82 protein-coding genes, 1 pseudogene and 1 riboswitch (2 of these 84 cut by a window edge) are annotated in these 115,343 nt (G+C 69.1%); of the genes and pseudogenes, 40 read left to right on the top strand and 43 right to left on the bottom strand.

Features of this window, described 5'->3' with window-relative positions; genetic code table 11:
* Positions 1-961, top strand: the end of a protein-coding gene (locus FBZ88_RS16330) for a TonB-dependent receptor (protein WP_145618274.1). Its footprint begins 1,391 nt before the window's first position; only the last 961 of its 2,352 coding nucleotides appear in the window; its start codon lies off the left edge, out of view; it ends in the stop codon at positions 959-961.
* A gap of 68 nt (positions 962-1,029) precedes the next feature.
* Positions 1,030-2,160 carry a metallophosphoesterase family protein gene (locus FBZ88_RS16325; protein ID WP_186464438.1) on the top strand — a complete coding sequence of 377 codons (1,131 nt, stop codon included), beginning with the start codon at positions 1,030-1,032 and terminating at the stop codon, positions 2,158-2,160.
* A 7-nt stretch (positions 2,161-2,167) separates the two neighbouring features.
* On the opposite strand, the gene FBZ88_RS31355 is transcribed toward FBZ88_RS16325, so the two are convergent.
* Entirely contained in the window at positions 2,168-10,705 is an 8,538-nt protein-coding gene (locus tag FBZ88_RS31355; protein ID WP_145618272.1) for a tetratricopeptide repeat protein, read from the bottom strand.
* Positions 10,706-10,952: 247 nt separating this feature from the next.
* Between FBZ88_RS31355 and pseB the strand changes: the two genes are divergently transcribed.
* Complete coding sequence (pseB, locus tag FBZ88_RS16315) at positions 10,953-11,975, top strand: UDP-N-acetylglucosamine 4,6-dehydratase (inverting) (RefSeq protein WP_088873920.1); 1,023 nt, start codon at positions 10,953-10,955, stop codon at positions 11,973-11,975.
* Positions 11,975-13,219, top strand: a complete 1,245-nt coding sequence (pseC, locus tag FBZ88_RS16310; RefSeq protein WP_145618271.1) for a UDP-4-amino-4,6-dideoxy-N-acetyl-beta-L-altrosamine transaminase — start codon at positions 11,975-11,977, stop codon at positions 13,217-13,219. The genes pseB and pseC overlap by 1 nt, the downstream gene beginning before the upstream one ends.
* Before the next feature lie 45 nt (positions 13,220-13,264).
* Here pseC and FBZ88_RS16305 read toward each other — a convergent pair whose 3' ends face one another.
* The 7 genes from FBZ88_RS16305 to FBZ88_RS16275 form a co-directional block, all read right to left on the bottom strand.
* A complete protein-coding gene (locus tag FBZ88_RS16305; RefSeq protein ID WP_145618270.1) occupies positions 13,265-14,506 on the bottom strand; it encodes a tetratricopeptide repeat protein in 1,242 nt (413 codons plus the stop codon).
* A gap of 68 nt (positions 14,507-14,574) precedes the next feature.
* Positions 14,575-14,961: a response regulator gene (locus FBZ88_RS16300; RefSeq protein ID WP_088873923.1), complete on the bottom strand. Its 387-nt coding sequence runs from the start codon at positions 14,959-14,961 to the stop codon at positions 14,575-14,577.
* Between the two features lie 25 nt (positions 14,962-14,986).
* Positions 14,987-19,264, bottom strand: a complete 4,278-nt coding sequence (locus FBZ88_RS16295; protein WP_145618268.1) for a response regulator — start codon at positions 19,262-19,264, stop codon at positions 14,987-14,989.
* A gap of 135 nt (positions 19,265-19,399) precedes the next feature.
* Positions 19,400-21,565, bottom strand: a complete 2,166-nt coding sequence (locus FBZ88_RS16290; RefSeq protein ID WP_211102689.1) for a prolyl oligopeptidase family serine peptidase — start codon at positions 21,563-21,565, stop codon at positions 19,400-19,402.
* A gap of 118 nt (positions 21,566-21,683) precedes the next feature.
* Entirely contained in the window at positions 21,684-23,813 is a 2,130-nt protein-coding gene (locus tag FBZ88_RS16285) for a prolyl oligopeptidase family serine peptidase (RefSeq protein WP_145618266.1), read from the bottom strand.
* 136 nt (positions 23,814-23,949) lie between these two features.
* Positions 23,950-24,564 (bottom strand): helix-turn-helix domain-containing protein, encoded by a 615-nt coding sequence (locus FBZ88_RS16280; protein WP_145618265.1) that lies wholly within the window; start codon positions 24,562-24,564, stop codon positions 23,950-23,952.
* A gap of 261 nt (positions 24,565-24,825) precedes the next feature.
* On the bottom strand, positions 24,826-27,351 hold the full coding sequence (locus FBZ88_RS16275) for a methyl-accepting chemotaxis protein (RefSeq protein WP_145618264.1): 2,526 nt from the start codon (positions 27,349-27,351) through the stop codon (positions 24,826-24,828).
* A 229-nt stretch (positions 27,352-27,580) separates the two neighbouring features.
* Between FBZ88_RS16275 and FBZ88_RS16270 the strand changes: the two genes are divergently transcribed.
* Positions 27,581-28,102 (top strand): hypothetical protein, encoded by a 522-nt coding sequence (locus tag FBZ88_RS16270; protein WP_145618263.1) that lies wholly within the window; start codon positions 27,581-27,583, stop codon positions 28,100-28,102.
* Positions 28,103-28,141: 39 nt separating this feature from the next.
* Here FBZ88_RS16270 and FBZ88_RS16265 read toward each other — a convergent pair whose 3' ends face one another.
* The 3 genes from FBZ88_RS16265 to FBZ88_RS16255 all read right to left on the bottom strand — a co-directional run bounded on the left by FBZ88_RS16265 (position 28,142) and on the right by FBZ88_RS16255 (position 30,310).
* Complete coding sequence (locus FBZ88_RS16265) at positions 28,142-29,323, bottom strand: GGDEF domain-containing protein (RefSeq protein ID WP_186464436.1); 1,182 nt, start codon at positions 29,321-29,323, stop codon at positions 28,142-28,144.
* Positions 29,324-29,454: 131 nt separating this feature from the next.
* Positions 29,455-29,652: a hypothetical protein gene (locus FBZ88_RS16260; protein WP_145618261.1), complete on the bottom strand. Its 198-nt coding sequence runs from the start codon at positions 29,650-29,652 to the stop codon at positions 29,455-29,457.
* Positions 29,653-29,683: 31 nt separating this feature from the next.
* Positions 29,684-30,310: a PadR family transcriptional regulator gene (locus tag FBZ88_RS16255; protein WP_145618260.1), complete on the bottom strand. Its 627-nt coding sequence runs from the start codon at positions 30,308-30,310 to the stop codon at positions 29,684-29,686.
* 162 nt (positions 30,311-30,472) lie between these two features.
* Between FBZ88_RS16255 and FBZ88_RS16250 the strand changes: the two genes are divergently transcribed.
* The 5 genes from FBZ88_RS16250 to FBZ88_RS16230 all read left to right on the top strand — a co-directional run bounded on the left by FBZ88_RS16250 (position 30,473) and on the right by FBZ88_RS16230 (position 34,207).
* A complete protein-coding gene (locus FBZ88_RS16250; protein WP_145618259.1) occupies positions 30,473-31,249 on the top strand; it encodes an SDR family NAD(P)-dependent oxidoreductase in 777 nt (258 codons plus the stop codon).
* Entirely contained in the window at positions 31,246-31,641 is a 396-nt protein-coding gene (locus FBZ88_RS16245; protein ID WP_211102688.1) for a Rieske 2Fe-2S domain-containing protein, read from the top strand. Before FBZ88_RS16250 ends, FBZ88_RS16245 begins: the two co-directional genes overlap by 4 nt.
* Positions 31,641-32,597 (top strand): RHO alpha subunit C-terminal catalytic domain-containing protein, encoded by a 957-nt coding sequence (locus tag FBZ88_RS16240; protein WP_145618258.1) that lies wholly within the window; start codon positions 31,641-31,643, stop codon positions 32,595-32,597. The genes FBZ88_RS16245 and FBZ88_RS16240 overlap by 1 nt, the downstream gene beginning before the upstream one ends.
* Positions 32,594-33,154 (top strand): GNAT family N-acetyltransferase, encoded by a 561-nt coding sequence (locus tag FBZ88_RS16235; protein WP_145618257.1) that lies wholly within the window; start codon positions 32,594-32,596, stop codon positions 33,152-33,154. Before FBZ88_RS16240 ends, FBZ88_RS16235 begins: the two co-directional genes overlap by 4 nt.
* 81 nt (positions 33,155-33,235) lie before the next feature.
* Positions 33,236-34,207, top strand: coding sequence for a rhamnan synthesis F family protein (locus tag FBZ88_RS16230; protein WP_145618256.1), 972 nt, complete (start codon positions 33,236-33,238; stop codon positions 34,205-34,207).
* Between the two features lie 30 nt (positions 34,208-34,237).
* On the opposite strand, the gene FBZ88_RS16225 is transcribed toward FBZ88_RS16230, so the two are convergent.
* The 6 genes from FBZ88_RS16225 to FBZ88_RS16200 all read right to left on the bottom strand — a co-directional run bounded on the left by FBZ88_RS16225 (position 34,238) and on the right by FBZ88_RS16200 (position 40,353).
* Positions 34,238-35,920 carry a methyl-accepting chemotaxis protein gene (locus FBZ88_RS16225; RefSeq protein ID WP_145618255.1) on the bottom strand — a complete coding sequence of 561 codons (1,683 nt, stop codon included), beginning with the start codon at positions 35,918-35,920 and terminating at the stop codon, positions 34,238-34,240.
* Between the two features lie 183 nt (positions 35,921-36,103).
* Complete coding sequence (locus FBZ88_RS16220) at positions 36,104-36,664, bottom strand: TetR/AcrR family transcriptional regulator (RefSeq protein ID WP_145618254.1); 561 nt, start codon at positions 36,662-36,664, stop codon at positions 36,104-36,106.
* A gap of 3 nt (positions 36,665-36,667) precedes the next feature.
* A complete protein-coding gene (locus FBZ88_RS16215; protein WP_145618253.1) occupies positions 36,668-37,132 on the bottom strand; it encodes a nuclear transport factor 2 family protein in 465 nt (154 codons plus the stop codon).
* 119 nt (positions 37,133-37,251) lie between these two features.
* Positions 37,252-37,935, bottom strand: coding sequence for a 3,4-dihydroxy-2-butanone-4-phosphate synthase (gene ribB / locus FBZ88_RS16210; RefSeq protein ID WP_246138694.1), 684 nt, complete (start codon positions 37,933-37,935; stop codon positions 37,252-37,254).
* A gap of 158 nt (positions 37,936-38,093) precedes the next feature.
* Positions 38,094-38,249, bottom strand: a riboswitch (FMN riboswitch).
* A gap of 95 nt (positions 38,250-38,344) precedes the next feature.
* Positions 38,345-39,265 carry a heme-dependent oxidative N-demethylase family protein gene (locus tag FBZ88_RS16205; RefSeq protein WP_246138693.1) on the bottom strand — a complete coding sequence of 307 codons (921 nt, stop codon included), beginning with the start codon at positions 39,263-39,265 and terminating at the stop codon, positions 38,345-38,347.
* Between the two features lie 5 nt (positions 39,266-39,270).
* Positions 39,271-40,353, bottom strand: coding sequence for a 3-oxoacyl-ACP synthase III family protein (locus FBZ88_RS16200; RefSeq protein WP_145618252.1), 1,083 nt, complete (start codon positions 40,351-40,353; stop codon positions 39,271-39,273).
* Positions 40,354-40,428: 75 nt separating this feature from the next.
* Between FBZ88_RS16200 and pseG the strand changes: the two genes are divergently transcribed.
* From pseG to FBZ88_RS31580, 4 genes and pseudogenes are all read left to right on the top strand, one after another.
* On the top strand, positions 40,429-41,490 hold the full coding sequence (gene pseG, locus FBZ88_RS16195; RefSeq protein ID WP_145618251.1) for a UDP-2,4-diacetamido-2,4,6-trideoxy-beta-L-altropyranose hydrolase: 1,062 nt from the start codon (positions 40,429-40,431) through the stop codon (positions 41,488-41,490).
* A 19-nt stretch (positions 41,491-41,509) separates the two neighbouring features.
* Entirely contained in the window at positions 41,510-45,601 is a 4,092-nt protein-coding gene (locus tag FBZ88_RS16190) for a DEAD/DEAH box helicase (RefSeq protein ID WP_145618250.1), read from the top strand.
* 27 nt (positions 45,602-45,628) lie between these two features.
* On the top strand, positions 45,629-45,811 hold the full coding sequence (locus FBZ88_RS16185; protein ID WP_145618249.1) for a CopG family transcriptional regulator: 183 nt from the start codon (positions 45,629-45,631) through the stop codon (positions 45,809-45,811).
* Positions 45,812-45,846: 35 nt separating this feature from the next.
* Positions 45,847-46,081, top strand: a pseudogene (locus tag FBZ88_RS31580) (type II toxin-antitoxin system RelE/ParE family toxin).
* Positions 46,082-46,088: 7 nt separating this feature from the next.
* Here FBZ88_RS31580 and FBZ88_RS16175 read toward each other — a convergent pair.
* The 8 genes from FBZ88_RS16175 to pseI form a co-directional block, all read right to left on the bottom strand.
* Positions 46,089-46,322: a hypothetical protein gene (locus FBZ88_RS16175; protein ID WP_088873943.1), complete on the bottom strand. Its 234-nt coding sequence runs from the start codon at positions 46,320-46,322 to the stop codon at positions 46,089-46,091.
* Between the two features lie 69 nt (positions 46,323-46,391).
* Positions 46,392-47,711: an amidohydrolase family protein gene (locus FBZ88_RS16170; RefSeq protein WP_211102687.1), complete on the bottom strand. Its 1,320-nt coding sequence runs from the start codon at positions 47,709-47,711 to the stop codon at positions 46,392-46,394.
* Positions 47,708-49,237, bottom strand: coding sequence for an amidohydrolase (locus tag FBZ88_RS16165; protein ID WP_186464435.1), 1,530 nt, complete (start codon positions 49,235-49,237; stop codon positions 47,708-47,710). The genes FBZ88_RS16170 and FBZ88_RS16165 overlap by 4 nt, the downstream gene beginning before the upstream one ends.
* A gap of 257 nt (positions 49,238-49,494) precedes the next feature.
* Positions 49,495-49,761, bottom strand: coding sequence for an acyl carrier protein (locus FBZ88_RS16160; RefSeq protein WP_145618248.1), 267 nt, complete (start codon positions 49,759-49,761; stop codon positions 49,495-49,497).
* A complete protein-coding gene (locus FBZ88_RS16155; protein WP_145618247.1) occupies positions 49,758-50,594 on the bottom strand; it encodes an alpha/beta fold hydrolase in 837 nt (278 codons plus the stop codon). The genes FBZ88_RS16160 and FBZ88_RS16155 overlap by 4 nt, the downstream gene beginning before the upstream one ends.
* Positions 50,595-50,597: 3 nt before the next feature.
* Complete coding sequence (locus tag FBZ88_RS16150; RefSeq protein ID WP_145618246.1) at positions 50,598-50,831, bottom strand: phosphopantetheine-binding protein; 234 nt, start codon at positions 50,829-50,831, stop codon at positions 50,598-50,600.
* 14 nt (positions 50,832-50,845) lie between these two features.
* Complete coding sequence (locus FBZ88_RS16145) at positions 50,846-51,610, bottom strand: cytidylyltransferase domain-containing protein (RefSeq protein ID WP_211102686.1); 765 nt, start codon at positions 51,608-51,610, stop codon at positions 50,846-50,848.
* Positions 51,607-52,659, bottom strand: a complete 1,053-nt coding sequence (gene pseI / locus FBZ88_RS16140) for a pseudaminic acid synthase (RefSeq protein WP_145618245.1) — start codon at positions 52,657-52,659, stop codon at positions 51,607-51,609. Before pseI ends, FBZ88_RS16145 begins: the two co-directional genes overlap by 4 nt.
* Positions 52,660-52,855: 196 nt before the next feature.
* Here pseI and FBZ88_RS16135 point away from each other — a divergent pair, with 196 nt between their 5' ends.
* Positions 52,856-53,518: a hypothetical protein gene (locus FBZ88_RS16135; RefSeq protein ID WP_145618244.1), complete on the top strand. Its 663-nt coding sequence runs from the start codon at positions 52,856-52,858 to the stop codon at positions 53,516-53,518.
* A 127-nt stretch (positions 53,519-53,645) separates the two neighbouring features.
* Positions 53,646-54,455, top strand: coding sequence for a HEAT repeat domain-containing protein (locus FBZ88_RS16130; RefSeq protein ID WP_145618243.1), 810 nt, complete (start codon positions 53,646-53,648; stop codon positions 54,453-54,455).
* Here FBZ88_RS16130 and FBZ88_RS16125 read toward each other — a convergent pair.
* From FBZ88_RS16125 to FBZ88_RS16115, 3 genes are all read right to left on the bottom strand, one after another.
* Positions 54,452-55,447: a KpsF/GutQ family sugar-phosphate isomerase gene (locus FBZ88_RS16125; protein ID WP_145618242.1), complete on the bottom strand. Its 996-nt coding sequence runs from the start codon at positions 55,445-55,447 to the stop codon at positions 54,452-54,454. The two genes, FBZ88_RS16130 and FBZ88_RS16125, sit on opposite strands and share 4 nt — an antisense overlap.
* Positions 55,448-55,606: 159 nt before the next feature.
* Positions 55,607-57,751: an O-linked N-acetylglucosamine transferase, SPINDLY family protein gene (locus FBZ88_RS16120; protein WP_145618241.1), complete on the bottom strand. Its 2,145-nt coding sequence runs from the start codon at positions 57,749-57,751 to the stop codon at positions 55,607-55,609.
* Positions 57,685-59,172, bottom strand: coding sequence for a tetratricopeptide repeat protein (locus FBZ88_RS16115; RefSeq protein WP_145618240.1), 1,488 nt, complete (start codon positions 59,170-59,172; stop codon positions 57,685-57,687). The genes FBZ88_RS16120 and FBZ88_RS16115 overlap by 67 nt, the downstream gene beginning before the upstream one ends.
* Positions 59,173-59,255: 83 nt before the next feature.
* On the opposite strand from FBZ88_RS16115, the gene FBZ88_RS16110 reads away from it, so the two are divergent.
* Entirely contained in the window at positions 59,256-60,374 is a 1,119-nt protein-coding gene (locus FBZ88_RS16110; RefSeq protein WP_145618239.1) for an aromatic ring-hydroxylating oxygenase subunit alpha, read from the top strand.
* Here FBZ88_RS16110 and FBZ88_RS16105 read toward each other — a convergent pair.
* The 3 genes from FBZ88_RS16105 to FBZ88_RS31350 form a co-directional block, all read right to left on the bottom strand.
* Entirely contained in the window at positions 60,371-62,083 is a 1,713-nt protein-coding gene (locus tag FBZ88_RS16105; RefSeq protein ID WP_145618238.1) for a DUF885 domain-containing protein, read from the bottom strand. The two genes, FBZ88_RS16110 and FBZ88_RS16105, sit on opposite strands and share 4 nt — an antisense overlap.
* Positions 62,084-62,180: 97 nt before the next feature.
* A complete protein-coding gene (locus tag FBZ88_RS16100) occupies positions 62,181-63,302 on the bottom strand; it encodes a glycosyltransferase (RefSeq protein ID WP_186464434.1) in 1,122 nt (373 codons plus the stop codon).
* A 262-nt stretch (positions 63,303-63,564) separates the two neighbouring features.
* Positions 63,565-64,218: an RT0821/Lpp0805 family surface protein gene (locus FBZ88_RS31350; protein ID WP_145618236.1), complete on the bottom strand. Its 654-nt coding sequence runs from the start codon at positions 64,216-64,218 to the stop codon at positions 63,565-63,567.
* Between the two features lie 341 nt (positions 64,219-64,559).
* Here FBZ88_RS31350 and FBZ88_RS16090 point away from each other — a divergent pair, with 341 nt between their 5' ends.
* From FBZ88_RS16090 to FBZ88_RS16080, 3 genes are all read left to right on the top strand, one after another.
* A complete protein-coding gene (locus tag FBZ88_RS16090) occupies positions 64,560-64,778 on the top strand; it encodes a hypothetical protein (RefSeq protein ID WP_040845900.1) in 219 nt (72 codons plus the stop codon).
* A gap of 445 nt (positions 64,779-65,223) precedes the next feature.
* Positions 65,224-67,323, top strand: coding sequence for a methyl-accepting chemotaxis protein (locus FBZ88_RS16085; RefSeq protein WP_186464433.1), 2,100 nt, complete (start codon positions 65,224-65,226; stop codon positions 67,321-67,323).
* 11 nt (positions 67,324-67,334) lie between these two features.
* Positions 67,335-68,306, top strand: a complete 972-nt coding sequence (locus FBZ88_RS16080) for a BMP family lipoprotein (protein WP_145618234.1) — start codon at positions 67,335-67,337, stop codon at positions 68,304-68,306.
* Positions 68,307-68,517: 211 nt separating this feature from the next.
* Here the strand turns inward: FBZ88_RS16080 and FBZ88_RS16075 are convergent, their stop codons facing one another.
* Entirely contained in the window at positions 68,518-69,255 is a 738-nt protein-coding gene (locus FBZ88_RS16075) for a 2OG-Fe(II) oxygenase (protein ID WP_145618233.1), read from the bottom strand.
* Positions 69,255-70,328, bottom strand: a complete 1,074-nt coding sequence (ada, locus tag FBZ88_RS16070) for a bifunctional DNA-binding transcriptional regulator/O6-methylguanine-DNA methyltransferase Ada (protein ID WP_145618232.1) — start codon at positions 70,326-70,328, stop codon at positions 69,255-69,257. Before ada ends, FBZ88_RS16075 begins: the two co-directional genes overlap by 1 nt.
* Before the next feature lie 209 nt (positions 70,329-70,537).
* Between ada and FBZ88_RS16065 the strand changes: the two genes are divergently transcribed.
* Together FBZ88_RS16065 and FBZ88_RS16060 are read left to right on the top strand one after the other, a co-directional pair.
* A complete protein-coding gene (locus FBZ88_RS16065; protein ID WP_145608854.1) occupies positions 70,538-70,804 on the top strand; it encodes a metal-sensing transcriptional repressor in 267 nt (88 codons plus the stop codon).
* A 110-nt stretch (positions 70,805-70,914) separates the two neighbouring features.
* Positions 70,915-72,075: a hypothetical protein gene (locus FBZ88_RS16060; RefSeq protein ID WP_145618231.1), complete on the top strand. Its 1,161-nt coding sequence runs from the start codon at positions 70,915-70,917 to the stop codon at positions 72,073-72,075.
* A gap of 190 nt (positions 72,076-72,265) precedes the next feature.
* Here the strand turns inward: FBZ88_RS16060 and FBZ88_RS16055 are convergent, their stop codons facing one another.
* Both FBZ88_RS16055 and repA read right to left on the bottom strand, forming a co-directional pair.
* Positions 72,266-73,264, bottom strand: coding sequence for a ParB/RepB/Spo0J family partition protein (locus FBZ88_RS16055; protein WP_145618230.1), 999 nt, complete (start codon positions 73,262-73,264; stop codon positions 72,266-72,268).
* A complete protein-coding gene (gene repA / locus FBZ88_RS16050) occupies positions 73,261-74,517 on the bottom strand; it encodes a plasmid partitioning protein RepA (RefSeq protein ID WP_145618229.1) in 1,257 nt (418 codons plus the stop codon). The genes FBZ88_RS16055 and repA overlap by 4 nt, the downstream gene beginning before the upstream one ends.
* A gap of 1,145 nt (positions 74,518-75,662) precedes the next feature.
* Here repA and FBZ88_RS16045 point away from each other — a divergent pair.
* The 10 genes from FBZ88_RS16045 to FBZ88_RS16000 all read left to right on the top strand — a co-directional run bounded on the left by FBZ88_RS16045 (position 75,663) and on the right by FBZ88_RS16000 (position 90,189).
* The gene (locus FBZ88_RS16045) at positions 75,663-76,616 is read left to right on the top strand and encodes a replication initiator protein A (RefSeq protein ID WP_246138691.1); all 954 of its coding nucleotides are present in this window, start codon (positions 75,663-75,665) and stop codon (positions 76,614-76,616) included.
* Positions 76,617-76,741: 125 nt separating this feature from the next.
* Positions 76,742-78,853: a S46 family peptidase gene (locus FBZ88_RS16040; RefSeq protein ID WP_145618228.1), complete on the top strand. Its 2,112-nt coding sequence runs from the start codon at positions 76,742-76,744 to the stop codon at positions 78,851-78,853.
* Positions 78,854-79,086: 233 nt separating this feature from the next.
* The gene (locus FBZ88_RS16035) at positions 79,087-79,536 is read left to right on the top strand and encodes a hypothetical protein (RefSeq protein ID WP_138918639.1); all 450 of its coding nucleotides are present in this window, start codon (positions 79,087-79,089) and stop codon (positions 79,534-79,536) included.
* 296 nt (positions 79,537-79,832) lie between these two features.
* The gene (locus tag FBZ88_RS16030) at positions 79,833-81,827 is read left to right on the top strand and encodes a S46 family peptidase (protein ID WP_246138690.1); all 1,995 of its coding nucleotides are present in this window, start codon (positions 79,833-79,835) and stop codon (positions 81,825-81,827) included.
* A gap of 358 nt (positions 81,828-82,185) precedes the next feature.
* Entirely contained in the window at positions 82,186-83,250 is a 1,065-nt protein-coding gene (locus FBZ88_RS16025; protein WP_145618226.1) for an HlyD family secretion protein, read from the top strand.
* A 10-nt stretch (positions 83,251-83,260) separates the two neighbouring features.
* On the top strand, positions 83,261-84,868 hold the full coding sequence (locus FBZ88_RS16020; protein WP_211102685.1) for a DHA2 family efflux MFS transporter permease subunit: 1,608 nt from the start codon (positions 83,261-83,263) through the stop codon (positions 84,866-84,868).
* 5 nt (positions 84,869-84,873) lie between these two features.
* Complete coding sequence (locus tag FBZ88_RS16015) at positions 84,874-86,376, top strand: efflux transporter outer membrane subunit (protein WP_145618225.1); 1,503 nt, start codon at positions 84,874-84,876, stop codon at positions 86,374-86,376.
* A 37-nt stretch (positions 86,377-86,413) separates the two neighbouring features.
* Positions 86,414-87,055: a TetR/AcrR family transcriptional regulator gene (locus FBZ88_RS16010; RefSeq protein ID WP_186464432.1), complete on the top strand. Its 642-nt coding sequence runs from the start codon at positions 86,414-86,416 to the stop codon at positions 87,053-87,055.
* 255 nt (positions 87,056-87,310) lie between these two features.
* Positions 87,311-88,822: an efflux transporter outer membrane subunit gene (locus FBZ88_RS16005; protein WP_145618223.1), complete on the top strand. Its 1,512-nt coding sequence runs from the start codon at positions 87,311-87,313 to the stop codon at positions 88,820-88,822.
* Positions 88,823-88,989: 167 nt separating this feature from the next.
* Positions 88,990-90,189 carry an acyltransferase family protein gene (locus FBZ88_RS16000; RefSeq protein WP_186464431.1) on the top strand — a complete coding sequence of 400 codons (1,200 nt, stop codon included), beginning with the start codon at positions 88,990-88,992 and terminating at the stop codon, positions 90,187-90,189.
* Positions 90,190-90,208: 19 nt separating this feature from the next.
* Here the strand turns inward: FBZ88_RS16000 and FBZ88_RS15995 are convergent, their stop codons facing one another.
* Both FBZ88_RS15995 and FBZ88_RS15990 read right to left on the bottom strand, forming a co-directional pair.
* Positions 90,209-91,576, bottom strand: a complete 1,368-nt coding sequence (locus FBZ88_RS15995) for a sensor histidine kinase (protein WP_145618221.1) — start codon at positions 91,574-91,576, stop codon at positions 90,209-90,211.
* Positions 91,577-91,604: 28 nt separating this feature from the next.
* The gene (locus FBZ88_RS15990) at positions 91,605-92,276 is read right to left on the bottom strand and encodes a response regulator transcription factor (RefSeq protein WP_145618220.1); all 672 of its coding nucleotides are present in this window, start codon (positions 92,274-92,276) and stop codon (positions 91,605-91,607) included.
* Between the two features lie 194 nt (positions 92,277-92,470).
* Here FBZ88_RS15990 and FBZ88_RS15985 point away from each other — a divergent pair, with 194 nt between their 5' ends.
* A complete protein-coding gene (locus FBZ88_RS15985; protein WP_145618219.1) occupies positions 92,471-93,466 on the top strand; it encodes an FkbM family methyltransferase in 996 nt (331 codons plus the stop codon).
* A gap of 85 nt (positions 93,467-93,551) precedes the next feature.
* Here the strand turns inward: FBZ88_RS15985 and FBZ88_RS15980 are convergent, their stop codons facing one another.
* From FBZ88_RS15980 to FBZ88_RS15970, 3 genes are read right to left on the bottom strand one after another with little or no spacing between them, the layout of a single operon-like run.
* Positions 93,552-96,662: an efflux RND transporter permease subunit gene (locus tag FBZ88_RS15980; protein WP_145618218.1), complete on the bottom strand. Its 3,111-nt coding sequence runs from the start codon at positions 96,660-96,662 to the stop codon at positions 93,552-93,554.
* 19 nt (positions 96,663-96,681) lie between these two features.
* Positions 96,682-99,894 carry an efflux RND transporter permease subunit gene (locus tag FBZ88_RS15975; RefSeq protein ID WP_145618217.1) on the bottom strand — a complete coding sequence of 1,071 codons (3,213 nt, stop codon included), beginning with the start codon at positions 99,892-99,894 and terminating at the stop codon, positions 96,682-96,684.
* Positions 99,891-101,348: an efflux RND transporter periplasmic adaptor subunit gene (locus tag FBZ88_RS15970; RefSeq protein WP_145618216.1), complete on the bottom strand. Its 1,458-nt coding sequence runs from the start codon at positions 101,346-101,348 to the stop codon at positions 99,891-99,893. Before FBZ88_RS15970 ends, FBZ88_RS15975 begins: the two co-directional genes overlap by 4 nt.
* 718 nt (positions 101,349-102,066) lie before the next feature.
* On the opposite strand from FBZ88_RS15970, the gene FBZ88_RS15965 reads away from it, so the two are divergent.
* The 7 genes from FBZ88_RS15965 (at position 102,067) to FBZ88_RS15935 (ending at position 111,187) form a co-directional block, all read left to right on the top strand.
* Positions 102,067-102,312 carry a hypothetical protein gene (locus FBZ88_RS15965; protein ID WP_145618215.1) on the top strand — a complete coding sequence of 82 codons (246 nt, stop codon included), beginning with the start codon at positions 102,067-102,069 and terminating at the stop codon, positions 102,310-102,312.
* Positions 102,313-102,387: 75 nt separating this feature from the next.
* Positions 102,388-104,142, top strand: a complete 1,755-nt coding sequence (locus FBZ88_RS15960) for an ABC transporter permease (RefSeq protein WP_326486335.1) — start codon at positions 102,388-102,390, stop codon at positions 104,140-104,142.
* 19 nt (positions 104,143-104,161) lie between these two features.
* A complete protein-coding gene (locus FBZ88_RS15955; RefSeq protein WP_246138689.1) occupies positions 104,162-105,583 on the top strand; it encodes an ABC transporter ATP-binding protein in 1,422 nt (473 codons plus the stop codon).
* A 210-nt stretch (positions 105,584-105,793) separates the two neighbouring features.
* Positions 105,794-107,998: a prolyl oligopeptidase family serine peptidase gene (locus tag FBZ88_RS15950; protein WP_246138688.1), complete on the top strand. Its 2,205-nt coding sequence runs from the start codon at positions 105,794-105,796 to the stop codon at positions 107,996-107,998.
* Positions 107,999-108,106: 108 nt separating this feature from the next.
* Entirely contained in the window at positions 108,107-109,399 is a 1,293-nt protein-coding gene (locus FBZ88_RS15945; RefSeq protein WP_246138687.1) for an AMP-binding protein, read from the top strand.
* The gene (locus tag FBZ88_RS15940) at positions 109,396-110,139 is read left to right on the top strand and encodes an SDR family NAD(P)-dependent oxidoreductase (protein WP_186464430.1); all 744 of its coding nucleotides are present in this window, start codon (positions 109,396-109,398) and stop codon (positions 110,137-110,139) included. Before FBZ88_RS15945 ends, FBZ88_RS15940 begins: the two co-directional genes overlap by 4 nt.
* A gap of 13 nt (positions 110,140-110,152) precedes the next feature.
* The gene (locus FBZ88_RS15935; protein WP_145618214.1) at positions 110,153-111,187 is read left to right on the top strand and encodes a ketoacyl-ACP synthase III; all 1,035 of its coding nucleotides are present in this window, start codon (positions 110,153-110,155) and stop codon (positions 111,185-111,187) included.
* Positions 111,188-111,358: 171 nt separating this feature from the next.
* Here FBZ88_RS15935 and FBZ88_RS15930 read toward each other — a convergent pair whose 3' ends face one another.
* The 3 genes from FBZ88_RS15930 to FBZ88_RS15920 form a co-directional block, all read right to left on the bottom strand.
* Complete coding sequence (locus tag FBZ88_RS15930; RefSeq protein ID WP_145608873.1) at positions 111,359-111,811, bottom strand: flagellar biosynthesis repressor FlbT; 453 nt, start codon at positions 111,809-111,811, stop codon at positions 111,359-111,361.
* A gap of 262 nt (positions 111,812-112,073) precedes the next feature.
* Complete coding sequence (locus FBZ88_RS15925; RefSeq protein WP_145618213.1) at positions 112,074-113,930, bottom strand: flagellin N-terminal helical domain-containing protein; 1,857 nt, start codon at positions 113,928-113,930, stop codon at positions 112,074-112,076.
* A gap of 199 nt (positions 113,931-114,129) precedes the next feature.
* Positions 114,130-115,343: the 3' portion of a tetratricopeptide repeat protein gene (locus FBZ88_RS15920; RefSeq protein WP_186464429.1), read on the bottom strand. Its footprint extends 733 nt past the window's final position; only the last 1,214 of its 1,947 coding nucleotides appear in the window; its start codon lies beyond the right edge, outside the window; it ends in the stop codon at positions 114,130-114,132.

The raw sequence follows: 115,343 nt of genomic DNA, 5'->3' as shown, positions 1-115,343 counted from the left end.
CCTGACGACCCCGGTGGTGAAGAACGTCTCCAACGTCAAGACGCTGGAGGACAGCTCGTGGTTCCAATACCAGCTGTTCGCCGATTTTGAGCTGCGCCCCATCGAGCGGCTGACCATCACCCCGGGCGTCAAGTACGTGAACTTCGACCGCACCGTGGACGCCGCCATGGAGAACAGCGGCGTAACCAACTTCACCCGCGGGCCGCTGCACGGTGACAATGTCTATGACAAGACGCTGAAGTTCCTGACGGCCAACTACAAGATCACGCCGGAGGTGGCGGTTTACGCCCAGTACGCCACCGGCTTCCTGATCCCGTCCCTGTCCACGCTGTATGTGAACAACCTGGACCTGAATGCCCTGAAGCCGCAGGAAACCACCAACTACCAGTTGGGCGCGGTGTGGAGCCGCGACAATGTCACGGTCGACGCCGACATCTACAGGATCGACGTCACCAACCTGTCGGTCGCCGACCCCACCGGCCAGTTCTACGTCAACGCCGGCAATGCCCGGTACAGCGGCGTGGAAGGCCAGGCGGCCTACAGCTTCGACAACGGCGTGACCTTCTTCGTCAACGGTTCGATCAACGCGGCCAAGGACCTGACGGCGCACCAGGGCTTGACCAAGGTGCCGAAGTGGACGGACGCCGTCGGCGTGCTGTTCAACCAGGGCCCCTGGCAGATGACGCTGAGCCGCAAGCAGGTGGGCCGCCAGGTCGTAGCCTACAACGGCAACACCGCCACCACCACCGCCGACGGCACCTTCCTGGCGCCGGGCCAGGCGTGGGAGATCCCGGAGTACACCACCACCGACGCCTCGATCTCCTACGATTTCGGCATGGTGCGGCTGAAGCTGGCGGCCTTCAACCTGGCCAACGACCGGGCCATCACCACCTATGGCGGCGGCCTTTACACCTTCCAGGCCGGGCGCCAGATCCAGGGCACCATCCAGGTCAAGTACTGAGCCTGGGCGCAACCGTCAGGGGCGGCCGTCAGGGGCCGCCCCATTTCCCATCTTCGCAGGATATGCCCATGATCCGCCCCGCCCTGCTGCTGGCTTTCGCTGGCGCCTGCCTGTCCGCCGCCCTGCCCGCCCGGGCGGCGCCCACCGACGATCCGGTGGTCTTCCACTTCGCCACGGTGGGCGACAGCCGCCAGGATCCGGAGGACCCGCGCCTGACCGTGCATGACGCTCCGTTCCTGCAGGCGACGCGGCAGCTGGCCCGCATCAGTCGCGAGGTGCAGGCGGCCCACGCCCAGGCCTTCATCTTCCTGGGTGACATGGTCATGGGCTACACCCCCGACCGGCCGCTGCTGGACCGCGAATACGCCTATTGGCGCGGCATGATGGCCCCGCTGATGGAGACGGGCACCTACGTCCTGCCGGTGGCCGGCAACCATGAGACGGAAAGCAAGGTCAAGCAGCCCAACGGCAAGACCCTGAAGCTGGCCAACACCGCCAACGAGGACGCCTGGCGGGCGAACATGGGCGACCTGGTGCTGGACGCCCCGCTGTGGCAGCGCCTGACGGGCATGCCCGCCACCCATTGGTCGGTGGACAACACGCCGGCCATCGGCACCGATCGCATCACCAGCGACCAGCGCCAGCTGACCTACAGCTTCGACACCGGCCCGGTGCACATCGCCGTCATCAACACCGATCCCAGCGGCGCCGACGGCACGGCACCCGTCGCCTGGCTGGAGGCCGACCTGACGGCGGCCGAGGCGCGCGGCGCCACCCACATCTACATCTTCGGCCACAAGATGGCCTACAACTACGACTTCCCCGTTCCGAAGGACAAGGTGGGCAAGGCCGAGAAGGAAACCGGCCTGGAAACAGGCGGCGAGGCCATGCGGGACACCTTCTGGCAGATCGTGGAACGCCACCACGCGACATATTTCTGCGGGCATGAGCACATCTTCCACGCCTGGCAGCCGACCAAGGCGCAGGGTGGGCAGGCCTGGCAGGTGATCATCGGGTCGGGCGGGTCGCCCCTGGCGGCGGTCAAGGCAGGCGGCACGGGGGAGATGGACCGCCTGTACGCCTGGGCGGAAGTCTGGGCCTATCGCAGCGGCCGCACCCACGTCGCCATCCATGGCTTCGACGATGGCGACGCCCCCAGCCGCACCCTGCAGGAATGGGACATTCCCGCCGCACGCTGACCCGGGTTTATTGCATCAACCGCTGGAGCTGCATGGCCATGGCCTCCAGCGCGAGTTGGGGTTCCAGCTGGTATTTCTCCAGCGCGAACAGCCGGTGCGAGGGGAACCAGGGACGCACCGGCGTGCCCAGGGTCGTCCAGTCGCGCGAGGCGAAGCGCCAGCAGGGGGTGCCCACTGCCCCCGCCATCTCCCCCACCGCGGTGGCAGCGCCGATCACCAGGTCGCAGGCCGCCGTCAGCGCGGCGGCCGTTTCCAGATCGTCGCGCAGGTCGGCATCGGCGAAGCGATGGACCGTCAGGCCATGGTCGCGCTCCAGCGCCGCGATCTCCTCCGCCGCCGGCTGATAGTGCAGGCTGACCGCCGTGACCCCCGGCAGGGACAGGATGGACCGCCACTGCGCCAGCGTGGAATAGGCCCGTGAGCGTTCGGTGCTGAGCTGGCCGGACCGCCAGGCGATCCCCACCACCAGGGCCGGTCCCGAAGCCAGTTCCGCCAACCGGTCCCGCCAGTGGGCCACCCGCACGGGATCGGGCAGCAGATAGCCTGCCGCCGTCCCATCGCGGGCGAAATTCGCCAGCGTTGGCGCCAGAAGGGCCGCCAGGTCGCCCGCAGCCGCCACGAAGTCGGCGCCCGCCGGCTCCAGCGCGGCCGCCCCCTGCCGGCGCGGCCGGGACAGGAAGCGCAGGGTGGGGAAGCTACGCTCCAGCAGACCGGCCAGGCGCGGATCGCACTCCACCAGCACGGCTGTGGCCCCTTGGTCAGCCGCCCGCGCGGCCAGGGCTGAATAGAGGCTGGCGAACAGCAGTTCGTCCCCCAGTCCCTGTTCATGCCACACCCGCAGGGTGCGGCCCGCCAGGCTCTCCCCGCGCCAGGCCGGGCGGTCGAAGCGGGGCGCCGTCCCTTTATCTTCGGCTGCGAAGCGCCAGGCATAGCCCTGCCAACCCCGGTCCAGGGTGCCCAGCTGCAAATCGACCAGGCCCCGGTTGAAGCGCGCCGTGGCCAAGGCCGGATCCAGCTCGATGGCGCGGGCGTAGCTGTCGCCGGCGGCGGCATAGCGGCCGGCATCGTTCAGGCAGCGCCCCCGGTTGTTCCATGCCGTCGCCTGGTCGGGCGCCAGGGCCACGGCGCGCTCCAGCCAAGGCGGTCCGGCGAAGATGTCGCCCGCCCGGCGCAGGGCCTCGCCCAGGCCGCACAGGGCGTCGATGACCACGGGATCCTGCGTGTCCGGCACCTCCCGCGGCAATAGGGTGCCGCCCAGCGCCCGGCGGAAGGCGTCGATGGCCGCCGCCGGGCGATCCAGCGCCAGCAGGGCCGTGCCCAGGTTGGACGCGGCCGCCGTCAGGTCCGGCGCCAACTGCAGGGCCCGTTCCTGGCAGGCCGCCGCCTCCGCCGCGCGCCCCTGGGCCAGCAGGGCGTTGCCTAGATTGGTCAGGACATCCGGCCGGTCCGGCTCCGCGTCCAGGGCCAGGCGGTAATGGCCCTCGGCCTCCGCCGCGCGGCCCAGGGTCTGCAGCACGTTGCCCAGGTTGGACTGGGCGGCGGCATAGCCGGGCGCCACTTCGACCGCGCGGCGCAGGAAGGGCAGGCCCGCCTCCGCCCGGCCCAGCTGCGCCAGGGCCAAGCCCAGGAGGTGCAGGGCCACCGGCTGGTCCGGCTGGCGGTCCAGCACGGCGCGATAGGACGCCAGGGCGCCAGCGGCGTCGCCGGCCTGATGGCGCGCGGCAGCGGCGGCCAGCAGGCCGTCCACATCGGAAGATGGCGGTTGCGAGGGGGCGGGCGCCCCGCCGCGCAGCCGATCCACGGCGGCAGCCACCGTCGGCACCACATCGGCGGCGCGACCGTCAGCCGGGGCCGGCACCACCGCCATGGCGGCGAACCAGGGCCGCACGGCGGTGCCCAGCATGGACCAGTCCATGCGCGTGCCCACCCGCCAGACCGGCACCCCCAAGGCGCCCGCCAGTTCCCCGACGGAGGTGGGGGCGGTGACCACCAGATCCAGGCAGGAGGTCAGGGCGCCCGCCGCCTCCAGATCCTGGCGCAGGTCGGTGTCGGCCCAGCGGTGCAGGGTGACACCCAGGGCGGCCTCCACCGCCCGCACCTCCTCCTCGACCGCGCCATATTGCAGCATCACCGGGATGACGCCTGGCAGGCGCAGCAGGGGCGCCCAGTCGGCCAGTCGGGTATAGGCACTGTCGCGGTCCAGGTCGCGCACCATGCTTTGCCAGCACAGGCCCACGCGCAGGCCTGGCCCCAGCGCATCCACCCGCGCCCGCCAGGCGGCCAGGCGCGCCGGATCGGGCACCAGGTAGGCCTGCCCCGTGAAGGCGCCCAGGTCGCCGCGCAGCACCTGGGGCAGGCTGCCGGCAGGGATGTGCAGGTCGGCGCCGGCGGCAGCGGCGGTGATGAAGTCCGGCGCCACCGTCACCCGGTCACTCCCCGGGGCTATGAAGGCGCGGGTGAAATAGCCGGCCAGCCGGGCATCGCATTCCAGGACGAAGCTGGCCTCGGGATGGGCGGCGATCAGGTCACGGTACAGGCTGGCGAACAGCAGCTCGTCACCCAGGCCCTGCTCCCGCCACACCAGCAGGCGGCGCCGGCCCAGCGCCTCCCCCTGCCAGCGGGGCTGGGGAAAGCGGCGGTCGGGCAGGGCCTGGCCGGCGTCGAAGCGGGCCTGGTAGCCGGACCAGCCGGCCGGCAGCCGCCCTTCGGCCAGGTCCAGGATGGCCAGATTGTAGCGCGCGGCCGCGAAATCCGGCCGCAGGGCAAGGGCCCGCTGGAAGCCCGCCCGGGCCCGGCCCTGGGTCTGGTGAATGGCGTCCCGCGTGGGCCCGCGTTCCCCCAGCCAGGTCAAGGCCAGGTTGTTGGCGGCCTCGACATAGGTGGGATCCAGGGCCAGGGCCCGTTCGTGGCAGGCCCGCGCCAGGCCCCACATCTCCTCCGCCCCCAGGGCCAGGCCCAGATTGGTCAGGGTGTAGGGCGTCTCCTCCGCCGCCACGGCGGCCCGCGCGGCGGCCAGGCCCTCAGCCGTGCGGCGCAGGCCGGCCAGCGCGCGGGCCTGCTCCACCAGCGCCTTGGCATAGCCTGAACGCAGCGCCAGGGCGCGGCCCGCCGCCGCCAGCGCCGCATCCCAGGCGCGCAGCTCGACATGAACCCCGGCCAGGTTGCCCCAGGCCTCGACATAGTCCGGCATCAGTTCCGTGGCGCGGCTGAAGGCGGACAGGGCGCCGGACAAATCGCCGCCGGCCCGCAGGGCGCCGCCCAGGCTGTTGTGCGCCTGGGCGAAGGCGGGGTCCGCCGCGACCGCGCGGCGCAGCAGGCCGACGCCCTCATCCACCCGGCCGTCCTGCACCATCACCACGCCCAGCAGGTGCAGGGCATCGACATCCCCAGGCGCCCGCGCCAGTACGGACCGGTAGGCCGCCTCCGCCCCCGCCAGGTCGCCGGCGCGATGGGCGGCCATGCCGGCCTCCACCGTGGCCGGGTTATCCATCGGCGGGCCGGCCGCCGTCTCCGCCCTCAGGCGCAGCAGCGCCGCGCGCATGGCCGGCACGACCACCTCCGGTGGACCCCAGCCGGAAAACCATTGGCGCTGTGCCTGGAACCAGGGCCGTGCGCCCGTGCCCAGGGACGCCCAGGCAGGCATATGCTGGAACCGCCAGGTGGGCACGTCCAGGGCCGCCGACAGCTCCCCCACCGCCGTGCCGGCCGACACCACCAGGTCCAGCCCCGCCATCAGCGCCGCGACCCCCTCCTGATCGTCGCGCAGGTCCAGGTCATCCCACAGATGCAGGGTCACACCGGTGGCGGCGGCGACCTCGGCCATCTCCGCCGCGGCGTCGCCGGCGCGGGCGTCGTACTGCAGCACCACGAAATGCACGTCCGGCACGGTGAGCAGCGGCACCATCTGCATGAGGGTCAGGTACAGGTTCTGCCGCCCCAGGTCGCGCAAGCCGCTGCGCCAGCACAAGCCGACCTTGAGGCCGGGGCCGAGGGCGGCGAGGCGGCCGCGCCAGAACGCCGCCCGCTGCGCATCGGAATGCAGCCAGGGCGGCGGATCCGCCGGAAAGTCCCCGAGCGAGTGGCGGAGTAGGGCCGGCAGGCCGCCCAGCGGCACATGCATGTCGGCGTCGCGCGGCGTATCGGTGCGGCCGCGCACCACCAGGTCCAGGCCCGCCGGGACCTGCGGCTGCAGCGCCCGAGACAGCAGGCCGGCCAGCCGGGCGTCCACCTCCACCACCAGCCGGCGGCAGCCCCGCGCGCCCAGCCAGCGCAGCAGGCCGGGCAGGCAGCTGGCGAACAGGATCTCATCCCCCAGCCCCTGTTCGCCCCACACCAGCAGGGCGCGGTCCCGTAGATCGCCACCGGTCCAGGCCGGCAGCACCAGGTCGCGCCGGGCCGTACTGTCGGGCACGGCGAAGCGGGCGGGATAGTCGTGCCAGCCAGCCTCCAGGTCGCCCAGTTCCAGCGCCAGCATGGACAGGTTCACCCGGGCCTTGGCCCAGCCTGGCCGTAGCGCCAGCGCGCGGCGGTAATGGTCGCGCGCCTCCTCCACCAGGCGCAGGTCGAACAGGGCCCGGCCCAGGTTGAGGTGGGTGTCGGCGTCGTCAGGCTGCTGCGTCAGCACGGCGCGCAGATGGGCGGCGGCGGTTTCCGGTTGGCCCAGCAGCAGGCGCAGGTTGGCCAGGCCGCTCAGCGCCGCCGCCGATGCCGGCTCGATCGCCAATGCCCGGTGAAAGGCCTCAAGCGCCGCGTCCGGCCGGTTCAGCCGGGCCAGGGCGACACCGAGGTTGACCCAGCCGCCGACCCAGCCGGGATCGGCCTCCGTCGCCCGGCGCTGGGCCTCTGCCGCCGCCTCGTCATTCCCCAGCGCGGTCAACGTCAGGCCGCGGTTGGCATGCAGGGCGGCGCGATCCGGCGCCAGCTGCACGGCCCGGTCGTGGCAGCGCAGGGCGTCCGCCCCCTGGCCCAAGCCCTGCAGAGCGAGGCCCAGGCCGGACAGCGCCTCGGCATTGTCGGCGCGCAGGCGCAGCAGCTGGCGGTAACGGTCCGCCGCCGCCGCCCAGCGCTCCTCCCGCCGCAGTAGGCCGGCCAGCGCCGCCAGGGCGCCGGCATGGCCAGCGTCCGCCGCCTGGCCTAACCGCTCCACGGCCAAGTCCACCCGGCCGGCGTCGCGCGCCGCCAGGCCGTCGGCGTACAGCGTGTCGGGTGACGGTGCCGGGGGCGACGGCGCGGGACCATCTGCGACGGCAACAGCAGCCCGGGCCAGGCCGGCCAGCCGCCAGGCGAGGTGCGGCAGCACCACGCCGATGACCTCGCCCTCGGGCGGGAAGAAGGGCTGCTGCGCCGGGAACCAGGGCCGCGCCCCGCTGCCCAGCCGGGTCCATTCGAAGGTGGCGCCCAGCCGCCAGCACGGCACACCCAGGGCGCCGGCCAGTTCCGACACGGCGGTGCCGGCCGTCACCACCAGGTCCAGGCCGCTGATCAGGGCCGCGACGCCGTCCAGGTCATCGCGCAAATCCAGGTCGGGCCAGCGGTGGATGCGGATGCCCAGGCGCGCCTCGGCCGCCACCAGCTCGGGCTCCGCCGCCGCGCCGTCGTACTGCAGGCTGACAAAGTGCACATGCGGCAGCCGCAGCAGCGGGTCCCACTCATCCAGCTGCGGGTACAGCAACCGGCCGCGTTCCTCGGTCCGCAGGCCGCTGCGCCAGCACAAACCCACCTTGAGGCCTCGGCCCAGCGCCGCCAGACGGCGGGCCCACAGTGCCACCAGCGCCGGGTCGGCCGTCAGATAGGCCGTTGGGCCCCCGGCGAAACTGGCCAGGTCCGGCCGCAACAGGGCCGGCAGGTCACCCGCCGACAGGGCGGCGTCGGGTACCGGGGCGCCGCCACCGTCCAGCACACGGCCCGCCGGCGCGATGACGGCGCCGGGAAAGGCGCGGGCGAACAGCGCGGCCAGACGCGGATCGCAATCGATGACCAGCCGGCCCACCTGTGCCGCCAGGTCGGGGTAGAGGCTGGCGAACAGCAATTCATCCCCCAGGCCCTGTTCGCGCCGCACCAGCAGGGTACGTCCCGCCAAGTCCTGCCCCCGCCACGGCGGCGCCGGCAGCGGGCCCGCCGCCCCGCCCAGGTCGCGGCGGGCATACCCCTGCCAGCCCGCCGCCAGGTCCCCTTGCGCCAGGCGGGCCAGGCCCAGGTTGAACTGGATCAGGGGCTCACCGGCGTCCAGCGCCCCGGCCGCGGCCAGGTGGCGCGTTCCGTCCGCCAGGCGGCCCTGGGCCACCAGGGCGGTACCCAGGTTGCCGTGCGCATGCGCCATCCCCGGCGCCAGGGCCACCGCCCGGCGGGCCAGGGATTCAGCCTGCCACGGTGCGCCCAGCGCCGTCATCGTGCCCGCCAGGTTGACCAGCGTTTCCGCCTGCTCGGGTGCCAGCCGCAGGGCGTGCAGCAGCGCCGCCTCCGCCCCCGCCAAGTCGCCCCGGTCGCGCAGCAGCGCCCCCAGGTTGGATGCCGCCGCCGCCAGGGCCGGATCCTGCGCCAGCGCCCGCCGGTAGGCGGCCTCCGCCTCGGCCAGGCGGCCTAGCTGGCGCAGGACATTGCCCAGGTTGTTGGCCGGCATGGCCGATTGCTCCGGCGGCAGCAGCGCCAGGGCCTGGACGATCGCCGGCACCGCCCCCGCGGCGTCGCCCGCATGAAAGCGCGCCAGTCCCAGCAGGTGCAATGCCTGGCCCCGGGCGGCGGGCGTCAACTCGCCCCACGCGATCAGCGCGTCCAGCGCGGCCACCGCCTCCGTCGCGCGGCCGGCCGTCAGCAAATCATAGGCCTGGGCCAGGGTGGGCAAGTCGGGGGGGCGGGACATTGCCCGGGGCGCCGCCCCAGGAGCATTTGTTTGGATACCGAAATTAGACAGTGCCAGCAGGGCTGCGCGCACCTGGTCCAGGGCATCGGCCACCGTCTCGGCCGGGAAGATGCGCATGGCCGGGTACCAGGGCCGCACCCGGGTCCCAAGCATGGACCAGTCGCCCGGCAATTCCATGCGCCAGATGGGTACGCCCAAGGCCCCCGCCAGCTCACCTACCGAGGTGGGGGCGGTAATCACCATGTCCAGGGCGGAGATCAGGGCGGCCACACCCTCGATATCATTGCGCTGGTCCAGGTCGGTGAAGCGATGCGGCAGGCGAAGCCCCTGTTCCGCCGCGGCCCGCCGCTCCGCCGTGACGTCGCTGTATTGCAGATCCACCCAGGTGATGCCCGGCAGGGACAGCAGCGGCGCCCACCGCGTCAGCCCCAGGTAGTTGGGGTCGCGGTGCGGCGCCTTGATGCCGGAGGTCCAGCACATGCCGATTTTCAGCCCCGGGCCAAGGTCGGCCAGGCGTTGGCGCCAGCGCGCCACCACCTGAGGGTCGGCCGCCAGCCAGCCGCCGTCCCGCCCCGCATAATCGCGCAGGCGGGCACCGAACAGGGCGGGCAAGCCGCCGGCGGGCAGGTGCACGTCGAAATCGTTGCCGCCCAGTGGCTCTGGCCGCAGTTCCACACGACCGGCCAGATCCGGCACCTCACGCCGCAAGTAGCGCGACATGAGGCCGATCAGCCGGGGCTCCGTCAGGATGACGACACTGCCGCCGGCAGCCCCCCCCAGCGCCGCGCGTAGGGCCGGGACATAGAGGGGTGAGAACATGAACTCATCACCCAGCCCCTGTTCCCGCCACATCATCAGGCGGCGGCCATCCAACGCGTCCCCTGCCCACTGGGGGCGGTCGGGATATCGCCAGGGCTGGATATTTCCGGTAACGAAACGACTTGTGTAATCGGCCCAGCCACCCGGCAGCTGGCCCATCGCCAGCCGCACATAGGCGCGGTTGTAGCGCGGCGCCGGGTCCTGCGGGTCCGCGGCCAGCGCCCGGGTGAAGGCGGCCTCCGCCCCCGGCAGATCACCCAGGACCTGAAGCGCGTTGGCCAGCGACATCAGGCCCCGGGGGTTGGCCGGTTCCAGCGCCAGCAGGCGCCGGGCCATGATCACCGCGCCCTCGCCATCATAGAGCTGGCGCATCAGGTCGCCCAGGTTCAGCAGGGCGGGGACATGGGTGGGAGCGATATCCAGCAGGCTGTGATAGGCGGCCATGGCCGCCGGATGGTCCTTCAGCTCGGTATAGGCCAGGCCCAGGGACATCCAGGCGGAAACGCTGCGGGGAAACAGGCGCAGGGCGTGCCGCAGCAGGGGCACCGCCGCCGCCGCGTCCCCCAGTTGCACCAGCAGCAGGCCCAGGTTTTCCAGCGAGCCCTGGTCGTCGGGCCGCGCGGCTAGCGCCCGTTCCAGCAGGACGCGCCCCTCGGCCGAGCGCCCCTGCTGATGGCAGGCCACGCCGCAGAGGTTCAGCGCGTCGGCCTGGGCCGGATCCAGTGCCAGGATACGGCGGTACAGCGTCTCCGCCCCCGCGAGATCGCCAGCGCGGTGCCGGTCCATGGCCTGGGCCAGCAAGCCGGGGATCTGCCCGCCAGCCTGCCGGTCGCCCTTCGCCCCCGTGCCGGCGCCGCCATGGACCATTCATCACCTGTCAGGAACATTGTTCGGAGGTTCAACCACCGTTTCGCCGCCAACGGAAGGCCCACCCCGTGTAACCACCCCGTTAGGATAGCAGTTGTATAGTGATTACATAAACCACACAGATTGTTGATACTTGCCCTGATGTTGGCGCTATACTCCCCCTGACCATCCGGCGACCGTCCTCTCCGGGCGATCTCCGCGATCTTTCAGGCCCGGGGGGACGGTTCCACCGGCGGCGGGGGCAGACATGACGTCGAAGTTCCTTAAATCGGCCCTGGCCGATTTCAACGGCGCATCCATCCTGATCACCGGCGGGACTGGATCCTTCGGCCGCCAATTCGTGCGCTATCTGCTGGAACACGCCAAGCCGCGGCGGATCATCATCTTCTCCCGCGATGAGTTCAAACAGTATGAAATGCAGCAGCAACTGGGCGTGACCCACGAGGGCGTGCTGCGTTTCTTCATCGGCGACGTGCGCGACCGGTCCCGCCTGGAAATGGCGATGCGCGAGGTCGAGTACTGCATCCACGCCGCCGCCCTGAAGCATGTGCCGACGGCGGAGTACAACCCCATCGAATGCATCCGCACCAACGTCTACGGGGCGGAGAACGTGGTGCACGCGGCCCTGGCGGCGGGGGTGCGCAAGGTCATCGCCCTGTCCACCGACAAGGCCGCCAGCCCCATCAACCTGTATGGCGCCAGCAAGCTGGCGTCCGACAAGATCTTCGTGGCGTCGAACAACCTGTCGGGATCGGTGGGCACCCGCTTCGCGGTCGTGCGCTATGGCAACGTCGTGGGGTCGCGCGGCAGCGTCATCCCGCTGTTCCGCCGCCTGATCGCCGAGGGCGCCGGCGAGCTGCCCATCACGGATGAGCGCATGACGCGCTTCTGGATCACCCTGCAGCATGGGGTGGAGTTCGTGGCGTCCTGCTTCGGCATGATGCAGGGCGGCGAAATCTACGTGCCCAAGATTCCCAGCATGCGGGTGGGCGACCTGGCCCGCTGCATGGCGCCGGACCTGCCGCACAAGGTCATCGGCATCCGTCCCGGTGAAAAGCTGCACGAGGTCATGATCACCGAGGACGACAGCCGCCAGACCTTCGAGATGGAGGACCGCTACGTCATCGAGCCGGCCTTCAACTGGTGGACGCGCCAGGCCTACGTCAAGCTGGGCGCCAAGCCGGTGCCCGATGGTTTCAGCTATCGCAGCGACAGCAACACGGACTGGCTGACCCCCGAACGCCTGGCCGTCCTGCTGCAGAGGCCGTGATGGCTGCCGACATCCCTTCCGTGCCTTCCTACCTGCCCTATGGCCGGCAGGCCATCGATGAGGACGACATCGCCGCCGTCACCGCCGTGCTGCGCGGCGACTGGCTGACGCAGGGCCCCACCGTCACCCGGTTCGAGCAGGCCTTCGCCCAAGCCGTGGGCGCCCGCCATGCCGTCGCCTGCGCCAATGGGACCGCGGCGTTGCACCTGGCGTGCATGGCGCTGGACCTGCAACCCGGTGACGCCGTGGTGGTGCCTGCTGTCACCTTCCTCGCCACCGCCAACGCCGCCCGCTATTGCGGGGCGGAGGTGGCCTTCGCCGATGTCGATCCCGAAACCGGCCTGATGCGCCGGGCGGACGCCGAGGCCGCCATCGCCCGGGCCGAGGCTGCCGGCTGGCGGGTGCGCGCCCTGGCGCCGGTGCACTTCGCCGGCCAGGCGGCGGACTTGGACGCCCTGGGCGACCTGGCCGAGGCGCGCGGCCTGGCCATCATCGAGGACGCCTGCCACGCCGTGGGCAGCCGCCGCGCCAGCCGGGCCGGGGCCACCGGAGATGGGGAAACCGTGGCCATCGGCGCCTGCGACCGCTCCGCCATGGCCTGCTTCTCCTTCCATCCGGTGAAGACCATCGCCGCCGGCGAGGGCGGCATGGTCACCACCAATGACGACGGCCTGGCGCGCAGCCTGCGGCGCGACGTCAGCCACGGCATGGTGCGTGACCCCGGCAGTTTCCAGGACAGGAAGGCGGCCTTTGGCGCCACCGGTGCCGCCAACCCCTGGTATTACGAGATGCCGGCGCCCGGGTACAATTATCGCCTGACCGACATCCACGCCGCCCTGGGCCTGAGCCAGTTGGGAAAGCTGGACCGCTTCGCTCGCCGGCGGGCGGAGATGGTGGCGCGCTACGATGAACGCCTCGCGCCTCTGGCCCCCCTCATTCGGCATGCCGGCCGCAGCGGTGGGGAGCCCGCCTGGCACCTTTACGTCGTCCTGATCGACTTCGCGGCCCTGGGCCGGGACCGTGCCGCCGTCATGGCGGCGCTGAAGGCCCAAGGCGTGGGCAGCCAGGTGCACTACATCCCGGTGCACCACCAGCCCTATTACCGGGAGCGCTATGGCAGCCTGGATCTGCCGGGCGCCGACGGCTGGTACCAGGCCTGCCTGTCCCTGCCGCTGTTCCCCGCCATGACCGACGGCGATGTCGACCGGGTGGTGGCAGCCCTGGAACACCTGGTCAGGGCGTAACCGGTACCGACCTTCTGGCGGCCCGCCCCCCTCAGCCCGCCTTCGTCACCCCGCCTTCTGGGCCAGCTTGGCCACACGGTCCTGATAGGCCGGCGGGTAAAGGGCCAGTTGACGGTGCATCAGCGCCCCACCTTCCGCGTCGGCCTCGCGATAGGCGGCCACCGCCTCGGCCCCCTGCCCCGCACCGTCCTGCACCATGGCCAGCAGCAGCTTGGCCAGCGGCTGGTTAGGCGCCTGGGCGCTGGCCTGCTTCAGGCTGGCGACGGCCTCGGCCAGGGCACCCGCCTCAAACTCCACCAGGCCGCGGCATAGGTTGGCGAAGTAATTGCGCGGCTCGCGGGTGCAGCCCGCCTGGGCGTGGGCCGCCGCCTGGGCCGCGTCACCCCGGCGCAGCGCCACCAGGGCGCGGTGGCTTTCCGGCAGGGCCCAGCCGGTGTCAACCTGGGCGCAACGGCTGAAATGCTCCTCCGCCGCCGCCAGGTCGCCGGCCGCCAGGTCACGCATGCCCCACTGCAGCAGCAGGTTCTTGTCATCCGCGGCGCCCGCGCCCACCAGGGCGACATAACCTTCGATCTCGGGCACGACCTCCTGTGGCCGCACCAGGCGCACTAGGCAGCGGATGATCTGGAAACGCAAATCCGAACGGGTGGGAACCAGCCGGCCGGCAACCCGCGCGGCCGCCAGCGCCAACTCCGTCCGCCGCATCTGGTCGTCCCGCCACTGGGCGAAAAGGGTGTTGGAAATATCGGCCAGGGCGCTCGCCAGGTCATCGGCTGAACCGGCCGGGACGTCACTGGCCACCGTCAGGGCGTGCGCCCAGGCGGCCAGCGCATCGGGGATGCGCCCTTCGACGTGGGCCGCCAGGCCGGCCAGCGCCGACACGCGGATGTCGGTGGCGGGCGCCAGTTCCACGAAGCGGCGGGCCCAGGCCACACCTTCCGCCTTGCCGTCCTTCAGCAGGCGGGCGGACAGGTTGGCGCAACCGTCCAGCCACAAGGCCGGCGCGCGTGCCTGCAGGTCGGCCTGCCGCTGCCGCGCGGCCTCGGCTTGGCCCAGCCGCTCTTCCGTCCAAGCCAGCAGGGGATACAGGATGGCCAGGTCCGGTTGGATCTCCACGGCCCGCTGCAGGGCACCGTAGGCCGCCTGGGCGTCGCCGCCCATCAGCAGGGCGATCCCCATCTCGAAATGATAATTGGCGAAGGTGGTCTGGCGTATGCGATCCCGCCAACGGCCGATCGCCGCCTCATCCAGCGCGGTTGCCGCCTGGTCCCCTGCCGTCACGCTCATCTCCTGCCTTTCATGATCGCCGACCACGTCGGCGACACTGTACCAATCCGGGACGGCCAAGCCACGGCCTATCGCCGCCCGCGCGCCTGGGCGATGCAGCGTTCCATGCGGGGGATGAATTCCTCGGCCTTGAAGGGCTTCAGGATCACGCCGGCGGCCCCGTTGCGCAGGGCCTCCTGCAGCACCTCGGCCTCGGCATGGCTGGTGACCATGATGACCGGCACCATGGACAGGGCGTGGCTGCCCCGCACCGCCTTCAGGGTTTGCAACCCGTCCAGCGTGGGCATGGTGATGTCCAGCAGCAGAGCGCGCGGCTGCACCTGGCTCAGCATCCGCAGGCACTGGGCACCATCGGACACGGGCACGGGGGTGTAGCCGCCGGCCTTCAGCAGGGCGCCGATCATGGCCCGCAGTCCGGGTTCATCCTCCGCGAATACGATCGCGCCCTTGCTCATGCTTTCCTGCCGCCATTCTTGGGAGCTAGTCGCCCGCCGTCTCCACTGCCTCACCGATAAACCGTTCGCCCAGCGCCGTCCAGGCGCCGGGGCCGACACGGCCGATGCGGACGGCCAGGGCCCGCACGGCACCCATGTCCCCATCGGCGCAGGCGTCGTGCATCTGGCGGCCCAGCGCCTGCAGGCCCACAAGGCCGACATTGCCGGCGGTGGAGATCAAGTCGTGCGCCTCAGCCCGCAGGGGCGTCAGGTCCGATGCCTCCGCCAGGGCCTGGATGCGCCGCACCCGGGCCAGACCGTGCTCGACGAAATTCTCCACCAGCACCTGGAAGTCGGCCGGCGGCACGATGGCCTGCAACCCGGCCAGCACCGTGGGGTCCAGCCGGCCCAGGCTGGCGTCGTCCTCAGCCACCGGGTCCGACTGCGCCGCCTCCAGGTCGGAGGGCGAGCCTGCGGCATGGTCGGCGCCGCGGGCCACCCAGCGCGCCACCGTGTCCAGGAACTGCTGCTGATCGAAAGGCTTGGAGACATAGTCGTCCATGCCGGCGGCCAGGTACTCCTCGCGCATGCCCACCATGGCGTTGGCGGTCATGGCCAGGATGGGCAGATGGCGCAGGCCCAGGTCGCGGCGCAACACCTGGGTGGCGGTCACGCCGTCCATCACCGGCATCTGCACGTCCATCAGCACCAGGTCATAGGCCGTGGTCCGGCAGGCGGCCACCGCCGCCTGACCGTCCTCCGCCATGTCGACGCTATAGCCGTCGCGTTCCAGCATGATGCGCGCGACGGACCGGTTGACCATGTTGTCGTCCACCAGCAGCAGGCGGCGGCCCAGCCCGCGGGCACCCTGGTCGCGCGCCAGCGGCCCGTCCACCTCGGTCTCCACCACCTCGCCGCCACCGAACAGGCGCAGAAGCAGGGCGCGCAGCGCCGGGGCCCGCACCGGCTGGGTCAGCACACCGTCCACCGCCATATCGGCTTCGGCCACCTGCGGCCGGCCGGTCGCCACCACCATCTTGGCCGCCGCCGCCCGGGGCAGGGTCCGCAGCCTGGCGGCCAAGGTGGTACCGTCCGCGCCAACGGCGGCACCGGAGGGGGGCTCGGCGATGATCACGATGTCGAAGGCCCAGGCCTCATCCGCCGCGACCTCGGCCACGGCGGCCTCCGCGTCCGCCACGGATGTCACCATGAGATCCAGGCGTTCCAGCGCCTTCACCAGACCACTGGCCCCGACCACCAGGGCCCGCAGGCCGCTGAGCGCCGCCACGGCCGCGGCGCGGCGGGCCACCTGCACGCTGGACGGCTTCAGCGGAATTGTGAAGGCGAAGGTGGAGCCGGCGCCGGGCGCGCTGTCCAGGGTGATGCCGCCGCCCATGAGACGCACCAGCTCGCGCGAGATGACCAGGCCCAGGCCGGTGCCGCCATAGCGCCGGTTGATGGATGTGTCGGCTTGGGTGAACTTTTCGAACAGGCGGGCCTGCTGGTTCGCGTCCATCCCCACGCCCGTGTCGACGACGGTGAAGCGCAAGCGGCGGCGGCCGTCCGTGTGATCTCCGCCGCTTTCGGCCGGCGCCGCCGTGACGGCCAAGCTGACGCGCCCCTCGGCCGTGAACTTCACGGCGTTGCCCATCAGGTTCAGCAGCACCTGGCGCAGACGGGTCGGGTCGCCGCGATAGGCGCCGGCAACCTCGGGCGCCACGGAGACGTCCAGATCCAGCCCCTTTTCCCGCGCCTGGGGCGTCAGCAGGGCCACCACGCCCTCCACCACCTCATCCAGGACGAAGTCCACCATCTCCAGCTCGACCTTGCCGGCCTCCAGCTTGGAGATGTCCAGGATGTTGTTGATGATGTTCAGCAGGGCCTGGGCGCTGTCGTGGATGGCCTCGGCATAGGCGCGCTGCTCGGTCGCCAGGGCGGTGCCGAGCAGGATCTGGGTCATGCCCATGATGCCGTTCATGGGCGTGCGGATCTCATGGCTCATATTGGCCAGGAAATCGGACTTGGCGCGGTTGGCCGCCTCCGCCGCCTGCTTGGCGCCGGCCAGGTCATCGGCCAGGGCGGCCAGGTCGCCCTCGCGCTTCTTCTCCCGCGTGATGTCGGACAGGGTCACCACCAGGCCGCGCCCCCAGGGCACGGCGGTGATGCGGAACCAGCGCCCGTCCTCGTCTCGGTGATATTCGAAGGTGGCGGCGCGGCCCGTGTCCACCACCTCGACATAGCGGTCGAACAGGCCGCCGGCCGCAACATCGGGGAACAGCTCCTTCAGGCCCCGGCCCACCAGGTCGTGGGCGGAGCGGCTGGCCATCTTCTCGGCGGTGACGTTGACCAGCTCGAAGCGGAAGTCGCTGACGTCGAAGTTCTCGTCCCGGACGGTCTCATAGGCGAAGACCCCGTCCAGTGAGGCGTTCAGCACGTTGTCCAGCAGGGTGCGCTGCGCCTGCAGGGTGGCGCGCGCCGCCTCCAGCTCCGTCACCTGGGCGTTCAGGTGCAGGGTCGCCGCCACCTGATCCGACACGTCGCGCAGCAAGGCGACGTAGTGGGTGACGCGGGTGCCCACACGGGCCGGAAAGATGGCCAGATCCACCCAGAAGGGACGGCGGTCGCGGGTATAGTTCAGCAGGCGCTGGCGCACCGGTTCCCCCGCCGCCAGCGCCTGGCGGATGCGCTCCAGCGCCGCCCTGTCGGTCAGCGGCCCCTGGAGGAAGCGGGGGGAACGGCCCACCGCCTCGTCCCAGGAGAACCCGGTGACGGTGGTGAAGGCCTCGTTCACGAAAATGATGCGGGGGCCCGGCTCGTCCAGGGCGTCGGCCTCGGTGATCATGATGCCATCGGTGGCGTGCACCGCCACCGATTGCAGCAGGCGCAGGCGCTCTTCCGCCGCCACTTGCTGGGTACGGTCGCGCCCCGACCCGCGAAAGCCCCGGAACACGCCGGCTTCATCGAAGAAGGGCTTGCCACTGATCACCACGTGACGCAGCACCCCGTCCTCGCCGTACAGGCTGTAGGTCAGGTTGCGGAACGGCTGGCGCGCCGCCAATCGCTCCTCGTAAGCCAACAGGTCGGGATTGTCGGGATCGAGGGCGAAGTCGCGGCGGGTTCGGCCCAGGAAATGACCCGCCGGAATGCCCAGGCTGCTGACGCCCTGGGACATCTGGGTGAAGCGCCCTTCCGGATCGGTTTCCCAGAACCAGTCGCTGGACACCTCCGTCAGGTCGCGGAACTGCGCCTCGCGCTGGGCGATCTCACGCTCGTGCCGATCCAGCGCCGCCGCCATGTCATTGAAGGATCGGGCCAGCTCCGCGAACTCCGCCGTGCCTGGCGCGATGGCGGCGCGTACGCCCCTGTCACCGGCGGCCAGGCGGGAGACGGCATGGCGCAGGGCCAGCACGCCGCGCAGCACCGTCGCCTCCACCCCCACCCAGCCCAGAAGCAGGGCGCAGAGGGCGGCCACGCCGCCAAAGGCCAGGGTGCGCCGCTGATCGGCCAGGATGGGGGCCAGGACGGCGGCGCGATCCGCGCCCACCACGACGTGCGCGCCGCTGCTGGGCAGGGGCGCGATGCCCACCAGCCGGTCCACCCCGTCCAGGGTGACGAATTCCCCCCGGTCCGTCGGCCCGTTCAGCACCGCCTGAATGAACGGATTGTCCTTGAAATTGTGCCCCACCAGATCCCGCCGTTCGGGGATGCGGGCCAGCACCGTGCCGGTGCGGTCCACCAGCAGGAACAGAGACCCATCGTGGCTGAAACGGGCGCCCGTCTTCTCGATCCAGTCCATGCTGAGGCCCGCCAGCACCAGGGCGTCCGGCTTGCCCAACCCCGCTGGCCCGCCCGTCCGGTACACCGGCTGGGCGGTGCCCAGGATCACACGGTTGCTGGGCCGCCCGAACACATAGTCGCTGGTGGCGGCCCGGCCGGTCTCAAAGGCCTGGCGCACGTATTCGCGGTCGCTGTAGTTGGACCACGGCTGGTCCGCCGACGAGCAGATGACCGAGCCGTCGGGCTTGACCACGTGGATGTTGGAAACCCAGGGTTGGGACGCCTTCAGGATGCGGGCGTCGTCGACGCACTGGTCCGTGGGCAGCAGGGCGGAATGCTGGGCGAAGCCCAGGCTGAGCCGCCGCACCTGGTCCAGCAGGCGTTCCTGTTCGTCCGCCGCCATGCGGGCCAGTTCCACCGCCTGGGCCTCGACGGCGGCGACGGCCTCGTCCCGCCGGGCCCGGCTTTCGCCCAGCAGCAGCAGGAAGAAAGGCACGGTCGTACCGATCAGCAGCAGCAACAGGCGCCGCCGCAAGCCCAAGGCCATCCCTCATCCCCCAAAAGGCCGGGGGCATGGAGGCCCCGGCCGTTCCCGCCAGGGGACCTTTGTCGCATCCGGATGCCGCATCGTCCAGGGCGCGGACGGAGAGGCTACATAGATAGGATTTGCGCGGAACGATCCCTAGTCGGCGGCCCCCGCCACCACCTGGCCGCCGACGGGACGCTCGGCGTGCCGCGGCATGAGGCGGGAGGCGAAGTAGGCCAGTTCCAGGGCGGGGCCCCGGGCGCGGGCGGCGTCATCCAAGCCCCGGGTGCCGTGGCCGCCCTCGTCGCTTTCATAAAACAGCACGGGCTTGCCCAGCGCCTCCATGCGGGCAGCGAACTTGCGGGCATGGCCGGGGCCCACGCGGTCGTCGTGGGTGGCCGTCATGATCAGGGTTTCCGGGTAGGTGCGCGAGGGATCCAGCCGCTGGTAGGGGGAAATGCTGGCCAGGAAGGCCCGTTCCTCCGGCACCGAGACACTGCCGTATTCCGCCACCCAGGACGAGCCGGCGGCGATGGCCTCATAGCGCAGCATATCCAGCAGCGGCACCTTGATGGCCACCGCCCCCCACAGGTCGGGATGCTGGGTCAGGGCGACGCCCATCAGCAGGCCGCCGTTGGAGCCGCCGCTGATCCCCAGGCGTGCCGGCCGGGTGACCTGGCGTTGAATCAGGTCGCGCGCCACGGCGGTGAAGTCGTCGAAGGACTTCTGCCGGTGGGTCTTCAGCGCCGCCTCGTGCCAGGCGGGGCCGAACTCGCCCCCGCCCCGGATGTTGGCCACGACATAGACGCCGCCCCGGTCCAGCCACAGCTTGCCGATGGTGGCGGAATATGTCGGCAGGCGCGACAGGTTGAAGCCGCCGTAGGCCGTCAGCAGGGTGGGGTTGTCGCCGCTGAGCACCATGTCCTTGCGGTGGACGATGAAGTAGGGGATGGCGGTGCCATCGGTGGAGGCGGCCTGCCACTGGTCCACGGTGTAGGGGCTGGCGTCGAAGCCGGGGCTGCCGGCCTTGACCAGGGTGGCGGCGGCGCTGTCCAGGTCCACGCTCCACACCGCCTGGGGCGTCAGGAACCCGGCCACGGTCACGGTCAGCTTGTCCTTGTCCTCGCTGCTGGACTTGATGCTGACGGCCGACATGTCCGGCAGGTCGACACGGGTCGTCTTCCAGCCGCCGTCGATACGGGTCAGCACCGTCAGGCGGCCGCGCACATTCTCGTCGCTGGTCACGACCAGGTGGGATCTGGCCTTCACCAGGTTGGTCACGGCCTCGCGCGGGCCGGGCAGATAGACGGGGGCCGCCTTCAGCTTGGCCGGGTCGTGGCGGGCGGCATCCAAATCCACCGAGACATAAGAGCCGGCGGGAAAGGTGCGGCCGCTGGCCGTCTGCCAGTCCTGTCCCAACTTGACCACCAGCTGACCGTTGGCCAGCACCGCCAGCTCGGCCAGCGGCGGCAGGCCCAGCTTAAGGGTGTGGCGACCCTCGACCAGGTAATGTTCCGTGGTGAAATAGCTGGGCCGCCGTACCAGCACAATGGCGCGGTGGCCCTGGCGGTCGCGGAAGATGGCCGGGCTGACGGAGGTGTCGGTGACACGGCCCTGGAAAATCTCATGCGCCTGGTCCAGCGGCTGGCCGCGCTGCACCACCTTGACCACGTAGGGATAGCCAGAGCGGGTTAGCGCCGCGTCGCTGGAATCCCAGCCACGGGCCACCAGCAGGGTGTCATGGTCCAGCCACACCACCGTCTGCTTGGCGTAGGGCAGATGGAAGCCGCCGGGCACGTAAGCCTTGGCCACGGGGTCGTATTCCCGCACCTCTACCGCGTCCTCGCCCGTGCGCGACAGCGACACCAGGCAGGTGCGCCCCATGACCACCGGGTCCGCCCCCGGGGCCGGGGGCGGCGCATCGGGATCGACCGTGCCGTAGCAATTGGAACCGGCATAGACATGGCGCACGCCGTCGATGGTGGTGACGGCCGGATCCTTGCCGTCCACCGCCCCGCCCGAGGGCAGCGCGCCACTGCCACCCTCCTCCGACGCCTCATGCGCCAGCAGGGTGGCGGTGGAGATGAAATCGGATAGGGGCGCGTCCTGCGTCAGTTCCGCCAGCGTGCGCTGGTTCTGCCGCGCCACCCAGGCCAGCGCATCCGGCGAGTCGGGCGTTTCCAGCCAGGCGTAGGGATCGGTGTAGGTGGAGGACAGGCCGGACAGCGGGGCCACCGGCTCGACAGCCGGATCTTGCGCGCATGCCGCCAGCGACAGCGCCAAAAGCAAAGCCGGAAGAACACGGGAACAAACGGACGGCATGGGACGCGACAGCCTCGGCGGATCAGGATCCATCCCCCTGGCGACAGCGGCGGCGGCCGGGTCAGGAAGACGGCGGAACGGAGGCAGGGAACTTCTGCCCCCGTTCCAGGATTGATCCCTAATCCTTGAGTTTCCGTAAAAGGTAGGTGAACTCCAGCGCCTGCCGCCTGGCGGTTTCCTTGAGGTTGGCGCTGGCCGCGTGACCGCCCTCGGTGTTCTCGTAATAGAGGTAGGGCAGGCCCATCTCCTTCATCTTGGCCGCCATTTTGCGGGCGTGCCCGGGATTGACCCGGTCATCCTTGGCCGAGGTGACGAACAAGGGTTCCGGATAGGTCACCCCTGCCTTGAGATTATGGTAGGGCGAAATGCCGGCCAGGAAGGCCCTCTCTTCCGGCACCGCCGGGTCCCCGTATTCCCCCATCCACGAGGCGCCGGCGCCGATGACCGGGAAGCGCAGCATGTCCAGCAGCGGCACCTGGATGACGACCGCGCGCCACAGTTCCGGATGCTGGGTGAACTGCACGCCCATCAGCAGGCCGCCGTTGGATCCGCCCTCGATGCCCAGCCGGCGGGTGCTGGTCAGCTTGGTGGCGACCAGGTCGCGGGCCACGGCGACGAAGTCGTCGTAAATGGCCTGGCGTTTGGTCTTCAGGCCCGCCTCGTGCCAGGCGGGGCCGAACTCTCCACCGCCCCGGATGTTGGCCAGCACATAGGCGCCGCCGCGTTCCAGCCACATCTTGCCGGTGGCGCCCAGGTAGCGGGGCAGCATCGGCACCTCGAACCCGCCATAGGCGTACAGCAGGGTCGGGGTGGATCCGTCGAAGGGCACGTCGCGCGGCCGCACGACGAAGTAGGGCACATGGGTCCCGTCGCTGGACACCGCCTCACGCTGTTCCACCACCGCCTTGGACGCGTCGAACTGCGGCGGCGTGGACTTCAGCCTTTCCACCGCCCCGGTGTTGGTGTCGACCAGCGACAGGGTCAGCGGCTCCAGGAAGCCGGCCACGGTGACGAAGGCGCGGTCATGGTCGCGGTCGGTGCCGGTGACGGTGATGTTGGCGTTGTCCGGCAGCTGCAGCTGCGCGCGGCGCCAGCTGCCGTCGGCATTGCGATCGGCCACGTAGACGCGGCCCTTCACATTGTCCGTCAGGCTGATCAACAGGTGGTGCCTGGTGAAGTCCAGGTCGTTCAGGCCTTCGCGCGAGGTCGGCGTGTAGACCGGCGCCGGATGCAGATGGTCCGGATCGGCCGTGGCCGCCGCCAGATCCAGCGCCACGACGGCCCCCTGGGGCACGGCGGTGCCGCCCACGGCCCAGTCCTGCTTCACCTCCACGATCAGCTGGCCCTCGTGGATGCCGTGCACGCGGGCCTTCAGCGGCAAGGCCAGGCGCTTTGGTTGCCCACCCGCCAGCAGATAGGTCTCCACCTCGAAGAAGCTGAGGTTGCGGGTGATCAGCGTGGCCTGGTGGCCCTGGGCGTCACGCATGGTTTCGGCACCGACCGACATGTCCGACGGCTGGCCCCGGAACACCTCCTGCGCCTGGTCCAGCGGCTGGCCGCGCTTCAGCGTCTTGATGACCAGGGGGTAGCCGGCGCCGCTCATGGTGCCAGGTCCCCAGTCGCGGGCCACCAGCAGGGTTTCAGTGTCCGCCCAGGCGACATTCTGCTTGCCGCGCGGCAGGGCGAAGCCGCCGGCCACGAAGGCCCGGCTCTTCATGTCGAACTCGCGGATCGTCACCGCGTCCTCACCCCCGTTGGACAGGTGGACGACGCAGTGGCGACGGGTTTCCTCGTCGCAGTCGGTGCCCTTGAACACCCACTTAACGCCCTCGGCCTTGGCCAGGGCGTCAACGTCCAGCACGGTCTGCCAGTCGGGCTTGTCCTTACGGAAACTGGCCAGGGTGGTGGTGCGCCACAGGCCCTGGACGTGGTCGGCGTCCTGCCAGAAATTATAGACGGCGTCGCCGCGGAAGCTGACGCCCGGCACGCGGTCCTTGCTTTCGGCGATGGCCGTCGCCTCCGCCAGCAGGGCGGGATAGCGCGGGTCGGCCTGCAGCACGGCGGTGGAGCGGTCCGTTTCCGCCTTGGCCCAGGCCAGGGCGTCCGCGTTGTTCATATCCTCCATCCACGCCCGGCTGTCCTCGGGGATGCCGGTGGGCGGCGTGGCGGGTGTGGAATCGGCGAAGGCGGCGGTCGCCCCCAGCATCAGGCCAGGCGACAGCAGAAGTGCGCTGATCGTGTTTTTCATGAACCCCATCCGTGAGGGCGGCCGACCGCTGCCACGGATCGTCCCTGCCCCTGTCTGTTGCCTTTAGTAGTGGGTCAGGACGAGGCCGGATGCAATACGCTGCTTAGGACAAATGGGGGTGACCCGGAAGGAGATCTCAGGCATCGGCCTCGCCGGCCTCGATGACGCCGTCGGCCGACTTGCGGAAGATGGACGGGGTGCCGACGTACAGCAGCACCACGTCCCGGTCCGAGGCGTTGCGGGCGCTGTGCGGCTGCAGGCTGTCGAAATGCAGGCTGTCGCCGGCACCCAGCTTGGCCTTGGTCTTGCCCACCGTTCCCGTCATCTCCCCCTCCACGACGTAGAGGAAATCCTCGCCGTTGCGCTGGTCGGGGGGGAAGGCATGGCCGGGCGGCACCCGCATCAGGATGATGTCCAGCTTGCGGTCCGCCAGGTTGCTGGCCAGATCGATGTAATCCACCGGGCTGTCGACCTCGATGCGCCGGGGCTTGGCCGCACGGTGAACGATGGTGCCGCTGTCCGGCACCTCCATGAAATAGGTGAGGTCCACGGTCAGGGCGTCGGCCAAGGCCAATAGCGAGACCAGCGAGGGCACGCTCAAATCCCGTTCCGCCTGGCTGATGAAGGGTGCGGACAGGCCGGAGCGCTGGGCCACCTGCTGCAGGGTCAGGCCCAGCGCCTTGCGCCGCGCGCGGATGCGGTCGCCCATGGGCATCTGCCGCCGGCGGTCGGTGGCGCTGACGATCTGCATGGCTGTATGCCCCCCTTTAACCCAGGCCATCCCGGCGCCCCCCGGCACCGGCCCGCCGTCACCCCGGTTGGTCCCGGGATATGCGATGGCGGCTTAACGTTTGTCCCTCCCTGGTAATGCGCCCTCGCGCGCAGGTAAAGCCGCCAACCCCCGCCGCCGCCGCATAGCGGCGACGCCCGGGGCGGGACGGTTCAAATTTGTGGATGTGTCAAAATTTTGTATGGGATGACCGAATGACCGCGCCCGGCGATTTGGGGCCCGCTATTCGTCCTTGAACGCGACGCGGACATTGCCCCAAATGCGGCCGCGCACCCGGATGGGGGCGTCCACCTCCTTCAGGCGGACGATGACTCCGCCGCCCATGTCGCGCGAATAGGACTGAACCAGGAAATCGCCGGTGTTGCGGCCAGCGGCCAGGCCGGCGCGGTCGTTGAACAGGCGGCGGTTGCGGCTGTGCGCCATGTTCCAGGTGTAGTCGCCCGGCCGCTGCGGCTGCGACACCCGCTTCATGTGGGTCGGCAGATAACCCGAGGGCACGACGGCGGCGCAGAACTGGATACGCGGGTCGCCCGCCGCCACCGGTTCCTGGATGTCGGGGAACAGGCGGTCGGTGATGGAGGTGTAGGCCGCCATGTATTGCTGCGGGTCGGTGTCGGGAATGGGGTCCAGGTCGTGCGAGAACAGCGCCGTCTCGGTGATTTCGCCCGCCTGCAGGGCCCCTTCCAGCGCTTGGCCCATGCGGCCGGCGGCGCCAAGCGCCAGGTCGATGAAGCCGCGGTGCCGTTCCAGCGCCCGGTCCAGCGTCGCCTTCAGCCGGCCTTGGGTCGCACCGTCGACATGGATGAAGCACAGGTGCAGGCCCAGCTCGCTGGTGCCCGCCACCACCGCCGCCACCGTGCCGACGCCGTCCACGGCCAGCGCCACCTCCTGCTGGTCGGCCAGGGCGGGCAGGCCCTCCGCCGCCACCAGGGCGCCGCGTGCCGACAAATCCTGCAGCCGGCCGGCGTAGGGGCGGCCGTTCACCTGCACCGTCGCCGGCATGTCGCAGGGCACGCGGTCGGCGGCGCGGCGGTCGCCGGCCAGCGACTGGCGCAAGGCGATGGTCATGCGCCGCTTCAGGTCCACCACCGCGGTCTGTGTCTCGCTGACCCGCAGGTCCAGGTCGGCGGCGATGGTGGCGATCTCATCGGACTGCCCCCGGATGCTGCCCACGCTGTGCGACACCTGCCGGGCGGCGCCGGCGGATTCCGACGCGCTGCGCCCGATCTCGGCGTTGGCGGCGGATTGCTGCTCCACGGCCGCCGCCGTGGCGGATGAGGCCTCGTTGATTTCACTGATCACGGTGATGACGGCACGGATGGCGTCCACGCTGGCCGACACGGCGCCGCGCAAGCCCGCCACCTGGGTCCCGATGTCGTCCGTGGCCTTCTGCGTCTGGCCGGACAGCGACTTCACCTCATGCGCCACCACGGCGAAGCCCTTGCCGGCGTCACCGGCCCGCGCCGCCTCGATGGTGGCGTTCAGGGCCAGCAGGTTGGTCTGGCCGGCGATATCGGCGATGAGGTCCGTGACGGTGCCGATCTGGCGCGTCGCCTCCTCCATGCGTTCGATGGCGCCGGCGGCCAGGCGGGCGCTGTCCACGGCGCGGCGGGCCACGTCGCTGGAGCGGGCGGCCTGGCGGGCGATCTCATCCCCGGCGGCGCCCAGTTCCTCCGTCGCGGCGGCGACGTTGCCGGCGTTGCCGCTGGCCTGCTCCGCCGCGGCCGACACGGCCACCGTGTTCTCCCGCACCACCGTCACGGCCTGTTTCAGATGGGCCACCCCATCCACCGCCCGGTGGCTGCCCCGCTCCACCCCCATCCAGGTGGCGGTCAAGTCGGCCTCGATGGCGCGGCAGGTTTCCAGCAGCGCCAGGCGGGCCTCCTCGCGCGTGCGCTCCATCAGTTCCACCCGCTCGTCCGTGCTGAAGGCCAGGCGCGCCCGCAGGGCCCGCAGCGTCGCCGTCATGGCCTGGAATTCCGCCACCGGGTCGGCTGGCATGGCGTGGTCGAATTCCCCCGCCGCCACGGCGGCGAAGTGCCCCTCCACCCGGCCCAGGGCCTGGCGCAGGGTGCGCAGGATCAGGCTGCCGCCCAGCACGGACACGGCCAGCGACACCAGGATGATGGCGGCGTTGGCGCCCAGCCACAGGGCGCTGTCGGCGCCCGCGTCCATCTTTTCGCCAAAGGGCCCGAGGAAACGCAGGCCGCCCGCCACCAAGGTGCAGGCGATCATGGTGCCCATGGTCAGGATCATGCGGCCGCGCACACTGCCGGCGTAGTGGCGCAGGCGGGGCCCCGGGCCATTGGCTACGGCCACGCCATCCTTCAGGGTCCCACGACCGGCGCGAAGCTCCGCATACAGCGCCTCGGCCGCGCGCACCTCATCCCGGCCGGGCTTGCTGCGGATGGAGATGAAGCCGGCGACCGTGCCGCCCTCCATCACCGGCGTGACATTGGCCCGCACCCAATAATGATCGCCAGCCTTGGTGCGGTTCTTGACCAGCCCGTCCCAGGGCCGGCCGGCGCGGATGGTGGCCCACAGGTCGGCGAAGGCGGCCTTGGGCATGTCGGGATGGCGCACCAGGTTGTGCGGTGCGCCGATCAGTTCCTCATGGCTGAATCCGCTGACGCGGACGAAGGCGCGGTTGGCGTAAGTGATACGGCCCGACGGATCGGTGCGGGAAACCAGCAGTTCCCCCTGGCGCAACTCCACCTCACGGTTGGTCACGGGCCCCGTGTCACGCATCGCATCCCTCCCCCGAGTACCTGTCCCAGGCCGTTCCTTTCGCCCTCGATACGGACCTTGGCCTGGCGTCCAGCCTCGCGCCGGAAAGGTTAACCCGACGTAAAGGCTTTAACCGCCTGACCAAAAGTAGTGAATCATCCCCCTAAAAAGTCATTAATCTCTGATATTGAAACTGATAATGATTCTCACTATCGTGGTCTCACCGGAAATCACAGCTGCTAGGCCCGAGATGCCCGACGACCTGATGATCAGCCCCCGTGACAGCCTGCCCCAGCCCGCCCCGCTGGAAGGCCTGAGTTCCGGGGAAAGGCTGCTGGTATGGAGCCTGCGCCACATGGCCCAGCCGTATGCCAGCCCGGCCCGGCGCGGCTGTCCCCTGATCCGCCATGCCTTCCTGCAGGCCTGCGGCGAGGATGCGGACGAGGTGATGGCCACCTTCCGCGCCTTTCTGCTGCTGTACGGTCGCTCGGCCCGGCAACGGCCGCTGGTGGGGTGCCCCGGTTGCCAGGACCTGACGCCGGATGAACGCCAGCTGCTGCGCCTGCTGGCCCTGGCACAGCCCTCCGCCGATCCCACCGTCGCCGCCCGGCTTTATGCCTTGGTGGAGCACCTGATGCGGCCGGGAACCACCGACGGCCTGATGGTGGCATCCCGCGCCATGGCCGGCGCCCTGGGCGCCCACGGCCTCTCCCTGCCGGTGCGGCCCATGGCCCTGGAACGCGTCCCTGCCCATGGCCGCTACGACGCCTGACGCGGCGTGACGCGGTGCCAAGAACGCCGGAGGCGACGATCAGGAATCCGCGCTGAGGTGCACGCGGTTGCGGCCCGCCGCCTTGGCGGCGTAGAGGGCCAGGTCGGCCCGGCGCAGCGCGTCGGCCAGGCCGTCGTCCCCGCCGGACACCCTGGCGGCGCCGATGCTCACCGTCCAGGCCAGGGTGGCATGGCCGTTGACCGGGGCGGCCTCCACCGCGCGGCGCAAGGTCTCGGCCCGGGCGGCGGCGTCCACGGTATCGGCGTCCGGCAGCAGGACGGCGAATTCCTCGCCGCCGATGCGGCCCGCCACCTCGCCTTCGCGCAGCCAGCCTTGCAGCAGGCGGCCGAACTGGGTCAGCACACGATCACCCGCAGCGTGGCCCAAGGTATCGTTGATGGCTTTGAAATGATCGATGTCGATCATCAACAGGGCCTGGGGCTGGCCCGCCTCACGCCCGCGGCGCACTTCCCGCTCCCCCACATCCAGGAAATGGCGGCGATTGGGCAGGCCGGTCAGCACATCGCGGGTGGCCATGTCGTAGAGGCGGCCGGCATAGGCCTTCAGCCGGCCGACCAGGGGGCGGAAGATGAACACTGCCTCGGCCAGCAGGGTGGTCAGCAGGATGGCCAGCACGCCCTGCTGCGCGCGCCGCAATCCTTCGATGCGCTCCGTCGCCTCGGTCTCGAACTGGCGGACGGCCTGGTCCAGCATGGGCATGACGACGTCGCGGGTTTGATCGCGGATGTCGGCGAAGGCGCGGGCGCGGATGTCGGCCGTCCCCTCCGCCCCAGGCCCCTCTGCCCCCGCCAGGATGCGGGCGGCCAGGACCAGGTCGCGGGTACGCCGGTCAAGCTCGGCGGGTGGCGAGAAATAGAGCGTCCGGGCGGCGTCCGACAGGCTGTGGGTGATGCCCATGTCGCCAGTACCGCCCAGTAGCGCCCGGTGCGCCCGCTCCATGGTCGCGGCCGCCTGCAGCAGGGGGACGCGCGCCGCCTCGTCATGGCCTTCGTAAAAGTCGCGGGCCAGCAGGCCGATGCGCTGCGACAGCATGCGCTGGCGGCCGGCGACATTGATGATGGTGCCGCTGTCGCGCTGTTGGGCAATGACATGGTCCAGCAGCAGGTGCACCGATCCCGACAGCAGGGCGATCAGGGACAGGGCGGCGACATAGGCCACCGTCAGGCGGCGCGTCGGGAGGCTGTCGTCGGCACGCGTCATGGTATCAGGGCGGTCCTGCGAAGGGGACGGGCGTCCCCTGGCAGGGATACGGCCGCGCTTGCCAAGTGAAACTGGCCTGATCATCAACCGGACCGTTTCGTATGACAAGCGTCCGCGCCCTGACCAGAGGGCTAGTGCCGGTCCCCTGGGCCGGGATCATCCCTATCCTGTTCGGGGTCTTGCGGCAAAAGGGCCGCGTCACGGTCCTCGCCCCGGGGAACGACCCGCCGGCCCAGGGCGTGGGAACGGGACAGGGCCAGCAGGCGGCCCCGGATATCGATAGCATTCACGTCACGGGTACGGGGCAGGTCACGGGTACGGGTGGGCATGGGCATCCTCTCCGTTCACGTGGGATGGCCGTCAGGCCTGTTCGATGGCCTGCGCGGCCTGATCCAGGGCCTGGGCGATGGCGCGCGCCTGCTCTTCCGTCAGGGTCCCGCCGCGCAGGCGCAAGCGCAAGGCCATTTTCAGGTTTTCCATGGCGCGGATGACGGAAGCCGGGGGCATCCAGCCGCGCACCGCGCTGATCTTGTCCAGCCGTTCCTTGATGGCGGCCAGGACGTGGCGGTTTTCCTCCAGGAAGGCGGCGCCGCTCTCGGTCAGGGTGTAGAGCTTCTTGCCACCCTCGCCCACCGAGACCTCGGTATGGCCCATTTCCTCCAGCAGGGTCAGCGTCGGGTAGACGACGCCGGGGCTGGGGCTGTAGCCGCCGCCGACCTTTTCCTCGATGGCCTTGATGATCTCATAGCCGTAGCGCGGCTTTTCCCGGATGAGGTCCAGGAACAGGAAACGCAGGTCGCCATTCTCGAAGACGCGGGCGGCACCGCCTCGGCCGCCCCGGCCGCCGAAGCCCTCGCCCCGCTCACCCCGGCCCCAATGATCGCCGTGGCCGCCCCAGGCGCCCCAGAAGCCCTCACCGTCGCGGCCCCGGGCGTGGCGGCGCCCCCCCTCGGGGTGCTTGCCGCCATGATGTTTGAAAAAGTGCATGATGTCTCTCGATCCTATCTCGTCTGTTATTCGATATATCGTAACTCAAGATATATCTCGATCCTTTCTTAAGTCAAGACGTCCCCGCCGGAATTTATCGCAGATCATTGACGGGCCCGGCCCGGGGCCCGGATAGTCGGGGCGGAAGATAAGGAAACGCCCATGTCCCAGCCCAGCGACCCCCTGCACAATCCCATGAGCCTGGCCGGCCGGTCCCTGCTGGTCACCGGCGCGTCTGCCGGCATCGGCCAAGCCACGGCCGTGCTGCTGTCACGCCTGGGCGCCCGCGTCACCCTGAACGGCCGGGACGAGGGGCGGCTGGCCGACACCCTGTCGCGCCTCACGGGTGAAGGGCACCGCGTGGCCCCCTTCGACATGGGCGACCTGGACGCCATCCCGGCCTGGATCAAGGAGCAGGCGGCCCTGTCCGGGCCCTTCGACGGGGTGGCGCACTGCGCCGGCATCCAGACGCTGCGCCCCATCCGCATCTTCTCACAGGAATTCTTCGACCAGGTGATGCGGGTCAACCTGGGCTCGTGCCTGGCCCTGGCCAAGGGCCTGCGGCAGAAGGGCGTGCGGGCCGAGCGCTCGGCCATGGTCTTCATCTCTTCCACCGCCGCCACCGCCGCCTCGCCCGCCAACATCGTCTACGCCGCGGCCAAGGGCGGCATCATCGCCGCCACCAAGGGCCTGTCGGCCGAGTTGCTGCCCGACGGCATCCGCGTCAACTGCGTGGTGCCCAGCATCGTCATGACCGACCTGATCGAGCGCGGGTTCGAGAAGCTGAGCCAGGAACAGATCGACCATCTGCAGCGGCTGCAGCCCCTGGGCTTCGGCCATGTCGACGACGTGGCCCACGCCATCGCCTATCTGCTGGCCGACACCGGCCGCTGGATCACCGGCACGGCCCTGACCGTCGATGGGGGGCGCACGGCGTGACGGCCCCCTGGATCAGGCTGGGCGACGCCGCCAGCGTGGCCGGCCATGGCGATTACCTGACGGGCCGGGCGCCGGATGCCGCGGGGGCCGCCATCCCCGTGGTGGTGCAGAACTTCCAGGGTGCCTTGAAAGCCTTCCGCAACGTCTGTTCCCACCGCTACGCCCTGATCCACGACCAGCCGTGCGGGCGTGGCCTGCTGCGCTGCCCCTATCACGGCTGGGTCTATGACGCGGCCGGCGTGCCCATCGGCATTCCCTTCGACGACAGCGACTTCCACCTGGATGCGGAGGCCCGCCGCCGCCTGGCCCTGGCGCCGGTGGGCCTGGCCGTGGCCAACGGCCAGGTGTGGGTGAACGCAGACGCCGCCGCCATCTTCACGGAGCCGGCGTGATGGGGGAAATGCTGCCCGCCCGCTGGTTCGATGATCCCGATTGCCACGCCCGGGAACTGGCGGCGCTGCGCCGGCAATGGCTGTACGTCGGCACCCGGTTCGACACACCCCTGACACGTACGGTACTGGGCACGCCCGTCACCGTGACCGCCGCGCTCACGGCCACGGATGGCCAGGGCCGCGCGCTGGAAGTGGACGCCTGCGGCGCCTTCGTCTTCGTGCGGCTGGAAGGCGGCGGCCCGGGCCTGGCCGACCACCTGGGGCCGGTCGCGGGGCATCTCGCCCGGCTGTCGGGCCAGTGCGACCAGCCCATCGCCGAGGACACCGTGGAGTTCGCCGCCAATTGGAAGGCGCTGGTGGAAAACACCATGGACGATTTCCACGGTTCCACCGTCCACCCCACCACCATCCACCCCGCCGTCCATGCCGACTGGCAGACGCATCTGGAAACCACCCGCCACGGCCGCCACAGCACATCCAGCTGGCTGCTGTCCGAAGGGACAGAGACATGGTGGCGGCGCATCGACGGCAAGATGGGCCTGCGCCGCGTGACCGACCACGCCCGCTATGATCATTGCTTCGTCTTCCCCAACCTGTACGTGGCCAGCTTTTACGGCGCCATGGTCATCACCCACACGGTGACGCCCCTGGCGGCGGACCGCAGCCGCCTGGACTGGCGCCTGTTCCTGCCGGTCACGACCCCGGAAAAGCCGGCCGTGGCCGCCTTCCGCCGGTCACTGACCAGTGTGCTGGCCGGGTCCGCCCGCACCGTGATCCTGGAGGACCAGCCGCTGTGCGAACGGGTGCAACAAGGGCGGGCGGCAGCCCTGGGCCCCGGTATCCTGGGCCGGCGTGAGCGCCGCATCGCCGACTTCCACCATGCCTGGGCCCGCGCCCTGGGACTGGACGCCCCGCCGCTGCCGGCGGACGCGCCCTATGAGGAGAATGCCGTATGACCCTCAGCTATCGCCGGCCGACGGAGGAGGACGCCCGGCTGCTGCTGGACTGGCGTCTGCGGCCCGACATCTCCCGCCACCTTTTCACACAGGTGGAGGATGACATGGGGAAGCAGCGGGCCTGGCTGGCGCGCAGCAACGCGCGCGACGACTATCACCACCGCATCATGATGGTGGATGGGGTGCCGGTGGGTTACGCCTCCATCACCATCACCCACGCGGCCTGGGGCATCGCCACCCTGGGCGCCTACATGGCCGACCGGCGCGGCCGCACCGGCTCGGCCCCGCTGAACTTCGCCCACGCCCTGAACCATGTCTTCTACGCCTTGGGCCTGCGCAAGGTGGTGAACCAGGTCATGGCCGACAACGACCGTGTCCTGCGCGGCCAGACCATGCTGGGCTATCGCCATATCGGCGTGCTGAAGGACCATGCCGTGAAGGAAGGTCAGGCATACGATGTCCATCTGTTCGAGATATCGGCGGGCGAATGGGCGGAAAAGCGCCTGAAATTCAGGGAATACGCCGATTGGGATGGCCATATGTGGCCCCCTGGCTAAAAGGCGGATAGGCCGCAAGGTCTCTTGGTTAACGGTCGTGGAAGGGACAAGCAGTTAGTTCCCAGGGCAAGGCCCCCGACTATGATCCCGACCGACCATCCCCCCGTCGTCGTCCCCCGCCGCGTGGCGCTGTTCGCCCATTTCGACCGCGACGGCCAGATCGACGACCATGTCCTCTATTACCTGCGCAGCCTGCGCGAGGTGGCGGAGCGCATTCTGTTCGTTTCCGACGGCGCCCTTATGGAAGGCCAGGGGGAGCGGCTGGCGGGCCTGGCCGAACTGGTCCACGCCGGCCGCCACGGCGCCTATGACTTCGGCAGCTGGAAGCTGGGCTTCCAGGCCCTGGGCGCCGACCTTGCCCTTTACGACGAGGTCATCGTCGCCAACGACAGCTGCTATGGCGGCGTGTTCCCCTTCGCCCCGGTGTTCGACACGATGGCGGGGCGGGACTGCGACTTCTGGGGGCTGACCGATGGGCTGGTGGATGGCGACATCCGCTATCTGACCAGCAACTTCCTGGTCTTCCGCCCGCCGGTGACCAGCCATCCGGAATTCACCCGCTTCTGGGACGAGGTGACGCGGCAACCCGACAAGGCGGCCGTCTGCCGCGCCTACGAATTTGGCCTCAGCCAGCGGCTGCTGGCCCTTGGTTTCCGCCCCGGCCGCTACCTGCCACGGCCTTTTGTGGCCAAGGAGCTGTACTCCGACGTCTATTTCGACGCGTGCCTGGAGACATACCGCATGCCCCTGGTGAAGGTGGCGGTGTTCAGCCAGAACCAGCAGCGCGTGGCCCGCCTGCGCGACCGGCTGGAGCGCATGGCCCAGTACTACCCCGTCAACCTGATCGAGGCGCACGTGGCCCGCCTGTGCGGCACCCCCCATCCCGTCATCCACGACCTACCCTGGCGGCAAGAGCGCACGCGCCTGGCCCCGCTGCCCGGCACGTACAGGCGCAGCAAGTACAGCCGGAGCCTGCGCTGGTGGCTGTGTTACATCCGCGTCCTGGGCGTGCCGGTGTTCGCCACCGCCCGGCGGGTGCGGGCGGTGGCGTAGCGCGGCTTAGGGCACAGCTCAGGGCGCGGGTCAGGCGGCCCGGATTTCCGACAGGAAGCGGACCACTTCCGACCGCAACGCGTTGGACTGGCTACCCAGGGAGCGGGCGGCGGCCAGCACCTGGGACGCCGCGGCACCGGTTTCACCCGCCGCCCCCGTTACCCGGGTGATGTTCGACGACACCTCCTCGGTACCTTGCGCCGCTTGGGTAACGTTGCGGGCGATTTCCAGCGTGGTTGCGTTCTGTTCCTCGACCGCCGCCGAAATGGTGGCCGAAATGCCATTCACCTCCTCGATGGTGCCGCTGATGCCGTGGATGGCGGCGACGACACCGCTCGTGGCCTCCTGCATTTCCTGAATTTGGCGGGCGATGTCCTCGGTCGCCCGCGCCGTCTGGTTGGCCAGGCCTTTCACCTCGCTGGCGACGACGGCGAAGCCCTTGCCGGCCTCGCCGGCCCGGGCCGCCTCGATGGTGGCGTTCAGGGCCAGCAGGTTGGTCTGGCCCGCGATGGATTGGATCAGTTCCACCACGGTGCCAATGCGCTGCGCCGCGTCCGCCAGCCCCTGGACCAGGGCGTCGGACCGGGTCGCGGCCTGCGCCGCCTCGGACGCCACGCTGCTGGACCGGGCAGCTTGCCGGCTGATCTCCTGGATGGAGCTGGTCATTTCCTCCGCCGCCGATGCCACGGTCTGCACGTTGGCGGAGGTCTGTTCGGCCGCCGCAGCCGTGGCGGCGGCCTGGGCCTTGGTGCGCTCCGCCACGTCGGTCATGCTCTGCGCGGTCGAGTCCAGTTGGACTGCGGCGCCGCTGACCGCCTCAAGAATGCCGGCGACCGCGCCGTCGAAGCCCTGGACCAGCCGGTCCACCGCCTGGGCGCGGCGCAACTTGGCCTCTTCCGCCTGGCGCTGCTCCGCCGCCAGCCGGTCCGCCTCGATGGCGTTCTGCTTGAACACGTCCAGCGCGCGGGCCATGGCGCCCACTTCGTCCCGGCGCTGCAGGCCATCGACCATGATGCCCCGGTCGCCCTCCGCCAGCCGGCGCATGCGGTCGGTCAAGGCCGCGATGGGGGCAGCGATCGTACCGGACAGCATCAGCGCGGCCAGGATAGCCACCACGATCGCGGCGATACCGCCCAGCACCGTGGTCCAGTAGGTCATGTGGAAGGCCGCCTGCTGCTCGTCATGCCGCTGGTCCAGCAAGCCCCGCTCCGCCGCCGTGATTTCGGCCACCTTGGCGCGGATGGCATCCATTTGTGCCTTCCCGCCGTTCACCGACTCCAGCGTACGCGCCTGGTCCCGCTGGTCCGTCTTCATGCGCGCCACCAACTTTTCCGCATAGTCGCTGCGCCATGCGCGGGCAAGACGGTCCATATCATCCAGGCGTCGCTGCTGGGCCGCGTTATCCGCAGTCAAGGTGCGTGCGGTGGCCATCGCCTGAGCATAGGCCTTGGCCCCACTGTTGTAGGGAGCCAGCACCGCCTCGTCCGCCGCCACCAGATATCCCCGCAAGCCAGTTTCCTGGTCGACAAGGGCGGCAAGCGCCCCATCGACGGCGTCCAGCACCTGGTAGCTGTGCGCCGTCCATCCGGTGCTGTCCTGGATGAAAGACACGCGGGTGTAGGTCAGGCCGCTGACCACGAAGGAGATGACCAGAACCAGAGAGAAGGCCGCAGCCAGCTTCCCCAGGATTCGAAGATTGCTCAGCAACGTCATGACGCACGCTCCGCCAGGTGGATTTCACCCAGGGATTACGCAAGGAGGGTAGGTTTCAGACCACAAGACCTTGGTTTTGCTACAAAGGTGGTATTCCAGACGATGGATACGCCCACGGCCAGGGGACGTATTATGCGGGTGGGGCGACCCCTGGCCGAGGGAGTAGGCCATTCGGACGCCATCCTAATCGTCTGCCAAGATCCGCCGCAGCCGCGCCAGCGTACGGGTGAAGACGCCGGTGTCGCTCAGCGCCCGGGACAGCACCAGGGCGCCTTGGATGCCAGCCACCACCTCCTCCGCGTCGGCCTGGGCCTGGTCCGGGTCACGGCCAGCCCGAACCAGGGCCGCGGCCAAGGCCCGGACCCAGGCGGCGAAATAGCCATGCACCTGCTCGGTGAACAGGTCGCGGGCGTCGCCCAGGGCGAAGACGCCCACGACACACACCCGCTGGCCGGATCGGAAATAGGCGTCGGTGGCCTGGAACATGGCCTCCACCGCCTTCAAGCCGCCCTCCGCCTGCTCGAGCGGTTCAAAGACGTGGGCGCGGAACCAGCCGTCGATATGGGCCAGCACCACCTCCGCCATCTCGGCCTTGCCGCCGGGGAAGAAATTGTAAAGGCTGCCCTTGCCCAGGCCCGTGCGGGCGGTGATGGCCGACAGGCTGGCGCCTTCGAAGCCGTGGTCGCGGAAGACCTCGGCCAGGACGGGGATGACGTCCTGGCGGTCGGCGAGGGTGCGCGCCATGGCTTACAGGCCCAGGTCGCTGAGGCTGGGGTGGTCATCCGGGCGGCGGCCTAGCGGCCAGTGGAATTTGCGGTCCGCCTCCTTGATGGGGTGTTCATTGATGCTGGCGTGGCGCGCCTGCATCAGGCCGTCGGCGTCGAACTCCCAATTCTCATTGCCATAGGCGCGGAACCAGTTGCCGCTGTCGTCGCGATACTCGTACGCGAAGCGTACGGCGATGCGGTTTTCGGTGTATGCCCAGATTTCCTTGATCAGCCGGTAGTCCATTTCCTTGGCCCACTTGCGGGCCAGGAAGGCCTCGATCGCCGGGCGGCCGGTGACGAATTCCGCCCGGTTGCGCCAGCGGCTGTCGACCGTGTAGGCCTGCGCCACCTTGGCGGGATCGCGGCTGTTCCAGCCATCCTCGGCGGCGCGCACCTTCTGGATGGCGGTCTCTAACGTGAAAGGCGGCAGGGGCGGACGGGGCATCGGAACCTCCATGGGTTAAGCTTTGTACCGATCGGTACGTGGTTGACCAATTGGTACAGTGAAGCCCAGCCGTTGGCAAGGGGCTTTTTCGCCCCGTCCGCGTTTTCAGCGTAGAGCCATCAGGCGACGGCGCGCAGGGGGGCCGCCACCGCCACCAAATCCTCGATGCTGACCAGCGGCATGCCGTGGGTTTCGGCATAGACCACCAGATCGGGCAGGCGGGCCATGCTGCCGTCCGGCTTCATCACCTCGCACAGCACGCCGGCGGGGGTGCGCCCGGCACGACGCACCAGGTCAATGGTGGCCTCGGTATGCCCGCGGCGGGCCGCCAGCCCGCCGGGATGGGCGCGCAGGGGGAAGACGTGGCCGGGGCGGGCCAGGTCTTCCGGCTTGGCGCCCTCGGCGATGGCCGTGCGGATGGTGGTGACACGATCCGCGGCTGAGACACCGGTGGTGACGCCGGTCTTGGCCTCGATGCTGACGGTGAAGGCGGTGCCGTAGCGCGAGGAATTGGCGCCCACCATGGGCGGCAGGTCCAGGACGCGGGCACGTTCGTCGGTCAGCACCAGGCAGACGATGCCGCTGCAATCGCGGATCAGCAGCGCCATCTGTTCCACCGTCAGGCTGTCGGCGGCGTAGATGACGTCGCCTTCGTTTTCACGGTCGGCATCGTCGACGACGATCACGCCCTGGCCCGCCTGGATGGCGGCCACGGCGCGGGCCACCCGGGTTTCGGCGTCGCCGAACCGGGACAGCAAATCGTCGTCGTGGGTGGGGGTCGGGATAGGGGAAATCTGACTCAAGGGTCTCACTCCGTTGAACAATCGGGCGAGCCTGAATCAGGGCAAAAAGAGACTATGGGCGGACGGAAATCCCCCCGAGGCAGGCCCCATGCGCGGACGCGTGCCCAAACCTGAAGCCCGGCAGGGCCCCAGGGGGTGCGCCCGCACATCGCGGGCCGGCTCATCCTCTTCCATCCGGACTGTAACCGTCGGCCCCGGCGTTTCACCGGGTCTGCTGACCCCGTGGGCGTCACCGCCCCCGGGCGCTCGCGGGCTCCCCCTCCATCAAGAGGGGATACCGCCGGTCGGGATTTCACCCTGCCCTGAGAACAAGCGTGTCGCCATCCGGCGATGGCCGGATGGCCTGTCGATAGGACAATCCCGCGCCCACCCTGTCAACACGCAGACGGTTGGAATTTCCTCATGGGCCTTATGAGGAGCCGGGGCCTTGCGCCAAACGACACAGGAAGCCAAGGGCGGGGCCGCCGGTGCGCAGCAGGCCTTTGTAGCGGGCCACCGGTTCCGGCACCGTGCGCAGGATGTGGGCGAACTGCGCCGCCTCGGTCGCGGTCAGGTCGGCCAGGGCGCGCTGATAGGTGCGGATGGTGAACAGTATGGCGCCGGTGGCGGGCAGCCGGCGCAGGGTCTGGCGTTCGATGCGCAGGAACAGGCGGTGCCCGGCGTTGTCGGCGGTGATGGCGCCGTCGGCGGCGGTGTGCGCCACCTCATCCGGCTGGAACAGGGCGGGGTCATCGTTCAGGCCCCAGTTCATGCGCCATACCGGCCGTTCCGGCGCCAGTGTTTCCAGGAAGCGGTCCACCGGCCGCCCCAGCTTCTCGCCATACAGGGCCACCGGCGCGTGGATGCCGGCCATGGGCCGCCCCAGCTTTTCATGCAGGCGCCAGCGGTTGGGGAAGCACAGCACGGCGGCGGCCAGTACCGGCACGCCATCAGGGCCCGGCAGCAACAGGCAGAGATCCTCCGCCACCAGGCGGCCGGCGACCTCCAGCGGATTGGGGCCGGCGTCCGCCAAGTCCCACGCCTCCCCGGTGATGTGGCAGGTGAAACGGTGCCCCTCGCGGGCGTAGGCACGCGGGAAGTGATGGGCCAGATGGTCCGCCAGCAACGCCAGCACTTCCCCCTGGGCCACCTCGCTGCCCGGCAGGAAGCCGGTCACGGCCGCGTGCCGCTGGGCCAGCAACTGGCGGCGCTGTGCCAGCAGGGCGGGGCCGCTGTCGTCCACCATCAGCCACCGGGCGGGGTCCAGGGCCATCAGCCCCATGGCCATGCGCCAGTCGCCGCCGTCGAACGGCCAGCACGGCTGCTCCCGCGGCAGGTCCCAGGCGTTCACGGGCGTCAGACTTCCAGCGGCGCGAAATCGTCCGGCATCTCCGCCAGCGTGGGCTCGGCGATGGGCCCGACCTCCGCCACCAGGGTGCCCCAGGACCACCCGACGCCGAAGCCGGCCATCAGCAGCTTCTTGGGGCCTTCCGCCAGCATGGGGCCCAGGCGGTGGCAGATGGCCAGCGGGACGGAGGCCGAACTGGTGTTGCCGAACTTCTCCATGTCGATCAGGAAGCGCTCGGGCGCCGCCCCGATCTTCTTGCGGATGTGGTCCAGCATCATGCGGTTCGCCTGGTGCGGGACGATCATATCCAGATCGTCCAGCGTCACGCCGGCATGCTCCATGGCCTCGCGCAGCAGCGGCGGGACAGCGCGCAAGGTGAAGGTGAAGACCTCCGCCCCGTTCAGGTGCAGACGGGCGTCGCGGTAGAGGCGCTTGTGCTCCTCCTCCGACCAGGGCTCCTCGCCCGGGATCAGGCAGTCGCGCTTGCCCCCGGCCTTCACGAAGATGTGCTTGGCCCCGCTGCCGTCGGTGCCCAGGATGGCGTGGATGGGGGGCGCGTCGGCATCCACCTCCAGCGCCGTGGCGCTGCCGGCATCGCCGAACAGCGGAAGGGTGGCGCGGTCATCCGGGCGCAGCCAACGGGCGGAGTTGTCGCCGGCCAGCACCAGGGCACGCCGCGCCGTGCTGCCGCCCAAGAGGCGCGCCGCCATCCAGGTGCCGTAGGCGAAGCCGGAACAGCCCAGCGGCACGTCGAAGGCCGCCGTGCTGGTGGGCAGGCCCAGGCGCCGCTGCATGACGGCGGCGGTGACGGGCAGCACGTAATCGGCATCCTGGCTGACGAAGATCAGAAGGTCGACCGAGGCCGGGTCCCAGCCCAGCTGTTGCATCAGCCCCTCGGCCGCCGCCACGCACATGTCCGACGCCATGTAGGGCCGGGGCAGCAGGCGCCGCTCAGCCACGCCGATGGTGGCGTAGAGCTTCTTCGCCTCATCTTCCGTGAACAGGGTGTGGTCTTCCAGGTAGGAATGCCGTTCCTTCGGCACCACGGCCCGGAAGCCCTTGATCCGCACGCCTTCGACGATGGCCTTCACCGCAACCCGCCCTGAGAGAAGTGTCCTTAGCTGCTATACTATGGCCATTCCCGCCCCGATGCCAAAGGCCCTCTGTTGAGCACCATCTTGATCCGCGCCGACGCCACCGCGTCCATGGGCACCGGCCACGTCATGCGCTGCCTGTCGGTGGCGGAGGCCTTGCGGGAACGGGGGGTATCACCCCTGTTCGCCGCGGTGGACCTGCCGCCGGCCCTGGCGCATCGCCTGGATGCCGCCGGCTTCGGCGTCAGCCTGCTGGCGGGCCCGGCGGCAAGCGGGGCAGACCTGGCCGACCTGGCCGAACAGATCCGCCGGCATGCCGCCCGCGCCGTGATCCTGGACGGTTATCACTTCAACGATGCCTATCGTGCCGGACTGGCGGCGCTGGGCAAACCGGTCATGGCCTTCGACGACGGGCCGGGCACGCGGCCCCTGCACGCCCGGCTGATCGTGAACGCAGGCGCGGCGGTGGATGAGGCCGCCTATCGTGCCGCCAATCCGGATGCCGTGCTGGCGCTGGGGCCCGCCTATGCCCCCCTGCGGGCGGAGTTCCGCCGGGCGCGCGGCCAGGCCCTGCCCCCCCTGGACCGCCGTCCCCGCCTGCTGCTGACCTTCGGCGGCACCGACCCGGCGGGCCTGACCCTGCCCTGCCTGAAGCGCCTGGCCCCAGCCCTGCCTGCCGGCGTCGGCCTGGACGTGGTGGTGGGCGGCAGCAACCCCAACACCGACTGCATCCGCACCGCCGGGGACCGCTACCCCAACACGGTTGTGCACGTGGAGACTCCGCGCATGGCCGAGCTGATGCGCGAGGCCGGCCTGGCCCTGTCCGCCGCCGGCGGCACCTTGGGGGAGTTGGCCTGCCTGGCGGTGCCCACGCTGCTGGTGGTGGTGGCGGACAACCAGGCCAGCAGTGCCGGCGCGGTGGCGGCATCAGGCAAGGCCCGGGTCATCGACGCGCGCGGCATGGACAAAGCCGAGGCGGCGGAGCGCATCACGGCCGACGCCCTGGCGCTATGGGCCCATGCCGACGCACGCGCGGCCCTGAGCCACCGCATCGGCGAGGGCGATGGCGGCCAGATGGTGGACGGGTTGGGCGCGGTGCGCATCGCCGACGCGTTGCTGGCCCTGCCAGCCTGATCGCCGTTATGGTCGCCGCATGACCCCGCCCGATCCCGACGCGCTTTCGCCATCCGACCGCATCCTGCTGCGCCTCATCGCCCTGATCGGACCGCTGCCGCCGGCCCGGGCGCTGCTGGACTGCCTGAACCAGGCGCGCGTCAGCCCCACCCTTTGGACCCATGAGGCGCTGATAGAGGCTCAGAACAGCCTGCGCCGCCACGGCCTGCTGAACAACAAGATGGCCTGCCCGCCCGCGCTGGCCCACGCCGTGGCCATCGCGGCGCTGGAAACGGCGGAGGGCAAGGCCCTGGCCATCGCCATCCGTACCCAGCTGCCCGGTGAATCGAAAAGCTATTGGGACCCCAAGCTGGTGGAGATCGATTTCGCGCGTGGCCTGAGGTTGGCCGCGTTGCAGAACGATGGGGCGGAGGTCCAGCGCCTGCTGGGCCTGGTCAGGCGTCCCGCCCATGCGCTGCCGGAGCTGTTCAATCGCCATTTCACGCTGGTGCCGCTGGGGATCGACTGGCTGGCCGGACGCGCGCCGGTGATCCAGGCGACGCTGCTGGCGGCGAAGCTCGGCCATTGGATGGCCACGGCGGAAATGTCGCCGGATCTGCCGGCCCTGGTCGACCACGCCCAGGCGCACCAGATCCTGCGCCGCGATTGCTTCACCCTGATCGCCGACTTCCGGCTGTTGAGCGGGCAATTGCCAGCGTTGCAAGCGTTGCTGGCGGATACGCCCACTCCGGAGGCGGCCCTGCCCTATGCCGCCGCCCACGCCCTGCTGTCGGAGGACGCGCCCCGCGCCCGCGCCCTGTTCGGCGAGGCCGTGACGCAGCACCGCCGGGCCCTGCGCAAGCGCAAGGGCGGCCTGCCTGGACACCTTGGCGTGCTGCACCTGTGCGCGCAATTGGCCGGGGGCGATCCGACCCAGCACGCCACCATCCCCACCCTGGCGCAAGACCACATCCAGGCCGGCCAGATCCCGCTGGGCTCCATGGCCATCGAGGCCCTGGCCAGCCTGTCCGCCAACAAGCCGGAAGCGGCGCTGAACAGCGTGAAATGGCTGCTGAGCGCCACCGACACCATGGCCCGGCCCTCCCCCCTGGGCCTGGGGCTGGTGGCCGTGGCGGCGGCCGTGGTGGATGCGGCGCTGGCCCGCCAGCATGCCGACGCCTGGGACCAGTGGTTCCGCCATCTGGCCCCCACCATGCCCCTGGCCGCCGACCTGATGGCGGAGGTGCTGGCCCGGGTGGCCAACGACCCGACCCCCTATCAGATCCATCTGGCACGGCCTGACAGGCGCGTGACGCTGCGCTTCCTGACCCTGCTGCCGGTCAAGGAACCGTGGGAGCGGGCGCTGGAGAGCCTGGAGACGCTGCTGGAACCGCCGGCGCCGGTGGAAAGGAAAACGACGGGCAAGCGCCTGGCCTGGCTGGTCGATCCCAGCAGCGGGGCGGTGGAACCGGTGGAACAGGTGCAACAGCGAGGCCCCACCAAAAGCCCGACCCAGGGCTGGAGTGTGGGCCGGCCCATCCCGCTGAAGCGCCTGTACCAGGGTGACGCCCAGCTGACCTATCTGGATGAGTTCGACCGGCGCGTCATCGCCACCATCGCCCGCGATTACGACGGCTGGGGCCATGGCCGCTCCCGCTACGACTATTTCCTGCCACCACGCGACACGCTGCCGGCCCTGGTGGGCCATCCCCGCGTGTTCTATCGCCGCGAGCCGGGACCGCCGGTGGAGTTGGTGCTGGCGCGGCCGGAGCTGGTGCTGGCCGGCACTCGGGGCGGCTACCGCCTGGCCCTGTCGCATCCGGCCGAAGAGGTGGACGCGATCATCGAGGTGGAGGGGCCCACCCGCTGGCGCGTGGTGGTGATCGACGACAAGGCCGTGGCGGCGGGCAAGCTGCTGGGTGCGGACGGCATCACCGTGCCGGCCATGGCGCGTGACCGCCTGGCCGCCATCGCGCGCTCCCGCATGCCCGACCTGCCGGTGCGGGTGGAGGCCGCAGACCTGGACGAGGGCCGGACGGAGGCGGGCGACCCCGCCCCGGTGGTGCGCCTGCGCCTGCTGGACCCAGGTCTGAAGGTTACGCTGGTCGTGCGACCGCTGGGCCCCGACGGCCCCCATTTCGCGCCCGGCCAAGGCAGCAGCCGCGTCACCGGCAACGGCCGGCGTGCCCTGCGCGACCTGGCGGCGGAGGAACGCCTGGCCCAGGCCCTGGCCGATGCCTGCCCCAGCCTGGGTGGCGAAAGCCGGGAATGGGAGCTGGAAGGCCTGAGCGCCGCGCTGGAATTCCTGAGCGAGCTGAAGACCCTACCCCAGCCGCCGGCCCTGGAATGGCCGGAGGGGCAGAAGCTGACCCTGCGCGGGGACGAGGCCGGCGCCAGCCATTTCAGCACCACGGTCAAGAGCACCGAAAGCTGGTTCGCCGTGGCTGGGGCCCTGAAGCTGGACGAAGGGCTGGTGCTGGACCTGAAGGACTTGCTGATCCGGCTGGAGGATGCGCCCGGCCGTTTCGTGCCCCTGGGCGACGGCCAGTTCGTGGCCCTGGACCGCCATTTCCGTCAGCAGCTGGACCGGTTGATGCGCCTGGGCGGCCAGAAGGTGCCGCGCGCCGCCGGTGGCGCCCTGCGCGGCCTGGTCGAGGAAGCAGCCTCGGCCCAGGTGGACCAGGCCTGGCGCGCCTTCATCCAGAACCTGGACGACACGGCGGCCTGGCAGCCGCGCCTGCCCAACGGCCTGACCGCCGAACTGCGCGAGTACCAGGCGGAGGGTTATTTCTGGATGAGCCGCCTGGCGCGCCTGGGTGCCGGCGCCCTGCTGGCCGACGACATGGGCCTGGGCAAGACGGTGCAGGCGATAGCCCTGATGGCGGCCAAGGCCGGCGACGGCCCCATGCTGGTGGTGGCCCCCACCTCCGTCGCCGGCAACTGGCAATCGGAACTGGCCCGCTTCGCCCCCGGCCTGACCGTCCACCGCCTGGCCGAGACAGGCGGGCGGCAGGAGGTGCTGCGCGCCCTGGGGCCCGGCGACGTGCTGGTCACCACCTATGGCCTGCTGGTGCGGGAGGAGGCGCTGCTGGCGGCCGTGCCCTGGGCCGTGGCCGTGCTGGACGAGGCACAGGCCATCAAGAACCCGGATACGCGGCGCGCCCAGGCCGCCCGCGCGCTGAGCGCCGGTTTCCGCCTGGCCCTGACCGGCACGCCGGTGGAAAACGATCTGGAAGAGCTGTGGAGCCTGTTCCAGTTCACCAACCCCGGCCTGTTGGGCAGCCGCAAGGCCTTCGCCCAACGCTTCGGCACCCCCATCCAGGCGGCGCGCAGCCCCGGTGCCCGCGCGGCCCTGCGCGCGGTGGTCCAACCCTTCCTGCTGCGCCGGACCAAGGGCGCCGTGCTGGCCGAACTGCCGCCGCGCACGGAGCAGACCCTGCTGGTCGAGCGTGGCGCGGAAGAGATCGCCTTTTACGAGGCGCTGCGCCGCCGCGCCCTGGAAAAGCTGGAGGAGATGTCGGGCGAGCGGTCCCGCATCCACATCCTGGCGGAGATCACCCGCCTGCGGCAGGCCTGCTGCCACCCCGACCTGGTGGCGGCCGACGCGCACTTGCCCTCTGCCAAGCTGGACGCCTTCCTGGAGCTGGTGGACGAACTGCGCGAGGGCGGCCACCGCGCCCTGGTGTTCAGCCAGTTCATCGGCCACCTGGCGCGGGTGCGCACGGCCCTGGACCGCATGGGCGTCACCTACCAACTGCTGGACGGTAGCCTGACGGCGGCGGAACGGCAGCGGCGGGTGGCGGCCTTCCAGGCCGGCGAGGGCGAGTTGTTCCTGATCAGCCTGAAGGCCGGCGGCGTGGGCCTGAACCTGACGGCCGCCGACTACGTCATCCATCTGGACCCGTGGTGGAACCCCGCCGTGGAGGACCAAGCGTCCGACCGCGCCCACCGCATCGGCCAGCGCCGGCCGGTGACCATCTATCGCCTGATCCTGAAGGGCAGCATCGAGGAAGGCATCGTGGCCCTGCACGGCCGCAAGCGCGACCTGGCCGACGCCCTGCTGCAGGACGCTGATGCCGCCGGCCACTTGTCGGACGAGGATCTGCTGGCCTTGATCCGGGGTGTGGGCTGAGCGGCGGGCCTGTGGCAGGCTACCGCCATGACCCAGCCCGCTTCCATTTTCGACATCGTGGACGAGGACGCCAAGCGTTGCGCCATTAAGGAGGCACGCGCGTCGGTTGCCGCTGGCAACGTCGTGGATCATGATGTCGTTGTGGAATGGCTTGAGCAGTTGCTGGCGGGAAAGAAAGTTCCCCCGCCCTCCTCCTCCGGGCAAACTTGAAGCGAATTAGCTGGTCCATCGATGCGCTGGGCGACGTGGATCGACACGTCGCCTATATCGCGGCTTTCAATCTTGTCGCCGCCGAACGGGTTTTGCGGGCGTTGCTGACCACGGCGAACAGCCTGCTCACCTTCCCAAATCGGGGCCGTCGGGGCAGCGTACCTGGGACGGGAGTTGCTGGTCTTTCCGCCCTACGTGATCATCTACGAAGTCATGGACGATGAGATCATCATCCTGCGCGTCTGGCACGGGGCGCAGGATCGGGGCTGATCCGGCACTACCAGTGCCGATCCACCCAGATCCATGCCTCGATGAAGCCGCCCAGGACGGCCAGCAGAGCCACGGTCAGGCCCAGGCTGCGGGCGAATTCGCCGAACTCGCCCTGCTTATGGGCGCTGCGCGCGGTCAGCAGCAGGTAGGCCGCCACCATGGCACCGATGATCACCCAGACGGAGACGCCGTGGATCCAGCCGCTGACGGTGTCGCTGAGGTCGTAGTACCAGTCGGGCATAGGGCCGGGTCCAAGAGAAAAGGGCGGGGCGCCCCGTCGGAACGCCCCGCCCCCTTTAGACGATAATGCTCAGTTGCGATAGGCCGGCGGCAGAGCCGCGTCGGGCGTCTGGTAGCGATGGGCCAGATCCTGCGCCCGGCTGGTCAGGGGCGCCTCGGTCCCGCGGACGAAGACATGCTCCGCCACCGACAGGATTTCCAGGGGGTCGCCGGACCACACCACCAAGTCGGCATCGCGGCCGGGTTCGATCGTGCCCGCCCGGTCATTGAAGCCGAAGACCTTGGCCGGGGTGGCGGTGATGGCCGCCAGCGCCGCCGGCCACGGCATGCCGTGGGCGACGGCGTTGCCGGCGTTGTAGCGCACCTGGCGGGCGTAGTGGCCGACGTAGGGCCCCTTGATCACCACGGTGGCGCCGGCCGCCTGCAGGATGGCGGCGTTTTCCAGCCGCGCGTTCAGGCTTTCGAAGTCACGCGGCAAGTTGGCCAGGGGATCGACCACCACCGGCACGCCCGAGGCCGCGATCTCCGGCGCCATCATCCAGCCTTCCTCCACCCCGTCCAGGATGAGCTTCAGCTTCAGCCGCTTGCCCAGCTCTAGGGTGCGGCGGATGTCCGCGACCCGATGCACGCCCACCAGCAGGGGCATCTTGCCCTGGATGACCGGAAGCAGGGCCTCAAGGTCCTCCTTGCTCTGGCGGTAGGGCCGGTGGGTGCCATGCTCATACCCGCCCTTGTTGGCGGCGTAGCTGGCCGCCTCCTCCAGGCTGGATTCCAGCAGCTGCAGCACGCCGCCATGACTGCCGCCCAGATGCTCCATGGCCTCGGTGCCCACGTCGACCACCAGCACGGCGCGACGCTTGGTGATGCTGTCGGTGCCGCCGGACATATCGACCACGGCCGCCTGGCCGGCGAACAGCTTCTCGCCCTTCTTCTCGCCCCGTCCGGACAGCTCCGGCGTGACCAGCGCCCGGGTGACGCCGCCGACGCGGGCCACCGGCACCAGCATGGAGGCGGGGTTGATGCCCAGCGACACGTCGAAGGAGGCCGACATCTCGGCCGTCGCCCCGGCGAAATCGTTGCTGGAGGCCTCGCCCTCCACCTCGCCGGCGCCCAGGCTGGTGTCGCTGGCCACCAGGCCCGGCGTCACGATGTGGCCCTTGGCGTCCAGCCGGCGGGCGTCGGCCGGAATGGATACCGAGGCGCCCACCGCCTGGATGCGGCCATCGCGGATGAGGATGGTGCCGGACGGAATCTCCCCCGCCGGACCCATGGTCTCGATACGCGCGTTGGTGATGGCCACCGTCTCGGCGCCGGCGGTGCCGGCCAGCAGGACCAGGGATGAGGCCGCAGCCATCAGGGTATGGCCCATTAAGGTGTGACGGCGGTTCATTGCGGCTGCTCCGTGCTGGTGGTCAAGACGGGGCGGCCGGGTCCGACACCCTGGGGCCCGGGATGGGCGGGGCCTGTCTGGCCCAGTTCGAAGTCGGACTTGGGCTGCGCCGCCGGATCGTGGCGATCGTAGACCAGGGCGCCGTCGATGAAGACCTGATCGGCCGTGGCGTAGACGCTGAAGGGATCGGCGCTCCACAGCACCACGTCGCCCATCTTGCCGGCCTCCAAGGTGCCGGTCTTGTCCAGCACGCCGATGGATTTGGCGGGGTTGGCCGTCACCCACTTGATGGCCTCGGCCTCGTCGATCTGGATACCCATGCGCCGGCCGGCGGCCAGGGCGATGGTGGCCTCCTGCACCAGGTGCTGGGTCAGGATGTCGTCGTCGGAGTGGATGACGGTGCAGACGCCGGCCTTCTGCAGCAGGGCGGCGTTCTCCTCGATGCCGTCGTACGCCTCCATCTTGAAGCCCCACCACTCGCCCCAGGTGGCGACACAGATGTCCTCCTTCTTCAGGATGTCGGCGATCTTGTAGGCCTCCGACCCATGGTGGAACATGGCGATGTGGAAGCCGAACTCGTGCGAGATGTCGATCATCTGCGCCATCTCGTCGGCGCGGTAGCAGTGGTTCTGCACCAGGATGCTGCCGTCCAGCACGCCGGCCAGCGTGTCCATCTGCAGGTCGCGCTTGGGCGCGTCGGGCGCCTTGTCGCCCTTGCCGGCCTTATAGTCGGCCAGCTTGCGGCGGTAGTCGTCCCACTTGCGGCGGTATTCCTGGGCGTCGATCCAGGCCTTGCGATAGCCGAAGACGTTGCCCATGCGGGTGGCCGGGGTGCGGCCCTTGCTGCCGTAGACGCGCTTGGGGTTCTCACCGCAGGCCATCTTCAGGCCATAGGGCGCGCCTGGGAACTTCTTGTCCTGCACCGTGCGGCCGGGCACGTTCTTCAGGATGACGGCGCGACCGCCGAACAGGTTGGCGGAGCCGGGCAGGATCTCCAGCGTGGTGATGCCGCCTTCCAGCGCGCGGATGAAGCCCGGATCCTGCGGCCAGACGGAATGTTCGGCCCATACCTGCGCGGTGTTGGGATCCGTCGCCTCATTGCCATCGGAATTGGCCCAGACGCTGGGGGTGGCGTAGACGCCCAAGTGGCTGTGGGCGTCGATGATGCCCGGGGTCACGTACTTGCCATGGGCGTCGATGACCTTGGCGCCGGCCGGCACCGCGATGTCCTTGCCCACCGCCGCGATCTTGCCATCCAACAACACCACGGTGCCGCCGTCGATGCGGGCGCCCGTGCCGGTGAAGATGGTGGCGCCCACCAGCGCCGTCGCCACCGACGGCAGGGGATGGTAGGTGCTGGGGAAGGGGTTCTTGTCATCGGCCGGATCGAGGCCGGCGTAGACCGGCTTGTCCTTGCCCTTATCGCTAGCGGGTGCCGAGGACGTGTCCTGGTGCGCGCTGGAAGCGCAGGCGCCGAGCAGCGCCAGTGCGGCCACCAGCGGAACCACGCGATGGTGTCGTTTCATGGAAGTATCGTCTTCCCGTTCTGCCGGGTGCCCAGAAAGGCGCCCGTCCCGGGATGGGAACGCCGCCTTCGCCCCTGTTGATTGTTGTAACGCCCCAAGGGGTTAAGGCAGGCCGTCTCAAAAAAGCGCGCTGCTTCAACCTTGTTGATGAGGCTAACAGAGGCCGGGGCGCCTGAAAACGGCGCGATACAGTTCCGTTACAAATCGGATAGAGTATCCGATGCGTTCCTGATGCGCCGGCGGCGGACGCAGCAGCATTACGCTTCCAAATACAGCGCCGCCAGTTCCCCGGCGGTGGTGAACTGGCGAAAGCCGGCGCGGAAGGGATCCGTGCCGGTCAGCTGTTCCAGCGCCACCAGCAGGGTGGCGAGGTCCAGGCTGTCGAAGGGCAGCCCGCCGTCCAGGAACCGTGTCTGCGGCCCGAAGGATCCGGTCCAGGCCTCGCCCTTGTCGGCCAGGATCTTCAGCACCTCATTATGGATCAGCGCGAGCATGGCGCCCTCGTTCAGTCCGATCGTGCTCATGCATGGAACTCCGTCAGCAGGGCGTTGACCCGCGTGGCCGCCTGGGCCTGGGGCATGTGGCCGACGCCGGGCAAGCGATGCAGGATGATATGGGATGGGATGGCGCCAGCTTCCGGCGGCGGCACGATATCGTCGGCCTCGCCCCAGATCAGCTGCAGCGGCGGCAGCGGCTGGGTCCAGTCGAACTGCCGCGGGGCGGCGTCGATGTCGGCCACCAGCCGGTCCAGCAGCCGGGTCAGCGGCCCGCGCGCCACGGGATCTGCCAGGCGGGACAGGAATGCGCGCGCCAGCACGTCGCGGTTGGGCGGCGCCCCCGCGAACAGCCGGTCGATCAAGGCGCGGGCCTGGTCCAGGGTTTCCAATGTGCACAGCGCGTGCAGGAAGGCGGCATCCACCCGGCTGCCCAGCCCGGCGCAGGCGATCAGGCTCATGCGGCGCAGCCGGTCCGGATGGCGTTCGGCCAGCAGCAGGCTGACCCTGCCGCCCATGGAATGGCCGATGATGTCAGCCTTGTCCACGCCGGCGGCGTCCATCAGCCGCACCACCCAGTCGGCGACACCGCCCAGGCCGGACGGCACATCAAGGGTGGAGGCGCCATGGCCCGGCAGATCCACGGCCAGCACCCGGCGACCGGGCGAACCCGGCCCCCCCTTCACCAGCGCCTGGATGTTGAATTGCCAGGACAGCGCGTCGCCGCCGAAACCGTGAATCAGCACCAGCGGCGCGGTGCCAGCTTCCGGCGGCCCGCGATCGACGGCGGCGCCGGGGCCGCCGGCGAAGCGCAGCATCCGGCGGCCGGCCAGCAACCGTTCCGGCTCAGTCCCTGAACTCACCGGTCAGGCCGCGACGTGGTCCGACACCAGGGCCAGCAGGTCGTCCACGGTCTTGGCCTTGGCCAGATCCTCGCCCGCCACCACGGTGTTGAACTTCTCGTCCACCAGGGCGATGAAGCTGATGACCGCCAGGCTGTCCCAGCTGTCGATCCCGTCCAGCGTCTCGCCGCCCTTCAGGGTGCCGGGGTCCAGCTCCAGCATCTCATCCAGCGCCGCCAGGAATTCGTTCCGGTTCATCTCTTCTTTTCCTCTCAAGCCAGGGGCTTCTGCACCACATCGCGGTTCAGCAGCACCCAATCGGGGTGCCGGCGCAGCACGTCCAGACAATCCGTCCAGGTGAAGTGCGGCTTGGCCGGCAACAGGGTTTCAAGCAAACGGCGGACCAGTTGGAAATCCTCCACCGTGTCCACGCACCAGCGCTGCGGCCCCATCTCCACCGGCGCCGGGCCTGCCGGCGGCAGGGAGCCCAGGCGGAAACGGTCCGGCCGGCGATAGATGAAGGGCGTCACATGCTCACGCTCGAACGGTTCCCTTGCCTCTTGCCACGCCGCTTGCAAGGCCGTCATTGATATGGCTTCGGCGTCCAGGCCGCGCGGGTAATGGCCTATGTCGACGGAGGCATGGTCCAGCGGCGGATCCGCCGCCAGGAAAAGGGTCAGCAGTTGGTCGATCAGGCCAGGGTCGATCAGGGGACAGTCACCCGTCACCCGCACCGCCACATCGGCGTGATGGGCAAGGGCGGCCCGGCAAAAACGATCCAGCACGTCATGCTCGCCGCCCCGGAAGCAGGCGACGCCCAGGACGCGGCACTGGTCGGCGATGGCGTCGTCGGCCGCGCGATCGCTGGTGGCCACCACCACCTCGTCCACCAGGGCGGCACGGCGCAGGCGCTCCACCTGGTAGGCCAGCAGCGACTTGCCCGCGACGGTCAGCAGCACCTTGCCCGGCAGCCGGGTGGACCCCATGCGCGCCTGGGTGATGCAGACGACCCGGGGCTTTTGAGTCAGGGCCGTCACGGCTGGACCATGCCCCAGTCCAGAGGCTGGCCGGCATCGATGTCACGGGTGGCGCGGGCGCCCAGCACCTGGTCCAGATGCTTGGGCGGCAGCCCCAGGCCGGGGCGGACGGAGCGGACGTTGGCCGGAGTGAACACCTCCCCCGCCTTCACGGGGGATGAAACGTAGAGCGAGCGGCGGAAGGACCGGCCGCCGGCCTCGGACGGCTTGACGGCATAGCCGACCTGGCCCAGCGCCGCGTGCGCCACGCGGCAAGCGTCGGCCATGGCCTTGAACTCCGCCGGCTCCAGGGAGAAGGAGGCGTCGACGCCGCCCTCGGCCCGCGACAGGGTCAGATGCTTTTCAATGACGACGGCGCCCAAGGCCACCGCCGCCACCGGCACGGCGATGCCATGGGTGTGGTCGGACAGGCCGGTGGGCACGCCGAAGGCCTGCGCCAGGTGGGGAATGGTGCGCAGGTCGCATTCCTCCGGCGGGGTGGGGTAGCCGCTGGTGCAATGGAGCAGCACGGGGTCGGGCGTGCCGGCCGGCGCGGCCTCGCGCGCGGCGGTCACCGCGTCGTCGATCTCACCCAAGGTGGCCATGCCGGTGGAGATGATCAGCGGCTTGCCCTTCGCGGCCGCGTAGCGGATCAGCGGCAGGTCCACAATCTCATACGACGCGATCTTGAACGCCGGCGCGCCCAGCCGGTCCAGAAGGTCCACCGCCGTGGGATCGAAGGGTGAGCTGAAAATGGTGATCCCGATCGTGGCGGCATGGGCGAACAGCTGAGGGTGCCAGGCCCAGGGGGTGTGGGCCTCCTCATACAGCTCATGCAGGCTGCGGCCGTCCCAGGGGCCGCCGTGGATCTGGAATTCCGGCCGGTCGGATTTCAGGGTGATGGTGTCGGCCGTGTAGGTCTGCAGCTTCACCGCGTCAGCCCCCGCCGCCTTGGCGGCATCGATCAGGCTGATGGCGCGCTCTATCTCCCCCTTATGGTTGCCGGACATCTCGGCGATGAGATACGGCGCCTGGCCGGTGCGGAAGGTGAGACGGGCGGGATCGGACATGGCGCGGACCCTTGGGCGGCGGCGAAACAGCGGCGGATTGCTCACAATACTGTCACCCTTGATAGCACTTCGCGGGGGGCCGCTGGAATGGCGCTGCGCAGGACGGACCGCCCGCCCGCCCGCCCACCGTCCCGCCCGCGTCATCGACACCAAACAAGTTGCTTGTTATGCAACTTGCGCTCATGCTGAGTTGTAGATGGTGGCGCAAGACATCCCATGGGGCGAGGTCATGACGGCGGAGTATGCGGGTTTTGACGGCGAAAGCGCCGGCGCGCGCAACCTGATCAGCGGGAAGCCGCGCCATTGGCCCTATCGATTGGCCGGGGAGCTGCTGCGCTCGCGGGCCGAGGGTCTGCGGCGGCGGTGGGCCAAAGGTGCTCGTGGGCGGACGCCCGAGGGGGCGACAATGGTGGATGAAGCCCTGTTGATGGAATTGGGGTCGGCGATCCTGGCCGTGACGACCGCGATCAACACCCAGCTGGTGGCCAGTTGGCAATCGCCTGATGATCCCTGGACGCCCAAGGCCATTCAGGCGGCCTGCGATGCCGTGGCCACCGCGGCGGTGATGGCCGTCGCCTGGGGCGAAAAGGTCCGCGCCCTGCCGCCGTCGCCACTGACGGATGCGGTTCGTCCGCTGCTGCTGGAGCAGGTGGACCATTTCCTGACCGAGTTCGAGGCGATACCCAAACGGTTCTCGGGCCTGGCCCTGGCGCTGACCTTCGGCGGGCCCCCGCGCCTGCGCATCACCTTCACATCGCCCCCGGGGTGGAAGCGGCGGTTCAAGGCCGCCATGCGGCGCGCGCGGTCCCTTATCGTGCAGGAGGCGCTGGCCGAGATGCGCGCGCGGCGGTCCGCCTGAGCGGCCCCCTTTCCAGACGTACAGGGTTCGCCCGTGCGGGCTTGCCTGTCGGCGTCGTTGATTGCACGCTCGTCTGGATGGGTTGGCCCGGATCGGGCTGGAACGACACATCGAGGTCGAGGCCGCAATGCCGTCAGCGCCCCCGGAAACCACCCAAAGCGACCATCCCTCCATAGACAGCCTGATCGAGGCGGCGGTGGCGGAGATGCGGCGCGACGATGACCGAACGCCGGCCCTGGCGGCCCTGCAGGGCATGGGCACGCCAGCGGGGCTGGCCCGCATCCTGGACCTCAGCAGTTCACCCGAACCGATCCGCCGCCGCCTGGCCGCCGTTGTCCTGGGGCAGATGCATGGCCCCGGCCAGCGCAGTGACGAACGCGCCTTTCCCGAACCGGCGTGCGACGCCCTGCTGCGTCTGCTGGACGATGAGGACGCCGGCGTCATGGTCGATGCCATCTTCGCCCTGGGCCATCTGGGCAACCGGCGCTGCGACCCGGTCCTGGCCGCCCGCCGTCACCATGATGACCCGCATGTCCGCTACGCCATCGCCTTCGCGCTGTGCGGCAGTACCACGCCGGTGGCGGTGGGGGCCCTGCTGGCCTTGATGGAGGACGTGTACGACCAGGTACGGGACTGGGCGACCACCGGAATCGGGCAGACCACCGAACTGGACGGCCCGGAGATTCGCGCCGCCCTGCTGCGCCGGGTGGATGATGAGGATGTGTTCACCCAGGTGGAGGCCATGCACGGCTTGGCGCGGCGGCGGGACGCGCGGGTGCTGCCGCCCCTGATCCGGGCGTTGAGCCACGAGCACCTGATGCCCCACCTGTTCGTCGATGCCGCCTTCGCCTACCTGGGCCTGGAGGAGGACGCGGACCTCACGGAGGCGGACCTGATGGCCCGCCTGCGGGCGTTGCTGGAAAGCGAGACGCCTTAGCCGGCGGTGCGCGCCACGTCCAGGCCGGCCAGGTCATGCATGCGCAGCAGGCCCAGCACCTTGTTATCCGCATCCACCACCGGCAAGACGTAGACCTGCGAGGGGCTTTCCATCTGGGCCAGCGCCGCCATGGCGGTGGTGCCGGTGCGGCAGGTGCGTGGCTTGGGCGTCATCAGGGCGCGGGTGTCGCGGTCCAGCAGATCCTTGCCCACGCGGGCCAAGCCGCGGCGGATGTCGCCATCGGTGATAAGGCCCAGCAGGTGGTCGTCGGCATCCACCACCAGGGCGGCACCGGCTGGGTGGCGGGTCATTTCCAGCAGGGTTTCCAGGATGGGCCGGTCGGGGCCCACCAGGGCCACATGATCCGGAGCCCGGGCCATCAGGTCATCGACATAGGCGCCCAGCACCACGCCCAGGGTGCCGCCGGGATGGTTGCGGCCGAAATCCTTGGCGGTGAAGCCCTTCTCCGTCGCCACCGCCACCACCAGGGCATCGGCGAAGGCCAGCATGGCGGTGGTGCTGGCCGTCGGCAGCTTGGTGTCCGTCGCCTCGGACTCGACATGGACCTTCAGCGTCCAGTCGGCCATGCGCGACAGGGTGGAGGGCACGCGCCCCACCATGGCCGCCACCTTGACGCCGCGCGGCTGCGCCGCCTTGGCCACGTCCACCAGTTCCTGGGTCTGGCCGCTGTTGGACAGCAGGATCAGCAGATCGCCCTCGCGCAGCAGGCCCAGCTCGCCGTGCAGGCTGTCGATGGCGCTGTAATAGAAGGCACGGGCGCCGATGCTGGCCAGCTTGCTGGCGAACTGGCGGGCCACCAGGCCCGACTTGCCGATGCCGGCCACCAGGGTGTTGCCGTGTTCGCCGCAGATATGCTCGACAACGTTCAGGAAGTCGCCGTCCAGCGCCTCCACCTGGTGCAGGACGGCGTTGGCCTCGATGCGCAACAGATCGGAAGCGGCGGCAAGAACGGCGGCGCGGTCGATGGTCATGGGGACGGTATCCATTCCCTTGAGAAGGCTGGCGGCGAAGCGCCGGCGAAATTGGGCACGGGTGTAACGCAAAGTACCAGGACCCACCACGCGCCAGATCACAGCGGCAGCCGTGTGTTATGGGTATGGTGGGCATCTGTCGCGTCAGGCGAGGAACGCTTACGCCACATCGAACCCCAGGGGTGGTAGCCGGTCCCGCACCCGCCCCGCCATGCGGGCGTACGCCTTTTCCAGCCGGCGGCAGAACGCGTCCGTGTCGAAGGGCCCGCCGGGGAGCGTCCGGGCGGCGGCCAGACGGGCGCGTACATCCGCCAAATGCGCCGAATTCCGAGCCAAATCCAGGGCTGCGACCTCGTACGCTTCCAGGCTGTACGTCACCAGGTCCGGTAGTCCCAGGGCCGTCAGCAGGCTGGCGGCCACCCGGGAAATGAAGGGGCCACCCGCCCGGGTCAACACCGGCAGGCCGGCATAAAGCGCGTCGGCCGCCGTGGTGTGGGCGTTCACCGGATGGGTATCCAGGAACAGGTCGGCACAGGCGTGGCGGGCCAAGTGGTCGGCCATGCGTGCCTTGGGCAGGGCCGGCGCCACCACGAGCCGGCCGGGATCGACACCCTCGGTTGCCAGCATTGCCTGCAATGCGGGCAGCGCTGGACCCGGGTCCAGCAGCCACAACACCGATCCCTGAACCTTGGTCAGCAGCCGGGCCCAGCAAGCCACGATCTCCGGCGTCAGCTTGTAGGCGGCGTTGAAGCAGGCGAAGACGACGCCATCGGCCGGCAGGCCCCAGTCCGCGCGTGTGGTCGGCGGGTCGATGGACCGCGCCCCATCGTTGGCCTGGTAGCAACCGGGCAGGCGCACCACCGCCTCATCCCAGAAGCCCGCCCGTTCCGGTGGCAGCACCATGGCGTCGGCCAGCACATAATCGATGCCGGCCCCCCGGCCCAGGGTACCGGGATAGCCCAGGTACTGAACCTGAACCGGGGCGGGGCGCAGCTGGGCGATGCTGGGCCGCCCGCCCTCGGTATAGCCCTTAAGATCGACCAGGATGTCCACGCCGGCGGCACGGATGGCCTGCGCCGCCGCCCGGTCATCCAGGCCGCGCAAATCAATGAAGCGATCAGCCCCGGCCCGCAGCCGCGCCCGCAAGGGGCTGCCGTCGTCGGGCCCATAGGAAAAGGCGGTGACCGCCACCGCCGCGCGGTCGTGCCGTTCCAATACGCCAGCCATCAGGTAGGCGGTGGGGTGCTGGTGCCAATCGGCGGAGAGGTAGCCGACGCGCAACGGTTCCCCAGCAGGCCCCAGGCTGGCCGGCGGCAGGGGCGCACCGGCCGAGCGTGCCACGGCCGCCGCGTGCAGGCGGGCCGCCCGCTGGTGCCAGGCCTCATCCACGTCCAGGCACAGCACGGCGAAGGGCGGGGCGCTGTCGTCGCCCGCCTGCAGCGCGGCCAGCAGATCCGGCGTCCGCGCCGCGACGTCGTCCCAGCGGCAGAGGCGGGCGTCGATATGCACCAGATGGGCCAGGGCGCCCGCCCGCCGGCTGGTGCCCCGGTCCAGCGCCACCTGCAGGCAAGGGCGCGCCTCCATATCGCGGTGCCGACGCTGCAGTAGGATACCCAGGTTCAGCCAGGCATCGGCCGTGTCCGGCCACTGGGCCGTCAGCGCCCGGTATTCCGTCTCCGCCGCGTCCAGCTGGCCCTGGTCTTCCAGGACGGAGGCCAGGTTGAAGCGGGCGATCGGCTGCGTACGATCGGCCTCGACCGCGGCGCGCAAGACACCTTCGGCCTCCGCCAGGCGGCCCATGCGGTGCAGGGCCACGCCCAGGTTGGCACGGGCGGCGCCGCGCGCCGGATCCAGCGCCGCCGCCCGCTGCAGCGGCGCCAGCGCTTCGCCCGGACGGTTCAGGTTCAGCAGCAAGGTGCCCAGGGCGAAGGCGGCGCCGGCATGGGAGTCGTCGCGGGCCAGGGCGGCACGGAACGCGGCCTCCGCCGCCGGCATGCGGCCGAGCGCAGCCCGCAAGCGGCCCAGGTTGGTCAGGATTTCCGCGTCCGGCCGCAGGGCGGCGGCGCGTGCCACCAGTCCCTCACCCGCCGCGGGATCCCCTTGCTGGCCGCGCAGCACGCCCAGCAGGTGCAGGGCATCCGGCTGATGCGGGTCGGCCGCCAGCACCTGGGCGTAAAGGTCGGCCGCCTCATCCAAGGCACCCGCCTGGTGGCGGGCCACGGCCTGATGCAACAGCGTCATGGTGGCGGAGCGGCCAGCCAGGCGCCCAGCCGGGCGGTCAGGCGGGACAGCGGCGCCCGCCAATCGCCCATTTCCTCCTGCCGCAGCTGTACCAGGCTGGGATACCAGGGGCTGTCCACCCGCCCCTTCTGCCAGCGCCAGCAACCGTCATAGCGGTTCAGCAGCCAGACGGGGCGGCCCAGCGCGCCGGCCAGGTGGGCGACCGAGGTGTCGACGGTGATCACCAGGTCCAGGTTGGCCACCAGGGCGGCGGTGTCGGCATAATCCGCCAGTTCCGCCGTCCAGTCGATCAACGGCAGGGCGGCTGGGACGGCAGGGCCGCCCTTCTGCAGGCTGACGAAGGCGACGCGGTCATGGAACCGCGCCAAGGGGGCCAGCAGCGCCGGATCCAGGCTGCGCCTGGCATCGACCGGATTGCCCGGCGCCCCCGCCCAGCACAGGCCCACGGCCCGCCGGCCGGCCGCGACGCCGTTCACGCGCGCGCGAAGCGTCGCCGCCTGGGCCGGATCCGGCGCGAGGTAGGGCCCGGCCGTCGCCAGCTCCGCGGCGCTGGTCAGACCCAGGCGGCCTGGCAGGCTGAGCAACGGGCAAAAAACGTCATAGGCGGGCAGCGTGGGATCCGCCGTCGATACGACCTGGGCCACACCGGGCGCCGTGGCCAGCAGGCGCGCCAGTTCCGGCTGGCAGGCCAGCACGACGCGGGCGCCCCGGGACGCCAGGGGCGCGATGAAGCGGGCGAATTGCAGGCTGTCGCCCCGGCCCTGTTCGCTGTGCACCAGGATGGTGCGCCCGGCGGGGTCGGCGCCATCCCATTCCAGCCCGTGCGGCCGGGCCAGGACATGGCCGGCGCGGCCCCGCCGCGCCTCGAACTGGGGCCAGCCGGCGGCGTAGTCGCCGGCCATCAGCAGGGCCAGCGCCAAATCCCACCGCGCCTCCCCGCCCCGTTCCCCCAGGGGTTGGCCGGGCGCGGGGGCGGTTACCTCCACCGCACGGCGCAGCAGGCCCAGGGCGCGGGGCAACTGGCCCCGGTCGGTCAGCGCCACGCCCAGGTTGATCAGGGTGACGGCATGGTCGGGCGCCAGGGCCAAGGCCCGTTCCAGGCAGGCGATGGCGGCGGCCAGCCGGCCGGTGGCGTGCAACACCCCGCCGAGGTTGGCCATGGCATCGACATGACCAGGATCAATGGCAAGCGCCTGGCGATAGGCTTCTTCTGCCAGATCGAATCGGCCCTGCGCCTTCAGCGCCGTGCCGAGGTTGCTGCGGTAGGTGGGGTTGTCCGGGACGATGGCCGCCGCCAGCATCATGCTTTCGGTGGCGCCGTCCAGGTCACCCAGCTGGATGCGGGCCAGGCCCAGCAGATGCAGAGCCCCGTGGTTGCGCGGCTCGGCGTCAATGATGCGGCCATAGAGTGTCACCGCCGCGTCCAGCCGGCCGGCGACGTGATGCTCATAGGCAGCGGAGAGGGCTTCGGTCACACTGGCCATGGCGGCAGAATGGGGGTTCCCAGGCGGCGGGACAAGGCCCGGTTGGGCTGGGGAAAGAGATTTGGGGCAAAGGGATTCAGGGCATGACGGACAGGTTGGACGCGATGCGGGCGGTGGTGGGACCGGAGGATTATGGCGCCGCCACTGCGGCGGCGGAAACCCGGGCCCTGTTCGCCCGCCTGTGGCACTTCGTCGGCTTCGATGACGAACTGACGGCGCCCGATGGCTATCTGGTACGCACCATCGCCGGCGTGCCGGTGGTGGTGCAGCGTTTCGATGACGACATCCGTGCCTTCCGCGACGTCTGTTCCCACCGCCATGCCCGTCTGCATACAGCGGAGAGCGGCCACGGTCCCCTGCGCTGCCCCTATCATGGCTGGACCTACAGCCGGGAGGGCGTGCCGGTGGGCATACCGGGCAACGATCCCTGTTTTCAGCTGGACAAGGCGGACAAGGCCGCCCTGGCGCTGACCGGGTATGAGGTGGCGCGGCGCGGACGCTTCATCTTCGTCCGCCTCATTCCCGGCGGGCCCGACCTGGACATCTGGTTGGGTCCGCTGGGCGCCTGGCTGGACGCCGTGTCCGACGGCTTCGCCGCCCCCTTCGACCAGGCGCCGCTGGACTGGCGGGCGGATTGGAAGGTGGGCATGGAAAACGTGCTGGAGGTTTACCACGTCGACAGTGTGCATCCGGAAACCTTCCGCACGGTGACCGAGGGCGCCTGGATGTGCGCCGAGCACGGCCCCCACAGCACCGGCACCATCGGCCTGACCGCCGAAACCCGCCGCTGGTGGGAGGGGGTGGCCAAGCGGCTGAAGCTGACGCCGCTGACCGCCTTCACCGACTATGACCACGCCATCATCTTCCCCAACCTGGCCATCGGCCTGACCGCCGGCCTGATGGCCAGCGTACAGACGTACGAGCCGGTGTATGCGCCGGACGGCGCGGTACGGCCCGGCCGCTGCCACCTGCGCTATCGCCTGTCGCTAGCCCGGCAGCAGCCGGGGGCCAGCGCCGCCGCGCGGCAGGGCGTGGAGGGCCATCTCGCCGATTTCAACCGCCGGCTGCTGGCGGAAGACCAGTCGGTGGCGGAGGCGGCCTGGGCCGGTGGCCAGCAGGCCGACCGCCCCGCCCTGCTGGGCCACAACGAGGGACGCATCCGCGCCTTCCACGCGGCCTGGCTGAAGGAGATGGGCCGCTAACGCCCCTGCGCCGCGATCCAGGCATTCACCTGGTCCTCCAGCAGATCCAGCGGCAGGGAGCCTGAAAGCAGCACGGCGTCGTGGAAGGCCCGCTCGTTGAAGCGGTCACCCAACCTGTCCTGGGCTCGCTGGCGCAGTTCCAGCAGCTTCAGCTCGCCGATCTTGTAGGCCAGCGCCTGCCCCGGCCAACCGATGTAGCGCCGCAGCTCCGTCTCTATGTTGTGCGGGGCAAGGGCGGTGTTGTCGATGAAGCAGGCGCGGGCCTGGTCCAGGGTCCAGTGCTTCCAGTGGATGCCGGTATCGGCCACCAGGCGGCAGGCCCGCCACATGTCGAAGGACAGGCGCCCAAACCGCTCATAATCATCGCGGTAGATACCCATTTCCTCCCCTAACTGCTCGGAGTAGAGGCCCCACCCCTCGCCGTAGGCGTTGATATAGGCGTGGCGGCGGAAGGGCGGTAAATCCTCCAGTTCCGCCGCCAACGCGGTTTGCAAATGATGGCCCGGCACGGCCTCATGCAGGGCCAGGGCCGGCAATTCATAAAGGGGCCGTTGGTCCAGCTTGCCGGTATTGACCATGAAGCCGCCGGCGATGCCCTTGGCGGCATCACCGGGGAAATAGCGGCCCGTGGTGTACGTGTCCTCGATATCGCGCGGCACCTCGCGTACGCCGTAGGTCAGGCGCGGCAGCCGACCGAAGTGGCCAGGCAACTGGTCGTCGATACGCTTCGCGATCTCCGACGCCTTCTCCAGCAACGCCTGGCGCGTGGTGACATAGAAGCGCGGATCGGTGCGCAGGAAGGCGAGGAATTCCGCGAAACCGCCGGTGAAGCCGGTGCGGCGGATCAATGCCTCCATCTCCTCCCGGATGCGCGCCACCTCCTTGAGGCCGATCTCGTGCACGGCGTCCGGCGTCAGCCTGGTGGTGGTGTGGTGGTGGACCGCCCAGGTGTAGTAGGCCTCACCATCGGGCAGGTCGCGCGCCGCTAGGCTTTCAGGGGCCGCCGGGCGATATTCCCGTTCCAGGAAGGTGACAAAGGCGCGCTGGGCGGGACGCACAATGTCGGCCAGCACCTGGCGCGCCCGCGCGCGCCATTCCGCCGTCGCGGCGGGGTCCCCCGACCCGGCGAAGGGTGACAGCAGGCCATCCTGGTCCACGGGGATGTCCACCTGCTTGCGGGCGATATCCAGCACCGCGTCCACGATCAACCTCGGCTGGACGAACCCCGTGGCGATGCCACGCCGGGCGTTGGCGATGTTGGCGGCGTAATAGTCCGGCGCAGCCTCCAGGCAGGCCAGCCAGGCCTCCGCCTCCGCTTTCGTGCGCACATGGGTGCGGCTGGCGGCGTAGGTCAGGGTGGCGTAGAAGCCGCTGTCGCTGTTGAAGGGCATGCGATCCTGGTCAAAGGCCATGCCGGCCAGCCGATCCTCCGCATCCCAGCGCATGAAGCGGTAGGTCAGGCGATCGGCCGGTGTCAGGCCAGCGGGATCGACCGCACCGAGGCGTTGGACGAAGGCCGCCAGGCGCGTCCGCCGCTCGGCCGCTGCTTTGGGGCTGACGTCCGGCAGGCAGCGCCCCTCTTCCTTCCCGCCCTGAAGCAGGGCGTCGTAGTCGGCGACCAGGGGGGCCAGGGACAACGGGCCGGCTTCAGCCGCCAGCGGCGCCAGCAACGCCATCAAAATCAGGGAGAAAACCGCCGCTTTGCCCATTGTCGCCTTCCTTTTGCTCACTGGCAGGAAAGGCGAAGGAACCGCGACGGGCAAGCCTGATGATGGGTATGGGCGAGTTTATTCGCCGGCCGGCGATCTATATGGCTACGGGCGCCTGCGCGCCGGCCAGCTGGGCGTAGAGCGCACCCACCTTGGCCATCTGCACTTCCGGCCGAAAGCGGGTGAGATCCACGGGCTTGGCGGGCGTCCGGCCGTCCAGCGCGGCCAGCAAGGTCTCGGCCATGGCGGCTGCATCCTCGGGCGGGCAGAGGAAGGGATAGTCGAAGCCCAGGATTTCCAGCGGCCCGCCGGTGCGGGTGGCCACCAGGGTCACGCCAGCGTCGGCGTATTCCAGCAGGGTCAGGCCGAAAGGTTCATGGCGGGAGGCGACGACGCCCAGGTCGAGGGCGGAGAGGTAACGGCGCACGTCGGGGCGGAAGCCCGCGAACACCACCCGATCGCCCAAGGCCAGCTGTGCCGCCTGCTCGCGCAGGGCGGCCATCTCCGCCCCCTGACCGAACAGCACCAAGCGGGCATCCGGTTGGTGGGCGAGCAAGCGGGCGTAGGCATCCATCAGCACATCGAAGCCCTTGCCCAGTTCCAGCCGGCCCATGCCGCCGATGACGGGCGCGCCCTGCGGCAAGCCCAGAGCCAGGCGGGCCTCCGCCCGGGTCAGCGCGCCCCTCTGCGGCAATACCCAGTTGTGCACGGTCACGGAGCGATCGCGGGCCGCCGCCGGCATCATGCGGGCCTGATAGTCGGCGATGCGGATGATGCCGTCGAAGCGGTCATGCAGGCCGGCGCGAAAGCCGTTGTGCAGGGTGACGACGCGGGGGCAGCCCGGCCGGCAGCGCAGCACCCGGCGGGCGGCGGTGTTGAGATGGGCGTGGACGATGTCGGGGCAAAGGGCCAACAGCTTCCAGAACAGCGCGGCGGTGCGCATGCGCGCCGGCAGCCATACCACCGATACCCGCGGATCCAGTGATTCGGCAAGGTGCCGGGCGCCGGCGCCCCCGTCCTCCCCCGGGCCCAGGATGACCATCACCTGGTGATCGTCGGCCTGGAATTCCGCCAGTTCCATCACATGCTTTTCGGCACCCCCGAAGCCATGGGGGATGATCACGTGGGCGATGCTGGTCACGGCCCCCGTCGAGGACGGGATCAGGCGCCGGGCGGCGCCCCGGGCGGCCGGGTTATCTGACAGGGCGATGGAGGACATGCCGGCGCACTGCTCCCCTACGGATTGGAAAGTCCTGCGATCGGCGGGGTGGGCGATGCGAAGCGGTGCCGCCGGACTGCCGCCGGCCATCACTACCACTGCCTGGTTGTTGCTTCGGCGCGCCCCACCCGTCGCCCACAGAATGGCAACTGTTCCGTTATACGCCGGGGAAGGTGCTAACCTGTCGCAGGGCTGTAACATAGAGGGCCATAAGGGGTATCCGACCAGGACACCCCCGCCGCGCCGTCACTTACACGGACAATCAGTTGTCCGCGACCACATGCCAAGCACCGTCCGGCTGCTGGCAGGCGGTGCCATAGGCCTGTTGCGTCTGGCCGCCTATGGTCACGTTCTGCTGAAACTCCCGGCAATATTGGCCATCGGTCGTGTGGCCGTCACGCAGGGTCGTGACGCTGCCGCTGGCCGGGCCGTCGTTCCAGACGACGGGCTGGCCCACCGGCGCCATGGTGGCCCGGATCTGGGCATCCTCAAGCGCGCGTTGCTGCTGCTCCGCCAGGTTGTCCAGCAGCGTCAGCGTGATGGCCGTCAGGCCCAGCCAGCGATAGGCTTCCTCGTCCCGGTAATAATGGCCATAGCCGGTGTAATAGACGCCGTAAGGGCGCAGCACGACCACGTCGCGATACACATGGCGGCGGTACTCGGGAACGATGACCGGTCCGCGGCCATAGATGAAGACGTCATGGTCGCGAAAATGGCCCCAGTGCGGCGCCCAGGGGCCACCCCGGTAGTCATCCCCGCGATGGTCGTCCCCCCTGTGGTCGTCCCAACGACGTTCCTCCCCCCGATGATGATCATCCCAGCGATCCTGGGCCAAGGCCGGCAGGGCGGCGGCGGTGACGGCCACGGTGACCGCCAAGGCAAGGGAATTGATGGCACGGAACGTCAGGCGTCGCATACGGGAATTCCTGTTCATCGAAAACAGCATGGCCCCTGCGGGGGCCGTCACAGCCAAGCGGCCGGGCAGGTTGATAGAACACTGCCATTGCGTCCGATTTATGGCCGGTCCCAAGCCGGATCAAGCGGCAAGCCGTTGTGTCGGGGTGAGATAAAGCGTCGCGCGCGGCGCCCTTTTGACCGTCCCCAATAGTGTTCCAATTATGGAACGCGGAGTGCCGACAAGCCCAACTACCGCCAAAATCGTTCCAGAAATATAGTTCAGACACCAAACACGTTAGACCCCGGCCCCGAGCCCCGCAGCACCGCCGCTAGGACCCGACGCCAGGAAAGGAGACGACGATGACCACGCTTTGCCTCGCTTGCGCCGCCCGTTCGGCTCCGGCCCTGTTCAGCCGCGCACCGGCCCGCGCCGCCGTGATGGACACCCTCGGCCGCCGCGCCCGCACCCTGCTGCCCGCCCTCCTGGCCCTGACCGGCCTGTCCTTCGACCAGATGGTCGTGCTGCGCGCCGGGCTGGACATGGTGCTGCAGAGCACCCGCAACGGCCGTTTCCACTGATCCCCCCGCGACCGGAATTTCCTTCCGAGTCGCGGGTACGGTGCCGCACCGATATCGCGGCCTGATTCGTTTATCCAATATACATCGCCAACCCTAGGCGATCCGTGGCTTTCAGCCCGCTCCCCTTCCCCCAATTTTGCCTAAAGAATCCGCTGTCTGCCGCCCGGTTGAGCGCTAGCCGGAAGGATAGGCCGTGACTTGACCATATGGTCAGTTTTTTCTTTGTCCGTCCCCCGGATTGTCACACAGTGATCATCAAGATTTCCTATGACTGCACGGACGTCCAACCGGCCTGATGGGGGCTTTGGGGGACGGCGTTCGCGGTCAGGGGACGGGACGGGGCTGAACCCCGCCCGGTGACATGGGGGAATGACGCGCCCAGGCCTCTCCAACCGCATCGGGAAGGGACGGAGCCATGGTCGCCGTGACGAGACTGCCTACAATAATGCGGAACACCGACCTAGCCCAGGCGGGCAAACGGCGGTTGGGCTTGGCGGCGCGGCTGGGCCTGGCCTTTGGCGCCATCATCCTGGCCATGCTGGTCATCACCGGCCAAAGCTGGCTGACCTATGCCCGCGTGGACAGCACGCTGAATGGCATCGTCGGCGAGACACTGCCCCGGCTGGACACGCTGGACGCCCTGTCCCGCGCGGCCGAGGGACTGGCCGGTACCTCCATGGACGCCTCCATCGCCACCACGCATGAAGAGGCGCAAGCCACCCGCAAGGCCCTGACCGTGGCCGAGAAGGCCTTCAACGACGCCCTGCGTCAGGCCAACGCCCAGTTGGGCCAGACGCCGCAGCTGGATGAGCTGCGGGTACTGGGCGGCCGCTTCTCCGCCCTGCTGCAGGTGCTGAACGGGGCGGAGGATGCCCGCTGGCGCCTGCGCCAGGCCGTGGCCACCGCTGAGAAGGCGGCAGCCGAGGCCGATGCCAGGGCGCAGGCCGCCCTGATGACGGCGCTGGGTCGCAGCCCCAGCCCGACGGTCCTGTCCGCTTTGGCTGAGATACGGGCCTTCAACGCGCTGCTCGCGACGCCGGCCACGACGGGGGAGGACCCGGCGGCGGCCAAGGCGGCCCTATCCGCCGCCCTGCAGCATCTGCGCGGGACGCAAGTGGCCCTGCCCGCCGACACCCGCGCCATTGTCGCCGCCAGCCTGGACGTGATGTCCCGCGTGGCCTTGGGCGAGGCGGTTCCCGCCACGCCCGGCTTCGGCGACGTCACCACCGGTGGGTTGGCCGTGATGAAAAGCCGGCTGGCCGACGCGCAGGACCAGAGCACCGGCCTGCTGCACCAGAGTGCCGCCATCGCCGCGCGCGTGCAGAAGCTGGGCGCGGAACTGGGCGCCCAAACCCAGGCGGAGGTGCGCACCAAGGCCAAGGCGCTGGAGGACGTGGTGTCCTTCGCCCGCGGCCTGCTGATCGCGTCCGGCCTGGCGGGTGTCGCCATCGCCGTCGGCGTGGCGGTGTTCTATGTCGGCCGCAGCATCGCGGGCCGCGTCGCCAACCTGTCGCGCAGCATGCTGGCGCTCGCCGGCGGCGACCTGGATGTGGAGATCGATACACGCGGCAGCGATGAGATCGCCGAGATGGCGCGCACCGTCACCGTCTTCCGCGCCAACGCCGTGCAAGTGCGCGAGCATGAAGTGCAGCTGGCAACCGAACGGCGTGAGTCGGCGGAGAAGCGGCAGGCGGCCATGTCGGCCATGGCCGACAGCTTCGAACAGTCCGTGGGCGGCATCATCGCCGCCCTGGTGGACGCGGCGGCGCAGATGACCGCCCTGTCGCAGAGCATGGGCCAATCGGCCGACGCCACCGCCGAGCAGGCCAACACCGTGGCGATGTCCAGCGAAGCGGCCTCGCGCAACACCCAGACCGTGGCCGGTGCCACCGAACAGCTGTCCCTGTCGGTTCAGGAGATCAGCGGCCAGCTGCAGCAGGCCATCAGCATTTCGCAACGCGCCAATGAGGAAGCCGATGGCGCCGCTGACATGGTGGAGCGTCTGACGGGTGCGGCCGAGCGCATCGGCAGCGTCACCCGGCTGATCGATGATATTGCCGGCCAGACCAATCTGTTGGCGCTGAATGCCACCATTGAGGCGGCGCGAGCCGCCGCCGCCGGCAAGGGCTTCGCCGTGGTGGCGTCGGAGGTGAAAAGCCTGGCGGGCCAGACCTCAAAAGCCACGGGCGACATCGCCGGCGAAGTCGCCGCCGTGCGCAGCGCGGTGGGCGCCGTGGTGGATTCCATCCGCCAGATCGGCGGCACCATCGTGCAACTGAGCCAGGTGTCCAGCACCATCGCCGCGGCGGTGGAGGAGCAAAACGCCGCCACGGCCGAGATCAGCCGGTCGATCAGCGAAGCGGCGCTGGGCGTGGAAGAGGTCAACAGCACCATAGGCCGCGTGCATACCGCCGCCCTATCGACCGGCGAGTCGGCCGGCCAGGTGCGCACCAGCGCCCAAGGACTGGCCGACCAGGCCGCCCGGCTGGACGAGGCGGTGCGCCGTTTCCTGGGCCAGGTCCGTGCCACCGAAGCCGCCGCTTGAGGAGAGACAGCATGATCCGGATCGCCCTCGCGGCCACACTGTTCGCCTGCACTGCCAGCATCGCCAGCGCTGCGACCTTCAAGCCCTGCGTCGTTTATACCGAGGCTGGGAAGTTCGATAAAAGCTTCAACGAGATGGCTTATGACGGCAGCCAGACCTTCGCGCAGAAGGCGGGCGTCGCCGTGGCCGAGTTCGAACCGTCGGGCGAGGACGCCTACCCCGGCGCCTTGCAATCCGCCGTTACCGCCGGCTGCACCGACGTGGCGCTGATCGGCTTCCGGTTTCAGACCGCGCTGGCCGCCTTCGCGCCCCACCATACGGACGTACGCTTCACCCTGTTCGACGGCGTGGTGCCGGGCGCCAATGTCGCTTCCGTCCTATTCGCGGAGAACGAGGGTTCCTACCTCGTCGGCGTGGCGGCGGCCCTGGCCAGCAAGAGCGGCACGGTCGGCTTCATCGGCGGCATGCCGGCGACGGTGATCGAACGGTTCGAAAAAGGCTATGCGCAGGGCGTCAAGGATACCCGGCCGGATGCCACGGTGATCACCGGCCTGGTGGCGGGCGATCCCAAGGGCTTTTCCGACCCCTTCGCCGCCTCGGAAATCGCGCGTGACATGCTGCGTCACGGCGCGGACGTGCTGTTCCCGGCCGCCGGCGTATCCGGCCTGGGCGCGCTGGACATCGGCCACGCCAAGGGCGCCTTGGGCGTGGGCGTGGACAGCAACCAGAACTACCTCTATCCCGGCCACATGCTGACCTCGATGGTCAAGCGCCTGGACGTGGCCATCGCCCGCGCCTTCGAGGCCGGCCGCAGCCAGACCTTCACCTCCGGCATCACGCGCCTGGGCCTGAAAGAGGGCGGCGTGGATGTGGTGGTGGACGCGGACAACCGTGCCGTCTGGACCCCCGCCATCGTCGAGGCTGTGGCCCGCGCCCGCCAAGCCATCGTCAGCGGCCAAGTGAAGGTCGCGAGCCCTAGTTAGTATGACCTGCGGGGTTAGTATGCCCTGCGGGCGCGGGCATCCACCCGCTTGCCATCCTCGTTTTGCGGTCCGCTACGCTCCCCACAAAACTCCGGCGAACGCAGTCGCGTTCTACAGCGGTATGATACCGCTGCATTATATATAGAGAGTACCCAGGCCGGCGAGCGCCCACCCCGCAGCAAGGATCGGCCAAACCGCGGACGCCTGAGCATCAAACAGCATCATGGAAGATGATACCCAGCGTGTGGCGCTGGCCGGTACGCAGGCGGCTGACACCGTGGCGCAGGTTGACCCGGTAGGTGCCCCGCGTCCCTGACACCGGCCGGTGGTGGACGGCGAAGATGACGCCGTCACCCTGGCGCAGGGGCACCACCTCGGCCCGCGACTGCATGCGCGGCCGCTGCTCGGTGATCACAAACTCCCCGCCCGTGAAATCCCGCCCCGGTTCCGACAGCAGGACGGCCACCTGCAGGGGGAACACCCGTTCGCCGTACAGATCCTGGTGCAGGCAGTTATAGTCGCCAGGACCATACTGCAGCAGCAGGGGTGTGGGCCGCACCTGCCCCGCGTGACGGCACAGCGCCAGGAAGTCTGCGTGGCCGTCCGGATAGCGCACCTCCTCCCCCAGACGCTGGTTCCACCGGTTGGCCAACGGCGCCAGTCGGGGATAGAGACCGGTGCGCAATGCCTGTACCGGGGCCGGCAGGAGGTAGGCCCAGTACTTGTACTCCCCCATACCGAAGCCGTGTCGGCCCATGACCACCCGGCTGCGGAAGCCGTGGTCTCGCGCGTACAGGGATGACAGTCCCCCGCATGTCTCGGGAGTCAGCAGGCCGGGAAGTACGGCGCAACCGTATGCATCCAATTCGGTGGAAATCGCCGACCAGTCATAGCCGTCGATGCTGGCAATGCCATCGCAGCCGGCGTTGCGGGAGCCCATGTCCCCCATCACACCCGCTCCCGCGCCAGCAAGGTCCGCTTGCGATCCACGCCCCAGCGATAGCCGGACAGCGCGCCGTCAGTCCGCACCACGCGGTGGCACGGAATGGCAACGGCGATGGCGTTGTTGGCGCAGGCTTGGGCGACGGCCCGCACCGCCTTGGGCGCGCCGATGCTGGCCGCCACCTGGGCGTAGCTCGCCGTTTCCCCTACGGGAATGGCGCGCAGCGCCTGCCACACCCGCTGCTGGAAGGCCGTACCGCGCACATCCAGCGGCAGGTCCAGGCCCAGTCGCGGCGCCTCGACGAAGCCCACCACCCGGGCGACCAGGGCGTCGAATTCCGGATCATCGCCCGTCAGCCGCGCCTTGGGGAAGCGGTCCTGCAGGTCCCGCACCAGCATGTCCGGATCATCGCCCAAGGTGATGGCACAGATGCCGCGTTCGCTGCGCGCCACCAGGATGGCGCCCAAACTGCACTGGGCGACGGCGAAACGGATGTCGGCATTGGCGCCACCGGCACGGTAATCGCCTGGCCGCATACCCAGCATGCCGTCCGCCGCCTCATAGAACCGGCTGCTGGCATTGAAGCCCGCATCATAAAGGGCCGTGGTGACTGTGGCGCCGGGTCGGCTCAACTCATCCCGCACCCGGCGGGCACGGTGGGCCGTGGCGTAGGCCTTGGGCGTCAGGCCGGTGACGGCCTTGAACACGCGATGGAAATGGTAGGGGCTGAGGCCGGCCTGGTCAGCGAGTTGCTCCAAGACCGGCGCCTCCTCCGCGGTCTCGATGGTGCGGCAGGCCTCCGCCACCAGTCGGGCCTGGCGCTGGGCAATGCCCTGCTGGTCCGGCTTGCAGCGCTTACAGGCGCGGAAGCCTGCCCGCTCCGCCGCGGCACAGCTGTCATGGAAGGCGACGTTCCGCGGCTTGGCCAGGCGGGAGGGGCACGAGGGCCGGCAATAGACGCCGGTGGTCTTCACCGAATAGACGAAGCGGCCATCCTGGCTGGCGTCCCGGTTCAGCAACGCCTGCCAACGCGGATCGGCGTCAGCCTCAAGAGGGGCGCTGGTCGGGCCGGACGTCATCGGGACCTGAAGTGCGGGGATAGGGAGTGCGGTGACAGGGGGCATGGTCGTCATCCTGATATGGTGTCGTTCCTGCCCTGATGTAGCCCCGGTCCCCGGCCCCCGACATCCCGGGTCTTGCGGTCAAATCCCCAGCCCCGAACCGCACATCGCTCGACATTCCCATAGGTGATTTGACTTGACCCCCCTGGGGGGATAGGAGTCAAGGGATGACGCACGCAACCACCCCCGACATCCTGAACCGCCTGAAGCGGGCGCAAGGCCATTTCGCCAAGATCGTGCAGATGGTGGAAGAGGGGCGCGACGCCCTGACCATCGCCCAGCAGCTGCAGGCCGTGGTCAAGGCGGTGGACAAGGCCAAGATTGCCCTGGTGCTGCACCATATCGAGCATCACCTGGAGGAGGCCACCGGCCCCTTGCCCATTGAGACCCGGGCACGGCTGTCGGAAATGGCCGAGATCATTAAATACCTCTGATGCTGGCCCGCCGGGGACGGCTTCCACCAGAGGAAAGCTAAATCCTTAATAGCTTGCTTTCCACCCCGTACGTGTCCAATGTTTCTGCGGATGCCGTGCGAGGGAATAGGATGAGCGAAGACTGGTGGGATGTACCCGGGAACCCTTATGCCCCGGCCCAAACCCGAAGCCCGGCCAGTCCCGAGCCGCCTTCCCTCTCCGCCCCCATACCCCAGGAGGGCAGCGCCCCTGACCAGCCCTACACCGCAGCGGAACTGTTGGCACTGGAGGCAGCCACCGCCGCCCTGGTGCGGCTGGATTGCGGGCTGGCCGCCAGCAGCCGCGCCGTCGCCGCAGGCTGGACCAATCGCATGGCCATTGAAGAGGCGGCAGCTTCCGCCCGCCTGAACGGCGTCCTGATCGACACGGCCGACCTGCGCCTGCTGGCCTGGGACAGCCTCGACCGCGCGCCCGATCCTGACTTGGCCCAGGCCCTGCCCCTTTATGATCTGGTGCGCCGCATTGCGGCCCGCCATCCCCGGCATCTTTATACCCCCCGTCGGCTGGCGGCGCTGGACCGGACGCGCCTGACCCGGAGCACCGGCTTTTCCCTATGGAATGGGGCAGCCGACGATGTGGAGGCAGAGGAGCGTTGGGCCGTGTTACAGGCCGCCTTGGCCCCCGATGACCTGACGCGCCTCCGGGCCGCCCCCGCGCTGACCGGTGCGGCAGGCTTCCTGGCTCACTGGCATCAGGTGCGCGCCGACCGCAGTGCCGGCGCCGCCCTCGGCCGGCTGCTGGCAGCGTGGTGGCCTGCCCGCCAGGGCCTAGTGACGGCCCGCCGCCCTAGCCTGGATGGACCAACCTTCGAGGGTTCAGATACCTTCGTCAGTCCGACCCATCCTGCCTTCGCCGGCGGTCCGGTGCTGATGCCTTCCATTGGCTTCCTGGGTCACGCCCTGGAGTACCGGCCGGATCGGCAGGAGGGTTGGCTGCTGGCCTTCCTCAACGCCGCCATTCGCAGCCTGACCCGGGGTGAGGTGCTGCTGCGCCGTCTGCGCGTGGCCGAGGTTAGGCTGGCGGAGGCCTTGCGGCCCAGGCGTTCCACCTCGCGGGGGCCACAGGTGGCGGCCTTTCTCCTGGCCCAGCCGGTGGTCACCTCCGGTCGGTTGGCCCATGCCCTGGACATGAGCGGGACGGCCGCCCGCACCCTGCTGGATGGGCTGCACCGTGATCGGCTGGTCCTGGAGATTTCCGGCCGGGACGCCTACCGCGCCTATATGGTGGAATGACACCCAACCGCTCTGGCCCGCCCTCCAGCGCCGGTTTTTCTGAAAAAACTTCGGTAACCGTTCCCTTGAAGAGGCGCCCCGTTTGCCGGCCTAGCGTAAAGAAAAAGCCCCGTCGCGGGGACGGGGCCGTTTCTAAGTTTTTTCAGAAAAACCGCAGGGATGAACCGTGGCCTAACAAATAGGGCGAACCTTAATCCGGCACATCCAGGCCGCAGCGGCGCAGTGCCTCCGGCAACTGGGCGAACAGCGCATCCAAGGCCTGTGGTGGCAACCCCGCTGCCAGGCGCAGGATGGGCCGCCCCTCATGCAACGACAGGCGCACCAGCACCTGACCGGTACGGGACCGTATGACCCGCTCCCCGGCCAGTTCCGGTTCCACGACCCCTTCCCCCTGGGCCGCCGCCATCAGCGCGCGCAGACGGGCAGCGAAGCTCAAATTGTCATCCGCTCCCTTCCCGCTCAACTCGGCAGCGGTTGCCTCCACGCGGGCAGCCGCCTCTTCGCTTTCCGCCATCAGACGAGCCAGCTTGGCCCCATCGCTGATCTTCAAGGGTCGCGGGTCATCCAGGGCGGCAACCACCGTGGCCGGCAGTTCGGCAAACTTCAGCAAGTTGGACAGGTGCCCTTTGCTGAAGTCCAACCGCTCCATCAACTCGGCCCGGCTCATCAGCCCAGTATCCAGCACGGTCTTCAGCTGCACCGCCCGTTCGTAGGCGGAAATGTCGGCACGGGCCTCGTTCTCTTGCACCATCTTGATGAGCAGGTCGCGGTCGTCCGCCTGCATCACCCGAGCCACCACCTTGCGGCCCAATTGGCGGCAGGCGGCCGTGCGGCGGTGACCGGCGATCAGCTCATATCCGTCACCGTCCGCGGCCGGCCGCACCAGCACTGGGGCCAGTTGGCCGTGGCGCAGGATGTCCTGCACCAGGGTGGCGAAGGCGGCGTCGGCGAAGGCGGCGGTGTGCCGGTCCTGGTATTGGGTGCTGTGGATGTCGGCCGGATCCAGCTCCAGCAATACGCGGCCACTGTCGCGCAGCGTCTCCAGCTCCTTGGCACTGTCCTGGAACACGCTCTCGATCTGGTTGACGATCGGGATGGCGGATCGGGGAGGGACGGGCCGCGCCGCCCGCGTGGCCGTCAGGTCGCCGATGGCGTTGTCCAGCTCGGCCATTCTGTCCTTGCGGCTCATCGCGTCCCCTCCCGCGCCGGCGCGCGCTTCCAGATATCCCAGACCACGCGTTCGATCTCGGCATTCACGTTGTTTAGATATTCAAGGCCGCGTTCGTAGGTTCGGCGGTTCACGTCGCTGGCCTCCAGCTCGTAATAGCTCTGCTTTAGGTTACCGGCGCTGTCCAGGCCTGTGGTCAGCGCCATGCGGTTCTCCAGCAGCGTGTCGGCGAAGATGCTGCCCATCCACTTCACCAGCTGGCTCTGGTTGCCATCGGCCGTCTGGTATTTGGAAACCAGCAGGCGCACGGCGTCGAAGGTCTTCACCCGACCGCCTTCGGCTTGCGCCAGGGTGGACAGCGTTTCATAGACCATGCGGAAGAACCGGCCGGCGGAACTGAAGTCCAGCATGCTGGGCGGAATGGGGATCAGCAGGAAGTTCGCGGCCATGACGGCGTTGATCGACAGGTAGCTGAGTGACGGCGGGCAGTCGCAGACGATGATGTCGTAATCCTGATCGATGCTGGGCAGGGCGTCCTGTAGGATGCGCCAGAAACGCAGTTCCCGCTGGCGCATCTGCCGCACCGGCACCTCGAATTCGGTGGAGTACAGGCCAAGGTTGGCGGGGATGACGTCAAGACCGTCCCAATAGGTCTTCTGAATCAGCGGCCGCAGATCGTTGATCCGTTGGCTGTCGTCCAGGGTGAACAGGCGATACAGCGTGTCCAGCCGGTCGAACTGCTCATCCGGCACGAAGCCGAACAGCGACGTGGCACTAGCCTGGCTGTCGAGGTCGATCATCAGCACCCGATAGCCTTGTAGGGCCAGGTACTGCGCCAAGTGGACGGAGTGGGTGGTCTTGGCGGCACCGCCCTTGAAGTTGGCGACGGTGATAACCGACAGCTTTTCCCCCGCCTCACGATCGCGACCCACGCGGTAGCGCACGTCACCGGTCTGCTGGAACAGCTGGCGGCGAATCTGGTTCACCTCCGCCAGGGTGAAGCCGCGGCGGTTGTTGCCGCCGATGACGGTGCCCTGGGGGAACTGCTCGTTCTTCAGCAGCGCGCGCAGGTGGCTCTCTGAGATGCGGATGAGCCGGGCCGCTTCCGAGGTGGGAAATAGGCGCAGGCTCTTGGCGTGGCCGGGATAGGCCTGTACCTCGATGATTTTGCGCTGGATGGCGTCACAGCCTTCCGAGTGGTCCAGGAAAATTTGCAAGGGGTCGTCGCCGGCCGGCGTGGCGCTATCGGCGGGCGCGCTGACATCGGTGGTCATTGGTGTATCCGAGGGGCTGCCAGAGATGGGCGGATAATGCCCAACCGCGATCCGAACGCCAACCGCGATCTTCAGGCAAATATGCGGATAACTGACTCATCATCGATTTTTTGCCGATTAGGCGAAAAAATTCGCTGATGGGATTTCATCAACTGGCTGAGCCGCCGCCTTTGGTAACTGTAACCTTGAAAGCGGGGCGATCGGGACTGGGAACCGTGGCGATCTTCTATTGGACGCACCCCGATCTTCAAGGGAACGGATACCAATTCTGATGGGGGAGGCGTTCCTTCGGAAAGGGGCGCATTTCCTGGGTTTTTGCTGAAATACGTATGACGAGCGCGCATCGATCGGAGGATGGGCTTGAGGGTAAAGCCCGCTCTGGAACCTGCCAAGCCCGACCCCGTGGCCGTTGTCCCCGCCCTTGAAAGGCGGGCCTGTGGATACTTTTCTTAAAAGGATTCAGGGTTAAAGAGATAAGGGGTTTAACAGTTACAGCGCCAAAAACCGGCGCTTTTCCAATAGCTTAAAGGGGGTTTTGGTAACCGTTCCCGCGACTCCAGGTTTCCGAACCCTGGGGCTGCGGACTCCAAACCCTCGGGTCCTGGGTCACCGAACCCTTGGCCGTTGGTATCCGAACCCTGGAGTTGGGAAAAACGGTATCCGAACCCTTGAGGGAAAACAGGGCGAGTCGACCGGAGTCGGTTGCCATACCCTTGATCTTGGTTGCCGTTCCCTCAATCCCGGTTGCGGTTCCCTTGAGTTTGGGAGGTTCGGCGGTCCGGTTTCGGACTCTGATACCGCGATCCGACTCACCATGGGCCCGAGTCCGGCTGATTTCGCCCCGCCGTGATGAGTCGGCCAAGTCCTGCCCGAGTCGATTCAAGGGTTCGGTTACCCAAGCTCACGGGTTCGGATACCAGCGATCCCATCGACTCGACGTAGACACCAGATTTTGGGGGTGGCACCGCCAGAATCTCAAGGGATCGGCAACCAAGCGTGTTTTTGCCGTTGGCGGTGACGATTGGCCACGTTCATCATCCGGAGTCCGAACGCCCGATCCATGGTGGATGGGGCCTGCTGTGTGAAGGGTGGCGACAATGGCGGGGACGACGACAGGGACTGCGGACAGGATTTCCGCGCCGGCCATGGTGGAAGCCCCGATGGCCGGCAGCCAGCTGGCCCTGGCCCTGGACAGCCCCCTGATCGGCAAGGTGAAGAACGACCGCCTGGTCATGGTCTTCAACTTCTTCGCCCTCAGCAAGGAGACGGTGACGGAGCTGCCGGTCTACGACGACGGCACCGTCCGCATCGAGGTCACCGGCACCAAGCACGGCGTCGCCAACATCTGGGACAAGGAGGTGCTGATCTACCTTGTGTCCCTGATCCAGGACAAACTGAACCGGGGTGAGCCGGTCAGCCCGCGCCTCACCTTCACCGGCCATGATTTCTTCCGCGTGGTGGGCATCCACGCCACCAACACCGCCTATCAACGGCTGGAGGATGCGCTGAAGCGCCTGCAGTCCACCCAGGTGCTGACCAACCTGGAGACGGGTGGCGAGGGGGAGACGGGTGCCTTCTCCTGGGTGCTGGACTACCGCATCAACTACCGTCGCGACAAGGATGGCGGGAAGACCATGAAGTCGCTGACTGTGCAACTCTGCGACTGGCTGTACCGCGCGGTGGTCAAGGACCGCAAAATCCTCACCTACCATCCTGACTACTTCAAGCTGTCGCCCACGGAAAAGCGGTTGTATGAGATTGCGCGCGCCCATTGCGGCAACCAGGGCGCCTTCAAGATGAACATCGAGAAGCTGCGCCTGCGCGTCGGCGCCGAAAGCGACCTGAAGGTGTTCAAGGCCCGCTTGGTGGCCCTGGCCAAGAAGCGTCAGGCCCTGCCGGAATATGGGCTGACGGTGGTGGACCCGCGCCGCTGGGGTCGCGACCGCAACGCGCCGCCGCCGCCGGGCCGCACGCCGCTGAAAAGCCACATGGTCTATTTCTTCCGCACCGACAGCCTGTCGGCCATGGCGCCCTTCGATCAGGCGCCGGAATTCCCCGACGCCCTGCCCGACATGATGATGGGCGATATGGCGGCCTGAGGCCGGCTCGTGGCGGTCGCCGGGTGCGACCGCCACCAATCTTGCAATCTCACGACGGACATGCTGCAAGTCGGCAAACCCGGCTGCGGGGCACGGGATCGACCTGTCGTGAGGAATTTACTGGTATGCGCGACTTCCTGAAAGGCGTGTCCTTGAGCGCCCCGGTGGCCACCGTTTTGGCGGCTGCCTTGGCCGGCCTGCTGCTGGCGCCCACCGGGGCCGGCGCCGATGAAGGCATGTGGACCTTCAACAATTTCCCCAGCGCCAAGGTGAAGCAGGCCTACGGCTTCAGCCCCGATCCGAAGTGGCTGGAGCGGGTGCAGCTGGCCTCCGTCCGCCTGGCGCGCGGCTGCTCCGGCGCCTTCGTCTCCGCCAGCGGCCTGGTGCAGACCAACCATCACTGCGCCCGCGCCTGCATCCAGCAGGTCTCCACCGCCGACCACAACCATATCAGGGACGGCTTTTACGCGGCCGAGCTGAAGGACGAGGCCAAGTGCCCCGATATGGAGGTCAACCAGCTGGTCCAGATCACCGATGTGACCCAGCGGATGAACGCCGCCACCGCCGGCAAGGAGGGCGATGCCTTCTCCGCCGCCTTGAAGGAGGTGCAGGCCGCCATCCAGACGGAATGCACCGGCGGCGCCGATGACACCCGCTGCGACGTGGTCGAGCTGTACCACGGCGGCGCCTACAACCTTTACAAGTACCATCGCTATCAGGATGTGCGCCTGGTGTTCGCGCCGGAAGAGGACATCGCCTTCTTTGGTGGCGATCCGGACAACTTCGAGTTTCCGCGCTATGACCTCGACGTCTCCTATGTCCGCGTCTACGACAAGGACGGCAAGCCGCTGAACACCAAGGCGACCTATTTCCCTTACGCTTCCCATGATGCGAACGAGGGCGACCTGGTCTTCACCTCCGGCAACCCCGGCCGGACGGAGCGTCTGGACACCGTGGCCGAGCTGGAATACGAACGCGACCATGCCCTGCCCGACCGCCTGCTGTACCTGTCGGAACTGCGCGGCATCCTGCTGCAGTTCACGGCGCAGGGCGAGGAGAACGCCCGCATCGCCCGCACCAAGCTGTTCACCCTGGAGAACAGCTACAAGGCGCTGTACGGCGGGCTGCAGACCCTGGTCGATCCGGCCCTGATCAATGCCAAGCGCAAGGATGAGGCGGCGCTGAAGGCGCTCATCGACGCCGACCCGGCGTTGAAGCAACAATACGGCGATCCCTGGGCGGCCATCGCCAAGTCGGTGGACCACTACGCCGTGGTCGCCACGCGCTATCAGGTGCTGGAAGGCAGTCGCAGTTTCACCCAGTCCGACATGTTCACCTATGCCCGCAACCTGGTGCGCGCCGCCAGCGAACGCCCCCTGCCGGATGGCAAGCGCCTGCGGGAATACACCGACGCCAACTTCCCCTTCATCCGCCAGCGCCTGCTGTCCAGCAGCCCGGTCTATCCGGAGCTGGAACGGGTGCTGATGCGCATGCAGCTGGTCTACATGCAGCGCCAGCTGGGCCCGGATGACCCCCTCGTGCGGAAGGTCTTCGGCAACCGTTCGGCCCAGCAGATCGCGGATGATCTGGTCAAGGGCTTCAGCCTGGGCGATCCCGGGGTGCGCAAGAGCTTGCTGGAAGGTGGCCAGGCGGCCCTCGACGCCTCCACCGATCCCATGATCACGTTCGCCAAACTGGTGGACGCCGACGCCCTGGCCGCCCGCCGGGATGTCGAAGCCAACGTGTCGGCCGTGCAGCAGAAGAACGCCGGCTACATCGCCCAGGCCATGTTCAAGGTGCACGGCACGTCCGTCTACCCGGACGCCACCTTCAGTCCCCGCGTCTCCTACGGGACGGTGAAGGGCTATGAGCAGAACGGCCAGCACGTGCCGCCCTTCACCACCATGGGCGGCACCTTCGACCGCGCCACCGGCGCCTTCCCCTTCGCCTTGCCCGAGAGTTGGCTGAAGGCCAAGGACGCCATCAATCCCGCGCAGAAGTTCGATGCCGTCAGCACCAACGACATCATCGGCGGCAACTCCGGTTCCCCCGTCATCAACAAGGACGCGGAAGTCGTGGGCCTGATCTTCGACGGCAACATCCAGTCGCTGGGTGGCGACTATGGCTATGATGGTTCGGTCAACCGCGCCGTCTGGGTCTCGGTCGGCGCCCTGAAGGAGGCGCTGGCCAAGGTCTATCACGCCAACCGCCTGTCCAAGGAGCTGGGCGCCCATTGAGGGCGAAGACCGGAGAGGCCCAGCTGATGCATTCCGCGGGCCTTATCCCATGCGCGGGCGTCGGAGTAGGTAAACCAAATGCCGCACCAGCCCGGCCGTCAGGTAAAGGCCACAATCCCGTATTATAGGGCAGGGATGGCCCCGAGCGCCCCGGGGCCCCTTTCCTGACGAGACCAAGGGCGGCTGGGGCGGAGCGCCGCATGGGCGGGTCCGCCATCTGAAAGAGGATGATCATGCAGCGCGTGTTCAAGGCTCCGTTCCTGGTGATGATGTCGCTGGTGGTGGCCTTGCTGGCGTTGGCCGGCGGCGGCGCCCCGGCGAGCGCCCGCACCTTCGTCAGCGTTGGTATCGGCGTCGGCCCTTATTATCCGGCGGGCTATTACGGCGCCTATTGGCATGACCCCTATTGGCGCTGGCGCGGCCCTTACTGGGCGCCCTATCCCGTGGCCTACGCACCCTATCCCTACTATGCGCCCCCCGTGTACGTGGCGCCGGCCCCGGCCGTGGTTCAGGCGCCGCCGCCCGTGGTGGCGCAGCCCGTTCAGGCCGTGGCGGCCAAGCCGGCCTATGATCAGGCCAACTGCCGCGAATATACCTCCACCATCACTGTGGCGGGACAGCCCAGCCAGCAGGTGGGTACCGCCTGCCAGCAGCCGGATGGGTCCTGGCGCATCGTCAACTGACACGCCGTCCCCGTTCAGTGGAATAGGCGTCACGCGAACCCCAGGGCCTTCCCTGGGGTTTTCGCGTTCCGGGCCGCGACATTTGCACTTCCGTTACAAAATCCCATCCCGCCCCCTCAGGCTTAGGGGTATGCTCATGAGAATGTACCGCCCGGCGGGGAGGCCGGGGTTAAGAGGTACGAACGGGCACACAAGGGACAGGGACCATGCGTACGGGGCTTTGGGTGGCTGTGGTAGGCGGCTGCTTGTCCGGGCTTTTCGCCTCCACGCCTTTCGGGGCCCGCGCGGATGAGGGATTGTGGACCTTCAACCACTTCCCCAGCGCCAAAGTCCAGGAGACCTACGGCTTCGAGCCTACCGCACAGTGGCTGGACCATCTCCGCTTGGCGTCCCTGCGGCTGCCCCGGGGCTGCTCGGCCGCCTTCGTCTCCCCCACCGGCCTGGTGCAGACCAACCACCACTGCACCCGCGATTGCCTGCAGCAATTGTCCTCGCCCACCAACAATCTGGTGCAGGACGGCTTTTATGCCGCCAAGCCGGAGGACGAGGTGAAATGTCCGGACGTGGAAGCCAACCAGCTGGTGGGCATCACCGACGTTACCCCCCAGGTCAGGGAGGCGGTGGCGGGCCGCGAGGGCCAGGATTATGGCCGCGCCCTGCGCGAGGTGCTGGCTAAGCTGCAGCGCGACCGCGCCGGCGGAGATGAGGCCATCCGCTGCGACGTGGTGGAGTTGTACCGGGGCAGCGTCTACGACGTGTACAAATACCGCCGCTACCAGGATGTGCGCCTGGTGTTCTCACCCGAGGAGGACATCGCGTTCTTTGGCGGCGATCCCGACAATTTCGAATTTCCCCGCTATGACCTGGATGTGGCCTTCCTGCGCGTTTATGACGAGCATGGCGCCCCCCTGAACACCCAGGCCAACTACTTCGCCTACGCGCCCCGGGACGCGCAGGAGGGCGACCTGGTCTTCACCTCGGGCAATCCCGGCACCACCGAACGCCTCGATACGGTGGCGGAACTGGAATACGACCGCGACGTCGTCCTGCCGGAATGCCTGGTCTATCTGGCGGAGCTGCGCGGCCTGCTGCTGCAATTCTCCGCCGAGGGGGCGGAACACGCGCGCGTGGCCTTCGCCAAGCTGTTCGCGGTGGAAAACGCCTACAAGGCCCGCCTGGGCCAATTCCGCGCCCTGGTCAATCCGGGCCTGATCGACAGCCGCCGGCGGGCGGAGAACGAGCTGCGGGCCAAGGTGGCCGCCGACCCGCAGTTCCAGCAGCGCTTCGGCGATCCCTGGGCCGCCATCGCCCAGGCCGTGAGCCATTACCGCGCCGTCGCCGACCGCATGGAGGTGGTGGAGGAGGGGCGTGGACCCCAATCCGACCTGTTCGCCTACGCCCGCCTGCTGGTGCGCGCGGCGGAACAGCGCCAGCTGCCCGACATCAGGCGCTTCCAGGAATTCACCGAGGCTGGCTTCCCCTTCACCCGCCAGCGCCTGCTGGCGAACGCGCCCATTTCCAACGACCTGGAAAAACTGTTGCTGCGCGCCTGGCTGGTGCAGCTGCGGCGGGTGCTGGGACCGGACGACCCCCTGGTGCGCGACGTGCTGGGCGCGCAGACGGCGGAAAAGATGGCCAGCGATTTGGTGGACGGCACCCGCCTGGCCGATCCCAACGAACGCAAGCGCCTGCTGATGGGCGGCATCGAGGCCATCAAGAACAGCCACGACCCCTTGATCCGCTTCGCGCAGGAGGTGGACAAGCAGGCGCTGGCCATCCGGCGCGACGTGGAGGTGAATGTGGAGGCCGTGGAACGGCGCAATGCGGGTGTCATCGCCCAGGTCGTCTTCGCCGCCAAGGGCACCGGCGCCTACCCGGACGCCACCTTCTCCCCCCGCGTGTCCTACGGCACGGTGAAGGGCTATGACGAGAATGGCCGCCACGTGCGCTACTACACCACCATGGGCGAGGCCTATGGCCGCGCCACCGGGGCGGAACCCTTGGCCCTGCCGCGATCATGGCTGCGCGCCCGCAGCGATGTGGACTTCAGCCGCAAGCTGAACATCGTCAGCACCAACGACATCGTGCGCGGCAATTCCGGGTCGCCGGTGGTCAACACCGACGGTCAGGTGGTGGGCATGATCTTCGACGGCAACAGCCAGTCGCTGGGCGGTGATTTCGGCTTCGATGACAACTCCAACCGCGCCGTCTGGGTGTCGGTCGGGGCGGTGAAGGAAGCGCTGACCAAGATCTATGGCACCACCCGTCTGAATCGTGAGTTGGGTATCTGATCTTTCTTCACGACCTGTGACGCAGGCCGCAGACAGGGGTGCCGGGTGGCGTCTCTGATGGGCGTGTCCTCGCATAAAGTGGCTTTAATCCTGGGGTTTGGACCAAGTGACGGGGTGTGTCTGCAAGCCCGCGCTTTTGGCGCTTGCCGCATCCCAGATCTGCGCCATCCTCATTAGGTGCGTTCCAGAGCCATAAGCAATAACTTGCTTGCAAGCAGTTTCCGCGCCGCTGGATTTCGCGGCACCTTCCACACATCCGCATTCCTTGACCCGGCCAGGCCGGGCCCAAGGCGTTCGCGCCCCTCCCGGGTGCCCAAGCCCGATCCGGCCTTCAACGATCAGGGATCAAAGGACCATCATGACCAGCGCGCCCACCGCCCTTCCGCCCAAGCGTTCCCCCCTGCCGCGCATCATCGGTTTCGGCGTGCTGGCCATCGTCGTGGTCGGTGGCGTCGTCCTCTGGCTCAGTGGCCGGGGCAAGGAATCCACCGACGACGCCTTCACCGAGGGCCGGGTGGTAACGGTGGCGCCCAAGGTTTCAGGCCTGGTGGTCGAGCTGGCGGTGCAGGATAACCAGAAGGTGAAGGCCGGCGACCTGCTGTTCCGCATCGATCCCCGCGATTATCAGAACACCCGCGATCGCGATGCCGCGCAGCTGCAACTGGCGCAGGCACAGCTGGCGCAGGCACAGACCAACCTGGAAATCGCCCAGGTCTCCTACCCGGCGCAACTGGACCAGGCCCGCGCCGCCCGCGCCCAGGCCGAGGCCACGCTGGTCCGGGCGAAGTCCGACCTGGCCCGCCAGACCGAGATCGACGTCCGCGCGACCACCAAGTCGCAGATCGACGCCGCCCAGGCGGCATACCGCACCGCCCAGGCCCAGCTGGCCGACGCCGACGCCAAGCTGCGCTCGGCGGAACAGGCGCCGCGCAACATCGAGGTCGCCGCCACCCAGGTGAAGCAGTGGGAGGCCCAGGTGGCCGCCGCCCAGGCCGAACTGGCCCAGGCGGAGCTGAACCTGTCCTACACCACCGTGGTGGCGCCGCAGGACGGCTGGGTGACCAAGCGCGCCGTGGAAAAGGGCAACTACCTGCAGGTGTCGCAATCGGCCATGACGCTGGTGACGCCGGAGGTGTGGGTGGTCGCCAACTTCAAGGAAAACCAGCTGAAGCACATGCGGGTGGGCCAGCCGGTCGATATCGAGATCGACGCCTTCCCCGACCTGAAGCTGACCGGCGCCGTCGACAGCTTCCAGATGGGCACCGGCTCGCGCTTCACCGCCTTCCCGGCGGAAAACGCCACCGGCAACTTCGTGAAGATCGTCCAGCGTCTGCCGGTCAAGATCAAGGTGACGGGCGGCCTGCCCGCCGATCATCCCCTGCCCCTGGGCCTGTCGGTCGAACCCACCGTCAACCTGAACTGAGGGGGCGGCGGTGAGCGAAGGACTTCCCCCACCCGAGGCTGATCACGGGGCGTCGGCCTGGCGCCCCAAGCACAACCCCTACCTTGTCGCCATGGTGGTGACGGTCGCCACCTTCATGGAGGTGCTGGACACCACCATCATCAACGTGGCCCTGCCGCACATCGCCGGCAGCCTGTCGGTGGGCACGGACGAAAGCACCTGGACGCTGACCTCCTACCTGGTGGCCAACGGCATCGTGCTGCCCGTGTCCGGCTGGCTGGGCCGCATGATGGGGCGCAAGAACTACTTCCTGCTGTCCATCATCATGTTCACGGTGTCGTCGCTGCTGTGCGGCCTGTCGACCTCGCTGCCGGAACTGATCATCTTCCGCCTGATGCAGGGCTTCTTCGGCGGCGGCCTGCAACCCAACCAGCAGTCCATCCTGCTGGACACGTTCGAGCCGGCCAAGCGCGCCACCGCCTTCGGCGTCACGGCGGTCGCCATCATCGCCGCCCCCATCATGGGGCCGACGCTGGGCGGCTGGATCACGGACAATTTCAGCTGGCGCTGGGTGTTCCTGATCAACGTGCCGGTGGGCGTCATCGCCACCTTCGCCATCTCGGCGGTGGTGGAGGATCCGCCCTGGGCCAAGGCCGGTGCCGGCAAGGGCAAGCGCAACATCGACGTGGTCGGCCTGTCGCTGATCGCCGCCGGCTTTGCCTGCCTGCAGATCGTGCTGGACCGGGGTGAGCAGGAGGACTGGTTCTCCAGCGGCTTCATCCAGGCCTTCGGCGTTGGTGCCGTGCTGGGCCTGGTGGGCGCCGTCGTCTGGCTGCTGGACCGGCCAGATCCCATCGTCAACCTGCGGGTCTGGAAGAACAAGGATTTCGCCATCGGCACCCTGTTCATCAGCATCATGGCCGCCACCCTGTATGGCAGCGCCGTGCTGATCCCGCAGCTGGCGCAGTCGCAGCTGGGCTACACCGCCACCTGGTCGGGCATGATCCTGTCGCCCGGCGGCTTCATGATCCTGTTCATGATTCCCATCATCACCCGCGTGCTGCTGAAGAAGTTCCAGGCCCGCTTCATCGTGGCCACCGGCTTCTTCCTGCTGGGCATCGCCATGTTCTACACGGGCACCATCACGCCCCAGGTCAGCTTCCTGAACCTGATGAGCATGCGCCTGGCCCAGACCTTCGGCACGGCGCTGCTGATGATCCCCATCAGCACGGTGGCCTTCGCCTCCGTCCCGCGGGAAATGAACGGTGACGCCGCCGCCCTGTACGCCATGTCGCGCAACCTGGGGGGCAGCATCGGCATCGCCCTGGTCACGGCCTATCTGACCCAGCGGTCGCAGGTGCACCAGGCCTATCTGGTCGAACACCTGTCGGACCTGAACATGGGCTATCAGATGACCAAGCAGGCCTGGATGAACGGCCTGGCGGGCCACGGGCTGACACCCTCGCAGATGGACTCCTCGGCGCTGGGCGGGATCTACCGCACCCTCATCCGCCAGGCGGCCATCCTGGGCTACGTCGATGTCTTCCGCATATCCGGCGTGGTCGCCTTCTGCGTCGTGCCCCTGGCCTTTTTCATGAAATCCACCAAGGCGGCGCCCAAGCCCGCCGCCGCGGAGTGACCCTGATGTCCGCTTCCACTCCCCTTTTCCCGCTTCCGCGCCGCGCCCGGCTGCTGGCCGCCACGGCGGCCCTGGCCTTGACCGCCGCCTGCACCCTGGGTCCTGACTACCAGCCGCCGGCGGCCGACGCGCCCGCGTCGTGGAGCGCCACGGCCACCCAGGCGACGGCCCAGGTGGCGGACAAGACCCAGGTCAATACCGACCCCACCATGCTGGCCCATTGGTGGACGGAGTTCCGCGACCCCACGCTGGACAAGCTGGTGGCCGATGTGGTCGCCGGAAACCTGGACCTGAAGGTGGCGGAACAGCGCATCCTGTCCGCCCGGGCCCAGCGCCAGCAGGCGGCGGCGGCCCAGTATCCCAGCGTGAAGGGGGAGAGCGCGGCCATGCGCAACCGCCTGCCCCCCGGGGCGACCGGTTCGCTGGGCGGCACCAGCAACATCTTCCTGGCGGGCTTTGACGCCTCATGGGAACTGGACCTCTTCGGCGGCACCCGCCGCAGCATCGAGGCGGCCGACGCCAACATCGAGGCCGGCATTGAGAACCGGCGCTCGCTGGTCATGTCCATGCTGGCGGAATTGGGCACCGACTACGCCGCCCTGCGGTCCGTCCAGGCACGCATCGTCATCGCCAACGAGAACGTGCGCCTGTCGCAGGAAACCCGCGACCTGACGGCCGCGAAGTACAAGGTGGGCCTGGCGACCGAACTGCAGCTGGCGGAGGCTGACGGCCAGCTGGAACAGCAGAAGGCGGTACTGCCGTCGCTGGCGACCCAGGCCGCCCAGCGGGCCCATGCCATCGCCACCCTGACCGGCCGCACCCCCGCCGACGTGGACAGCCTGCTGACCACCGCCGGGCCGGAGGTGCCCCTGCCGCCCACCCTGCCGGCCAACCTGCCCTCTGAGGTGGTGCGGGCCCGTCCCGACATCCGGGCCGCCGAGCGCACCATGGCCGCCACCAACGCCCAGATCGGCGTGAAGGAGGCCGCGCGCTTCCCCAAGCTGTCGCTGGGCCTGATCGGCGGCTTCCTCAACCCCGACATCGGCAAGCTGCTGCAGGGCGACAGCTTCGGCTGGAGCGTGGGGCCCACCCTCAGTGGCCCCATCTATGACGGTGGCCGCCTGAAGGCCGGGGTGAAGGATGCCGAGGCCCAGGCCGAAGAGGCGCGCCTCACCTACCGCAAGACGGTGCTGACCGCCTTCCAGGAGGTGGAGGACGCGCTGGTCGCCTATGCCAACGAGCGTCAGCGGAACGAGACGCTGCACCGCGCCCTGGACGCCGCCCAGCGGGCCCAGGATCGTGCCCGGTCGCAGTACCGCGCCGGCCTGGCCGACTTTCTGACCGTGCTGGACGCCGACCGCACGCTGGCCACGTCGAAGGACGCCGTCGCACAGAGCGACTACGCCCTGGTGCAGCAGACCATCGCCCTCTACAAGGCGCTGGGCGGTGGCTGGCAGGCGGGGGAGACCACCGCGGTCGCCGGCGCCGCCGGCACGCCGCCAGCGTGACCCGGGGGCGGCGATGGGCCAGGGTGGGACAGCGGTGATGGAAGGTGACACCTCCGACGGAAGCGCCAGTGGGCGCCCCGGTGGGCGCCAACGCAAGGCGGGCGACACCCGCCGGGCGGAAATCATCGCCGCCGCCCTGGAACTGCTGCATGAGGTGGGGCCCGGCGGCACCACGACCACGGCCATCGCCCGCCGCATCGGCATGGCCCAGGGCTCGCTGTTCCGTCATTTCCCTACCAAGCGCGCCATGTGGGAGGCGCTGCTGGACAGCCTGTCCCAGCGCATCGCCCCGCCCGTCCAAGAGGCGCTGAACGGCGCCGGCAGTCCCATGGCCCGGCTGCGCCGGGTCATGCACACTTGGCTTGGCCTGGCGGAAAGCATCCCGGCGCTGTCGTCGCTGATGTTCTCGCGCGAGGTGCTGGCCGACAGCCCCGACATGCGTAGCCTGCTGGCGGAGCGTCTGCAGCGGCCCCACCGCATCTACTGCGCCCTGATCCGCGAAGGCATCGCCGCGGGCGAGGTCTCGCCCGACACCGATGTGGAACGCGTCGGCTGGATCCTTTCCGGTATGAAGCACAGCCTGGTCATGCGCTGGACCCTGCTGGACCGCACCCTGGACATGCACGCCGATCTGGACGTGATGCTGGATACGATCATCGCCGGCATGAGCAAGAGGTAGATTGTTCCCCAGGTGCCGTCGGCGCCCGCGTTCCGGCCTGTCCGTGTCATTTTTCCCGACAGGTTGGCGGCTTTTGTTCCGTACCATCGGGCGGTCACGGGGGTGGGCGTTCCACTTCGCCCGCTGGCGGCTGGGCCAATTGGGCGCAGGCCCAGTTCGTCCGTGACAGGGGGCTTCCGGTGTGAAAAGAAGGGCGCCGGGTCCATCCCCATTTCGCGTTTCCATCTGGCCTCCCTTCCTGGATCACGTCCCGCGATGCTGCGCCACCGGTCGTCCCGTTCCCTGCTTTCGTCCGTCGCCAAGCGGCCCCTGCTGGCCCTCCTCATGGCGGGTGCGCTGACGGGCTGCACCGTGGGGCCGGACTATGAACGGCCGGAAACGCCGCAGCCGGCGGCCTATCGTGAAACGGTGACGGGCGACGCCGCCAAGGACGCGACCCTGCGCACGGAAATTGCCGCCGACTGGTGGCGGCAATTCAAGTCGCCGGAACTGGACGGTCTGATCGCCCGCGTGGCGTCGAATAACTTCGACGTGCGCGCCGCGGTGGCCCGCATCCGCCAGGCCGAGGGGACGGTGGACGAACAACGCTCCACCCTGTTCCCCACGGTGACGGCGAATGCGGGGCGCACCCGCAGCCAGACGGGCGGCGGCACCACCACCGTCAGCAACGGCAACTACATCACCCGCAACAACATCAGCAGCAACTATTCGGCCAAGCTGTCGGCCAGTTACGAGCTGGATTTCTGGGGCAAGAACCGGTCCGCCTTCGAATCGGCCAAGGCCAGCCTGAATTTCAGCCGCTACGACAAGCAGACGGTGCTGATGACGGCCATCGCCACGGTGGCCACCGACTACTTCCAGGCGCTGGCGTACAAGGACCGCCTGGCCCTGGCCCGCCAGTCGCTGCGCGATGCCGAGGATGTGCTGCGCGGCATCCAGGCCCGCGCCCGTGCCGGCACCGCCACCGATGTCGACGTGGCCAACCAGGTGAACGTGGTGGAGGGCGAGCGCGCCGCCATCCCGCAATATGAGCAAAACCTGGCGCAGCAGATCGACGCGCTGGCCGTGCTGGTCGGCGTCCTGCCGGAACAGCTGAAGATCGAGGGCACCACCCTCAGCGGCTTGGCGGAGCCCGAGGTGGCGCCCAACCTGCCGTCCACCCTGCTGACCCGCCGGCCGGACGTGGCCTCGGCCGAGGCGCAGCTGATCGCCGCCAACGCCACCCTGCGCAGCGTCATCGCCCAGCAATACCCCAGCCTCAGCCTGACCGGCAGCTACGGCTACCAGAATGAATCGCTGGGCGACCTGTTCAACCCGGCCAGCAAGCTGTGGTCGCTGGGCACTTCGCTCAGCCAGACGGTGTTCGACGCCGGCAACCTGCAGGCCCAGTCCGACGTGCAGCGCGCCCGGGTGGAGGAGCTGGCGGCGGATTACCAGAAGGCGGTCGTCACCGCCTTCTCCGATGTCGAGGATGCGCTGGCCGGCGTGCGCTACACCCGCGACATCCGTGGCGCCCAGGAAAAGGCCACGGCCTCGGCCGACGTGGCCCTGCGCGGCACCACCGGGCAGTTCCAGCGCGGCACCGCCGACATGGTCAGCGTGCTGACGGCCCAGCGCACCCTGTTCAGCGCCCAGGACAGCCTGGTGCAGAGCCGCCTGAACTACCTGACCTCCATCGTCACGCTGTACCGCGTGCTGGGCGGCGGCTGGTCGGTGGAACAGACCGAGGCCCAGGCAGATACAGCGCCCGCCAAGGCCGGCGGCTGACGGCCGTCCTCAAAGCCAGGGGCGCCTTCGTCATTTCCGGCAAAATGCCGACCTTGGGGCTAGCCGCGCGGGACGCGTGCTGGCACACCTGATCGCATCCCCGCGCCGTTCCCGGTTGAAAGGCCTGCCTGTTCCCCATGTCCGCGCCCGCCTTGGACCGTCCTTCCGTGGAACCCTCCCCGGCCGCCAAGCCTGAACGCCTGCTGTCGCTGGACGTCTTCCGGGGGCTGACCGTGGCCCTGATGCTGCTGGTCAATGATCCCGGCACCTGGTCCGACATCTATTGGCCGCTGCGCCACGCCAAATGGCACGGCTGGACGCCCACCGACCTGGTCTTCCCCTTCTTCCTGTTCATGGTGGGCATCACCACCCACCTGTCGCTGACCCAGCGGCGGGCGCGGGGGGATGACGATGGCGCCCTGGCCCGTCAGATCCTGCGGCGCGCCCTTATCCTGTTCGGCCTTGGCCTGTTCATCGCCTGGTTCCCGGGCTACGCGCTGGCCGGTCACGGCACGCTGGCCGATCGCGCGGCGGCGCAGGTTCTGTCCTGGCGCATCCCCGGTGTACTGCAGCGCATCGCCCTGTGCTACGCCGCCGCTGGCCTGCTGTCGCTGCGGGTGGGGCCGAAGGGGCAGGGGGCGCTGATCATGCTGCTGCTGCTGGGATATTGGGTGGTCATGACCTGTGTGCCTGTGCCCGGCACCGGCGCCACCGGCCTTGCGGCACTGGCCCATCCCGGCGCCACCGTGGCGGCGGCGGTCGACCGCGCCCTGTTCGACTGGGGCGCCTGGGGCAACCACCTGTGGGCCGCCGCCAAGACCTGGGACCCCGAGGGCGCCCTGTCGACCCTACCCGCCGTCGCCACGGCGCTGCTGGGTGTCCAGGCCGGCCGCTGGCTGGCCCGGCCCCTACCGTTGCCGGCCCGCATCCGGGGCCTGATCGTGGCCGGGGTCGTCGGCGTCCTGCTGGGCGAGGTCTGGGACCTGGTCTTTCCCATCAACAAGAGCCTGTGGACCAGCTCCTTCGTGGCCCTGACCGCCGGCATGGCCTGCCTGTGCCTGGGCGCCCTGCTGTGGGTGGTCGAGGTGCGCGGCTGGCGCCGCTGGACCCGGCCGGCCCTGGTCTTCGGCGTCAACCCCATCCTGGCCTATGTCGGGTCGGAACTGATGGCCATTATCATCGGCGGCGTCATCACCCTGCCCTGGGACCACCGCATCGCCCCTCTGCAGGACGTGATCTACGAGGCGGTGTTCTATCCCCTGCTGCCGGAAAAGGCGGCTTCGCTGGCCTTCGCCCTCCTGTTCGTCGCCCTGTGGTGGGCCATCCTGGAGGCATTGTACCGCCGCCGGATCTTCCTGAAGGTGTGAGGTTCCCTGACGGGTCTTATCAAGCAGCCTTATCCTCGAAGCACAGGCTGAACAACGCGCCGCCGCCGTGGCGGTCGCGGGCGGCCAGGCGGCCGCCGTGCTGGCGCATGATCTCCATGGCGATGGCCAGGCCCAGGCCGGATCCGGTGATGCCGGCACCGGCGGCGCCACGCACGAAGGGTTCCGCCAGGGTCAGGGGGTCTTCGCCCTGCAATCCCGGGCCCCGGTCGGCGACGGACAGGATGGGGCCGGGGCCCACGCGCACCTCCACCATTCCGCCGGCCGGGCCATAGGCGACGGCGTTTTCCACCAGGTTGCGCAGGGCCTCGGCCACGGCGCCGGTGTTGCACACCAGGGGGAAGTCCTCCACCACCTCCAGCTCGATGGATTTGCCCAGGGATCGGATGAAGGGCGCCAGGGTCACCAGCTCTCCGGCCGTCAGTTCACCCGCCATGACCCGGTCAGTTCGGGGCAGGGGGGTGCCGGACAGGCGCGACAGCGACAGCAGCTGCGCCACCAGGCGCGACAGGCGGCGCACGTCGGCGCGCACGGCCGCCATATCGGCCTCCCCGCTTTCCAGGCGGGCCTGCACCACGGCCAGGGGGGTGCGCAGCTGGTGGGCGGCGTCGGCGATGAAGCGGCGGTGGTGCCGGAAGCTGCCCTCCAGCCGGGCCAGCGCCGTGTTGAAGGCGTCGACCAGGGGCAGGACCTCGCTGGGCAGGTTCTTGCCGTCCAGCCGGTGGTCCAGCCGGTCCAGGCCGATGGCCGCCGCCTCCTCCGACACCTCCTGGATGGGGGTCAGGCTGCTGCGGATGGTCCAGACGCCGATGGCGGCGGCGATCAGGGCCACGGGGATGCCGAACAGCAGGATGTCGCGGACGAACTCATCCAGCAGGCCGTTGATGATCTTCTGGTCGGCGGTAGGCGACTGCGCCACGGCCAGCGTCAGGGTGCGGTCGCCCAGCTTGATGGGCGTGCCCAGGCCATAGCGCTCCGGCTCGCCCGGCGGGCGGAAGAAATACTCCGTGTCCGGCTGGTTCAGCGCCTCGCGCAGGGTGTTGGCGGCGCGGGGCAGGGACTGGGTCAACAGCCGGCCGTGCTGGTCCCACACGGCATAGATGACGCCGTCTTCCTCCAGGGCGTAGCGGTTGGCCAGATCCGGCGGCAGACGGTCCAGCGACAGGCCGCCGTGGTTGAACACGGCCATCAGCTCATTGGCCTGGCCGCGCAGCACCTTGCGCTGCACGACGCCGCCCGCTTCCTCCAGCCGCACCACCAGGGGCAGGATGCCAACGGCGACCGACGCCAGGAACAGCAGGCCCAGGCGCCAGGCCAGGCGGCCCTGAAGCGACCGGTGCCGCCAGATCTGCGCCAGGGTGGCCAGCATCAGGAAGGAATCCGGGGAAAGAGGGGGCTCACGACGCGCTCATCATATAGCCCAGGCCGCGCATGGTGATAATGCCGGCCGTGGCCTCCGCCGTCGCCAGCTTGCGGCGCAGGCGGGACACCAGCGCCTCCACCGCGTTGTCGGTGGCTTCGTTGCCGAAGCCGTACAGGGCGCTGTCGATGTGCGCCTTGGTCACCACCTGGTCCACCTTGCGCAACAGCACCTCCAGCAGGGCCAGCTCGCGCGCCGTCAGGGCCAGCGGGGCGCCAGCCACGGCCACGCCGCGGGCGGCGCTGTCGAAGGACAGGTTGCCGCATTCCAGCACCACGCCGATGACGCCACCCGGCCGGCGCAGCAGGGCCCGCAGTCGGGCCGCCAGCTCCCCCATGTCGAAGGGCTTGACCAGGTAATCGTCGGCGCCGGCGTCCAGCCCCTCGATGCGGTCATCCAGGGTGGATCGGGCCGTCAGCATCAGGATGGGCACCTTCCGGCGGCAGCCGCGCAGGCGGCGTACCAGGCTGACGCCGTCGCCGTCGGGCAGGCGGCGATCCAGGACCAGGGCATCGTAATCGGCGGTGGAGATATGGTCGTCGGCTTCGGCCAGGCTGCCGCAGGCGTCGACGGTGAAGCCGATTCGCGACAGGTGATCGGCGGTTAGTGTCCGCAGATCCCGTTCATCCTCAACCAAAAGAAGCCGCATCGGCCAGGTTCCCACAAGTCGCCCACTGCGGGCGGCAGACGTATCTATACGCGCGAACAAGCGCGGCCTGTCGGCGTCCTGGCCGATTTTCACGGGGCGGGGCCGGGTTGAGAGGCGACAGACCGCGTCAGCAAGGCGTCAGCTTGACTGTGCCATCGTTGCCACGCGCTGATCAACCGAGGGTGCTGACCACCATGACCGTCCTCACCGCCGCCCTGTTGCCGGACCCGTCTTCCGGACCTTGGGACGTTCCGCCCGCCGGTCCAGCGGCCGGCGCCCCCGTCATCGATTATCGCGCCCCGGTGGCGCCGGTGGACGATGGCTTCGGACGGCATCGCCCCGGCGGGCTGCCGGGGTTGCTGCTGGCGCTCGGCGCCGCCCTGCCGGCCAGCCGCTGGGGCCAGGTGGCCGGCGGTGTGCTGGGGCCGGTGGTGCGGGTCATGGTGCCCTGGCTCTACGGCTCCGTCATTGATGTGGCGGCCGATGGCCTGCGCCGCCGCCTGCACGTCCGCGACCATGCCGACGACCGCCGGTACCTGGCGCTGCCCCGCCAGGCGGCGGCCCAGGCTCGGGTCCATGTCGCGGCGGCCCTGCCGGCGGACGGCGTCTTCGTCGATATCGGGGCCGGCACCGGCCTGCACACCCTGGCCGCCGCGCACCACCTGGGCCCCCGGGGCCGCGTGCTGGCGGTGGAGCCGAACGCCGCCACCCGCGATCGGCTGGCCGTCAACCTCTCCCTCAACCCCATCGCCGCCACCGTGACCCTGGCGGAAGAGGCGGCCGGGCCCATTTGCGACGGCCTGGTCCTGGCGACCGGCGCCCGCAAGGCCGCCGCGACGCCCGCCTGGGACGCGCCACCGCCGGCCCTGGTGCGCACCCGCCCGCTGCTGGATTTGGCGCGGGCTGCCGGCCTGCACCGTGTCGACGTGCTGCGCCTGGGCTACAAGGCCGGCGCCGACCTGGCGCTGATCCCCTTCCTGCAGGCGGCACCCCAGGCCCTGCGGCCCCGGCTGATCGTCATCGACCGGCGCGGCGCCAAGGGCTGGGGCGTGGATCTGCCGGCCACCCTGGCCTTGTTCGGCTACCGCGCCTGCGGCGTCACGCCGGACGCGCTGCTGTTCCAGGGCGATGCCGCAGTCGACTCCGGCGCCCTGTGGGAACCGGCCGACTGGTCGCTGGTCGCCTCCTGATCCCGCCCGTCTGATCCGCGCGAAAATGGAAAGGGCCCACCGGGGTGATCCGGCGGGCCCTTTCCATTGGTCCTGTAGGACGGCCTCAGCTTCGCTTCACCCCCGCCATGGCGGCGTGCAGGCGGGACAGCTTCACCTTCCGGGGCCGCAGGGCCAGGTAGATGACCGGCGTGGTGTAGAGGGTGATGAACTGCGAGACCAGCAGGCCACCCACCAGGGCGATGCCCAGGGGTTGGCGCAGTTCGGCCCCCGTGCCGCCGCCGACGGCCAGCGGCACGGCGCCCAGCAGGGCGGTCAGCGTCGTCATGGTGATGGGGCGGAAGCGTTCACGGCACGCCTCCGTGATGGCGTCCACCGGGGACATGCCCTGGATGCGCTCCGCCGCCAGGGCGAAGTCCACCAGCATGATGGCGTTCTTCTTCACGATACCCATCAGCAGGATGATGCCGATGAAGGAGATCATCGACAGCTCGAACCCCGTGGCCATCAGCGCCAGGATGGCGCCGATGCCGGCCGACGGCAGGGTGGACAGGATGGTGATGGGCTGGGCCCAGCTTTCGTACAGCATGCCCAGCACGATGTAGATGGTCACCAGCGCCGCCAAGATCAGCAGGGGCTGGCCCTGGTTCTGCTGCTGGAAGATGCGGGCGATGCCGCCCACCTCCACCCGCATCGAGGCCGGCATGGCCAGTTCCGTCACCGCCTGCTGCGCCCGGGCCAGCGCGTCCACCTGGGCGACGCCCTCGGCCAGGTTGAAGCTGAGGGTGGAGGAGGGGTACTGCCCCTCATGGTTCACCGACAGGGGCGATTCCTGCACCTGCACCTTGGCGAAGGTGGACAGCGGCACCATGCCCGCCACCGATTTCACATAGATGCGCACCAGGTCGTCCGGGCCCTTCTGCTCATTGGGCGTCGCCTCCAGCACCACATGGTACTGGTTGCGGGCACCGTAGAGGGTGCTGACCTGCTTCTGGCTGAAGGCGTTGCCCAGGGCCGCGTCCACGTCCGACGGCGTCAGGTTCATGCGCGAGGCCAGGTTGCGGTCGATGACCACCTTGGCGTCCAGGCCGGCCTTGTCCTGGTCGGAACTGACGTCCTGGAAATAGTCCGGCAGCTCCTTCAGCTTGGCCACCAGCTTGGGCCCCCATTCATAGAGGTCGTCCAGGTTGTCGCTCAGCAGCGAAACCTGGAACTGCGAGTCGCTGCTGCGCCCGCCGAAGCGCAGGTCCTGCTCCGCCTGCAGGAAGACCTGCAGCGCCTCCATCTTGGCAAACTTGGGCCGCAGGCGGGCGATGACCTGGTCGGCGCTGGCGTCGCGCTGGTTCCTGGGCTTCAGCGAGATGGTCATGCTGCCGGTGTTGGCGCTGCTGCTGCCGGGGCCGCCGCCGCCGCCGCCGGTGGTGCCGCCGATGGCCGCCACCGCCGGATCGTCGGCGATGATCTTCACCACCTCCTGCATGCGGCGTTGCATGGTCTGGAACGAGGTGTCGGCCGAGGCGCGCACGCTGCCGCGCAGCAGGCCCGTGTCCTGCTGGGGGAAGCCGCCCTTGGGCACGACACCGTACAGGTAGATGGTGCCGAAAATGGTGCCGATGGCCACGAACAGCATGAGGATGCGGTGCCGCATCACCCAGCCCAGGCCCTTCATGTACAGGTTGGTGGCGCCATCCAGCGGCCGGCCCACCCAGCGGTCGGCCCAGTTGGCCTTGCGCTCACGGGCATGGTCGACGAAGCGGGCGCACATCATGGGCGTCAGGGTCACCGACACGATGCCCGACACCAGGATGGCCGCCGTCAGCGTCATGGCGAATTCGTGGAACAGCCGGCCCGCCAGCCCACCCATGAAGATGATGGGCATGAACACGGCCACCAGCGACAGGGTCATGGATACGATGGTGAAGCCGATCTCGCGCGCGCCGTCCAGGGCCGCCTGCAAGGGGGGCTTGCCCATCTCACGGTGGCGGACGGCGTTCTCGATCATGACGATGGCGTCGTCGACCACGAAGCCCACGCTGATGGTCAGGGCCATCAGCGACAGGTTGTCCATGCTGTAGTCCAACATCCACATGACGGCGAAGGTGCCGGCCAGCGACAGGGGCACGGCGGTGGCGGCGGCCAGCGTGGGCGCCAGGCGGCGCAGGAACAGGCCCACCACCAGGATGACCAGGCCGATGGAGATCAGCATGGTGATCTGCACGTCGTCCACGCTGGCACGGATGGTGCCGGTCTGGTCGTTGACCACGTTGATGTCGATGCCGGGCGGCAGCCACTTCTGGATCTGGCCCAGGTTGGCCTTGATCAGGTCCACCGTCTTGATGACGTTGGCGCCCGGCTGCTTCAGGACCGAGACCAGCACGGCCGGCTGCGTGCCGAACCAGCCCGCCTGGCGGATGTTTTCCGAGCTGTTCAGCACCGTGGCCACGTCGCCCAGGCGAAAGACGGTGCCGCTGGCGGTGCGCACCACCAGGTCGCGATAGTCCTGCGCCTTCAGCATGGTGTCGTTGGTGGTCACCGTCATCAGCGTGTCTTCGCCGTCCATGGTGCCGACGGGCTGGCTGACGTTGGCGTTGGTGATGGCGGTGCTGATGTCGGCCAGGCTGATCTTGCGCGCGGCCAGGGCGTTCACGTCCACCTGCACGCGGATGGCGGACTTCTCGCCACCGGCGGCGGAGGCCTGGGCCACGCCCTCGATCTGCGACAGGCGCTGGGCCAGGATGCCGTCGGCGGCGTCGAAGATGGCCTGGTTGGTCAGGGTCTTGGACGTCAGGGCCAGCGTCATGATGGGCCGGCCGTTGGGGTTGGCCTTGCGGAACGTGGGCTGGCTGGTCAGGCCCGAGGGCAGGTCGGTGGCGGCGGCGCTGATGGCCGCCTGCACGTCGCGCGCCGCGTCCGTCACCGGCCGGCTGACGTCGAACTGCAGGATGATGGTGCTGACGCCCAGCGACGTGGTCGAGGTCATCTCGTTCACGCCGGCGATCTCACCCAGGTGACGCTCCAGCGGGGCGGTCACCGTCGCGGCCATGGTCACGGGGTCGGCCCCCGATTCCCTGGCCTGGATGAAGATGATGGGCAGGTCGGTGTTGGGCAGGGACGCCACCGGCAGGAAGGCGTACGCCACCGCCCCCACCAGCGCCAGGCCGATGGCCAGCAGGGCCGTGCCGATGGGCCGGCGGATGAAGGGTTCGGAGATGCTCATGGGATGGCCGCTCCGCGCTTCAGTCTGCCAGGCCCGTCAGGGGTGGGGGCGCGCCCGGGGGCACGTCTTCCGTCCGGTCGCCGCCGGTACGCCGGGCGACCCAGGCGCGCAGCCGCTCCATGTACAGATAGATCACCGGCGTGGTGTACAGGGTCAGCAGCTGCGACAGGATCAGGCCGCCGACGATGGTGATGCCCAGCGGCCGGCGCAGCTCCGACCCCGTGCCATGCTCCAGCGCCAGGGGCAGGGCGCCCAGCAGCGCCGCCATGGTGGTCATCATGATAGGGCGGAAGCGCAGCAGGCAGGCCTCCACGATCGAGTCGTGGGGGGACTTGCCCTCCACCCGCTCCGCCTCGATGGCGAAGTCGATCATCATGATGGCGTTCTTCTTCACGATGCCCATCAGCAGCACGATGCCGATCAGGGCCACCAGCGACAGGTCGTTGCCGGTCAGCCACAGCGCCAGCAGGGCGCCGATGCCGGCCGACGGCAGGGTCGACAGGATGGTCACCGGGTGGATGATGCTCTCATACAGCACGCCCAGCACGATGTAGATCGTCACCACGGCGGCGGCGATCAGCCACGGCTCGCTGGCGATGGAGGTCTGGAATTCCGCCGCCTCGCCGGCGAAGGAGCCGGTCACCGTGTCCGGCATGCCGATGTCCTTCTCCGCCTTGGTCACGGCGTCCACCGCGTCGCCCAGCGACTGCCCCTCGGCCAGGTTGAAGGTGACGGTCAGGGCCGGGAATTGGGCCTGGTGGTTCACCGTCAGGGGCGCGCTGGTGGTCTCGATCTGCACCAGAGAACTCAGCGGCACTTGGGTGTTGGTGGTGACCTGGGTGCTCTGCGCCACCGTGTTCACCGCCACCGGCCCGCCGGTGCTGGGCACATACAGGCGGCCCAGCGCCTCGGGGCTGGATTGCAGCTTCTCCGGCACCTCCAGCACCACGCGGTACTGGTTCATCTGGGCGTAGATGGTGGAGATCTGGCGCTGGCCGAAGGCGTCGTACAGCACGTCGTCGATGCTCTGGATGCTGACCCCCAGGCGGGCGGCCAGGGCGCGGTCAACGTTCAGCACCACCTGGCGGCCGTTGGTCTGCTGGTCACTGGCCACGTCGCGGAACTGGGGCAGGCTGCGCAGCTTGGCCACCAGCTTGGGCGCCCATTCCGCCAGTTCCACGCCGTCGGCGTCGGCCAGGGTGTACTGGTACTGCGTGCGGCTGGCGCGGGCGCCGATCTGGATGTCCTGCACCGACTGGACGTAGACCTCGCCCTGCACGCCCGACAGCTTGTGGCTGAGGCGCACGGCGACCGCGTCGGCATTGGCCGATCGTTCGTTCCGCGGCTTCAGGCCCACGGACAGGTGGGCGGTGTTGGGGGTGGGGTTGACGGTGCTGGCGCCGGCGAAGCTGGTCACCGACACCACGTCAGGGTCCTGGGCGACGATATCGGCCACCTGCTGCTGCAGGCGGCGCATGGACGAGAACGAGCTGTCCTGGTCGCCGTCCACGGTGATGGCCAGGATGCCCGTGTCCTGGCTGGGCAGGAAGCCCTTGGGCATCCACATGTAGAGGACGACGGTCAGCACCAGGGTGCCGATGGCCACCAGCAGGGTCAGGAACTGGAAGCGCATGACCACGGACAGGGTCCGCTCATAGCCCCGCAGCATCCAGTTGAAGCCGGCTTCCGTCCATTCCAGCGGGGAATATTTGGCCCAGCGCGAGCGGCGCCGGTGGGCGGCCTGCTCGTCGGCGTGGCTGCGCAGCAGGCGGCCGCACATCATGGGCGTGACGGTCAGCGACACGACGGCCGAGGCGACGACGGCGATGGTCAGGGTCAGCGAGAATTCGCGGAACAGGCGGCCAATGATGCCGCTCATGAACAGCAGGGGGATGAACACCGCCACCAGCGATACCGTCAGCGAGATCACGGTGAAGCCGATCTGCTTGGCGCCCTTGTAGGCGGCGGGCAGGGGGGCCTCGCCCGCCTCGATGTAGCGAATGACGTTCTCGATCATGACGATGGCGTCGTCGACGACGAAGCCGGTGCCGATGGTCAGCGCCATCAGCGACAGGTTGTCCAGGCTGAAACCGCACAGGGCCATGACGCCGAAGGTGACGATCAGCGACAGGGGCAGGGCCACGGCCGGAATGACGGTGGCGCGGCCGGACCGCAGGAAGGCCAGGATGACCAGCACCACCAGCACGGTGGTCAGCACCAAGGTTTCCTGTACGTCGCGCACGCTGGCGCGGATGGTCTCGGTACGGTCGGCGACGATGGTCAGCTTGATGCCGGCGGGCAGGGCCGCCTGCAGCTCATGCAGCTTGGACTTCAGGCGGTCGGCCGTTTCCACGATGTTGGCACCCGGCTGGCGCTGGATGTCCAGCAGCACGCCCTGCTTGCCGTTGAACCAGGCACCCACGCGGGAATTCTCCAGCCCGCGGGTCACCACGCCCACGTCCTTCAGGTGGACGGGGGCGCCGTTCTTGTAGGTGACGATGACGTCGGAATAGGCCTCGGCCTTTTCGATCTGGTCGTTGGCGGTGATGGTATAGGCCTGGGCGACGCCGTCGAAGCTGCCCTTGGCCTGGTTCACGTTGGCCTTGCCCAGGGCGGTGCGGATGTCCTCCATGCTCAGGCTATAGGCGGCCAGGCGCTCCGGCTGGATCTGGATGCGTACGGCCGGGCGCTGGTTGCCCTGCACGGTGACGCGGCCCACGCCCGACACCTGGCTCAGCTTCTGCGCCAGCAGGCTGTCGGCCGTGTCGGACAGGGTGGAGATGGGCAGGGTTTCCGAGGTCAGCGCCAGCGACAGGATGGGCGGGTCCGCCGGGTTGACCTTGGCGTATGTGGGCGGATAGGGCAGCGTCTTGGGCAGGGTGCTGCCGGCGGCGTTGATGGCCGCCTGCACGTCCTGTGCTGCGTCGTCGATGTTGTGGCCCAGGCCGAACTGCAGCGTGATGTTGGACACGCCGAAGCTGGAGATGGACGTCATGACGTCCAGGCCGGGAATCTGCCCCAGCTGGCGTTCCAGCGAGGCGGTGATCAGCGTGGAGGTGGTGTCGGCGCTGGCGCCGGGCAGCTGGGTGGTGACCTGGATGACGGGGAAGTCCACTTCCGGCAGCGACGACACCGGCAGCGCCCGATACCCCAGGAAGCCCACCAGCACGATGCCGATCGCCAGCAGCGTGGTGGCGATCGGCCGGGCGATGAAGGGGGCGGAAACGTTCATCGCGGCTGGCCGCCCTGGCTATTCGCTGGTGCGGGCTGGCCATTGGCGGGCTGATTTGGGTTGGGCGCACCCTGAGGAGTCGGGCCTTGCGCCGGGTCGCTGCCCGGCTGGCCACCCTGGTTGCGGCGGCGATGGTGTTCACCCTCGGGCCCGGCTTGGCCGTTGCCGCCCTGACCCTGGCCGCGGTGGTGTTGGCCGGTGGCGCCCGCGGGCGCCCCGGCGTCCGGCGTCGCCCCCGCCGGGGCGGCGATGTTGATCTTGGCGCCGTCCTGCAGTCGGTCCTGGCCGTTGACCACCACGCGCTCGCCCACCTGCACGCCGTCCGACAGGGCGGACTTGTCGCCTTCGTTCAGGATGACGGTCACGGGGCGGGGGGTGACGGTGTTGTCCTCGTTGACGATGTAGACGAAGGTGCCGTTGGGGCCATGCTGGATGCTTGAGGCCGGCACAACAGCCAGCTTGGGCTTCACCTCCAGCAGCAGGCGCATGTTGACGAAGCCGCCCGGCCACAGGCGATTGTCCTTGTTGGGGAAGGACGCCTTCAGCTTGATGGTGCCGGTGGTGGTGTCCACTTGGTTGTCCAGGGTGGTCAGGGTACCCTTGTCCAGCTGGCGGCCGTCGGAACTGACGGCCAGCACGCTCAGCGTCTCGCCCTTGGCCAGGTGGGCGTTGATGACGTCCAGCTGCTGCTGCGGCAGGGTGAAGACACCCGAGATGGGCTGCATCTGGGTGATGACCACCAGGCCCGTGCTGTCGCTGGAACTGACGATGTTGCCCACGTCCACTAGGCGCAGGCCGGTGCGGCCGTCGATGGGCGCCTTGGTCACCGTCCAGTCCAGGTTGGTGCGGGCGGTTTCCACGGCCGCCTGGTCGTATTTCAGCGTCGCCTCATACTGGGCAACGGTGGCCTTCTGCGTGTCATAGGTCTGCTGCGTGCCGTACTTCTCGGCCGCCAGGGCGCGGTATCGCTCCAGGTCCAGCCGGGCGTTGGCCAGCTGCGCCTGGTCCTGCGCCACCTTGGCCACCGCCTGGTCATAGGCCGCCTGGTACAGGCGCGGGTCGACCACGGCCAGCGTGTCGCCGGCCTTCACGGTCTGGCCTTCGGTGAAGGCGACCTTGGTCAGCTGGCCGCCGATGCGGGTCTTGACCGTGACGGTGTTCAGCGCCTGCACCGTGCCCAGGCCGTCCAGGTAGACCGGCATGTCGGCCAGCACCACCGGCGTCACCGCCACGGTGGGGATGGAGAAGCCGCCGCCACGACGCCCGCCGCCGCCCGGGCCCCCGGGACCGCCTGGCGGCGGGCCGCCGGCGCCCTGCCGCCCGCCCGGCCCACCACCCGGTGCACCGGGGGGGCTGCCCGCGTCCTGGCTGCTCGGCTTCTTGTGCATGACCCACCACGCGCCACCACCCAGCAGCACCACGACCAGGGCAGACACCCAAACACTGCGTCGCATCGAAATCCCAACCTTCCCGATGATCTCTGGAACCCGGGTTTATACGCCGGCCGTCCGAAGATCCTGTTGTCTCGCTTATTCCCACGGATGGGCGTGGCCGGTAAGATTTGAAAAGGCCCGTACCCGACTGCCCTGCCTAGTATTTCGCGCCTTCTCTTACCCCGAAAACCGCCAGGCGTCAGCACCGCTTGCACCTGCCCCCCTGGGTCCGCTTCGCCGCCTGTGCTCGGGGCCGTCCCGCCCGTGCTGGCCGGCAGGCTATAGCGGTGCCGGGTGACGGTTTTATGTCATCCCCCGCTGGATACCGCCTGCGCCAATTGGCGCATGGCGGGGTGAAAGTGTCGCCTGCGGCATGATCGGGACCGGATGATTTTGCATTGCGGCAAATCGCGCTCTGGTTTGGGGTTGACGCAGGTCCCCCGCCCGGTTTATTGGCGGGCCGTCGGTTGTCCTCCGCCGTCTGGAACCCCGGTTCCGCACGACGGGCGGTATGCCGTCAACCCCAAGAGAACAGTCACCCTGAGAATGAACCCTCGACCTAGTGAGAGCGGCGCGGACCCGTTTGGCCGGACCCATCCGGCGCGACTGGTCGCTACAGACCGCCAGCCGGGACAGGGGTGTGGGTGGGAGCGTCGGGCCCCTCGCTGAGACGGGGGCATTGACGCCCCCATCCCCGCCTTCGTCCCCGCCGGGCACCGGCCGCGTGACGGAGGCAGCAATGGCCCTCAACAAGACCCGTTTTTCCGCCGGGACCGATCCCGTGTCCGCCGTCATGGCGGCGGCGGCCCGTGCCGCGCAGGCGCAGCGCGCGGCCCTCTCTGGCCATGGCCTCACCCTGGTGTGGCGGCAGGATGCCGCCGGCCGCCCCGTTATGGGCTGGATGCTGATGCGCCGGCCGGTGGCCGCCAACGACATCGCCGCCAACGACGCACCGTCGGAGGGCCGAATGCGGTACGCCCGCTGACCGGTACCTGATTCCCCTGACGCTGTTCGGGCCCGACACCCCATCCGAAACCAAGGGTGACGGGGGGAACGGCCAATGACCATGCATGTCCTTCACGGCGGCCGTGACGGGCTGGGATCACCCAGCCCGCTGGCCCGCCTGGCGCCGTCCCGCTGGGACGTCGTGGCCTTGCCGCTGGTCCTGGGCCTGCTGGCCCTGCTGGTCTTCGGCGGGCACGAGGTGGCGCAGCCGCTGTCGCAGCTGGAACGCACACCCATCACCCTGGACCCGTGGACACTGCCCTACTACGCCCTGCGCACGACGCTGCGCATGCTGGCGGCCCTGGGCGCGTCCCTGCTGTTCACCCTGGTCTATGCGCCGCTGGCGGTGAAAAGCCAGCGCGCGGGGCAGATCCTCATCCCGGCGCTGGACATCCTGCAGTCCGTGCCGGTGCTGACATACCTGTCCTTCACCGTGACCTTCTTCCTGGGCTTGTTCCCCGGCCAGGTGGTGGGGGCGGAGCTGGCCTCCATCTTCGCCATCTTCACCAGCCAGGCCTGGAACATGACCTTCAGCTTCTACCAGTCGCTGCGGACGGTGCCGTCCGACCTGGAAGAGGTGTGCACGGGCTATCACTTCTCCACCTGGCAGCGTTTCTGGCGGCTTGAGGTGCCCTTCGCCATCCCCGGCCTGGTCTGGAACATGATGATGAGCATGTCCGGCGGCTGGTTCTTCGTCGTGGCGGCCGAGGCGGTGACGGTGGGCAGCACCACCATCACCCTGCCGGGCGTGGGCGCCTATCTGGCGCTGGCCATCGAGCAGCGCGACCTGGGCGCCATCGGCTGGGTCATCCTGACCATGCTGGGCGTCATCATCCTTTATGACCAGCTGCTGTTCCGGCCGCTGGTCGCCTGGGCCGACCGCTTCCGCGCCGACACCGTGCAGGCAGAGGAACGCCCGACCTCCTGGGTGCTGACCATGGTGGAACGCTCCACTCTGTTCCGCACCCTGGGCCGGCCGGCCGGCGGCGCCGCCCGCGCCACCCTGCGCTGGCGCCTGCCCTCCCTGCCCAAGCTGCCGGCACCCAGGCTCAGCCCCCGCGCCGTGCGCATGGGGGATTATGTGTGGCAGGGCGCCCTGGCGGTCATGGCGCTGTACGTGGCGGTGCACGGCGTCCAGTTCATGGCCACCGGCGTCACCTGGGGTGATGTCGGCCATGTGGTGCTGCTGGGCCTGGCCACCATGGTCCGGGTGGTGGTGCTGATCGTCCTGGCGGCGGTCATCTGGGTACCGATCGGGGTGATGGTGGGCATGCGCCCGCGCCTGGCCGCCATCGTCCAGCCGCTGGCCCAGTTCCTGGCCGCCTTCCCGTCCAACCTGTTCTTCCCCGTGGCGGTGGCCGCCATCGTGCACTGGACCCTGAACCCGGACATCTGGCTGTCGCCGCTGATGATCCTTGGCACGCAGTGGTACATCCTGTTCAACGTGGTGGCCGGTTCCCAGGCCTACCCCGTGGATCTGCGCGACGTCATCGCCAACCTGCGCCTGCGCGGCTGGAAGAAGTGGCGGGATGCCCTGCTGCCCGGTGTCTTCCCCCACCTGGTGACGGGGGCCATCACCGCCAGCGGCGGCGCCTGGAACGCCAGCATCGTGGCCGAGGCCGTGTCCTGGGGCGACACCCACGTCCAGGCGCGTGGACTTGGCGCCTATATCGCCCAGATGACGACGGACGCCGACTTCCCCCGCCTGGTGCTGGGCAACGTCGTCATGGTCTGTTTCGTCGTGCTGTTCAACCGTCTGGTCTGGCGCCCGCTGTACGCGTACGCCGAACGCCGCCTGCGCGTGTCCTGAAGGAACGGAGGTCCCCATCATGAACCTGACCCCGAAGTCCCTGCGCGCGGCCCTGGGCGCGGCCCCGGGCGCGCATGCCCCGGCCGACCTGGCCACCGCCGGAGTCGCCCCCCGTGGGGCATCCTCCGGCCCCCGTCCGCTGCCCAGCGGCGTGCCCATCCTGACCGTGAAGGACGTCAGCAAGCGTTACGACGCCGACCCCGACAGCCCCCTGGTGCTGGATAACGTCAACATGACGGTGGACCGGCGCGAGATCGTGGCCCTGCTGGGCCGCTCCGGCTCCGGCAAGTCCACCCTGCTGCGCATCATCGCCGGCCTGCTGTCCTCCACCTCGGGCCAGGTGTCCGTGGCGGGCAAGCCGGTGTCCGGCCCGGCGAACGACGTGGCCATGGTCTTCCAGTCATTCGCCCTGTTCCCCTGGCTGACGGTGCTGGAGAACGTGCAGGTGGGGCTGGAGGCGCGCGGCGTGCCCCCGGCGGAGATGCGCAAGCGCGCGCTGGCCGCCATCGACCTCATCGGCCTGGACGGGTTCGAAAACGCCTATCCCCGCGAACTGTCGGGCGGCATGCGCCAGCGCGTGGGCTTCGCCCGCGCCCTGGTGCTGGACCCCGGCATCCTGTTGCTGGACGAGCCGTTCTCCGCCCTGGACGTGCTGACGGCTGAAACCGTCCGCACCGACTTCCTGGACCTGTGGGGCGATGGTCACCTGGCCATCGGCGCCGTGTTGCTGGTCACCCACAATATCGAGGAGGCGGTGCAGATGTGCGACCGCATCCTGGTGATGTCGTCCAACCCCGGCCGGGTGGCGGCGGAGATCGAGGTGACGCTGCCCCATCCGCGCGTCCGCACCGACCCGGCCTTCCGCCAGCTGGTGGATCACATCTACGGCCTGATGACCCGCCGGCGCAAGGCGGCGCCGGGCATCGCCGAGACGCTGGCCGCCGGTCTCAGCCTGCAGCTGCCGCATGTGTCGACCAACGTGCTGGCCGGCCTGATGGAAATGGTGGATGCCGAGCCGCACAACGGCGTGGCCGACCTGCCCGTCATCTCCTCCGCCCTGCAGATGTCCACCGACGACCTGCTGAAGGTGGCGGAAACCTTGCAGATGCTGGGCTTCGCCGAGGTGGTGGAGGGCGACATCCGCCTGCTGCCCCCGGCGCGGCAGTTCGCCCAGGCCGAGCTGGACGTGCGCAAGCGCCTGTTCGCCGACCATCTGCTGCAACGCATCCCGCTGGCCAGCCACATTCGCCGCGTCCTGCAGGAACGTCCCAACCACCGCGCCCCCCGGCCCCGCTTCGAGACGGAGCTGGAGGACCACATGTCCGAGACCGCGGCCGATGAGACGCTGAAGGCCATGATCAGCTGGGCGCGCTATGCCGAGGTCTTCGCCTATGACGGCGACACGGCGCAGTTCCACCTGGACGCGGAGGAAGAGGCTTAGTTTTTTTCCTCAAGCGCCGGCAGCCGCATTCACGGCTTTGGCTTTCCTCGATTTTTAGTCCGCTCCGCTTCCCAAAAATCTCCGGCGGACGCGGTCGCGTCCTAGGAGGAGAGCAAAGGGGCAAGCATTCCAAGTTTGCGAGAAGAGACTTGGCAGAACGGGCCGCCGGTGGTGCACTGCGCGGCCCGTTCCCTTTTCTGGACACCGCCCATGGCCCGCCTGGCTGCCCCCCGCCTCTTCGCCCTGTCCTTGGCTGGAATGGCTTGGTTTGGCGATGGTGCCGGGGCGGTGGGTCTGCCGTCCACGCCGGCCAAGCCCGTGACGGACAGCTTCTTCGGCCAAGTGGTCGCGGATCCCTATCGCTGGCTGGAGGATTGGTCTGACCCAGTGGTGAAGCGGTGGTCGGCCGATGAAAACGCCTACAGCCGCGTCTACCTGGACGCCGTACCCCAGCGTGCCGCCATCAAGGCCCGCTTGGAGTCGCTGATCGCCGCCACGCCCAGCCGCTATTCCGGCGTGCGCGCCGCCGGCGGCCATCTGTTCGCCCGCTACACCGACCCGCGCCTGCAACAGCCGCAGGTGGTCATGATCGATGATGGGATGACCACGGCGCCGTCGCGCGCGCTGGACGTGAAGGTGATCATCGACCCCAACCGGATCGACTCGCGTGGCCTGACGGCGGTGGACTGGTTCGTGCCGTCCCCCGACGGCCGGCTGGTGGCCGCCAGCCTGTCCACGGGCGGCAGTGAGAATGGCAGCGTGCATGTCTTTGACACCGCCACCGGGACGGAGGTAGGTGAGGTCATTCCCCGCGTGCAATATCCCACCGGCGGTGGCGACCTGGCCTGGTCCGCGGACGGCAAGGGCTTCTGGTATACCCGCTACCCGGGGGAGGAGCGGCCGGAGGCCGACCGTCATTTCTACATGCAGGTCTACTGGCATCCGCTGGGTGGCGATCCACACAACGACAGTTACGTGCTGGGCCGCGACTTTCCCCGCATCGCGGAGGTGGAGCTGGACAATCGCGAAGGCACGGGGCCCCTGGTCATCTCGGTCGCCAACGGCGATGGCGGGGAATTCGAACACTTCCTGCTGCCCCAGTCCGCCGGACCTACCGGCACACCGGCGCCGGTCACCCGGTTCGCCGACAAGGCGGTGGCGGTGGCGCCCGGGCCCGACGGCGCGCTTTACCTGATTTCCCGCCTGAATGCGCCGGCGGGGCGCCTGTTGCGCCTGGCGCCGGGGGACACCAACCTGGTCCATGCCAAGGTGCTGGTGCCCGAGGGCAAGGCGGCGCTGCTGTCCGACCGGGGCTCCCACTCCCTCGCCGTGACGGACAGCCGTGTCTATCTGCGCCGCATCGAAGGCGGCCCCATCACCGTGGCCATGGTGGCGCCCGCCACGGGCCAGCCGCTGGGTCCGCTGCCCCTGCCGCCGGTCTCCGCCAACCATGAGCTGGTGCCCCTGGCCGGCAACCGCGTGCTCTATGACATGACCACCTATCTCAAGGCGCCCGCCTACGCCATCTATGACGAGCGCCGGCAAAGCATGGACGAGACCAAGCTGTCCGCCGCCGGTGGGCTGGATTTCAGCGACGCCGAGGTGGTGCGCGACGCCGCCACCTCCGCTGATGGCACCTCGGTGCCGGTCACCATCATCATTCCGAAGGGCGCGCGCAAAGGGGGCAAGGCGCCCGCGCTGCTGACCGGCTACGGCGGCTTCGGCGTCAGCCTGACGCCGGGCCAGCTCACGGCGGAACAGCGCCTGTGGCTGGATGCCGGCGGCATCTACGCCATCGCCAACCTGCGCGGCGGGGCGGAGTTCGGCGAGGCTTGGCACGACGCCGGCCGCCTGACCAACAAGCAGCATGTCTTCGACGATTTCGCCGCCGTGGCCCACCTGCTGGTGCAGCGGGGCTATACCGATGCCGACCACCTGGCCCTGATCGGCGGCAGCAATGGCGGCCTGCTGATGGGCGCCACCCTGACCCAGCATCCGGACTTGGCCCGCGCCGTGGTGGGCAATGTCGGCATCTACGACATGGTGCGGACGGAACTGGACCCCAACGGCGCCTTCAACATCACCGAATACGGCACCGTGAAGGATTCGGCACAGTTCCGGGCGCTGTACGCTTATTCCCCCTATCACCATGTGACGGATGGCGTCCGCTATCCCGCCGTGCTGCTGGCGACGGGGGAGAATGACGGCCGCGTGAATCCCATGCATTCGCGCAAGATGGTGGCCCGGCTGCAGGCAGCGGACCCCGCCGGCCTGCCCATCCTGCTGCGCACCACCGCCAATGCCGGTCATGGCCACGGCAGTTCCCTGGCCGAGCGCGTGGCCCTGTCGACCGACATCTACGGCTTCCTGTTCGACCAGCTGGCCATGACCCTGCCGCTGCCGTCGGCCAAGTGACGCATTAAACCGGATGGTGCATTAAGGCTGTCGCGGGCGGGGTGGCTGGCCCATAGTAGGGACCTGTTTTTCCTGATCCTGTTCCCCCGCAAGGAACCGCCTGGTGCCATGATGTCCCCGCCTGCCGACCCGCCGCCATTCCCCGCTCCGGCGGATGGGATGGACTGGCTGGACCCTGCCTGCCGGTTGATCCAGGACGGCCAGTCCCATGACCGGGCGGCCTTGCTTGGGCGGGCGCGGGACCTGGCCGGCCGGTTGCGGCCCGCCGCGCGCATCGGGGCGGTTGCGGCCACACCGCTGGCTGTGGCGGTGACCCTGCTGGCGGCCCGCCTGCTGGACGCCGAACTGTTCCTGATGCGGGGCACTGCTGTGCCCGCCGGGGTTGACGCGGTGGTGGATGCCGGCGGCGGGGTAACGCGCCCGGGCGGCGCGGTGCCCGGCGCCACGCCCGGCTTCGCCCTGGTGCTGGAAAGCTCCGGCACCACCGGTACACCCAAGCGTCTGCGCCACGCTTTCGATCGGCTGGCGGCCCGTATCCAGGGGGGGCGGGGGCGGGGCAGCGTGTGGCTGGCCACCTTCGATCCGGGTGGTTATGCCGGCCTGCAGGTGTTGCTGACCGTGCTGCGCGGTGGCGGGACGCTGGTGGCGGGCGACGCCCCCGACGTGCCGGCGCTGGCGGACCTGGCCCAGCGTCACGCCGTCACCCACATCAGCGCCACGCCCAGCTTCTGGCGGGCCTTCCTGCTGACGGGAAAGACGCCGCCGCTGAAGGCGGTGACCCTGGGGGGTGAGGCGACGGACCAGTCGCTGCTGGACCGGCTGTCGGCCGCCTTTCCCAACGCCGCCGTGCGCCACATCTATGCCAGCACGGAGGCGGGCGCCCTGTTCGCCGTGGCGGACGGCCGCGCCGGCTTCCCCGCCGCCTGGCTGGAGACGGGGGTGGAGGGTACCGACCTGGCCGTGCGTGACGGTGTGTTGTGGGTCCGGGGGCCCCGTCTGGCCACCGCGCTGGCCGGCGGCCCCCTGCCGACCGATGCCGACGGCTGGTATGCCACGGGCGACCGGGTGGACATCGTCGGCGACCGGGTGCTGTTCCGGGGGCGCGAGGACGGTGTGGTCAACGTCGGCGGCGTGAAGGTCATGCCCGATGAAGTGGAGACTCTGATCCAGGCGGTGCCGGGCATCGCCGACGCCGCCGTGCGGGTGCGGGCCAGCCCCATCACCGGGCATCTGCTGACGGCGCAACTGGTGGCGGTACCGGGCCAGGATCCCGAGGCCTTGCGCCAAAGGGTGGCGGCTGCCCTGGCTGGCCTGCCGGCGGCCGCCCGTCCCCGGCGGCTGGAATTCGTTACGGATCTGGAATTATCCCCGTCCGGCAAGAAGAAGCGGGTGCAGGAATGAGTGACCATATCATCGTCACCGGCGGCAGCCGGGGCCTGGGCTTGGCGCTTGTGCGCGCCCTGCTGGCGGACGGCTGGCGCGTCTCCACCTGCGCCCGCAGCCCGACGGCGGAGGTGGAGGATCTGGTGGCCCGGCACGGCGACCGCTTTCTGTTCCAGGTGGCGCAGGTGGGCGACGCGGGCCAGGTGACCGCCTTCGTCGACGCCGCTGCGGCCTGGGCCGGCGGGCTCTATGGCCTGGTCAACAACGCCGGCATCGCGCGCGAGGGCATCCTGGCCACCTTGCCCCAGGTGGAAATCGACACCCTGATTCAAACCAACCTGAACGGCGCCATACAGGCGGCCCGAGCCGCCCTGCGGCACCTGCTGCGCCGCCCGGCCACGGCGGCGCCCGCCGGCGGGCGCATCATCAACATCTCTTCCATCATCGGGCAGCGCGGCTATACCGGCCTGGCCGCCTATGCTGCCACCAAGGCGGGAATGGACGGCATGACCCGAGCGTTGGCGCGAGAGGTGGGGCGGCGGGGCATCACCGTCAACTCGGTGGCGCCGGGCTATCTGGAGACGGAGATGTCCTCGACGCTCAGCGCCGGCCAGCGCGACCAGATTATCCGGCGCACGCCGCTGGGCCGCCTGGGCACGGCCGACGACGTGGTGCCGGTGGTGCGCTTCCTGCTGGGCCCGTCTGCCGCCTATATTACCGGGCAGACCTTGGTGGTCGACGGCGGCATCAGTTGCTGATGGGAGATCGTTGATGGCGTTGGCCCGGTTGAACGGCGTGGCGGTGCGGGGCATCGTCTCGGCACTGCCGGCCCGGGTGGAGGATACGGCGGACCTGGCCGCCCGCTTCGGGGAAGAGGCGGCGCGCCGCCTGGCCACCGCCACCGGCATCCATGCCCGCCATCTGGCGGCGCCCGGCCAATGCACATCCGACCTGGCGGTGCCGGCGGCCCAGGCCTTGTTGGACGGGCTGGGCTGGCCGGCCGACAGCGTCGACCTGCTGGTCTTCGTCAGCCAGACCCACGACCAGGTGCTGCCGGCCACGGCTTGCCTGGTGCAACGGCGGTTGGGCCTGTCCAAGAGCGCTGCCGCCTTCGACCTGTCGCTGGGCTGCTCCGGCTATGTCTATGGCCTGTGGGCAGCGGGCTCGGCGCTCGCCTCATTGCTGCCCCGGGCCGATGGACGGCCGGCGCGGGCCCTGCTGCTGGCGGGCGATACGACCAGCCATATCCTGGATCCGGATGACCGGGCGGTGGCGCCCCTGTTTGGCGACGCCGCCGCCGCCACGGCGCTGGAGGTCGATGCCGCCGCGCCGCCCATGATCGTGGATGTGGGCACGGACGGCGCCGGTGCGCCCTATCTCATGGCGGCGGGTGGGGCCATGCGGGCACCGGACCGGCCGCCACGCCTGTTCATGGACGGCACCCAGGTCTTCGCCTTCACGTTGCGCGAGGTGCCGGGCGCCATCGCCGCCACCTTGGCCGCCGCCGGCTGGACCGCCGCGGATGTGGACCGTTTCGTCCTGCACCAGGCCAATGAAATGATGCTCCGCCGCCTGGGCCATAAGATCGGCGCCACGGATGAACAACTGGTGCTGGCCCTGGCCCGCCATGGCAACACCAGTTCGGCCAGCGTGCCGCTGGCCTTGACCGACGCGGTGGCGGCCGATCTCAAGGCCGGGGCCTTGCGGGTCCTGTTGTCCGGATTCGGAGTGGGATGGTCCTGGGCCACGACGGCGGCCACCCTGGGGCCCCTGGCCGTGTGCGAGACCATTGTGCTGCCGGCCTGAAAGGCCGGAGCTGATACCCGTGGCATTTGATCGTGACCGCTCAAATGCCCCCTCAATCGCCGGGCGCCAGCATGCGCTGGCTCGGCTTCCTCGCTGTGCCCTGCGGTGCTCGCTCCGGCGCCCGCGGTCGCGGGCTACACCGGCACGAGTCAACATCTCGTGCCGGTGGTATTATTCGTCGACGGCGGGGGCGGCCACCTTGCGGCGGCGGCGCACAACCTCCACCGGCGGCTTGGGGGCCGGCGCGGCCTCGGCCGTTTCCTTGATGTCGAACAGCTTACGGCACAGCTTCAGGGCGCGATAGTTGTTGCCCTCGCGCACCAGCGTCTGCACTTCGTCGAACAGGTCGGCCTTGTCGGGATGCTGGACCCGCGCCTCTTCCAGGATGGCGGCGAAGTGCACCATGTTGGTGCTGGCGTCCTCGGGGAAGATGTAGATCAACTGGATGATGAAATAGAGCCGCTTCTCGATGGTGTCGCAGTTCTCTTCCTTCAGGATTTCCCGGCCACGCAGGAAATTCACCTTGTTGTAGAAGAATAGCGAGACGGGGTGATCGCCGATGCCGATGACGGCGCCGTTGACGATCAGCTTTTCTCCCGGGCGTAACACCAGTTTCAGCGGCAAGGGGGCAATCCTTCCTTCAGAACGCAGCCTCGGGGCCAGGGCCCGGGGCCAGGGTCCAGCCGCGTGGGCCGAACCGGGCAGAACCTTAAACGAATAAAGCCGCCCGGACGGGCGGGCGTATGCGCGCACCCCTAGGAATTACGGCAGCCGACCCCGTCCGGTCACCAAAAAACCGCTGGCCGCCGGAATTGACCGACCAAAAAAGAAGGTGGCGGACGTTGCCGTCCGCCACCCTCCGTACTTCCATGCTTGGGCTGGTCTATTAGAACAGCTTGAGGATGGACTGCTGAGCCTGGTTGGCCAGGGACAGGGTGGTGACACCCAGGGACTGCTTGGTCTGCAGGGCCAGCAACTGGGCGCCGGCTTCGTTCTGGTCGACCTGCGTCAGGTTGTCGGCACCGTCCTGCAACACATTGTTGAACGCGTTCGTGAAATCCGAACGGGTCTGAATGATGTTCAGGTTGGTGGCGAGCGTCTGAGAGGCGGAACGCAGAACGTTGGTCGCGTTGGTCAGCTGGGCCTGGGCCTTGTCGATGTCCGCACGATCCAGGAAGTTGTTCTGGGCGTAGTCGACGGCCAGACCCTGGCCCGAGGTGGTGACGTTGGTCGCCGCCACGGTGATGCCGCTGCTGTTGTTCTCGTTGAACTGGACGCTCAGGTCGTTCGACGTGCCCGCCGCGGTGGTCTGCGCGGTGGAGATGTTGGCGGCCTTGTTGGCGCTGGCCGCCTGCCGGACGTTCGAGGCATCGACATTCAGACGAACGGTGCCGGTGCTGAACGAGAAGGCGTTCTCACCGTCGGACAGCTTGGAGTCGCCTCGCTCGTTGGTGCCGGAACGGGTCACGGAGACGCCGTTCAGGTCCGTGGCGGTCACGGAAACATCCACGTTCTTCTCGATGGTGGACGTGCCATTGCCGGCGGTACCCAGCGCTTCCAGCGAGGCGCGGTCCACGGTGAAGGAAACCACCGTGCCTGACGAGAAGGACAGCGAAATGTCCTTGGTCAGTGCGTTGGAGGCCGAGGTGCCCAGCGAGAACGAGCTGGCGGTACCAGCGGTGGCACCAGCGGTGATGGTGAACTGGTTGTTGGCACCGCCCGCACCGACCGAGAAGCCCGAGAACGCGCCGTGCAGGGCGTTGCCAATCACCGTCTTCAGGTTGGTGGCGATGTTCTGCTGACGGGTCGCGGTATCGGCCGCCGACACGTCACCCGCCGAAGCGGTGTAGGTGAAGGACGTGCCGTTGATCGTGGCCGTGAAGGTGTCACCCTGCTCGATATTGCCGGTGATGGACACCTGCGAGATCTGGGCCGTACCCGACGAACCAGCAGTCTGCAGCGTGTTGGTGGCAGACTGGGTGTTATCGAAGAAGTTGATGGTCCGCGACTCGTCGCCTTCCGTCACCACGACGCTGCGCTGCTGGCCGACCGCGCCGCGGGTCTGGATGGAGATGTCGGAGAAGTTGCCGGCGGTCGAGCTCAACGTGCCGGAAACCTTCAGGCCGAAGACACCGCGGGCGGTTTCGGCGTTGGCGATGTCGGCGGCGGCGCCGGAGACGGCGCCGGTGCCCGAGATCTTAACCGAGTAGGTGTCGGCGCCGGTGATGTTGGTGACGCGGGCGTTCGAGATCGAGGTGATCGAGTTCGCGGTCGCGATCGTGGTCGAGGTGGCGGCGTAGGACTGGCCGTTGCCGGCGACCAGATTCTTGCCCGAGTAGCCGCTGTCACCCGCCAGCTTGTCGATCTGGTCCTTGATGCCGTTGAACTGATCGGCCAGCGACTTGCGGGTCGCGACGGAACCGGCATCCGTGCCCAGGTTGGCATAGGCGGTCGTCAGCAGGCCCTGAGCCTGGGTCACGAGCGACTGGATGGAGGTGATGCCCTGGCTGCCAGCCTTGATGGTGCTGACGGCCTGCGACATGCCGTCCTTCAGAGTGGACAGGTCGCTTGCGCGCTGATTCAGGCTCTGCGCGGCGAAGAAAGCGGTCGGACCGTCAAGGGCGGAATTGACCTTGTTACCGGTCGCCAGCTGGTTTTCCAGCTTGCTGGTCGAGGTGTTGGTCTGCTGCAGCAGCAGCAGGTTGGTCCGCATGCTGGACGAAAGCTGAACGGCGTCAGACATAAAAAGTCTCCTTTGGAGAGGGTATGTGTCGCCCGAGTTTTTCGGACACGTTAAGTGATGACTGGTTTCTGTGACGGAGTCAAGGCACGATTGATAAAATTTTAGACGTTTTGTCTATGTCTCAGGATCTACCCGCCGTGCCGGCCTTCACCACGATGGTTCAATACATCACCAACCGTTGACGGATCCTTAACATGGATCAAGGCGCCTCGATAGCGGTATCAGCGGCACGCCGCGCCAGGTCGGCGGCCACCCGGGCCATGACCGGGCGCCAGTCCCCCCGCGCTTCCTGCCGATAGAGGCAGGCGCTGGGGTACCAGTCGCTGTCCGTGCGACCCAGGCCCCAGCGCCAGTCGGGTATCTGCGGCAGAATGACCCACACCGGGCGTCCCAAGGCCCCGGCCAGATGGACCGGGGCGGTGCAGGAACTGATCAGCAGGTCCACCTCCGCGAGGATGGCGGCGGTATCGGCGAAATCCTTGATGTCCGGGGCCAGGTCGGTGAACGCGGCGGGCAGGTCTGCGTCCGCCAGATCCCGCCGCCCATCGCCCATTTGGATACTGAAGACGTGCGTCCCCGGCACACGCAGCACCGGCGCGAAGGCTGCCAGCCGCGGGGAGCGCCAACGGTCGCCGGTGAAGTTCGGGTTGCCGGCCCAAACCAGCGCGACCTTCAGGGCGCCGGGATCCGCCATGGCCCCCCGCAACCGGTCACGCCAGCGCGCGCGGCGATGGTCTTCTCCCGGCAGCCCGTCCAGGGAAAGATAAGGAACCTTGTTGGGAATCGGGACCAGTCCGGCCTGGAAAAGGCCCGGCAGGCTCATGACGGGACACTGCAGGTCGAAGGGGGGCAGCGGCTGGTCCGTGGGCGCCAGTTCCAGCCGGCCGGGTTGCACCAACCCCTGGAACAGGGCCGCAAGCTCCGGCGGTGTCTCCACCAGCAGGCGGCCACCCCGCGCGGCGATGAGCGGCAAATAGCGCGCCGCCATCAGCATGTCACCCAGGCCCTGCTCGATATGGACCAGCAGGGTGCGACCCGGGAAGGGCCCGCCGTCCCAGCCTGGGCGGTCGAAGGTGCGCAGGCGGTTGGTACGGCTGTGGCGCCGCCATTCATACAGCGGCCAACCCTTGGCGTATCGGCCCAGCAGCAGGGACACCAGCGCCAGGTTCCAATTGGGCTCCACCGCGTCGGGCTTGAGGGCCAGCGCTTTTTCCGCCGCCTGGGCCGCGTCCTCGAGTCGGCCCAGGTCGTACAGGGCGGCGCCCAGGGCGGTCCAGGCGCGATGGAAGGCGGGATCAAGGGCCAAGGCCCGGTGGTAGGCATCGACCGCGCCGTGCAAGTCATCCATGGCGCGCCGGCCCATGCCGACATTCAGCCAGCCGCCGACGAAAGCGGGGTTCAGCCGCACGGCCT

The sequence above is a fragment of the Nitrospirillum bahiense genome, from assembly GCF_007828025.1.
GTDB lineage: Bacteria > Pseudomonadota > Alphaproteobacteria > Azospirillales > Azospirillaceae > Nitrospirillum > Nitrospirillum amazonense.
This window is presented reverse-complemented; position numbering and strand designations above follow the sequence as displayed.

What these genes read in the sequence shown, in the direction of transcription:
- FBZ88_RS16215 (WP_145618253.1), bottom strand. Translation starts at nt 37,132, where the DNA reads ATGCCCCGTCCGCCCCTGCCGCCTTTCACGTTAGAGACCGCCATCCAG.
- FBZ88_RS16265 (WP_186464436.1), bottom strand. Translation starts at nt 29,323, where the DNA reads ATGACGCGTGCCGACGACAGCCTCCCGACGCGCCGCCTGACGGTGGCC.
- FBZ88_RS15980 (WP_145618218.1), bottom strand. Translation starts at nt 96,662, where the DNA reads ATGAGCATCTCCGAACCCTTCATCCGCCGGCCCATCGGCACGGCCCTG.
- FBZ88_RS16035 (WP_138918639.1), top strand. Translation starts at nt 79,087, where the DNA reads ATGCAGCGCGTGTTCAAGGCTCCGTTCCTGGTGATGATGTCGCTGGTG.
- FBZ88_RS16170 (WP_211102687.1), bottom strand. Translation starts at nt 47,711, where the DNA reads ATGAACCGCCGTCACACCTTAATGGGCCATACCCTGATGGCTGCGGCC.
- FBZ88_RS16010 (WP_186464432.1), top strand. Translation starts at nt 86,414, where the DNA reads ATGGAAGGTGACACCTCCGACGGAAGCGCCAGTGGGCGCCCCGGTGGG.
- FBZ88_RS16235 (WP_145618257.1), top strand. Translation starts at nt 32,594, where the DNA reads ATGACCCTCAGCTATCGCCGGCCGACGGAGGAGGACGCCCGGCTGCTG.
- FBZ88_RS15955 (WP_246138689.1), top strand. Translation starts at nt 104,162, where the DNA reads ATGAACCTGACCCCGAAGTCCCTGCGCGCGGCCCTGGGCGCGGCCCCG.
- FBZ88_RS31355 (WP_145618272.1), bottom strand. Translation starts at nt 10,705, where the DNA reads ATGGTCCATGGCGGCGCCGGCACGGGGGCGAAGGGCGACCGGCAGGCT.
- FBZ88_RS16260 (WP_145618261.1), bottom strand. Translation starts at nt 29,652, where the DNA reads ATGCCCACCCGTACCCGTGACCTGCCCCGTACCCGTGACGTGAATGCT.
- FBZ88_RS16055 (WP_145618230.1), bottom strand. Translation starts at nt 73,264, where the DNA reads ATGAGCCGCAAGGACAGAATGGCCGAGCTGGACAACGCCATCGGCGAC.
- FBZ88_RS16105 (WP_145618238.1), bottom strand. Translation starts at nt 62,083, where the DNA reads ATGGGCAAAGCGGCGGTTTTCTCCCTGATTTTGATGGCGTTGCTGGCG.
- FBZ88_RS16230 (WP_145618256.1), top strand. Translation starts at nt 33,236, where the DNA reads ATGATCCCGACCGACCATCCCCCCGTCGTCGTCCCCCGCCGCGTGGCG.
- repA (WP_145618229.1), bottom strand. Translation starts at nt 74,517, where the DNA reads ATGACCACCGATGTCAGCGCGCCCGCCGATAGCGCCACGCCGGCCGGC.
- FBZ88_RS15950 (WP_246138688.1), top strand. Translation starts at nt 105,794, where the DNA reads ATGGCCCGCCTGGCTGCCCCCCGCCTCTTCGCCCTGTCCTTGGCTGGA.
- FBZ88_RS16100 (WP_186464434.1), bottom strand. Translation starts at nt 63,302, where the DNA reads ATGTCCTCCATCGCCCTGTCAGATAACCCGGCCGCCCGGGGCGCCGCC.
- FBZ88_RS31350 (WP_145618236.1), bottom strand. Translation starts at nt 64,218, where the DNA reads ATGCGACGCCTGACGTTCCGTGCCATCAATTCCCTTGCCTTGGCGGTC.
- FBZ88_RS15985 (WP_145618219.1), top strand. Translation starts at nt 92,471, where the DNA reads ATGACCGTCCTCACCGCCGCCCTGTTGCCGGACCCGTCTTCCGGACCT.
- FBZ88_RS16080 (WP_145618234.1), top strand. Translation starts at nt 67,335, where the DNA reads ATGATCCGGATCGCCCTCGCGGCCACACTGTTCGCCTGCACTGCCAGC.
- FBZ88_RS16115 (WP_145618240.1), bottom strand. Translation starts at nt 59,172, where the DNA reads ATGGCCAGTGTGACCGAAGCCCTCTCCGCTGCCTATGAGCATCACGTC.
- FBZ88_RS16250 (WP_145618259.1), top strand. Translation starts at nt 30,473, where the DNA reads ATGTCCCAGCCCAGCGACCCCCTGCACAATCCCATGAGCCTGGCCGGC.
- FBZ88_RS16275 (WP_145618264.1), bottom strand. Translation starts at nt 27,351, where the DNA reads ATGCGTGACACGGGGCCCGTGACCAACCGTGAGGTGGAGTTGCGCCAG.
- FBZ88_RS16165 (WP_186464435.1), bottom strand. Translation starts at nt 49,237, where the DNA reads ATGAAACGACACCATCGCGTGGTTCCGCTGGTGGCCGCACTGGCGCTG.
- FBZ88_RS15990 (WP_145618220.1), bottom strand. Translation starts at nt 92,276, where the DNA reads ATGCGGCTTCTTTTGGTTGAGGATGAACGGGATCTGCGGACACTAACC.
- FBZ88_RS16285 (WP_145618266.1), bottom strand. Translation starts at nt 23,813, where the DNA reads ATGAAAAACACGATCAGCGCACTTCTGCTGTCGCCTGGCCTGATGCTG.
- pseB (WP_088873920.1), top strand. Translation starts at nt 10,953, where the DNA reads ATGACGTCGAAGTTCCTTAAATCGGCCCTGGCCGATTTCAACGGCGCA.
- FBZ88_RS16160 (WP_145618248.1), bottom strand. Translation starts at nt 49,761, where the DNA reads ATGAGCACGATCGGACTGAACGAGGGCGCCATGCTCGCGCTGATCCAT.
- FBZ88_RS15935 (WP_145618214.1), top strand. Translation starts at nt 110,153, where the DNA reads ATGGCGTTGGCCCGGTTGAACGGCGTGGCGGTGCGGGGCATCGTCTCG.
- FBZ88_RS16220 (WP_145618254.1), bottom strand. Translation starts at nt 36,664, where the DNA reads ATGGCGCGCACCCTCGCCGACCGCCAGGACGTCATCCCCGTCCTGGCC.
- FBZ88_RS16135 (WP_145618244.1), top strand. Translation starts at nt 52,856, where the DNA reads ATGGTGGCGCAAGACATCCCATGGGGCGAGGTCATGACGGCGGAGTAT.
- FBZ88_RS15995 (WP_145618221.1), bottom strand. Translation starts at nt 91,576, where the DNA reads ATGCTGGCCACCCTGGCGCAGATCTGGCGGCACCGGTCGCTTCAGGGC.
- FBZ88_RS16225 (WP_145618255.1), bottom strand. Translation starts at nt 35,920, where the DNA reads ATGACGTTGCTGAGCAATCTTCGAATCCTGGGGAAGCTGGCTGCGGCC.
- FBZ88_RS16295 (WP_145618268.1), bottom strand. Translation starts at nt 19,264, where the DNA reads ATGGCCTTGGGCTTGCGGCGGCGCCTGTTGCTGCTGCTGATCGGTACG.
- FBZ88_RS16300 (WP_088873923.1), bottom strand. Translation starts at nt 14,961, where the DNA reads ATGAGCAAGGGCGCGATCGTATTCGCGGAGGATGAACCCGGACTGCGG.
- FBZ88_RS16175 (WP_088873943.1), bottom strand. Translation starts at nt 46,322, where the DNA reads ATGCCCGACTGGTACTACGACCTCAGCGACACCGTCAGCGGCTGGATC.
- FBZ88_RS15945 (WP_246138687.1), top strand. Translation starts at nt 108,107, where the DNA reads ATGATGTCCCCGCCTGCCGACCCGCCGCCATTCCCCGCTCCGGCGGAT.
- ada (WP_145618232.1), bottom strand. Translation starts at nt 70,328, where the DNA reads ATGACGTCCGGCCCGACCAGCGCCCCTCTTGAGGCTGACGCCGATCCG.
- FBZ88_RS16125 (WP_145618242.1), bottom strand. Translation starts at nt 55,447, where the DNA reads ATGACCATCGACCGCGCCGCCGTTCTTGCCGCCGCTTCCGATCTGTTG.
- FBZ88_RS15965 (WP_145618215.1), top strand. Translation starts at nt 102,067, where the DNA reads ATGGCCCTCAACAAGACCCGTTTTTCCGCCGGGACCGATCCCGTGTCC.
- FBZ88_RS16110 (WP_145618239.1), top strand. Translation starts at nt 59,256, where the DNA reads ATGACGGACAGGTTGGACGCGATGCGGGCGGTGGTGGGACCGGAGGAT.
- FBZ88_RS16280 (WP_145618265.1), bottom strand. Translation starts at nt 24,564, where the DNA reads ATGCAGATCGTCAGCGCCACCGACCGCCGGCGGCAGATGCCCATGGGC.
- FBZ88_RS16305 (WP_145618270.1), bottom strand. Translation starts at nt 14,506, where the DNA reads ATGAGCGTGACGGCAGGGGACCAGGCGGCAACCGCGCTGGATGAGGCG.
- FBZ88_RS16270 (WP_145618263.1), top strand. Translation starts at nt 27,581, where the DNA reads ATGCCCGACGACCTGATGATCAGCCCCCGTGACAGCCTGCCCCAGCCC.
- FBZ88_RS15940 (WP_186464430.1), top strand. Translation starts at nt 109,396, where the DNA reads ATGAGTGACCATATCATCGTCACCGGCGGCAGCCGGGGCCTGGGCTTG.
- pseC (WP_145618271.1), top strand. Translation starts at nt 11,975, where the DNA reads ATGGCTGCCGACATCCCTTCCGTGCCTTCCTACCTGCCCTATGGCCGG.
- FBZ88_RS16190 (WP_145618250.1), top strand. Translation starts at nt 41,510, where the DNA reads ATGACCCCGCCCGATCCCGACGCGCTTTCGCCATCCGACCGCATCCTG.
- FBZ88_RS16005 (WP_145618223.1), top strand. Translation starts at nt 87,311, where the DNA reads ATGCTGCGCCACCGGTCGTCCCGTTCCCTGCTTTCGTCCGTCGCCAAG.
- FBZ88_RS16240 (WP_145618258.1), top strand. Translation starts at nt 31,641, where the DNA reads ATGGGGGAAATGCTGCCCGCCCGCTGGTTCGATGATCCCGATTGCCAC.
- FBZ88_RS16290 (WP_211102689.1), bottom strand. Translation starts at nt 21,565, where the DNA reads ATGCCGTCCGTTTGTTCCCGTGTTCTTCCGGCTTTGCTTTTGGCGCTG.
- FBZ88_RS15975 (WP_145618217.1), bottom strand. Translation starts at nt 99,894, where the DNA reads ATGAACGTTTCCGCCCCCTTCATCGCCCGGCCGATCGCCACCACGCTG.
- FBZ88_RS16090 (WP_040845900.1), top strand. Translation starts at nt 64,560, where the DNA reads ATGACCACGCTTTGCCTCGCTTGCGCCGCCCGTTCGGCTCCGGCCCTG.
- FBZ88_RS16075 (WP_145618233.1), bottom strand. Translation starts at nt 69,255, where the DNA reads ATGGGGGACATGGGCTCCCGCAACGCCGGCTGCGATGGCATTGCCAGC.
- FBZ88_RS16325 (WP_186464438.1), top strand. Translation starts at nt 1,030, where the DNA reads ATGATCCGCCCCGCCCTGCTGCTGGCTTTCGCTGGCGCCTGCCTGTCC.
- FBZ88_RS15925 (WP_145618213.1), bottom strand. Translation starts at nt 113,930, where the DNA reads ATGTCTGACGCCGTTCAGCTTTCGTCCAGCATGCGGACCAACCTGCTG.
- FBZ88_RS16025 (WP_145618226.1), top strand. Translation starts at nt 82,186, where the DNA reads ATGACCAGCGCGCCCACCGCCCTTCCGCCCAAGCGTTCCCCCCTGCCG.
- FBZ88_RS15960 (WP_326486335.1), top strand. Translation starts at nt 102,388, where the DNA reads ATGACCATGCATGTCCTTCACGGCGGCCGTGACGGGCTGGGATCACCC.
- FBZ88_RS16150 (WP_145618246.1), bottom strand. Translation starts at nt 50,831, where the DNA reads ATGAACCGGAACGAATTCCTGGCGGCGCTGGATGAGATGCTGGAGCTG.
- FBZ88_RS16045 (WP_246138691.1), top strand. Translation starts at nt 75,663, where the DNA reads ATGGTGGAAGCCCCGATGGCCGGCAGCCAGCTGGCCCTGGCCCTGGAC.
- FBZ88_RS16015 (WP_145618225.1), top strand. Translation starts at nt 84,874, where the DNA reads ATGTCCGCTTCCACTCCCCTTTTCCCGCTTCCGCGCCGCGCCCGGCTG.
- FBZ88_RS16185 (WP_145618249.1), top strand. Translation starts at nt 45,629, where the DNA reads ATGACCCAGCCCGCTTCCATTTTCGACATCGTGGACGAGGACGCCAAG.
- FBZ88_RS16085 (WP_186464433.1), top strand. Translation starts at nt 65,224, where the DNA reads ATGCGGAACACCGACCTAGCCCAGGCGGGCAAACGGCGGTTGGGCTTG.
- FBZ88_RS15970 (WP_145618216.1), bottom strand. Translation starts at nt 101,348, where the DNA reads ATGCGACGCAGTGTTTGGGTGTCTGCCCTGGTCGTGGTGCTGCTGGGT.
- FBZ88_RS16130 (WP_145618243.1), top strand. Translation starts at nt 53,646, where the DNA reads ATGCCGTCAGCGCCCCCGGAAACCACCCAAAGCGACCATCCCTCCATA.
- FBZ88_RS16060 (WP_145618231.1), top strand. Translation starts at nt 70,915, where the DNA reads ATGAGCGAAGACTGGTGGGATGTACCCGGGAACCCTTATGCCCCGGCC.
- FBZ88_RS16040 (WP_145618228.1), top strand. Translation starts at nt 76,742, where the DNA reads ATGCGCGACTTCCTGAAAGGCGTGTCCTTGAGCGCCCCGGTGGCCACC.
- pseI (WP_145618245.1), bottom strand. Translation starts at nt 52,659, where the DNA reads ATGTCCGATCCCGCCCGTCTCACCTTCCGCACCGGCCAGGCGCCGTAT.
- FBZ88_RS16065 (WP_145608854.1), top strand. Translation starts at nt 70,538, where the DNA reads ATGACGCACGCAACCACCCCCGACATCCTGAACCGCCTGAAGCGGGCG.
- FBZ88_RS16255 (WP_145618260.1), bottom strand. Translation starts at nt 30,310, where the DNA reads ATGCACTTTTTCAAACATCATGGCGGCAAGCACCCCGAGGGGGGGCGC.